Below are 111952 nucleotides of genomic sequence, written 5' to 3' on the forward strand. Positions count from 1 at the left end.
TTTTTACACAGCCTCGGGAGGATCCAGCCATCCTATCCCTCGAACGCCGTCAGGATCGGGCAAGGCCCTGCGCTGCCCGATCCGCACTCCCGCGCCAGCCGCGCCAATCCCTCTCGTGCCTGGACCAGATCGGCGATCTTCACGTCCAGCGCCGCGATCCGCGCTCGCGCCAGTTCTCTCGCGCGCGCCCGATCGTCGGTAGCGTCGAGGTCGAGCAGTTCGCCGATCTCCTCCAGGGTGAATCCCGCCGCCTGCGCCGAGCGGATGAAGCGCAGCCGCCGCACCTCGGCCTCGCCATAGCGGCGCACGCCCGCGTCGGGCCCGCCACCGCGTTCTGGCGTGGGGAGCAGGCCCCGTCGCTGATAATAGCGCACCGTTTCCACGCCCACGCCGCCGGCATCGGCAAGCATTCCGATCGTAAGCTGCGACATCGCTTGACTCCGTACTATGGTACGGCCCCTATATGGGGGGCGGACGCAAAGGAAGCATCATGCCATCCGCCTCGGAAAAAAGTGCAATTCTCTATCGTATGGTGATGGACAAACATGTCTGTCCCTGGGGCCTGCGCGCCCTGCATCTTCTGAAAAGCCACGGCTACATGGTCGACGATCGCCACCTCACCACGCGCGAGGAAACGGACGCCTTCAAGGAACGCCACAGCGTGTCGACCACCCCGCAGATCTTCATCGGCGAGCGCCGGATCGGCGGCCATGACGATCTTCGTCGGCATCTGGGCCTGAAGGTGCGCGATCCCAAGGTAAAGACCTATCGCCCTGTGATCGCGCTGTTCGCCATGGCCGCGCTGATGGCGTTGGCGGCGAGCCAGGCGGTGTATGCCACGCCGTTCACGATGCGCGCGGGCGAATGGTTCGTCAGCTTCGCGATGTGCCTGCTCGCGATGCTCAAGCTGCGCGACATCTCCAGCTTCGCGACGATGTTCCTCGGCTATGACCTGCTCGCGCGGCGCTGGGTGCCCTATGGCGCGATCTATCCCTTCGCCGAGGCGACGGCAGGCCTGCTGATGGCCGCGAACCTGTTGACCTGGTTCTCCGCCCCGCTCGCGCTGTTCATCGGCGGAATCGGCGCGGTGTCGGTGTTCAAGGCGGTCTATATCGACCGGCGCGAGCTGAAGTGCGCCTGTGTCGGCGGCGACAGCAACGTGCCGCTCGGTTTCGTGTCGCTTACCGAAAACCTGATGATGATCGCGATGGGCCTCTGGATGCTCGCGCGCACCGCACTGGGAGCCTGATCCGTTGCGCACCACCCTTACCGCCCTCGCCCTGTTTGCGCCCCTGCCTGCGCTGGCGCAGGAAGGTCACCGCATGCACGACATGGGCAGCATGCCCGCCGAACCGCCCCCGCAAGACCATGCCGCGATGGGGCATGCCATGGCAGACATGCCGATGGGCCAGCCGATGCCGATGATGCGCATGGGCGGATCGGATCACGCGACCGGCGGCTCGGGCACGTCCCTGCTTCCCCAAGCGGACGGTCCGATGCGCGGCATCATGCTGACACATGGCGACTGGATGGTGATGGCGCACGGCTATCTTTGGGGCGTCTACACCGATCAGGGCGGCAAGCGCGGCAGCGACGAGGCCTTTGTCGAATCCATGGGCATGCTGAGTGCCACCCGCGACTGGGGCAACGGCACTACGCTGCAGCTGCGCGCGATGGGCAGCCTGGAGCCCTCCATGGGCAAGCGCGGCTACCCCAATCTCTTCGCCAGCGGCGAGACCGCGAACGGCCAGCCGCTGATTGACCGCCAGCATCCGCACGACCTGTTTATGGAGCTGAGCGCTCGGGTCGACACGCAGGTCGCGCCCGGCACTCGCTTGTTCGTCTATGGCGGCCCCGTGGCCGAGCCCGCGCTCGGCCCCAGCGCGTTCATGCATCGTCGCTCGGCGCGCTATTTCGCGCTGTCTCCCATCGCCCATCATTGGTTCGACAGCAGTCACATCACCTATGGCGTCGTCTCCGGCGGCGTGCAGGCCGGGCGTGTGCAACTTGAAGGATCCTGGTTCAACGGCCGAGAGCCGGACGAGCATCGCTGGGACATCGATCCGATCAAGCTCGACAGCTGGAGCGTGCGCGCCAGTTGGTCGCCTTCGGACAATTGGGTGGCGCAGGTTTCGACCGGGCACCTCAAGAGCCCCGAAGTCACGCATCAGGGAGAGGATGAGCAGCGCACCACCGCCAGCCTCCACTACAGCACCGGTAAGGTTTCCGCGATGGTCGCCTATGCAGCCAAGCATCGCCTGCCGGGGCCCGTGCTGACCGCGTTCACTGCGGAGGCGAACTGGGATCTCACCCGTCACCACAGTTTGTTCGGGCGGGTAGAGAACGTCGCCAATGACGAGCTTTTCCCCGACCATGACGATCCGCTGCACGACCGCAAGTTCCGCGTGACCCGGTTCGAGGGCGGTTATGCCTATCGCATTCCTATCGCCGGCAAGGCCGAACTGGCACTGGGCGGATCGGTGGCGGCCTATGCGAAGCCGGCTGCGCTGGATATGGCGTATGGCAAGGCTCCGGTGAGCTATACGCTGTTTGCCCGGCTGGGGCTGGGGCAATAGCGGGGGGTGCGGGGGGAACTCCGGTCTTCCCCCCGCAACGAATCCGGCGCATGGCGCGTGCCATGCGCTGGTCCTCCAGAATCGTCGCCGCCGCGCTCGTCGCGATCCTCCAGGCTTGTGCCACCCCGCCCGCGCAGACCCCGCCCCCGCCCGCCGCCATCGCCGAGACGCGGCCGCCGGTGACGATCCTGATCTCGATCGACGGCTTCCGCGCCGACTATCTTCAGCGCGGCGTGACGCCCAATCTCCTCCACCTCGCGGCGGAAGGCATCACCGGTCCGATGCGCCCGAGCTTTCCGAGCAAGACCTTCCCCAACCACTGGACGCTGGTGACCGGCATGGTGCCCGATCATCACGGCATCGTCGGCAATCGCATGGAGGATCCCGCGCATCCGGGGGAGACCTTCACCACCGCCAGCGACGCGCCCTATTGGTGGAACGCCGCCGCGCCGATCTGGGTCGAGGCGGAAAAGGCGGGCATCCGGACCGGCACCGTATTCTGGCCGGGGGCCAACGTCGCCTGGGGAAGCACCGCCATCAAGGCCGATCACGGTGACTATCCCGGCGGCACGCGCCCGCGCGATTGGCTACAGTACAACCAGGCGATTAGTGACACCCAGCGCGTCGACACCGCGCTCGACTGGCTGCGCCGCCCCGCCGCCGACCGCCCACGCTTCGTCACGCTCTATTTCGACCGGGTCGACATGGTCGGCCATACGCACGGCCCCGATTCGCCCGCAGTGACGCAGGCCGCCGCGCAGGTCGATGCGAAGATCGGCATGCTCCTCCAGGGCCTGGCGGCGCTCCACCAGCCCGCGAACCTGATCGTCGTCTCCGATCACGGCATGTCGGAAACCAGCGATACGCGCGTAGTTCCGCTCGGCCTGCCCAAGGATAGCTATCACCTGATCGAGGCCGGTCCCTTCGCCGCGCTGAATCCGCTGCCCGGCAAGGAAGCGCTAGTCGAAAAGGCGCTGCTGGGCCGCCATCCGCACATGGAATGCTGGCACAAGGCAGAGATCCCCGCGCGCTTCCGCTTCGGCTCCAATTCCCGCATCGCGGCGATCTTCTGCCTCGCCGACCCGCGCTGGTTGATCGTCGAAAAGCTGCCCGACACCCCCTTCACGCATGGCGAACATGGCTATGACAATCGCGCGCCGGACATGGCTGCGCTGTTCGTCGCCGCCGGTCCCGCCTTCCGCCACGGCACCGTACCCGCCTTCGACAATGTCGACATCACCCCGCTGTTGCGCGACCTGCTCGGGCTGCCGACCAGGCCAGGTCTGGATGGCGACGACGCCCCGTTCCAGGGACTGCTCCGGTCACGCTGAATCCGCTTGCCAGTGTCTGGTTTCTGATTGAAACTCGTCGCCATGCGTACCTTCGACGACATCCAGGTAGGCGACCGCGCAAGCTTCGGCCGCTACGAAGTCACTCGCGACGAAGTACTCGATTTCGCTCGGAAATACGATCCCCAGCCCTTTCATCTCTCGGACGAGGCGGCGGCCAGGACGCATTTCGGGCGACTAGCCGCGAGCGGCTGGCACACCAACGCGATGACGATGGCGATGCTGGTCGCGCACCACCAGGAGGAACCGATCGCCAGCCTGGGCGCGGCAGGTATCGACGAGCTGCGCTGGCTGAAGCCGGTTTATCCGGGCGACGTGCTCCGCTGCGAAACCGAGGTGCTGGAGGCCCGCGCTTCCCAGAGCCGCCCGGAAATGGGCATTGTCCGCAGTCGGATGACCACCTTCAACCAGAAGGATGAACCCGTCCTGACCTTCGTCGCGAACGCGCTGGTAGCACGACGCAAGGCCGACTGAGCGCCGGGTCCCAAGCCGGGAGGCGCTTGCACCTCTGAGTTTAGCCCGCATTTGGTCCAATGCCCCTTTTTGCGGGATTTGGGCCGGCAGACCTGCCGCGATTCCAGCGCTATAGAAGGATGTGCAGTTCCGGGGCCGACGCAGCCCCGAGATCCTGCTTGGGAGGGAGCATAGCCATCGCTACCGGACACCTACCGAGGAGATCGACGCGCAGATCGCCGCGCTCTCCGGTTGGAGGGGCACATTGCTGGCCAAGGTCCGGCGTCTGATCCATGAGGCGCTGCCGGGCGCGCAGGAGGAGGTGAAGTGGCGCAAGCCCAGCAACCCGGGGGCGTGCCCGTCTGGTCGCATGGCGGCATCCTCTGCACGGGCGAGATTCTACAAGGACAAGGCGAAGCTCACCTTTGCGCGGGGTGCGGTGCTGCCGGATCCGGCAGGACTGTTCAACGCCAGCCTCGACGCCGGCACCCACCGCGCAATCGACCTGCGGCAAAGCAATGCGATCAACGAAGCCGCTTTCCGCACGCCGATCCGGGCCGCCGCCGACGAGAACCATAGGGCATGAGCGCCAGTCGTCTCCCCTCGCCGCTGCTCCGCGCGTTACTGGCCATAGATCGCACCGATCCGGGTGGCCGATTGCGCTCGCCATCGGGGTGCTCGGCATGGCGGTGCCGGTCGCTGTCGGCCTGTTGCTGGGGCGCGTCGATGCCGGCTTCCTGATTGGGCTGGGCGCCGTGCTGCTCGTGGGTGGAACGAGCAACGACGCGGTATCCGGCGGCAGCCCTGCCCTGCATCTGGTCGCCATGGCGCTTCCGGCACTGGTGGCGGTGGCCGCGGCGACGTTGATCGCTGCGTTGCCGTTGCCGGACCCGGCGCTCATCCTCCTCGTGGGCGGTGCCGCACTGTCGGTCAATTACAGCCGCCCACTCGCGGCGGCGGCGATCCGCTTCAACATCTATTGCGTGCGGGGCTTCACGCTGGTCGAGGGGAGCGCCGCCCATCGCACCAGCGCAGCGCTAATCTTCAGCTGCGGCGCTTTGTGGAACATCGGACTGCGCCTGATGCTGGACTATCGCCGTCGAGGGGAACCCGCTCCGCCTCACCCAGCACGCCGTCAGCCGACGTCAAACCAGCGCCGCGCGCATTTCCGCAAACAACTGCGGAGCCTGACCGGGTGGCAATTTCCAATGCGACTGGCGATCGGCCTGGCACTGGCAAGCATGGTGCGCCACGCAGATCCAGCCCATCATTTCGGCTGGACCTTGCTGACCGTCGCGCTGCTCACCGAAAACGCGGTTGCCCACTAGCCCGTGAAGACGCTCCAGCGACTGGTGGGGCCGGTCGGAGGCGTTGCCTTGGCCGCGCTGATCTTCGCCGTCGCAAACGGACCGATCGCCCTCGGCATCACCGCTGCTGTGCTGGGGGCGCTGGTGCCGGTCGCACGCATGCGCAGCTACCTGCTCTACGCAATCCTTTCGGCGCCGCTGATCCTGGTGGTGCAGGACATCGGCAAGCCGATTCAGGCGAGCCTGCTGATCGACCGGCTGGTGGCGACGATGATCGGCGGGGCGATCGTCATTGCGCTGAACATCGCCTTTGATCGCCTGTTCACCCTCGCGCCCCCCACGCCACACCGAGCCAGCCCGAAAGGTTGAAGGGCCGCCCTCAAGCGGCCAGCAGCGGGCCCTTGGCCGACGGCATATGCCGCTTCGCTGCCCCGCGTTCCAGCTTGAAGGCGCCGGTCTGTCCGCTAAGCACTTCCACTTCACGCAGCAAATGGGTGGTTGCAGCGGAGGTCTCCTCGACCATCGCCGCGTTCTGCTGAATGCCTGTCTCGATCGAAGTGAGCGCGCCCGAAACCGAACTGGTTGCCTGGGCCTGCTCGCGACTGGCGCGGGCGATTTCGTCGGCGCGGCGAGCAGTATCTTCGGTCGACGCCTCGATGACTTGAAAGGCTTCATCGATCAGCCCTACCGCCGAGACGGCCGTACCGATCTCGTCGCGGGCGCGCGTCAGCTGTTCCTTGGCGCTGGCCGATTCCGTTTCCGCCCGCAGCGCGAGCGCGCTCACCAGATCAGCAACGACTGCGAAGCCCCGCCCCGCTTCGCCGGCCCGGCCCGCTTCCACCGCAGCGTTCATCGCCAGCACCCGCGTTTGGAAAGCGATCTTTTCAAGACCTTCGATGACGCCATCGATGGCACGCGAGCTTTCGGTTACCGCATCCATGGCCACGGTGGCGGCGGTGGTGCGATTGCGCCCCTCTGTGACTGCGGTGCGGGCCGACTGGCTGGCGGCAAGCGACTGGTCGGCAGCCGCGGCGGTCTCCCGCACGCTGCTGGTGATCTGCTTCACCGCCACGGCAGTATGGCTTAGCTCGCCTGCCGCCTGTTCGGTGCGGCGCGCAAGATTACCGGACGCCTGCGCGATCTCGCGGCTTCCGGTCTCGATTGACTGGGTGCTTTCCATGAGCGCATCGATCAGGTCACGCAGACGATCGATGGCGCCATTATAGCCGAGCTTCAAATCGCTGAACTCGTCGGGATAATGCTCTACGATCTTCGCACTGAGATCGCCGTCCGCCAGCCGCTGGAAATAGACGCCCATGCCGCGCACTACTGCCGCATGTTCCTTGGCGAGCGCGTTCATCTCAATCTGCGCCTCTGCCGCGCGCTTGAAGCTGGCCATCGCGCGCGTCAGGCGACCCACACAATCGGTGAACTCGGTATAAGCAATCGGACTCTTGAGGTCACCCGCCGCCAGCGCCTCCATGCGGACCACCGTGGTCACGTAGGGGACAGCGATTGCCTCCCGTAGCCACCATGCACTGACTAAAGCGACAAGGGTAATGGCTGCATCGATCTCCAGCGAGGTGGACCATGGCAACAGGGCGTCGACGATAGTGACCGTGAGAAGATACGCGACGAACAACCCAAAGGCTATGAGCAGCTTCAGACGAATCGGCGCATTTGCCTTGAACCACCCCATAAACACCTCGATGCTTTGATCTCTGTCAAAGCATCATAGGAAAATAAACGTCGTAACATTCCGCAATGCACCAAGAGGTATTTTTACGGAGAACATCTCTACAACTCGTTGCTTTTGCGAAATTATATAGCGGATCGATAGTTCAATAACGCTCGCCACATGCGGCAGCGTGTCGATCTTGATCGAAGCCTTGACCTTTCGACGCATCAAGAATTTCGTAGCTGAAATATCGACAGCGTGGTTGAAAGTGAATCGCCTTTAATTCACTTTCATCTGAAACAATCAGCGGCGGCGCCATCCACCTGTTCGTCCACGAAAATCACGCCAGTTGTTACGCCAGCGCTGATCGCCGCGCCAGGTGTTGCGGCGGTGTTCCCAATAGGCACGCTGACCCTCACTCCAGGCGTGGCGGTGCCGGTAGCGGTCATAGACGTACACGCCGGTGCCGGGGTAGTAATAGTCGTCGTTCCAGCCCCAATAGGGGTTGCCCCAGCCGCTATTGTACCCGACCGCGACGCGCGATCCGCCATAGCCATAGCCGCCGTCCATACAGCCGCCCAGCGCCGCGGCACCGCTCAGCAGCACCGCGCCGACCAGAGACTTCACACCCATGTGCATGTTCACGCTCCTTACCGGAGGCGCGCGGCGGGGTCAGGCCCGGCGCGCCCCTAGGCAGCGGAAGCGCGCAGGGGCCGAATGCGTTCCCTCAATGCCCTTCGAACGCGACGAGCGCCGACACGGCGATCCCGTCGCTGCGCAGCGCATCGGCCCCGCCGAGATCGGGCAGATCGACGACGAACGACGCCTGGACCACTTCCGCCCCCGCCTTGCGCAGCAGCCGCACCGCCGCGCGCGCCGTACCGCCGGTGGCGATCAGGTCATCGACCAGCAGCACCCGGGCACCGGGCACCAGCGCATCGGCATGGATGGCGATCCGGTCGGTGCCATATTCGAGCGCGTAATCCTCCGCGATCGTGGCACCCGGCAACTTGCCGTCCTTGCGGATCAGCAGCACGCCGGTGCCGAGCCGCACCGCCAGCGCCGCGCCGAACACGAAGCCACGCGCCTCGACCCCGGCGACGAGATCGACCTTGCCGTCGACCTGCGCGGCCATCTTCTCGATCGTCAGCCGCAGCCCCTCGGGATCGAGCAGCAGCGTGGTGATGTCGCGAAACAGGATCCCCGGCTTCGGAAAGTCGGGGATCGTGCGAATGCGACTGCGGATGTCTTCGTTCTGCTGGATGTCCATCAATGCTTCATGCCGCGCCAAACCGTGAGGTACGCGCCATAGGCGAGCACGGTGGCAAACAGCAAGAAGATCACGACCGCCACGCCCGCCTGGTGGCGCACCTGCAGCGTCGGCTCGGCGGTCCAGACGAGGAAGGCGGAGACGTCCTTCGACATCTGGTCGACCGTTGCGCGGGTGCCGTCGTCGAACTGGACCTGGCCGTCGCTCACCAGCGGCGGCGGCATCGCGATGTTGAGATTGGCGAAATAGGGATTGAAGTGCATGCCCTCGGGCGTCTTCATCGCCTCCGGGAACTGCGCCGCCTTCGCCGCATCGGGCTTCTCGCCATAGCCGGTCAGCAGCGAATGGACATAGGCAGCCCCGTCATGCCGCGCCTTGGTGATCAGGCTGAGGTCCGGCGGATTGCCGGTGCCGGCATAATAGACCTTGGGGATATGGTCCGACGGGATGTTGTCGCGCTCGCCCCAGGTGCCGGCCTTTTCGTCGAACACCGGCTGCTTGTTCGCCCATTCCTTGGCGATCTTCTTCACCTGCGCGTCGCTGTACCCCAGGTCCTTGAGGTTGCGGAAGGCGATCATGTGCAGCGAGTGGCACGCCGCGCAGACTTCCTTGTACACCTTGAAGCCGCGCTGGAGCTGGGCGGTGTCGAACTTGCCGAGCGGCCCGTTCGAGGGGAGGTCCAGTTCCTTCGGATGCTTGTGCAGCGCCTGTTCGGCGGTCTGCTTGGGCGGCTCCTTGATGAGCCCCGTGATGCTGCCCAGCAGGGCGAGCAGCAGCACGAAGACGAAGCCGCCACCAATCAGGAACTTGATCGAGCGAAAGAAGATCGACGTCATGGTTCCCGGCCCCCTTATGCCGTCGCCGCGGTGGCGGTGATGCGCGATCCGCCTTCATCCCCGAGCACCGCTTCGGTGATCGAGTTGGGCAGCGGGCGCGGCGTCTCGATCCGCGAGATGATCGGCACGATGATCAGGAAGTGCGCGAAATAATAGGCCGCCGCGATCTGGCTGGTAATCACGTAGAACGGCTCCGCGGGCGAACCGCCGCACCAGCCGAGGATCAGCACGTCGGCGACCAGCACCCAGAAGGCGATGCGGTACATCGGCCGGTAATTGGCCGAGCGGACCGGCGAGCGATCGAGCCAGGGCAGGAAGAACAGCAGCACGATCGAGCCGAACATCGCCAGCACGCCCCACAGTTTCGCCGGCAGGATGAAGTCCGCGGTGAAGGCGCGCAGGATCGCGTAGAAGGGCCAGAAATACCATTCGGGCACGATGTGCGCAGGCGTCGAGAGCGGGTTGGCCGGGATGTAATTGTCCGGATGGCCCAGATAATCCGGGTAGAAGAAGATCAGCGTCGAGAACAGGATCAGGAAGATGCCGACCCCGAAGCCGTCCTTTGCGGTGTAATAGGGGTGGAAGGGCACCGTATCCTGTTCGCCCTTCACCTCCACGCCGGTCGGGTTGTTCGACCCCGGGATGTGCAGCGCCCAGATATGCAGGATGATGACGCCCGCGATCACGAAGGGCAGCAGATAGTGGAGCGAGAAGAAGCGGTTGAGCGCCGCATCGTCCGGCGCATAGCCGCCGAGCAGCCAGATGCGGATCCAGTCGCCGACCACCGGGATCGCCGAGAAGAAGCCGGTGATCACCTGCGCGCCCCAGAAGCTCATCTGCCCCCAGGGGAGCACATAGCCCATGAAGGCGGTGGCCATCATCAGCAGGAAGATCACCACGCCGAGCAGCCACACCATCTCGCGCGGCGCCTTGTACGATCCGTAGTGGAGCCCGCGGAAGATGTGGATGTACACCACGACGAAGAACATGCTGGCGCCGTTGGCGTGGGCGAAGCGCAGGAACCAGCCCGCGTTCACATCCCGCATGATCGTGCCGTTGACCGAATCGAAGGCCCCGGCGGCCGAGCTGTGGAAGTGCATCGCCAGCACGATGCCGGTGACGATCTGAATCACCAGCGAGAGCCCGGCAAGGATGCCGAAGTTCCAGAAGTAATTCAGGTTGCGCGGCACCGGATAGCCGGCGCCGATCGCGTTATAGACGAACCGCGGCAGCGGCAGCCGATCGTCCACCCATTTCATCACCGGGTTTTTCGGCTCGTAATGGCGCGCCCAGGGAAAGCTCATCCAGGTCTCTCCTCACCCAACAACGACGACCGTGTCGGACGTGAAATTATATTTTGGTACTTCGAGATTCTTCGGTGCCGGCCCCTGCCGGATGCGGCCGGCCGTATCATAGGCCGAGCCGTGGCACGGGCAGAAATAGCCGCCGAACGGCCCGCGATTCTCGCCCTCGCCCGCCCCCAGCGGCACGCAGCCGAGATGCGTGCACACGCCCAGCGTAATCAGCCAGTTCTTGTGGCCTTCCTTGGTGCGCTGATCCAGCGTCTGCGGGTCGCGCAGGCTGGAGACCGGCACCGCATCGGCCTGGGCGATCTCCGCCGGCGTCAGGTTGCGCACGAACAAGGGCTGCTTGCGGAAGCTGGCCTTGATCGCCTGCCCCGGCTCGATCGCCGCGAGATTGACCTCGGTGGTCGACTGCGCCAGCACGTCGGCCGACGGATTCATCGAGTTGACGAGCGGCAGCACCACCACGCCTGCGCCGACGGCCGCGACGGCCGGGGCGGCGTACAGCAGATAATCGCGACGACGGGGATTCTGTAGAATTTCGCCGCCAGGGCCTATGGTCTGATCGGGAGTAACGCCTTCTTCAAACGTTGCCATGCTCTAGCCCTTGCACTTCGGAACACTTCCGCGAGAAAGCCGCGGAGAGGGGAACGCGGACGAAACGAAGCTCAGTGCCGGCCGGGTTTCCGGTGGCTATCCTAAGTTTGATAGACGGCGCAATGCAGCTTTGCCAACAGGGTTTTTCATATTCTTGTCTCCAAGGCCTTAATGTTGCACTGCAAAATGACTTGCCCATCCACAATTCGCGTCGCGTTGTTCCAGCCTGAAATTGCAGGCAATGTCGGCACTATCTTGCGGCTGGCGGCCTGCATGGGCGTGGCGGTGGACCTGATCGAACCTATGGGATTTCCCTGGGGCGATCGCGCCCGCAAGCGCGCGGCGATGGACTATGCGCCGGACATGGTGCGGCACGCCGATTGGGAGGCGTTCGCGGCGCGACTGCCCGGCCGGCTGGTGCTGTTCACCACGCGCGGCGGCACCCGGCTGCCCGAAGCGCGGTTCGAAGCCGGCGACACGCTGCTGTTCGGCGCCGAGAGCAGCGGCGTGCCCGATTTCGTGCACGGCCGCGCCGATGCTGCAGTGCGAATACCGCTTCGCCCGGAGCTCCGCTCCTTGAACCTCGCGGTTGCAACGGGCATCGGGCTCGCCGAAGCGCTCCGCCAGACCGAAGGATTTCCCCAGTGACCGACGCAGTGATCCCGCTCGACGACCAGCAGCAGCGCGCCCGCACCTGGTTCGAAGCCTTGCGCGATTCGATCTGCGCCGAATTCGAGGCGATCGAGCGCGAGGCCGGCTCGGACGCCGCGTTCGACTATCTCGCCTGGGACCGGGTCGACGCGGGCGGCGCGCCCGGCGGCGGTGGCGTGCGCGGGGTGATGAAGGGCCGGGTGTTCGAAAAGGTGGGCGTCAACGTCTCCACGGTCGGCGGCGCGTTCGAGGGCGATTTCGCCAAGACCATTCACGGCGCGGGCGAGGATCCCAGCTTCTTCGCCACCGGCATCAGCCTGGTCGCGCACATGGCGAACCCGCATGTGCCCGCGGTCCACATGAACACGCGCTTCCTGACGACCACCAAGCGCTGGTTCGGCGGCGGCGCCGATCTCAACCCGCCCTTGCCCTATGCCGAGGACACCGCCGACTTTCACGCCCGGCTGCAGGCGGCGTGCGACGCGCACGATCCGGCCTATTATCCGCGCTTCAAGGCATGGGCGGACGACTATTTCTATATTCCGCATCGCAAGGTGCATCGCGGCGTGGGCGGCATCTTCTACGATCATCTGGAAAACGACTGGGAAGCGGATTTCGCCCTTACCCAGGATGTCGGCCGCGCCTTCCTGGATATCTATCCGAAGCTGGTGCGGCGGCGGATGGACCAGCCGTTCGACGACGCCGATCGTCAGCGCCAGCTCGAATGGCGGGGTCGCTATGCCGAGTTCAACCTGATCTACGATCGCGGCACGCTGTTCGGCCTCAAGACCGGCGGCAATGTCGACGCGATCCTGATGAGCCTGCCGCCGATGGCCGCCTGGAGCTGAGCCCATGGGCCTGTTGCCCGTCGCGGACGACCACCTCGCCACCATCGTCACCGCGCTGGAGATGCGCGCGCGGCCCAGGCCGCGGCCGATGCCGCCCTCCCCGTTCCGGCTGGTCCACTGGCCCGCGCCCGACAGCGAGAAGTATCGCGCGCTGTTCCGCCGGGTGGGCGGGCCGTGGCTGTGGTTTTCGCGATTGGTGATGGAGGACGCGCGGCTGCGGGCGATTCTCGACGACCCGCAGGTCGCGGTCTACGCGGTGGTGGATCGCGGCGGCGTCGAGGTCGGCATGCTGGAGCTCGATTTCCGGACGCAAGCGACGTGCGAACTGTCCTATGTGGGGCTGGTGCCGGAGATCACCGGCAAGGGCCATGGCGCCTGGCTGATGGCGCAGGCGCTTGCCGCTGCGTGGCGCAAGGACGTGGCGCGCGTGTGGGTGCATACCTGCACGCTCGACCACCCCGCGGCGCTCGGCTTCTACCGTCGGCACGGATTCGTGCCGTACAAGCGCACGATCGAGACTTTCCCCGATCCGCGCCTGCTCGGCGTGTTACCGGCGGACGCGGCGCCTCACATCCCCTGCCTGGGCTCGGTCGCGCGATAGGCGGCGACCCGGAGGATCACCAGCGCGGTCCACACGCCCGCGCCGATCACCGACAGCAGCAGATAGCCGAGGAACTCGGGCAGCGGGCCGCCGCCCGCCGCCGTCGCGATCAGGCCGGTGACGATGCTCGACACCGCCATCGCGCCGATACCGGCGACGAAGATGATCGCCGCGACGAGCAGGAACAGCAGCCAGGCGATGCCGCCGCTGCGCACCCAGCCCTGCCGGAAGGCCTGGATCAGCCCGGCCTCCGGCCGCGCCGCGAAGGCGGGCGCGGCAAGCCAGGTGCGCGCGAAGAGGAACAGCCCCGGCGCGATGAACAGCGAGAAGCCGAGCTGGAAGGCGATGCTCACCGCCACCTCGATCAGCAGGAAGGGGAACAGCCGGCGCAGCGCCTGCGCCAGCACCTGGCCCAGCGTATCTCCGTGGCCCCGCAGATACAGGTTGAACAGCGCGAAGATGCCGTAGTCGACCGCGAGATAGGCCAGCATGAGCGGCACGACGTTCGCCGAGACGAACTTCTGGTAGAAGGCGAGCAGTGCCGCCTGGTCCGACAGCGATTCCAGCTGCGGGGCGCCCTGCACCATCAGCAACAGGATGCCGAGGCTGGGCAGCAGGAAGAACAGGCCGGCGACCGGCAGCACCAGCGTGCGCTCGCGGTCCCACAACAGCTTGGCATCGGCGAACAGGCCGGCAAGGCGGAGCGTCATGCGGGCCACACCGAATCACTGGTCGTCAGCGCGACGTAGAGCTTGCCCTCGAAGGCGGCGAGCAACAGCATCACCACCGCCTGGATGCAGGTGGTGACGATCGCGGTCAGCAGGAAGGCCGTGGTCAGCCCGCCCCCGCCACCGAACAGCAGCGTGAAGACGCTGCCGAACACGGTGCGCGCGGCAAGCCGGGCGATGCCGCCGACCAGCGCGAACAGCAGCAGCATGCCGAAGATGCGCCAGCCATGGCGTCGGGTCAGGGTCCAGGAGCGCCGGATCGCGCCGAACAGCGCGCCTTCGCGCAGCACCACCGCGTTGATCAGGATCAGCCGGGTGAGCGCGATCAGCAGCACCGGCGTCAGCACCAGGACATAGAGTGCCACCATGCTCGAGGTCTGCGCGTCGACCGTCATCGCGCCGGCCTGCCCCGCCGCCATCGCCGCGATGTCATAGCCGCGCGCGGCAAGGAGCAGCGGCACCGGGACCGCGAGCAGCGCCGCCGCCAGCCCCAGCACGATCGACACGATCACCGTCGCCGGCAGCCGCCGGACCGCCAGCCCCCCGGCGGTGCCCACGCTGCCCTCCCCCGTCGCCAGCGCGATGATTGTCAGCGATCCCCAGACCGACGGCAGCGACAGCAGCAGCACGATCGCGCCGAGCACGACGCGCGCGCCATAGCCGGCCGTGCCGGAAAGGACCTGCAGCCAGGTGCTGACCACGCCCGGCACGACGAACGCCGCCAGCGCCACCGTCGCCAGCGCTCCGAAGCGCTCGCCGACGAACGCCGAGGTCCGGTCCCAGACGATACCCATTTTTGCCATGCGGCGAAGTCCTTGCGTGAGGGACCCGGGGTGTTAGCCGGGGGGCTGCCGCTTGCCAATGCTTGCCTTGGGCGCAGGAAGGGAGCAAGCGGCGCCGATCATGCACGAAACCATCGAATGGCGGGTCGAACCCCAGCCGATCGACTATGCCGAAGCCCATGCCGCCATGGAGGCGCGCGCCGCCGCCGTTACGGCGCATACCGCGCAGGAGCTGGTCTGGCTGCTCGAACATCCGCCCGTCTACACGGCCGGCACCAGCGCCGATCCCGCCGAGATGCTCGATCCCCGCTTCCCGGTGCACCGCACCGGACGCGGCGGCCGCTACACCTATCATGGCCCCGGCCAGCGGATCGGCTATGTCGTGCTCGACCTGCGCGAACGCCGGCGCGACGTGCGCAATTATGTGCACGCGATCGAGGGCTGGGTCATCGCGGCGCTGGGGGACTGCGGCATCGAGGCGTTCCGCGCGCCGGGGCGGATCGGCATCTGGACGCTCGACCGCGGCGTCGAGGCGAAGATCGGCGCGATCGGGGTGCGCATCCGCCAATGGGTGACGCTGCACGGCTTCGCGATCAATCTGGATCCGGACCTGACGCATTTTACCGGCATCGTACCCTGCGGAATCGCGGAATTCCCCGTCACCAGCGCCGCCGCGCTGGGCAAACCGATTGCGACGGAACGATTCGATCAAGCCCTGCGCGCCACATTTTTGCCATTTTTGGACGCTCTGGATCGCGCGGGATAAATTCGAGTCTTGAGGGTGTCCCCCGAACCGTCTAATGTCCAGCACGGTTTGGGTATTAACGGCGGACAAGCGTCGTCCAAATCCATTATCTAGGGAGCTATTACATGCGTGCAGTCCTTTCGAAGATCGTTGCTGGTTCGATGATCGCCGGTGCGGCCCTCCTGGCCTCGGCGTGCACCAGCAACACCGAGACCAACGTCAACAACACCACCGAAGTCGTGGCTCCGGAAAACACCACCGACGCTTCGGTCACCAACGTTGACGTCGCTGCGCCGGTTGACAACGCCGTTGTCGACAACGCGACGGTGAACGCTTCGAACGCGATGTAATCATCGCGCTTTTTGCGTGAACTACGAAAGGGCCGCCCGGGTGACCGGGCGGCCCTTCTCGTTTCGGTACCGCGCCCGCCTGCGAACCCACGGATCGTCGTGTTTGAAAAAAAGGGGCTTGGGCGACGAATCGAAACGCCCTAACGAACATCTCTCATAGCGGTATCAAGAGGATGGGATGCTCGGTCGGCGTATCACTTTGGGCATGGCTGCCCTCGCGGCAATGTGCGTTTCGGCGCCTGCATCGGCGCAATTCTTCTTCAAATCGGTCGATCTTTCGGGTCCCCCGGTCACCGGCACCGAGCCGGGGATGATCGCCCAGGCGCTGCCTGGCGCCTCGCCGGCAGAATTGCGGGCGGCGTTGGTGTGGAGCCTGCGCGCGGCGCTCAACGTTGCTGCACTGCAATGCAAGTTCGAACCGACATTGCTGGCGGATGACAACTATGTCGCAGCCCGCAAAGATCATGAGGAAGAGTTCAATAAAGCGTACGATACGCTTGAGAAATATTTCCTAAAAACGATGAAGACGAAGAAGGCCGCGCAGAATGCGCTCGACGTGTTCTCGACCCGCGTCTATTCCAGCTTTTCGACTGTCTCCGGTCAGCTGTCTTTCTGCCAGACGACTGCCTCAATCGGCCAGGACGTGGTGTACGCACCGCGCGGGACGGTAGGCGACGTGGCACAACGCCGGATGCGCGAGCTGCGCGAGAGCCTCAAGGCCTGGGGCGAGCAGCATTTCCGCACCCGCCGCGTGACCTTCGTCTGGCCGGTCCTGCGCCCGCTGCCGCAGTTCGGCAACGACAAATGCTGGCGGAACGGCGAGTACCAGGCCCGCAAGTGCGGATCCTTGGGCTGAATCAAACCCAAGCCGAGACAAAAAAGGGGTGGCCGCCGCGCCACCCCTTCTTTTTTGCTCAGCGCAGGCCCAGCAGCTTGTGGGTTTGCAGCGTCAGCCGCCAGCGCGGCCGCTCCATCGCCACCGCGATCGCCGCGCGCGTGTTCGCTTCGGCCTCGGCGCTGTCCATCGGCTGGATCAGGAAATGGGCGAAATCCCAGCCCTCGATCGCCTCCAGGTCGCTGCCCGGCTGCGGCCAGACCAGCTTGAGCTCGTCCCCGCGCCGCTGCACGACCTCGCTCCCCGCCTTGGGGCTGATGCACACCCAGTCGATGCCGGGATGCACCGGCAGCGTGCCGTTGCTCTCGATCGCGATGCGGAAGCCGCGGGCGTGGAGCGCGTTGACCAGGGCGTCGTCGATCTGCAGCATCGGCTCCCCGCCGGTCAGCACGACGAAACGCGCCTCCCGGCCCGGCCCCCAATGCCCCTCGACCGCGTCCACCAGCGCCGTCGCATGCTCGAACCGGCCGCCGCCGAGCCCGTCCATGCCCACGAAATCGGTGTCGCAGAAGCGGCATATCGCCGTCGCCCGATCTTCTTCCCGGCCCGACCACAGATTGCAGCCGGCGAAGCGGACGAACACCGCCCGCGCCCCGGCGTTGATCCCCTCCCCCTGCAGGGTCAGGAACATCTCTTTGACGGCGTAGCTCATGGGTGGGTGGCGTAGCGGGTCGGATCGGGCAACCCCGCTTCCTCGAACCCGCGCGACCGCAGCCGGCAGCTGTCGCACAGCCCGCAATGCAGCCCCTCCGGGGTCGGGTCGTAGCAGGACCAGCTGAGCCCCGCATCAAGCCCGAGCCGCGCCGCCTCGCGGACGATATCGGCCTTGCTCATGGTCTGGAGCGGGGCCTGGATGCGGAAAGGCTCGCCTTCGACACCCGCCTTGGTGGCCAGTTCGGCGAGCTTCTCGAACCCGGCGATGAACTCGGGCCGGCAATCCGGATAGCCGGAATAATCGAGGGCATTGACGCCGATATACAGGTCCCGTGCCCCCGCCGCTTCGGCCCAGCCGAGCGCGAGGCTGAGGAAGATGGTGTTGCGCGCCGGCACATAGGTAATCGGAATGTCGCTGCCGACGCCGGTCTTCGGTACGTCGATATCGGCGGTGAGGGCGGAGCCCCCAAAGGCGCGCAGATCCAGCGCCAGGACGACGTGGCGCTCGGCGCCGAGCATGGCGGCGATCTTCGCTGCCGCTTCCAGCTCCACCTTGTGACGCTGGTTATAGTCGATCGAAAGCGCGAGCAGGCGATGGCCGTCCTCGCGTGCACGCGCGGCGGAAACCATCGAATCGAGTCCGCCCGATACCAGGGCGATGGCGATGCTTTGAGTCATCGGGGCCATCTAGGGACTTTCGTCGGCAAAAAAATGGCCGCCCCCGAAGGGACGGCCCGGAAAGGATAGAAATGGGAAAACCAAAGCCAGAGAGAGACATCTCCCTGGGACCATTTCCTTATACCCTCAATGCGTTAACGAATGGTAACCAACGGCGTCAGGAACAGTCCCCGATGCGCTTCGCGTCATAGGTTTCCGAAAAAGGCTGGCCGTCGATCACGCCTTGCGTGTCCACCGTCACCTGGCGCGGCGTATCGACGGTGATGCGGGTGAGCATGGTGCCGTGCCCGCTGCACACGCTGCGCACGGTGGCGCGGCTGGCGGCGCTTTCCATCACCACATGCTGGCAGGGCGTGGTGACGCGTTCCGGGCGGAGCACCTGATAGACATCGCGGACGCACATCGTGCGCTCATTGCCCTCGCTGTTCCGCGCGGCCCATTTGCCCTTCTGGATGCTGTTGAGCGCCGGAATATCCAGCGGACGCGCGCCGCTCGCGCCCGTCGGCTGCTGTTGCGCGGCGGCGCTTGCCGTCACCAAAACCAGTCCGGCCACCGCCGTCAGACGCACCCACGCCACTCGCTTGCTCACCCGTTCAAACTCCAAAACGGGGACGGTGCCGCTCCCACGACACCGCCCGCCGATTCACATATCATAGGAGGATTGCGGCTTTACAACGACGGCGGAACGAAATCGGCAAGCGCCACCGGGAACTGCTTCGAGCAGAAGGCGCAATCGACCTTGATCACGCCGCCCTCGTCGGCCATCGCCGCCCGCTCTTCCTCGGGGAACTTGGCGAGCACCTGCTGGATATAGTCCGCCCCGCAGCGGCAGCCGCGCGACAGATCATGCCCGGCGAGCATGCGCACCTCGCTTTCCTCGTTGAACAGCCGCCACACCAGCCCTTCCAGCGGAATCGCCGGATCGGCCAGTTCGTCGGCGCCCATCGTGCCGCCCAGCGCCTCGACATGCTGCCATTCGGGATGGTCGAGCCGCACGTGCAGCCGCTCGCGTCCCACCTCGCCCTCGGGCAGATGCTGGAGGAACAGGCCGCCGGCGATCGTCCTGCCGGTCGCCTTGTCCTTGCGCACGCCGAGCCGCACCAGCGTCGGGATCTGTTCCGACTGGAGGAAATAGCTCTGCGCCGCCTCGGCGATCGAGGCGCCTTCCAGCGGCACGATGCCCTGATAGCGCTCCTTGGTGGCAACCTGGTCGAAGGTCACCGCCAGATAGCCGCCGTTGAACAGCGCCGAGAGCGACGGATTCTTGCCGAGCTGGCTCAGCCGCTTGGCATCGAACTGGACATAGCCGCGCAGCTCGCCATTCTTGTAGTCGCACACCATCAGGCTGACGATGCCGCGCTGGGTCTGCGCCTGCAGCGTCATCTGCCCTTCGGCATCCTTGAGCGTGCTGCCGAGCAAAGCGGTCAGGGTCAGCGCCTCGGCCAGCAGCTTCTCGATCGGTGCGGGATAGGCATGCGCCGAGAGGATCTCGTTCAGCACCGGGCCCAGCCGCGCGACGCGGCCGCGGACATGGCGCTCGGGGATGGCAAAGCCGGTCACGCGATCGAGATCGGCGGCGGGAACGGGGTTGGTCACGGTTCGTCTCCGGCATTCGTTTGCGGCCGCGAGAAGTCAGGGGGACTCCGCGCGCTCCGACGAACGCATTTTCTGGGTTCGGAGGTGTAAATAGGGGCTTTGCGGCGGGAAACAATGTGGGCCGCGGCCGGGGCGGCGGGGGGTGAAGTTGAGGAAGTTCAGGGGCTCGCGCGATTGCATGCGCGGCGTGGGCCGCCACCGGGACGCGATGCATCGGGCCGCGTCCGCCCCTGGCGGCGCACGAGCGGGACAGGCATGAAAAAGGGCGCGAAACAGAACTTATTGGGAAACGCGGACGATAGCCATAAGTCTGCGCCGCCGTCCTCCGTAGAAACCGCATGCGAAGTGAACAGCAGTGCGCGACTTCATCTATATGACGTAGATATGAAGATACCGACGCTCTCCTTCGCTGCTCTTGCCACCGCCGTGCAGCCGCGCGGTGCCGGGCCAGGATCGACTGCCGGGGCATCCCCGTCCAAGCAGGAGGAGATGGCTGCGCGCAAGTTGCAGCAGGCGAAGGACGCCGTCGCGACTCTCAAGACGATCAAGACCAAGACCAGCGACAGCCAGAAGGCCCAGGCCGCGCAGAAGGTGAAGGAGCTGAAGGCGCGGCTCCAGGCGCTCAAGCTGCTCTATGCCAATGACCCGAAGAAGCTCGCCAGGGCCGCCGCGCAGATCGCGCGCGAGCTGGCGGGTGCGGTGAAGAGCTATGTCAGCGCGGGCGGCAGCACGATGGATCTGGGCGGCGCCGATGCGGGCGATGCCGCGGCCGGCGCTGCCGCCCCGGCTGGCGCGGAAGAGGGCACGGCTCCGGCAGGTCCGGAGTCGGCAGAGGCCGGGCAGCCCGCGGAAAGCACGCCAACGCAGGGCGATGCCGCCGAGGCCACGCCGGCCAAGCCCGGCGACCCCGCGCCCGCTACCAGCAAGGCGCAGGAGGAGAAGAGCGCGAACGATCGGGCGCGGGCCAAGGCCGATGCCGACTTCAAGGACGACGTCCGCGATCTGGCGCGGGCGCTGAAGGCGGCGCTGCGCCGGCAGGGCGCCAGGCACCGCGACGATGACGACCAGCGCTCGGGCGAACAGGCGCTGGCGACGGTCGATCAGGCCATGGGGGCATTGCCGATCGCCGATGCCGGCGCAGTGAGCGCGCTGGCAGGGATTTGAGCCCAGATCCTCTCCCGCCGGGGGGGGAGGATTAGACGTCCCTCAAAGTTGCCCGAAGCACCAGCGCAGGACGGATTTCTGCGCGTGGAGGCGGTTCTCCGCTTCCGGCCAGATCAGCGATTGCGGCCCGTCGATCACCGCGTCGGTGACTTCCTCGCCGCGATGCGCGGGCAGGCAGTGCAGGAAGCGGGCGTCGGGCTTGGCGGCGGCCATCAGCGCCGCGTCGACCTGGAACGGCATCATCGCCTTGAGCTTGGTTTCGGCATGGGCCTGGCCCATCGAGATCCAGGTATCGGTGACGATGATGTCGGCGCCCTCCACCGCCTCGCGCGCGGTGCCGACCACGCGGGCGCGGCCCTTGCCTCGCGCCACGTCGGCGTCGCTCGGCTGATAGCCCTGCGGGCAGGCGGCGACGACGTCGAACTGCATCAGCCCGCCGGCTTCCATGATCGAGGCGAGGACGTTGTTGCCGTCGCCCAGCCAGGCCACCTTCAGGCCCGGCAGCGCCTTGCCGCTCTCGAGGATGGTCAGCAGATCGGCCATGATCTGGCAGGGGTGCGAGGCATCGGTGAGGCCGTTGATCACCGGCACGCTGGCATATTTCGCCATGTCGATCACCTTCTGGTGATCGTCGGTGCGGATCATGATCGCGTCGACATAGCCCGAGAGCACGCGCGCGGTATCGGCGATGCTCTCGCCGCGACCGAGCTGCATCGAGCCGGCGTCCATCACGATGCTGGTGCCGCCGAGCTGGCGGATCGCCATGTCGAACGAGACGCGGGTGCGGGTGCTGTTCTTCTCGAAGATCATCGCCAGCACATGGCCGGCGAGCGGGGCGTCGGCATCGGCCTTGCCCTTGGGCCAGCCGGCACGCGCGGTCTTGCGGGCCATCGCGTCGTTCAGCATCGCCGCGATCGCGTCGGGGCCGGCATCGGTGAGATCGATAAAGTGGCGGGTCATGCTTTCCTCCCTCGCGTCAGCAAGGGGAGGGAACTGCCGGCGACGCCCGAGGTGGAGGCGATCCTCGCACCATCAATGCATCGCGCGGGGAAAGCCCCCTCCACCATGCTGCGCATGGTCCTCCTCCCCCGGCTCGCGCGGGGGAGGAAACACTTCAGTTGGCGGGTGCGGGTGCGAAGCTGCGCGCGCCCGCGCTCAGCTTGTCGACCGCCTCGGCGATGTGGCTTTCGTCGATCACCAGCGGCGGCAGCACGCGGAACACGTTCTCGCCGGCCGCCACGGTCAGCAGCCCGTGATGGTCGCGCAGATGGGCGACGAAGTCGCGGCTCACCACGCTGTCCTTCATCTTGATGCCGAGCATCAGGCCCTTGCCGCGAATCTCCTCGAACAGGTGATCGTGGTTCGGGATCAGCTGCTCGAAGGCCTGGCGCAGCCGCTCGCCCATGCGGGTGACATGCTCGAGGAAGCCGGGCTCCTCCATCACGTCGAGCACCGCCTGGCCCGCGGCCATCGCCAGCGGGTTGCCGCCATAGGTGGACCCATGGGTGCCGGCGACCATGCCCTTGGCCGCTTCCTCGGTGGCGAGGCACGCGCCCAGCGGGAAGCCGCCGCCGATGCCCTTGGCGACCGTCATGATGTCGGGCGTGATGCCGTAATGCTCATAGGCCCACATCTTGCCGGTCCGGCCATAGCCGCACTGGATCTCGTCGAGGATCAGCAGCAGGCCGTGCTCGTCGCAGGCCTTGCGCAGCCCCTGGATAAACTCGGGCTTGCCGGCGGTCATGCCGCCCTCGCCCTGGATCGTCTCCACCAGAAAGCCTGCGGTCTCGCCATCGATCTTGGCGAGCGCGCCCGCGAGATCGTTGAACGGCACATAGTCGAAGCCCGGCAGCAGCGGCTCGAAGCCGTCGCGCATCTTACCCTGATCGGTCGCCGAGATCGCGCCCAGCGAACGCCCGTGGAAGGCGTTCTTGAAGGTGATCAGCTTGTGCCGCTGCGGGTTGCCATTGGCATGGTGATAGCGACGCGCGGTCTTGATCGCGCACTCGATCGCCTCGACGCCCGAATTGGTGAAGAACACCGTATCGGCGAAGCTGTGCTTCAGGATCCGCTCGGCCAGCGCCTCGCCCTGCGGCGAGCCATAGAGGTTCGAGACGTGCATCAGCGTGGCGGCCTGGTCGGCGATCGCCTTCACCAGATGCGGGTGGCCATGGCCCAGCGCGTTGACGGCGATACCGGCGGCGAAATCGAGATAGCGTTCCCCTCGTTCCCCGATCAGGTAGCAGCCCTCGCCTCGCACCGGCCGCACACCGCACCGCGGGTAAACGGGCATGAGCGGGGTGATGGTCATGGGAACGATACTCCTTACGAAGAAAAAGGGTTGGAAAAACTCCAGAAACGCAAAAGGGCGACCTATCCGGGCCGCCCGCTGCGCTGTTTACGGCCCAGCGGGGCCACAGGTCAACCTGCCTTTAGTGCGGGGGCGAGACGCGGTGATTCCACTGGCCGGCGGCCCCGCGCGATCGACCGTAATCGGCGGTACAGGCCATGTACCAGGGGTAGAATTGCAACGGCTTGGCCCTGGCGTCGATCGCCTGCCAGGCCGCGCAGGGCTTGCCGTTGAAGACATGGTCGGCGGGCTGCTCGCCGCCCGAGACGCCGGACGCGCTGAGATAGGCCATGTCGAGCCCGCCCCTGGCGATGCCGAGCGCCTCCACCTCCGCCGCCGAGAAGCGATAGACCTGGGTTTCCAGCAGATCGACCGCGCGCAACGCCGCCGTCACCGCGGACCAGCGCTGCATCGGCTGGCCGGTGCCGCTCCAGGGCCCTGCGTCCATCGTCGTGTTCACCATCAGCGTGACGTGCCCCTGCCCGTCGCCCCCCGCACCCCGCAGCGCAGCCGTCACCGGTTGCAGGAACATGCCGAAACGCGCGCCGCCATCCATGTACATTTCGGTGCTGCGCACGGTCTGGAGCGTGATCGGCGGCACCCCCGGCGGCACCGAGGAGGACGCGAGCAGTGCGTCGACATAGCAGCCCTGCAGCCGCGCCAGTTCGGCAGGGGAATCGGTCGAGAGCGTGCGCGCGGCCAGTTCGGTCATGTCGATGCCATAGCCTTCGCCGTCGTCGAGGCTGCTTACCCCGACGAACAGCTGCCGCTTCTGGTCGCGCCACTCGCGGCCGACCGCCTGCAGGGTGCCGATCGTCATGATCTTGCCCAGCCGGGCCCGCAGCGGCGCGAAGCTGGCGGTGGACCCCCTGAGCAATGCGCCCATCGCCGCGCCGCCTGCGCGCTTGCGCAACAGGTCCGCTTCCCGCGCGATCGAATAAGCGAGGACGAGATCGCCGACATTCGAGCTGCCCGGCTTCACCACGAAGCCGGTGGCCCCCTGCTTCCCGGACAATGGTCCGTCGACCCAGTCATAGTCGGTGCGGTCCGCGGGCACGGGCTGGTTGGCGAGGAACAACAAGGTGCTCTGGAGCGAGCCGGTGCTGACGCCCGTCACGATGTCCCAGCTGGGCAGGCTTCCCATGCCGTAGAAGAAGCCGGCGCCGAACGCGCCATGCTGGCCGCCGCCGCTGAGCGCCAGGAACTGATCGGACGAGGCCCCCGCCTTGGCAGCCTCCGCCCCGAGCAGCGGCGCGCGTCGCGCGCGGCGTTCGCGCAGCAGTGCGCCGATGCGGGCATCTGCGGGTTCCTGGACCGCCGTCGCCAATCCATCGATCCGCGCCGATGTCCGCCAGCGCGGGCCGACGGTGAGCGGCACGACCTGATAGTTGCAGCCCAGGATGGGCTTGGGCCGCGGCTGGCTGCATCCGGCCAGCGACAATCCCGCGGCGACGAGCACCGCCAATGAACGCAGTAAATGCATGGATCCCCCCTCAGGCCCTGTCGCCTCGCCCCCGCGAGTCGTCGCGCAGGACCCTATGCCGGAAGGGTTTTCACTTCGTAACGATTTCGCGCAGCGCGGCGAAGACATCCCCGTCGATCGCCTTGCCCACCTCGCCGCCCATGATGGCGAGCGCCTGCTCCACCGGCAGCGCCGCCCGGTACGGCCGATCGGCGGTGAGCGCGTCGTAGAAATCGCAGACGGTGATGATCCGCGCCTCGCGGGCGATCAGCATCGCGTCCAGCCCCAGCGGATAGCCCCGCCCGTCCAGCCGCTCGTGATGCGCACCGGCCACCGCCGCCATGTCGCGCAGCGGGCCGATGCGCGAGAGGATGGCGGTGGTGTGCGCGGCGTGGCTGCGCATCTCCTCCCACTCGCCATCGTCGAGCTTGCCCGGCTTCTCCAGCACGCGGCTGCTCACCGCCAGCTTGCCGACATCGTGGAGCATGGCGCCGCGCTTGAGCGTGCGCAGCGTCGCGCCGCCGAAGCCCAGCGCCTTGCCCAGCGCCGCGGTATAGTCCCCCACCCGGCCGGAATGGCCGCCGGTATAGGGGCTCTTGGCGTCGATCACCGCGCCGAAGGCCGCCGCGATGTCGTCCAGATAGTCCTCGTCAACCGCGACGCGCTGCTCCTCCGGCTCGAAGGCGCGGACGCGGGCCTCGAGCGCAGGATGGACCAGTTCCGCCCAGAAGCCGGGTTCGCGCGCCACCAGCACGAAGCAGCGCGCGAGCGCCGGATCGAACCAGCTGCCGGCGCGCACCGTCACTTCCTCGATCGCCGCCTCGGGGCCGCCCGCGGCATGGAACACGTCCACGATCTGCGCGAGCAGGGCCAGCTGCGCCGCCAGCGGGATCGCGTCGCCCCGCAGGCCGAGCGGCTTGCCGCTGCCGTCCCAATGCTCGTCCAGCGCCGCGATCGCCTGGGCGACGGGCTCCGGAAAGCGGAGTTGCCGGGCGATATCCGCGCCGCGGGTGCAGCGGGTCTGGATCAGGTCGGTCACGATCGCGTTGCCGTCGCGCAGGATGGCGAGGATCGCCTTTGCCCGCGCGCCCAGCCGCTGGCCCTGACCGGTGCGGGTGAAGACATAGCGCAAGGTCGGCCCCAGCCCCACGGCGAGCAGCTTGTGCTCCTGCTTCACCTGGCGATCGTCGGCGAGATAGAGTTCGGCGATCCGCGCTGCGTTGCTGCTGCAGCCAAGGTCCTTGAGCAACGTGGCATAATAGACCGTCCGGCGCTCCGCCGCGGGCAGCCGCAGCGCCGCGGCCATGCAACTGGCGATCCAGCAGGCGCGCAGCGAATGGCCCTCGGGCTGCCCCTCGGTCAGGTCCAGCGCATAGGAGAAGGCGCCGAGGATCTCGGCGAGCGACGTCGTACCGTCGGACCGCGTGTCGAAATGGGTCGAGTCGTAGTGCAGCATGGCGGGCGCGTCCGAAAGTGGGGCGGCACCCATAGCGTGATCGCGCTTAAGCGTTGGTTGCGCTTAACTCTTAATCTTCCAGCCGCGGCGCAGCAGCCCGTAGCAGAACAGGCCCAGCACCACGTCCAGCGTCAGGATCACCAGGCTGCCGACGAGGATCGGCGAGTCCGCCACGCCGAGGAAGCCGTAGCGGAAGCCGGAGATGATGTAGAAGAAGGGGTTGGCATGGCTGATCGCGCGGAACACCGGCGAAAGATTCTCCACCGAATAGAAGGTGCCCGACAGCAGCGCGAGCGGCGCCACGACGAAGTTCGTCACCGCCGCGGCGTGATCGAACTTCTCCGCCCAGATCGAGGTCATCACCCCCATCAGCGCGAGGAACAGCGAGCCGAGGAAGCCGAACCAGAGGACGGCCCAGAAATGCGCCGGGAAGACGTGGACGCCCCACAAGGCCATCGCCAGCCATACCGTGCCGCCGACGCAGAAGGCCCGCGTCACCGATCCGCCGGCCAGCGCCGCCAGCATCTCGCCGGTGGAGAGGGGCGGCATCAGATAATCGACGATGGTGCCCTGGATCTTGCCGACCAGCAGCGAGAAGCTGGCATTGGCGAAGGCGTTCTGCAGCATGCCCATCACGATCAGGCCGGGGGCGATGAAATCGGCATAGTGAATCGAGACGCCGTCCAGCGTCACCGTCCGCCCGCCGCCGCCCAGCGCGACCGTGAAGATCACGAGATAGAGCAGGGTGGTGACGGCGGGTGCCCACACCGTCTGGAGCTGCACCTTGAAGAAACGGCGCACCTCCTTGATATAGAGGGTGCGCAAGCCTCCCCAGTTGACGTTGCGAATCACCGGAACGCCCGGCTCGGGAAGCTGTGAACCGATTTCGGGGTGGCTGCTCATGGCGCGATCGCGTACCCGCTGACGCCGCCGCCCGCAAGACGAAGGAACCGAAGTGAGCTGGACCGACGAGCGTATCGAAACGCTGAAGAAGATGTGGGACAGCGGCCTGACCGCGACGCAGATCGCCGAAGAGCTGGGCGGCGTGTCGCGCAACGCGGTGATCGGCAAGGCCCACCGCCTCGGCCTGCCCTCGCGCCCGTCGCCGGTGAAGGCCAGCGAAGCCAAGGCTGCCGCCGCCGCTGCGCCTGCCGCTCCGGCCGAGCCGAAGCCGGCCCCCGCGCCGAAGCCCGCGCCCGCGCCGGCCGCCCCCCGCGTCCAGGCCGAGGCACCCGCCCCCGCACCGCGCCCGGCGGCACCCGCCCCGGCCGCGCCCCGCGTCCAGGCCGAGGCCCCCGCGCCTGCGGATGCAGCCGAGCCCGATGCGCCGCGCGCACCGCAGCCGGTGCTGCGCTCGGTCGGCCCCGGTGGCTTCATCCGCCAGAATCCGGGCGAGCAGGCCCCGCCGAGCGCACCTGCGCCGCCGCGCCGCCTCGTTCCCGCCAAGCCTAGCGAGGCGATTGCCGGCAAGACGACGCTGCTCGATCTCAACGACAAGATCTGCAAGTGGCCGCTCGGCCATCCGGGCGAGCCGGACTTCCATTTCTGCGGCGAGAAGGTGAACCCGGGCTTCCCCTATTGCGTCGACCATTGCGGCCACGCCTATCAGGCACAATTGCCCCGCCGCGATCGTCGTCCGGCGCCGACCATGCCCTTTGGCGGCACCCCGCGCCCGCGCTGAGACGCGGCAAGTCTCTCCACCCGCATTCCCCTCCCGCTTGCGGGAGGGGCTAGGGGCGGGGCTGAAATCCAGCCGCGCTTCTTCCAGATCGGTCCCTCCCCGCCCCTCCCGCGAGCGGGCGGGGAGCGATCGCCGCTCACGCCGGACCGCCGCTCCCTCCGGCAAATCCCGCCCCCACCGCCGCCTTGCGCGGCGGGCCCCGCACCCCCTATACGTTCCGCATGTCCGAAGACCTCTTCGCTGCGCCCTCCGTCCCCTCCGGCACCTATGACGCCTCGTCGATCGAGGTGCTCGAAGGCCTGGAACCGGTCCGGCGCCGGCCGGGCATGTATATCGGCGGCACCGACGAGCGCGCGCTCCACCATCTTGCCGCGGAAATCCTCGACAATGCGATGGACGAGGCCGTCGCCGGCCATGCCAACCGCATCGAGGTGACGCTGGCGGCGCCCAACCGCATCACCATCGTCGACAATGGCCGCGGCATGCCGGTCGACCCGCATCCGCGCTTCCCGGACAAGTCGGCGCTCGAGGTGATTCTCTCGATGCTCCATTCGGGCGGCAAATTCTCGGGCAAGGCCTATGCCACCTCGGGCGGTCTGCACGGCGTCGGCATCTCGGTGGTCAACGCGCTGTCGGTGGACACCGTGGTCGAGGTCGCGCGCGACAAGCAGCTCTATCGCCAGCGCTTCAGCCAGGGCCAGACGCTGGGCCCGCTGGAGAAGATCGGCGGCACCCCCAACCGGCGCGGCACCAGCGTCGCCTTCACCCCCGACCCCGAGATTTTCGGCGAGATGCTGTTCAAGCCGGCGCGGCTGTACAAGCTCGCCCGCTCCAAGGCCTATCTGTTCGCCGGCGTCGAGATCCGCTGGAAGTGCGATCCCGCGCTGATTACCGACGACACGCCCGCCGAAGCCGTGTTCCAGTTCCCCGGCGGCCTTGCCGATCACCTGAAGGAACAGGTGGGCAGCCGCGAATGCGCCACCGCCGATTTCTTCGCGGGCACCCAGGAATTTCCCGATTCGCAGGGCCGCGTCGAATGGGCGGTCGCCTGGCCGCTGTGGAGCGACGGCAGCTATAGCTGGTACTGCAACACCATCCCGACGCCCGATGGCGGCACGCACGAGCAGGGCCTGCGCCAGGCGCTGGTGCGCAGCCTGCGCAGCTTCGCCGATCTGGTCGGCAACAAGAAGGCCAAGGACCTCAACCCCGACGACGTCGTCACCGGCTCCGAGGTGATGCTCTCGGTGTTCATCCGCGAGCCGCAGTTCCAGAGCCAGACCAAGGACCGCCTGACCAGCCCCGAGGCGACCGCGCTGGTCGAAAAGGCGGTGCGCGACCATTTCGACCATTTCCTCACCGACAATATGGAGCGCGGCAAGGCGCTGCTCGGCTATGTGCTCGAGCGGATGGACGATCGCCTGCGTCGCAAGCAGGAGCGCGAGGTCAAGCGCAAGTCGGCCACCACGGGCCGCAAGCTGCGCCTCCCGGGCAAGCTGACCGACTGTTCGGCCGACAGCCCCGAAGGCACCGAGCTGTTCATCGTCGAGGGCGATTCGGCCGGCGGATCGGCCAAGCAGGCGCGCGACCGCAAGACCCAGGCGATCCTGCCGATCCGCGGCAAGATCCTCAACGTCGCCAGCGCGACCTCGGCCAAGATCCTGGCGAACCAGGAAATCGCCGACCTGATCCAGGCGCTGGGCTGCGGCACCCGCAAGGACTGCGATGCCGCCCATCTGCGCTACGAGCGCATCATCATCATGACCGACGCCGATGTCGACGGCGCGCATATCGCGACGCTGCTGATGACCTTCTTCTTCCAGGAAATGCCGGACCTGGTGCGCAAGGGGCATCTCTACCTCGCCCAGCCGCCGCTCTACCGCCTGACCGTGGGCTCCAAGAGCCTCTACGCCCGCGACGACGCGCACCGCATCGAGATCGAGAAGACGGCGTTCAAGGGCAAGAAGGTGGAAGTCAGCCGGTTCAAGGGCCTCGGCGAGATGAACCCCAACCAGCTCAAGGAAACCACGATGGATCCCAAGACGCGCGGCATGCTGCGCGTGACGCTGCCGCAGGAATATGAGGAGCGTGCAGGCGTGAAGGACCTGGTCGACCGGCTGATGGGCAACAACCCGGCGCACCGCTTCGCCTTCATCCAGGAGAATGCGGCGCGGCTGGACGAGGAAGTGATCGACGCCTGAGCGGGCGCGGCTCAGCGCGGCGCGTTGCGCGTCGCACGGGCATCGGGCGGGCGCAGCCAGTGGATGCGCCGGTTGGTCGCATGCACGCGGCAGAGATAGAAGGTCACGCCTTCGCTCTCGAACGGGTGTTTCTCGGTCTCGGCATTGCACTGCATTTCGCGCTCGGTGACCCACTGCCGCTCCAGCGCGGCCAGCCGCGTGCGCTGCGCCGGCGGGAGGCGGTCGCGCACGCGCTTGTACAGCTGGTTCAGCACCCGATCGCGCCGCTTCCACTCCGTCTCCGCACAGGCCATGCGGCCTATCTCGAACAGGTTCTCATCGTCGGACCGGCTTCGCTGCCATCGCTTCGCGGCGCGCATGCAGGCGTGAAACGACGCCGACAATTCGCCCTGCCATGCCGGCGATTGCACGGGCATCGGCCCGGGCCCCAACAGCATCGCCAGAAATGTAAGCATCGGAATCCACCTTTCGTCGCCATCTGAAGCGCAAGGCCAGGGCCGCACCAATGCTTCCAAGCAGTCTGATCGTCGCGCCGCTTATGGCCGTCGCTCGGAACGCCCCGAATGCGTCTGCGCACGCAGCCAGGTAATGCGCTGATCGGTCTCGATCAGCTTGCAGGCATAGAGGATCACGTAATACGGTTCCGCCCTGTCCCGGGCGGTTTGATCCCAGCATTTGTCCTCGGTCGCATTGGACCATGCCCGCTGGAGCGTAATCAAGCGCGTCCTTCGCTCCAGAGGCAGGCTGTCGCGCAGCGACTCATAGGTTGCGTTCAGGATCAGTTCGCGGCGCTCGAATGCATCTTCCGCGCAATTCTCTTCGGCCGCGTCTCGCCGCACCTCGTTCTTCGAGAAGCGGGCCTTGGCCTGCCGAACACAGACAAAATAGCTGGGCGGAAATGCCTGTTTCGCGTCCTGTCCCATGGCGGGCGCGCCTGCGAAGATCATTGCCGCCAGCATCAACCCATTGAACATGATGCACGCCTCCCGCGCCTTATCGACCACGTTCCTTCCGCAACATGTCTAGCGCATCGGCATGTTCCTGCGGATAGCGTTTTCTCAGAATATCGGCAGATTGGCTGGCTTGGTCGCGCTTTCCGGTGGCGAGTTGACGCTTCCACAGGTGCCGAACATGCTCGCCCCGCCGCGCATACGCATTGTTGATCAACGCCTCCTCGTATCTCGGATCGGACCTTGCCACCGTCCGGTCGGTCTGGCGCACCGCATCGGCGAGAATGTTGGCCGCGTGACCATGCTGCACGGCGATCGACCAAGTAACGTTGCGAACCGCATCGCTCGCCATGAAGGCGGCGGCGTCTCCGGTATTGGTTGCGAGCTGGTAGCTGCCATCGGACACGCCGCCCGCATCGCCTTTCCGGTGCTAACCGTGCCGGGCCCGCGCCCGCTTGTCTCGTGGCGCTCGGAGAGAATGCCTAGGCTGGCGCCATCATCGAATCGCGTTGCACGCCCGGTACGCCTGCCGCCGCTCGACTCGCGGGCCCGGGCCCCCGCTTGGCTGCCCCCCCGGCCCCGAGGTGAATCGCCCGTCGCCCGGATGGTGGTTCGGGTTGAACATCCGTTCGATCGCGCCGTCGTCGGGCAGATCCGGCACATGCCGGCCAGTTCGCAGGTAGCGCGCGAAGGCGCTGTTCCCCATGGTTTGACTGCTCGCTCCTCGCATACGCCGCCCTCCGATAGAGAACAAAACGCAAACGAAAACATGCTGTGTAGGACAGCGCCAATCACACCGTAGCGCGGAGAAACGCACCGAATCGGATCCTCCGCGCGCCGCACTTTCGGATGGGTACCCTACAGCTCCCCGCGCATCCGGCGCTGGTGGTATTTCACCCGCACGGTGATGCCGAGCACCATCAGGAAGAACGCCACGCCCAGCACCGCCGCCGGCACCGCGACCGGCATCGGCCACACCTTCGCCCGCAGCGCCGCGAGCAGCGCGCCGAGCACCGCCAGCCACACCGCGCCCATCCGCAGCGGCCGCGCGATCTGCTTGAGCTCGGCCTTGTAAGCGGCGCGCTCGGCCGGGTCGTTCAGGCGGGGCGGGGTCGGCATGTCCATTCTTCCTTCAGCAGCCCGTAGAGCGTGGTGTCGCGCACGCCGATATGGGTCTCCCATTCGGCGCGCAGCACCCCCTCCAGCCGGAAGCCCAGCCGTTCGAGCAGCCGGCGCGAATACACATTGTCCGGGTCCGTGTCCGCAAAAACCCGCCGATGCTGCTCGGCAAGGAAGAGCTGGTCGAGCGTGGCGGTCAGCGCCTCTTCGGCAATCCCCTGCCCCCAGTGCGCGCGGGCGAGGAGATAGCCGATCTCGCTGACCGCCGCCCGTTTCTCCCCCACTGCGACATAGCCGATCGCGGTATCGTCCCCGGCAAGCGTGATCGCCCAGACACGCCAGGCCGGGTCGCCGCGCGCCAGGCTGGCGCGGGTCTGATCGAGGGTCTGGTGGGGGGCATGGCTCCACCAGGTCATCAGTTCGGCATCGGAGAGGCTGGGGAACAGCGCCTCGGCATCGTCCACCGTACGCGGCCGCAAGCGCAGCCGCGCGGTGGTCAGCACCGGCGTGCCGCGCGCGGCGCCCGTCGAATCAGCGATTGCCACCGATCAGGTCGCCCAGCCCGCCCAGCACCGAACCCTCGCCGCGATTGTGCCCGCCGCCATTGGCCGCGGCGAGCATCCGCCCGGCCAGCCGCGCGAACGGCAGCGACTGGATCCACACCTTGCCGGGCCCGCGCAGCCGCGCGAAGAACACGCCCTCGCCGCCGAAGAGCATGCTGCGCACCCCGCCGACCGAGACGAGGTCGAAGTCCACCGAGGGCGTCAGCGCGGCGAGGCAGCCGGTATCGACATGGAGTTCCTCGCCCGGCGCCAGCTCGCGCTCGACGATCGCCCCGCCCATCTGGACGAACACCCAGCCATCGCCGTCCAGCCGCTGCATGATGAAGCCCTCGCCGCCGAACAGCCCGGTCATCACCCGGCGCTGGAAGGCGATGCCCATCTGCACGCCCTTGGCGGCGGCGAGGAAGGCATCCTTCTGGCAGATCAGCGTGCCCCCGATATCGGCCAGCCGCAGCGGCACGATCGCGCCGGGGATCGGCGCTGCGAAGGAGACGCGCGCCTTGCCGCTGCCCTGATGGGTGAAGACGGTGGTGAACAGCCCCTCGCCGGTGACGAGCCGTTTCCCTGCCCCCAGCAGCTTGTCCATGAACCCGCCGCCCGCGTTGCTGCCGTCGCCGAACACCGTCTGCATGGTGATCGCGGCGTCCTTCCACACCATCGCACCGGCCTCGGCCACCGCGCTCTCGCCGGGATCGAGCTCGATCTCGACGAACTGGAGTTCCTGCCCCTTGATCTCGAAATCGATATCGTCGGCAAAGCCTTCGCGGCGCGTGTGCGACCAAGGGCTCATCGGCGGCATGTGCATCCCTCCTTAGCGTGTTGCACCTGCCTACTACACCAACTCGAAGCCCAGGCGAAGCAGGATCAGCCGCCCTTCGCGCGGGCGGCGAGCAGATCCTGCGTCAGCACCTGCGGCAGCACCTCGGGCGCGTCCTGCCCCGGCTTGTACCAGAGGTAGAGCGGCACGCCCGCGCGGTTGTGCGCCTCGATGAAACGGCCGAGAGTCGCGTCGCCATTGGTCCAGTCGCCGACCAGCACCGCGACCTTGCCGTCCGCCAGCGCCTTTTCGACCGCCGCCGTCTCGATCACCGCCTTTTCGTTGACCTTGCAGGTCAGGCACCAGTCGGCGGTGAAATAGGCGAAGACCGGACGGCCCTGCGCGCGCAACTCGGCAAGGCGTGCCTCGCTGAACGGCTCGGCCCCGGCCATCGCGGCTGCTTGCGGGCCGGCAGCGGCGGGATGCACCAGCGCCACGCCACCGAGCGCCAGCAGCACCAGCGGCACCGCCGGCAGCCACGCGCGGCTGCGGCCCTTGGCCTGCCGCGCACCCGCCCACCACAGGCCCAGCGTCGCGAGCAGCGTCGCGGCGAGGCCGATCGTCATGCCGTCGACACCCGCCTGCTTGCCCAGCACCCAGGCGAGCGCCAGCGCGGTGAGGAACATCGGCACCGAGAGGATATGCCGCATCGTCGCCATCCAGGCGCCCGGCTTGGGCAGCTTGCGGCGGAACGCGGGCACGAAGCCCAGCAGCAGGAACGGCAGCGCGATGCCGAGGCCCAGCCCGCCGAAGATCGCCAGCCCGGCGAACCAAGGGAGCACCAGCGCCGCTCCCAGCGCGGAGGCCATGAACGGCCCCGTGCACGGCGTGGCGATGAACGCCGCCAGCGCACCCGTCGCAAAGGCCCCGCCATGGCCCTTGCTCGCCGCGCGATTGACGAAGCTGGGCGTCATGATCTCGAACAGCCCGGCAAGGTTGAAGGCGATCGCGCTGACGAGCAGCAGCAGCACCAGGATCACGCGCGGATCCTGCAGCTGGAACGCCCAGCCCACCGTCGCGCCCGCCGCGCGCAGGCCGAGCAGCAGTCCGCCGAGGGCCAGGCACACCAGCACCACGCCGGCGGTGTACGCCAATGCCTCGGCGCGCGGGCTGCCTGCGTCGGTATTGGCCTTGGCGAGACTCAGCGCCTTGAGGCTCAGGATTGGGAAGACGCAGGGCATCACGTTGAGGATCAGCCCGCCCAGCACCGCCGCGAAGAAGGCCCCGATCGCCGCCAGCCAGGGCGTGGCCGCCGGCCTGCCGGGCGGCACCGCCCCCGGCGTTGCAGTGACCGTCAGCCCCTGCCCGTCGATCGCCAGCACGCCTTCGAGCGCTGCGGGCGCGGTGCGGGCCTTGGTCTCGAGCAGCAGCCGGTCACCGTCGCGCGCAACGGTCTGCGGTGCGGCATAGTCGACCGCGTTGGCGGTCAGCGGGTAGAAATACACGTCCTTCGCCGTCGCCCCGGCCGGATAGGGCACCGCGATCCGCAGCGTGCCGCCTTCCGCCTGGAAGGTCGCCGGTGTGCTGAGCGGCTTGGGCAGCTTCGCACGCCAGCCGTCGAACTTCGCGCGCGTCGCCGGATCGATCGTGCCGTCGCCGATGGTGAGGCTGGTTTCGAGCGCGGCCTTTTCGGGGACGCACAGCGTATCGGTGCAGACGAGATAGTCGAGCTTCAGCTTCACCGGCAGCACGCCGGCCGCGTCGGCAGGGATGTGCAGCGTCGTCAGCCGGACGAACGTGCCTTCGTAGACATAGTTCATCAGCCCGGCGATCAGCAGCCGCTGCGGCACCGGATAGCGGAAATCCTCCGCGCGCGCTCCTGCGGGGAGCGTCCAGCGCGCCTCGGCGGGAAGCCCCGCATCGCCGGGATTCTGCCAATAGGCATGCCATTTGGGATCGGGGGTCGACACCAATGCCAGCGTCACGTCGCTGCCCGGCTTCGGGCGCTGCGTCTCCGCCACCAGTTCGCTGCGGACATGGGGGCCCTTGGCGAACCCCTGCGCGATCGCAGGCGTGCCGCCGAGCAGGAGGAGCAGGAGCGACATCAAAGCGAAACGAAGCTGGGCCATGGCGCCGTCCTTGCCCAGTTCGCCGCATTCGACAATAGCTGGGTGTACCAACGTCCACCCGTGCCCGGAGCCGGCCCCGATGAAACTGCTTGCCCCCTTCGCCGCCGCGCTCGCGCTGGCCGCCACCCCCGCTCTCGCCCAACAGGCCGCGCCCGCGCCTGCGCTGCCGGCGAGCCCGCCCAAGCTGGTGGTGGTGGTCTCGGTCGACCAGTTCTCGGCCGACCTGTTCGCCGAATATCGCAGCCAGTTCACCAGCGGCTTCGCCCGGCTGATGAGCGGCGCGGTGTTCCCCGCCGGCTATCAGAGCCACGCCGCGACCGAGACCTGCCCGGGCCACTCGACGATCCTCACCGGCGACCATCCGTCGCGCACCGGCATTATCGCCAATGACTGGACCGACTTTGCCGCCCCGCGCGCCGACAAGACCGTCTATTGCGCCGAGGACGAGACCGTGCCGGGCACGGATTCGAACCACTACACCGTCTCCGACAAGCATCTGAAGGTGCCGACGCTCGGCGAGTGGATGAAGCAGGCCGATCCGCAGTCGCGTGTCGTCTCGGTCGCCGGCAAGGATCGCGCGGCGGTGATGATGGGCGGCCACAAGGTCGACGAACTCTGGTGGTGGGACGGCAAGGCGTTCGTTTCCTATGCCGGCCGCACCGCGCCCGACGCCGTCACCAAGATCAACGCCGCGACCAGCGCGCGCATCGCCGAGGCGCAGCCCGCGCTCGACCTGCCCGCCTTCTGCAAGGCCCGCAGCCGCGCCATTCCGGTAAGCGCGACGAAGACCGTCGGCGACGGCCGCTTCGCGCGTGCGGCAGGCGACGCCAAGGCGTTCCGCATCTCGCCCGAGTTCGACGATGCGGTGCTGGCGCTCGGCGCCAAGCTCGCCACCGACATGAAGCTCGGCCAGCAGGGGCATACCGATCTGCTGATCCTCGGCGCCTCGGCGACCGATTATGTCGGCCACACCTACGGCACCGAAGGCAGCGAGATGTGCCTGCAACTGCTCTCGCTCGACCAGACGCTGGGGCGGCTGTTCGATGCGCTGGATCGCACGAACGTCGACTATCAGGTGGTGCTCACCGCCGACCATGGCGGCCACGACCTCCCCGAACGCCACCGCGAGCATGGCGCGCCGACCGAGCAGCGCATCACCGCCGACGTCACCACCACCAACATCAGCCGTGCGCTGGCGGGCAAGCTGAGCCTGACCGGCCCGGTGCTGGTCGGCGGCCCGGGCGGCGACGTGTATGTCACCCCGTCGGTCCCGCAGGCGAAGCGCGCGGCGGTGCTCGCCGAGGCGGCGAAGCTCTATGCGGCGAACCCACAGGTGCAGGCGGTGTTCACCCGCGCCCAGATCGAGGCGACGCCGATCGTCCACACCCCGCCCGAGACGTGGAGCCTGCTGGAGCGCGCCCGCGCCTCCTATGATCCGCAGCGGTCAGGCGACCTGATCGTCGCCCTCAAGCCGCGCGTCACGCCGATCCTCGATCCGGGCGTCGGCAATGTCGCGACGCATGGCAGCTTCTGGGACTATGATCGCCGCGTGCCGATCCTGTTCTGGCGCAAGGGCATGACCGGCTTCGAACAGCCGCTGTCGGTGGAAACGGTGGACATCGCACCCACCCTTGCCGCGCTGATCAAGGTGCCGGTGCCGGTGGAGATCGACGGGCGCTGCCTGGATATCGACGCGGGCGCGGGCGATAGCTGCAAGTAAGCTGCTTCCAATCCCCCTCCCGCTCGCGGGAGGGGGGCGACGGTGGAGAGGCTTACCGCCGCTCGAACGCGCGCATACCGGTCAGCCGGTTGTTCGCCACCGTGATGCGCCCGCCGGAGATATCCGCCACAAAGGCCGGGTCCGCCGGCGCGCCCGGCGCGAGGCTGGCGGTATTGCCTTCCACCCGCAGCCCGTCGGTCGGGTAGGTCCGCGCCTCCGCGGCGACGACGATCAGACCCGAGCGATTCTCCTTGCCCTTGCCCTGCACGAAGAGGTTGCCGGCGATCGTCCCCGTGCCGCCCTCGGACAGGTCGATCATATAGTTGGTCTTGCGCCCCGCACTGTCGTCGAAGCTGTTGTCCGTGATCGCCACCCGACGCGCACGCAGCTTGACGTAATGGCCGCCGGTGCCGCGCTCGAAGCGGCTATGGGTGATCGTCACCAGCCCGTCGACCGAGAGGTACACCGAATGCGCGCAGCTCGGCGATTCGTCGCACTGGCCGAGGCCGGCGAAGCTGGAGCGATCGATGGTGATGGTGCGCACGGTGGGATGGCCGCCGCCGAGGACGCCTTCCTGGCTGTCTAGAAAGGTCGAGCGGGTTACGGTCAGGTCGCCCATCTCGATGCGGATGCCCGCCCCGTTTCCGTCGCGCACACGGAACTTGCGGAAGACGATGCCGTCCACCGCCGATCCGCGCCCGCGCAGCACAAAGGCCGCCTTGCCCTCGCACACGGTGTTCTCGAAGATCGCAGTGCCCGGTTGCACCGCCTTGAACGTGATCCGCCCGCCCGCCTGCACTACGCACTGGTGGTAGATGCCGGGCGCGATCAGGATCGTGGCGGTGCCGTCGCGTACCGAATCCACGGCGGCCGCGAGCGTGGGATAGCCCTGCCCCGTCTCGGCGACGGTGAAGGGGGCGGCGGATAGCGCAAGCGCGAGCAGCATCGACATGCCCGCACCATGGCACGACCGCGGTTAAAAATCCGCCGATGCGCAGAGCTGCACATTCGCCGCTTGTGCGCCGCAACGAAGCATTGCAGCATGCACCCAATCGGTCACTCGGGCGTTTGGGAGCTTCGATGGGATCACTGGGGGCGTTCGACGAAATTTGGGGACATGGCGGCCCGGAGGCGCCGCGCGAGGCGTTTGCCGCGCTGTCGCAATGGATAGCGGATACACCGTCCGAGGAATTGCAGCGCCGTCAGCAATCCGCCGAGGCCGCTTTCCGCCAACTCGGCATCACCTTCGCCGTCTATGGCGATAGCGACGCCGCCGAGCGCATCATCCCTTTCGACATCGTACCGCGCATCTTCCTGCGCCATGAGTGGGAGAAGCTGAGCGAGGGCCTGGTACAGCGAGTCGAGGCCATCAATGCCTTTCTCGAGGATATCTATGGCGCCCGCCGGATTCTGGACGAAGGCATCCTGCCGCCCGAACTGATCCTGCGCAACGAACAGTTCCGCCCCGAAGTCGCGGGAATCCGCCCGCCGCACGGCGTCTGGGCGCATATCTGCGGCATTGACCTGGTGCGCACCGGGCCCGATGAGTTCTACGTGCTGGAAGACAATGCCCGCACGCCTTCCGGCGTGTCCTACATGCTGGAAAATCGCGAGGCGATGATCCGGCTGTGCCCGGAGCTCTTCCGCGATTTCCGCGTGGCGCCGGTCGACAGCTACCCGGACATGCTGCTGGAAACGATGCGCTCTGTCGCGCCCCTCGGGCGGGCGCGGCCGGTGTGCGTCGTGCTGACGCCGGGGCATTTCAACTCTGCCTATTACGAGCACAGCTTCCTCGCCGATTCGATGGGGGTCGAGCTGGTCGAGGCCGCCGATCTCGTGGTCGACGACGACATCGTCTATATGGAGACGATCGCCGGCCGGGTGCGGGTGGACGTGATCTACCGCCGCATCGACGATGATTTCCTCGACCCGTTGGTATTCAAGCCGGACTCGCTGCTCGGCGTGCCGGGACTGATCGCCGCCTATCGCGCGGGCAATGTCGCGCTGCTCAATGCGCCGGGCAACGGGATCGCCGACGACAAGGCGATCTACAGCTATATGCCCGAGATCGTCCGCTTCTATTCGGGCGGCGAGGCCAAGCTGCCGAACGTCGAGACCTGGCGCTGCCGCGAACCGCAGGCGCTGAAATATGTGCTGGATCACCTGCCCGAGCTGGTGGTGAAGCTGGTCGACGGGTCGGGCGGCTATGGCATGCTCGTCGGGCCCACCGCGACCAGCGAGCAGATCGAGACGTTCCGCGCGGCGCTGATCGCCGAGCCGCACCGCTATATCGCGCAGCCGACGCTGGCGCTGTCGACCGTGCCGACGCTGACGGACAAGGGCCTCGCCCCGCGCCATGTCGACTTCCGCCCCTTCGTGTTGACCGGCAGCGACAAGGTGCGGGTGGTACCCGGCGGGCTCACCCGCGTCGCGCTGCGCGAAGGATCGCTGGTGGTGAATTCCAGCCAGGGCGGCGGCACCAAGGACAGCTTCGTGCTGCTGGGGGATGCGGCATGAGGGGGGTACGCGCCACCTGTGATCGTCATCCCGACGAAAGTCGGGATCGATTGCCCTCAGCGCATCGGCTCGTGCTTCCACCGAGTATGGAATGGATCCCGGCTTTCGCCGGGATGACGGATGGTGGGGAGGCACGCCCATGATGATGCTCTCCCGCACCGCCGCCGCGCTCTACTGGCTCGGCCGCTATGTCGAGCGCGCGGATTTCATCGCGCGGCTGGTGGAAGCCACGATCCGCCTCGATGCGCTTTCCGCCCGGCCCGCCGGGGAAGCCGCCTGGCTGAGCGCACTCGCCGTCAGCTATACCGACGAAGCGTTCGCCGCGACCGGCCATCCCGCGACCCAGGCGCATGTCGCGCGATTCCTGACGCTCGACGCCAGCAACCCCGGCTCGATCATCCGCTGCCTGGAAATGGCCCGCAACAACGCCCGCGCCGTGCGCACCGCGCTCACCCGCGAGGCCTGGACCGCGATAAACCGTGCCTGGTGGCTGTTCGCCAACCGTGCCTCGACCGGCGGCGCGACCGAAACGCTCAACCTGGTCGAACAGGTGAAGGGCGAGACGCGCGGCTTCGAAGGCGCGACGCACCGGATGATGCGCAACGAGGCGACGCTGCTGATCCAGCTCGGCGCCGCGATCGAGCGGGCGGACAACACCGCGCGACTGGTCGACGTGAAATATCATCTGCTGCTGCCGGCCGGCGAGAGCGTCGGCGGTGCGGTCGATCGCGACCAGTGGACGACGATCCTGCAGACCGTTTCCGCCGTCACCGCCTATCGCTGGCTCTATTCGGAGGGGTTGCGGCCGGACAACGTGATCGACCTGCTGGTGAGCCGGTCGGAGTTGCCGCGCAGTCTTGCTGCCTGCGTGGAGGAGACGGTGACGCTGCTCAGTGCACTCGCCAAGCGCACCGGCCTGCAGGGCGAGGCCGATCGCATGGCCCGCGCGCGGCTTGCCCGCTGCCAGAAGGCGCGTACGCCCGACATCATCGTCGGCGGGCTGCACGAATATCTGGAGAAGTTCATCACCGAGAACGCGCTGCTCGACGGCGCGATCGCTCGCCAGTTCCGGTTCCTCTGATGCGCATCGCCGTCGAACATCGCTCCATCTATCGCTTCACCCAGCCCCAGGCGCGGATCGTCCAGATGCTGCGGCTGACCCCCGGCGACACCCAGCACCAGACGGTGGTGAGCTGGATGGTGGGCGTCGATTGCGATGCGCGCCTGCGCGACGCGGTGGACGGCTATGGCAACGCCGTGACGATGCTCTACGCCGAGGGACCGATCGAGGCGATCGAGATCGCGGTCACCGGCGAAGTGCTGACCTCCGACAATGTCGGCGTGCTGCGCGGCACGGCCGAACCCCTGCCCCCCGCTTTGTTCCTGCGCACCACGCCGCGGACGGCGCCGAGCCCGGAACTCGCCGCCTTCGCCGCGGAAGTGGCCGGCGGCACCGCCGACCCGATCGAGCGGCTGCACCGGCTGAATCAGGCGCTGCATGCGCGGTTCCACTGCGTGCCCGACGTCCCCGACACCGGCCTTACCGCGCAGCAGGCCTTTGCCGGCAAGGCCACGGCATCGCGCGACGTGGCGCAGATGTTCGTCTCCGCCGCGCGCACGCTCGATGCCCCCGCCCGCTATGTTTCCGGCTATCGGCTCGACGATCGCGCGCAATGCGCGCCGCACGCCTGGTGCGAGGCCTGGATCGACGGGCTGGGCTGGGTCGCGTTCGATCCGGTCGCCGGCATGTCCCCCGACGGGGGCTATGTACGGGTTGCAGTCGGCCTGGATTCGGAAGGCGCCGCGGCCGTGGCGGGGCACCGCATCGGCCATGGCGAGGAACAGCTCGCGGTCGACCTGCATGTCGACCGGCTGGGCAACGAGGAATAGGCAAGCCCCTGTAGCGCGCGCCCTCCCGATGGACGCCGGCGGCTAATTGGACGGTCCGGGAGGGCGGCCCGCTTCGAAATGGCGGCCGGCGGTCACCGGCCCGTCGTTCAGGCGAATGCCGCCGCCATGGCGCTCGGCATCGCGCCGGTGTCTTCGGTATCGCCCAGCAGCGCCCAGCCGGTGGGGCCGAGCACTTCGATCGGACGATAGCGCGTCTTGTACGCCATGCGCGCGCTGCCCTTCACCCAATAGCCGAGATAGACATAGGGCAGCCCCGCGGCACGGGCGCGCAGGATGTGATCCATGATGATGAAATTGCCCATGCCGGGCCGCGCCTCGTCGTCCGTCACGAAGAAGCTGTAGATCATCGACAGGCCGTCGCCCTGCTGATCGGTGATGCACGCGCCCACCAGCCGCCCACGCTGCCCGTCGACCGACGGCTCGCGATATTCGATGACATAGGAGCTGACCGGCGACTGCTCGACCATGTCGGCATAGTCGCTCTCGTCCATCGCCGCCATGCCGCCACCGGGATGGCGGGAGTCGAGATAGCGCTTCAGCAACTCATATTGCTCGCCGGTCGCCCAAGGCTTGCAGGCGGTGACTTCGAGGTCGCCATAGCGCTTCATCAGCTTGCGCTGAGTAGCATTGGGCTGGAAGCCGTCCGTCACCACCCGCACCGAAACACAGGCGGTGCAACCCGCGCAGCTGGGGCGATAGGCGACCGACTGGCTGCGGCGGAAACCGATGCGGCTCAGCGCGTCGTTCAGTTCGCCGGCATGCTGGCCGGAAAGTTCCGTGAAGATCTTCCGTTCCTGGCGTCCGGGAAGATACGGGCAAGGCGACGGACTGGTAACGAAGAAACGCGGGAAACGAGATAATGCGGTCACCGCTCAGCCGTCCTCTGCTTCATCGGACCGTCCCGACCGGCCCCTCTTACGACGTTATGGGGTCGCTTTGGGATGATGAAAAGCGCGTTTACCATCATTCGGGAGCAGAACCGCAGCATCCGCTTTCCCAACTGGCGCGGAACGGGACGTTTTGGTTCGCCGGTAACCATGCATCGCCGCAAAGCGGGATCGGCCGCACTGGTTATCGGATAGAATCAGCCAGGCGGCCCTTGCTGCGCGCGAATCGATTCGGGCGACCGACTCAGGAACCGGCGTCGATGCCCAGGGCGTCGAGCGCCCGGCCGACCGCATCCTCGACCGCAATGTCCGCCCCCGCCTGTCGCGCACGACCGGCGATGGCGTCGCTACCGAGCAGTCGCTCGATCACCTCGGCAGCGCGGACTGCGGTGTAGCGACGCTTGGGCAGCACGAGGCCCAATCCGGCGCGGGCGATACGCGCCGCATTGTCGAACTGGTCGCCGAAGATCGGGCAGACGAGTTGCGGTATCCCCGCACGGATCGCTTGCCCCGTCGTACCGATGCCGCCATGGCCGATCACCGCGGCAGCGCGCGGGAACAGCTGCGAATGCGGGGCATATCCCACCACCAGCACATCCGGCCCGGCAAGTGCCTGCTGCTTCGTCAGCAGATCGTCGCCGACGAGCAACACCGCGCGACGACCGAGCCGGCGCGCGGCCTCCGCACTCTCGGCGTAGAAGCCGTCCTCGGCGTAGATGGCCATGGTGCCGAGCGTGAAGACCAGCGGCGGCGGCCCCGCCTGCAGAAAGGCTTCCACCGCGGCCGAAAGCCCCTGCCCGGCAAAGCCCCCGTCATAGAAGACGAAGCCCGTCTGGACGAAACACGCAGGCGCATCGGCGGGCGCCGGGGCGAAGGCGGGGGACCAGAGGCCGATGGCCCGGTCCACGGCGAGCGGGCCGGACAGCATCTCGTTGCCCGAAAAGGGGGGCGCTCCGATCCGCGCGCGCAAGGCGGCGAAGGGGCGCAGTTTCCGGGCATAGGTCCGTTCGGCCAGCCGCAGCAGCGGCCGCACCGCACGTGCCCCGAACCACCGCCGCAGCGCCACCAGCATGGTTTCGCCGCGCGGCAGCACCGGCGGATCCTCGGCGGAAAGCAGGGTGATGGGCTGGAGCAGCGCCGAGGCGAGCCGTACCCCCGCCGCCTGCGCCGCGATCCGCGCATGGATGGAGAAACTGCTGGTGAGCACGAGATCGGCGCTCGCGATCACCGGCATCAAGTCGGCCAGTGTCGCCTCGGCGTACGGCACCAGCACGCGATCGATGACGAAGCCGAAATCCGTGGCCAGAGCCCGCGCGATCTCGCCCTCGTCCATACCGGTATCGGCAAGCAGCTGCGGGCCATCCGGGCGGACGGGATGGAATTCGATGCCATGCCGCTCGGCGATCCCCCGCACCGACTCGGCGCCGGCGAAGACGGGTTCGTGCCCCCGCGCCTGCATGCCAAGCGCCAGCGCGATGAAGGGATGAACGTCCCCCAACGTGCCCATCGTCGCCAGTACCACCCGCATCGGCCCTGCCCCCTTCGCGGGAGCAGGGTGCTTGCAGGTGACACGAGGTCGGTCAAGCCGGATCCTCCCGGTTGGGGCGAATCCGACGATCAGTAGGCGCGCGCGACCAGAATGCGCTCGACCGCCGGCTTGCCGGTGAACAGGCAGGTGCCTTCGGCCGGGGTGGCATCGCCCGGCACGTTGCGGAAGGTGAGCTTGAGCGCCTTGAGCCGCTCGACCACCGCGTCCAGTTCGGCACCGGTCGGCTTCGCCCAGCTGACTTCGGCCCAGCCGGGGAACTTCACCGAATCGGCGAACATCGCGGCCAGCGCATCGAAGTCGGTCACGTCGCGGCGGATATTGCTGTCCAGCCGCTCGCGCGCGTCGAGATACAGGCCCTGCTGGATGCTCTCCAGGATCGCCGCCGCTTCCGCCACGAAATCACCGCGCGGCATGATCTGCGAATCGAGCTTGCCGTCCTCGCGATAGAGCTTGTTGCGCTGGATCACCGAAACATTGCCGCCGGCGACGTCGCGCCCGCCGACCTCGATCACGATCGGCGCGCCCTTCTTCAGCCAGCCCCAGCGCTTGGTCTGCGCCTTCACCGCCTTCAGGTCGAGCAGCGCGCGCACCGGTTCGCCGAGCGCGGTCAGCTTGGCGAGTTCGGCCTGGAACGACTTGCAATAGTCGATCGTCGCCGCGTCCTCGGGCTGGTCGCGCAGCATCGGCACGATCACGATCTGCCACGGTGCCACCATCGGCGGCACGCGCAGGCCGTCATCATCGCCGTGCACCATGATGAGCCCGCCGATCATGCGGGTGGAGACGCCCCAGCTGGTCGTCTGCGCCAGCTCGAACTGGCCTTCCGAATTCTGGAACTTGATGTCCTGCGCCGAGGAGAAGGTGGTGCCGAGGAAGTGCGAGGTGCCGGCCTGTAGCGCCTTGCCGTCCTGCATCATCGCCTCGATCGAGAAGGTCGAGACCGCGCCCGGGAAACGCTCATTCTCCGGCTTCTCGCCCGCGACCACCGGCATCGCCAGGCAGTCCTCCGCGAAGCTGCGATAGACCTCGAGCATCTTCAAGGTCTCTTCCTGCGCCTCCTCCACCGTAGCGTGGGCGGTATGCCCTTCCTGCCACAGGAATTCGGCGGTGCGCAGGAACATGCGGGTGCGCATTTCCCAGCGGACGACGTTCGCCCACTGGTTGATCAGCACCGGCAGGTCACGCCAGCTCTGCACCCAGCGCGACATCGCCGCGCCGATCACCGTCTCCGAGGTGGGACGGACGACCAAGGGCTCTTCCAGCTTCGCCTCGGGATCGGGGATCAGCTTGCCGTCCTTCTGGACGAGGCGGTGGTGCGTGACGACCGCCATTTCCTTGGCGAAGCCGTCGACATGCTCGGCTTCCTTCTCGAAATAGGAAAGCGGGATGAACAGCGGGAAATAGCAATTCTCGTGGCCCGTCGCCTTGATGCGATCGTCGAGCAGGCGCTGGATGCGCTCCCAGATGCCATAGCCCCATGGCCGGATGACCATGCAGCCGCGCACGCCCGAATCCTCGGCCATGTCGGCTTCGCTGATGACGGTCTGGTACCATTGCGCGAAATCGCCGTCGCGCGTGACGGAAAGGGCGTGCTTGATCATGTCCCAGCGCTTAGCGCACGGGCGCGCCGACGCAAGGGCCGGCACGCCGATCCGGCACGTCAGCGCTTGAAGAGGCCGCCGATCTTGTTGCCCTTGGGGACTTTCATCGAACCAGCGATAATGTACGCAGGTGCGGAGTTACCTGTAACGGTCGCAGGTGATGCTGTCTTGATCCAGGGCTTCATCGTCGGACCTGCCGTAATGACATTGTCCTTGATGACAATATCGCTGCCCGCACCGACAAAAATGGCATGCCACATCGTCGCATTGAATTTGTTGTTACTGATTTCTATGCGATCATACCCGCCGATATTCGCTTCATCTCCGAAAAATATTCCCTGGAACTCCTTGCCAGGAGCACTGTCGAACCAATTCTTGCGGATGATGATATCCTTGCAGGCAGATTTCTTGTTTCTCGTCCAGCATTGAATACCATCGGTATGCGCACCGGGATTGGGCTGGTAGTTAAAAAAGTGATTATTCTCGATCAACGCTCCCTTGGTACCGGGAATCTCCATGGAATCGGTAGCGAGCTCACTGAACGAGTTACCCTGGACGACGAGGTTAGTGGAATCATTCAGGACAAGAGCGACGTTGAGTTGCTTGAAGGTCACACCGGTCAGATTGAGACCATTGGTTCCGTGCGAAACGATGCCCATCTGGTCGTCACTGGCATTCCCGTTCAGACTTCCGTGGATGCTGCCCCTCCGAAAGACGATATTCTCCCCTGCGGTAATCGTCACAATACCGAACCAGTACGGCTCGCCCCCCCGGTTTCGCGTGAACTCGATGTCCTGAAACACCACGTTGCGCGCATTCAGCATGTTGAGTTTGGCAATGCGCGCCGGATGCTCCGGATCAGCGCTCCGCAGCGTAACCGGCTGAGCATATTTGATCTCGATGAATCGCTGCGCAGCATAGTCACCCGGCGCTAGAACGATCTCTTCCCCGCCGCGCGCCTTGTTGATCGCCGCAGTAAGCTGCGCTGGCGTCGATACTGCCACTGTGGTCATCAAGGCGAGTACGGCCATGGTCATCTCATATCTCCGGGCGTGGTAGAGGGGCAGAAGGCGCCCCACTACCTAGCGCCGCCTTGCACCCGGGTACAAGGACGGAAGCCTTGTTTCGACCCCATATTGTCGCGTCGCAGCATCATCACACCGGCCGCAAAAAGCCCCTCCCCAGGTCGCTTGACAGTTTGCTATTGCGCACCGCAACAGTCCTGCGGACACCGTGCACGAATCATGGGGTCAGCGATATAGGGCATACCTCGGCTATGCAGGCGACCGACTTCTCTACCGCGACGTTTTCGGGCAGTCGCCAGCTCACGCGGACAATCGACGGTCAGGAGGCGGCGTGAGCATAGGCCGCAACACTGCGACGAACCTCGCAGGCACGATCATCGCCAGCTTGGTGGGCATTCTGACGGTGCCGTTGTACCTGCACGCGATCGGCGCAGATCGTTTCGGCGTGCTGGCGATCGCGTGGCTCTTCCTGTCGACCTTCAACTTCCTTGATTTCGGCGTGACGCGCGCGACGCAATACAGCGTTGCGGCCAACGTTGATCGCGACCCGGCCCGCACCGCCAACATCGTATTCACCGCACTGACTCTGTGCGTGCCGATGTCGCTGATCGGCTTTGGCATGATCTTCGGAGCGATCAGCTATTTCTTCTCAGGCAAGTTCAACGGCAGCGCATCGTTACAGGCGGAGATCGCTAGCAGCGCCTATGTGATTGCGGCGTGCTGGCCGCTCGTATTGTTTTCCGCGGTGATCAATGGCGCGCTGCTGGGGCGGCGCCTTTTTGTGCTGGTCAACGTTTCAACCACCGCCTCCTCAGTGCTCTTTCAGGTGGTGCCGTTGATCGCCGCCTATGCCGCCGGCCCCCAGCTTCGCAACCTCCTGATCGCTGCGTTCATAGGGCGGGCATTGCCGATGCTTGGCCTGTTGCCCGCACTGAAGCGCAACATCCTGCAGCGGTTCGTCGTGCGCTTTTCTCGCCGGGAGGCTGGGATGCTTCTCGGATATGGAAGATGGGCGTCGCTGACAACGATCGTCGCGACGGCGCTGACCATGGCCGATCGCCTCATCATCGCTGCGGTTCTCGGGCCTGTGGCAGTTACGATCTACACCGCGCCGCTGCAGCTGGCGCAGCGCGTATCATTGCTGCCGGCCGCCCTTTCCAGCGCGCTGTTCCCGCACCTGCCGACGGCGGGGCCTGATGAGAAGCACAGCATGCAGGTGCGCGCGCTTCAGCTCATCTTGTCGTCCCTGACTCTGGCGATCGGCGGCGGATTGCTGATCACCGCCCCGTTCCTTGACCTTTGGCTGGGCAAGTCGATTGGCGGCGCGGCGACGCCCTCCGCGCTGCTGCTCTTTTTCGGCGCTTGGTGGACGGCGCTAGCAGTGATCCCGTTCAGCGGCCTACAAGCGACCGGCGACCCCAAGGGGAGCGCCATGATCCAGCTGGCAGAGCTCGTGCCGTTCGTCGCCGGCCTCTACCTTGCCGCCCATTATGGCGGAGTCGCCGCCTGCGCCGGCGTATATCTTGTACGCGCAGCTGCCGATTTCGCGCTGCTGGGATGGCGCGGGGAACTGCTATCCGACACTGCAAAGGGCGTGGGCATCTGCGCCGTCACGCTTACTATCGCCGCTCTGATCGGGGCGCTGTATCGGATTTCATTTCCCGCCTGGACCGCGGCAACCATCGTGTGGAGTTTCGCGATCGCCTTCTGCGCGTGGAGGATCCTGCCCCGCACGGACCAGCGTCTGCTCGCATCGCTTGTGGCGAGGCTGGTCCGACGGCGGAATGTGCCCTGAGAGCGACGATAGGAAACCTTAAGCTCTGACAGACAGTTTACGCGTTCGACACACAGCGTATCAAAAGGATCCCATGGCCGACGAGTTTTTGATGGGCGATCGCGCGATCCTGAATGCCGATGGCATTTCGTGTGATATCCTAATGGCGACCTACAACAGCGCCGCCTTCCTCCGGCCAATGGTCCGCTCGATCCGGGCGCAGCGCAACCGAGACTTTCGGCTGATCGTTCGTGACGACGGATCGCGGGACGATACGGTAGCAATCCTACGCGAGGAGCTCCAGGATTTTGGTCGGCCCGTCGTGTTGCTAACGGGGGAACCAAGCGGCTCGGCCAAGGCAAATTTCACGCGCTTGCTCCACCTTAGCACCGCGCCGTACACGCTCTACGCCGATGCCGACGACGTGTGGGACGATACGAAGGTTGACCTCACGCTCGACGCGCTGCGCATGGCCGAAGGGCGACTGGGCGCGGAGACGCCGATCTATGCCTATAGCGACGCGCGCGTCGTGGATGCCCAAGATGCCGTGATCGCCCCCAGCTATCGCGCCTACAAGCGCATGGGCGATCCTAGCACCTTCAGCCTGGCGACCATGCTGGTATGTGCGCCGATGATCGGCTGCGCGTCCGGTTCCAACCGCGCCCTCAACCTCCTTGCCCGCGACACGCCGCTGGACGCTGTGACCGGGCATGACTGGTGGATGCTACTCGTTGCCGCGGCTTTCGGTCACCTTGAGTCAATCGATCAGACGACGATGTCGTACCGTGTGCATGCCAGCAATTCATCGGCACCCAAGAAGTCGAGCTTCGTCGACTATCTGCTCGCCAGGGGGAAGATCAGCAAGGTACGGCGAGGGATGCACCTGCGCCGAATGCAGGCCCAGGCCCTGATTGACAAATTCGGCACCTCGCTGCCCGAGGAAACGCGGCGGGTGATCGAGCGCTTCGTGGATACCGGACGACAGAATTTTGTGCAGCGGCGGCAGACCCTGTTGTCCGGGGGCTATCTATATCATGATCTGCCGCGCAACGTCGCGATGTTGCTGGCATCCTGATCCTTCGCAAGGCGCCGCGGTAGCCGCCGCTCAGGCGGCGGCTCCGGCACGTGTTTTATGTGGCGCCCGAAGATCCCTGTTTAGGTATAGTAGCGCGGCGCCGATCCCGAACAGCATCCAATATAGATTGTCGTTGTCGCGTTGCGACAATACCGAACGGCTCAGCAGGAATACCGCGTAGACGGACACTAGCGCGAATTCCATCGGCATCCCCTCCGTGCGAGATCGAAAGCCGCGTAGCGCTAGCATCACCATCATCAGCACGACCCCGCCGAAGTAGCTGATCAACCCCACCAGCCCATTATCCGCCGCGGTCATCAGGAAGGCACTGTCGATTGACAGGAAGCCGGCCTCATTGTGCCAACCAACTGCCTGCGCACCATAGCCCGGTCCCCAACCGAAGATCGGTCGCTTGGCTACTGCCGGTACGGCAAGTCGGAATTGCTCCTGCCGGGCGTAGTTGCTGGCCTGGGCGGTCCCACCGCCGAGCACGCGGTTGTGAACGGCAGGCACGAACGCCACCGCCAACAACAGCACCAGAACGAACGCAGGATACATCATCGTCGTAGCAATGCCGAGAAGGCTTCCACGATCGTTGCGCCAGCGGCGGATCGCCCAGAAAAAGAGATACAGGACGTGCGCGCTGATGCCGCCGACCATCGCAAGACGCGCGCCGCTCAAATACGCCGAGACCACCAGCGCTAAATCGAAGGCGATCCAGAAAAGGCGGATCTGGGTCGTCTTCGCGTTAGCGATGCGATGCAATACGAACGGCATGGCGAGCGCGGTCAGCTCGCCCCACACCAACGGGGACGAGAAGGTGGTGACGACGCGGTAATGGCCTCGAAAATTGGGCGTGAGAATCACCTCCAGCATGTTCTCGTCGACCCGAAGGAACGACGGGATCGAGTTCGCCCAAAGAATGTGCTGCGCTCGGAACTCGACAAAGCCGATCACCATCATGACGCCCACGCAAAACAGCAGCCACCCGACCCACCAGTCGATCGAGCGCGTCCTGGTACCCAAGATCCAAAGGGTGATGAAGAACATCGGCGTGTTGACGAGCGTACCACCGATCCATGGCCCAATCGCCGCGAGCGGAGACGCGGAGAAGAGGGTAGAGAGGAACTGCCCGATGAAGAAGACGATGAAGAAGGTGGAGACGGGCCGCGTATCCTTGAGCAGCGTGGCCATTTGAGACCAGAAAGGACGCGACATCGAAAGGCAGATCAACAGGATGAGCGCTTGTATGGTGCCCACCACGCGCCGCGGTGCCATACGGGGCAAGCCGCTGGTCTCAAAAGCGAGATAAACCGGCCACAACAGCTGGATGACTAGATACAGAAGGAAAAGGCGGACTAGCAACTCGGTCGGCGCGGTCTTCGCATTGGGCAACGCCCAGATGACGAGAAGCGCGAGCAGGCCATATGGCGCTGCGATCATTGCCAGAAGGGTCGGCGGCAGAATCGCCGACGCAAGTCCGTAGAAGGCCGCAACGAGTACCACCGTTGTGACCAACAGGAGGCGGCGTCCGGCAATTGCCCAACCGGCACGTTGGGGAACATAGGAGGGCAGCACGTCCCGGCGCTTCTGGACGAGGGTTTCCAGCCAACGAAGCCGATGGCGTACGGCAAAGGCGCGAATCGGCTCTACACGGAACCCACGCGACGCGGTCGCCATCGACACCCTCCTCAATCAAACGAAATGGCACCGCTGCCGGGAAACAGCCGAAACAGCGCACGTCACCGCGGTTCGTTTGGTTCAGCAACACACAGAAAGCAAGCGGCGTGACACGGTTCGAAAGAAGGCGGGGGCGACGACGTGCGCCGCCCCCGCCTATCGTTCGCGCGCTACCTCCGCGCCTCAGACGTGATAGAGGTCAAAGGACAGTCGCTGCGCAAAGGTCGATCCACCAAGACCGGCAGACACGGTGCCCTCGCCGAGCAACGTCTTGTTGGCAAGCACCTGCTGGAGTTGTGACACCTGCGCCGTAGCGGTCGTCACGGTCGTCATCGTCGCCAGGGTCGCGGCAGGTGCCAGCGTCTGGTTACCCGCATTTGCCAGAACCTGGGTCGCGGTCGATACGATCCCCTTGGTGAGGCCATACTTGCCCGCATCCGAGCCAGCATTCTGCTGGGGGAGGCCAAGCGTCTGGACCTGCGCCCCGCTGAGCGCGACGTCCCGGATCTCGATGTCGCCGATCTTGGCACTCGCGGTACCACCGCCAAACGGCGATCCAAGATACAGACCCCAGGATTCGGGCGGCCGGGTCGTGCCGCTGATCACCCCCACACCCTTTTCGACACCGTCGACATAGATGATCGCCTGGCTACGCGCGCTGTCGTAGGTCACTGCGATCTTGTGATTTGCCGCATCGATGAGCTTCGCGCCCTTGGTGTTGAAGGCGAAGTTCTGGCCGGCCGCATTCGTCATCGAGAACGCGAGTTCACCATCCGCGCGCAGCACCAGGCCCCAGGAGCGGAAGATCCCGATAATCTGGCCAGCGGGGCTGGTCGGCGCGTCGCGCTGCAGGTCGAAGCTGAGCGTGAACGCCGACATGCCGTAGATCTGACGGCTGAAACCGCGATTCAGCTCCATCCCGCCGCCGGTGCGCAGCTGGAACCGATCGCCCTGGATTAGGTCCGGATTCGGTGCGATCGCCGTCTGGACCGAGTTCCAGCGCGACTGATCGACCACACCGTTGGCGTTGAAGCTGAGGTCCAGCACCAGCGACGGGTTGGCTGGCTTCGCTGCGAGGATCTGGCTGTTCACCAGCGCTGCGGCTGCGCTGCCCGCCGGCGGGTGATAGCCCATGCCGGGCACTATCAGATCAGCGAGACGCGCGGAGTTGACGGCGTTGATGCCGACGACCTGGCGCAGCGTGGCTGAATCCTGCTTGAGGATGGCATTCTTGCCCATCGTGAGGTTCGACGTGCCGTTCAGCACCAGGCTGTCGGTCACGTTGTCGGCAACCGTCCCGCCATTAATATTGTTGAGCTGGATCCAGAAATCCTGGGTATCCACCTTCGAGACGACCGTGTTCGAGACGACATTCACGTTCGAGCCGTTGGCGACCATGATGCCCTGGTACCACCCGGTCACGTACACCATGTTGTTCTTAATGTTGACGTTTTTGTAGGGAAGCTTTCCGCCCGTCTCCTCGCCCATGAAAATACCCTGCGATCCTCGGCCGGCGCCCTGCATGATCACATTGTTCTGAATGGTGATGTCGGTGTTGGCCTTGACCTTGTTGGCCGTGAAGAACTGGATGGCATCGGGATGCTCATCGCCCACCGGGAACAGATTGGTAAAGCTGTTTCCGTCGATCACCAGATTGCTCATCTCGGTGAAATTGGTGTGATCGCGACGATTGTTGAGAAAGCTGTTATTCAGCACCTTCATATCGTCGACATTCTGCACCAACATGCCGACCGTGTAATGGTCGATCGACGAGTTCTTAATGGTGAACCCCGTATTGTTACGGACATGAATGCCGTAGCCGAGCGATGCGGAAGGGTCACCCGTGCCGCCGCTGATGCCCATGCCATCCAAGACGACGTTGCTCGAGCTGTAGACGACGTTTACCTTTGCATCCTCGGTAGTCGCCATCACGCTGACCTTGGCGTCGATGTCCTTCAACGTCACGTTGCTTGAACCGGTGACGGCGAACTTCGTCACGTTCACCTTCGCTTTGGGATCCAAGGAAGTGATCGTTACGTTCGAGGTGAAGTTCTTGTTGACGACACTTACACCCGTATAGGTTCCGGCAGCCAGCTTGATTGTCTCGCCACCCTTTGCCGCCTTGATCGCAGCGTCCAGCTCCGTCTGATTCTTAACGATAATATCCGGCATGTGCGGTACTCTCACTAGTTCGACCCCACGTCGAACATTAACCCCACCAGCCTGAATACTATGGCCGCTTGAATATTGGCCAAAAGGACGCGGTAAACATTTCCTTTCCAGCCTCTCACGAGGCTAGAAAATCTGCGGCTGCTGCAATGGTTTGCCGCTCGACGCCGCATTGCAGCGTAGCTATGATGTGGCATGTCCGTATGCCCAGATCCTGAGGTCAGCGTCCTGGTGGTCGCCTACCAGTCGGTGCCGTTTCTCGCTGAATGCTTCTCGAGCATCGCCGCAGCCGCCAGGGGAACGCGGTTTGAAATCCTGTTGATCGACAACGGCGACGGCTCAAGCGAAGCCTTCACGCGCGCGCAATTTCCAGATGTTCGAATTGTCGCGAGCGAGGGCAATATCGGCTTCGGCGCGGGCAACAATCGTCTAGCACGGCACGCTCGCGCGCCGCGCCTGCTGCTCGTCAACCCGGACGCAGCACCGATGCCCGGATCGATCGATCGCCTGGTTGCGTTCTCAAAGCAGCGACCGGAAGCGGCAGCGTGGGGCGGCCGATCCTACTCTCCGAAGGGCGACCTCGACCCTGCGAATTTCATGGCGCTGCCGACACCGGGCGATTTTGTCGTATCCATCGTTGACAGCAGCCCGCTGCGTCGAGGCGGCCTCGCCCCCAACGCCGTCGAACCGGGCCCGGTCGATGTCCTGAACGGCGGTTTCATGATGGTGCGAACCGATGTTTGGCGGGCCATCGGCGGCTTCGACGAGGGCTTCTTTCTCTACGCCGAGGAGATTGATCTCTTCGAGCGCATCCGCAGCCGCGGCGATATCGTCCTGGTGGACCCCGGTGTAGGCGTCGTACACAATACGGGCAGTGGACAATCGATGTCGGGCAGCCGTCTGATATATTTGACGACAGGGCGCATGCATTATGCGCGCAAGCATTTCAGCCCGCTCGGCGCCTGGATTACTGGCTGCGCGCTATGGCTTACAGCAGCGAAATACGCTGCGATCGCACCGCTGCTCGCGCGGCTCAAGCCGCACGATGCGGACCGATTGCGACAGCTGGCAAAGGGTTGGCGGGCGGTGCTGAACGAACGTCCGCGCTGGTGGTACGGCTATCGCCGAACCGGCGATCCACGCTAAAAACCCGGGCCGCGCGATCGATGGCGGCCCGGTTCTCCAAGATCAGTTCCCGCCGGCAGGCGCGTTTCCGCCGTCCTTCGGTGCGGGGGCCCCGTTCAGCTGGGGCGGCGCGCCATAGCCCGGCTGGTACTTCACGCTGGCGCGCGCCTTCTTCAGGCGCTCGTTCAGCTGCGCGTCGGCCGCCTTGCTGAACCGCTCGGTGCGCAGCGAATTGAGCGCCAGCTCGCGCGCCTGGTCCGCCGGCAGCGGCTGGATGGTAACGCCGGTGATCACATTCGCGGTCAGCCCCTGCTGGCTCGGCAGGATGAACATCTCCTGCGGCGGCAGCGCCGCGATCTTGCCGGCGATCTCCGGCGGCAGCGCCGCGGTGTCGATCTGGCTCGGTGCGCGCCGGAACTGCACGCCGTCGGCGGTCAGCTTGGCGGCAAGCTGGTCCAGCGTCTTCAGCGGGGCGAACTGCTTGAACTTGTCCGCCGAGCCCGGCGGCGGGAACACGATCTGCTCGATGCTGTAGATCTTGCGCTGCGCGAACCGGTCGGGATGCGCCGTCTGATACTGGGCGATCTCCGCATCGGTCGGCTGCGCGATGCCGCTGGCGATCTTGTCGCGCAGCATGGTGGCGAGGATCAGCTCGTCGGCGCGGCGCTGCTGGATCAGGAAGGCGGGGGTCTTGTCGAGCTTCTGCTCGCGCGCGACCTTCACGAGGATCTTGCGCTCGATGATGCGCTGCAGCGCGAGCTGCTCGGCCAGCTTGCGATCCGTCCCCGGCGGCACCTGCGACGCCTGCACTTCCGCGTTCAGCTCGAAAACGGTGATTTCGTCGCCATCCACGCTGGCAACCACCTGCCCCTTGTCGAGCTTGCCGTCCTTGCCGCCGCAACCGGACACGGCAAGCGCGGCAGCCGCGACCGCCGTCACCAGGAACCATTTCTTCATGAAGACCTCCCCACCGGCACGGAATTGCGCACGGCACAAACTTCTACTTGAACCTATTCGGGCAGGCGGGCATCCGCAATAGCGTTGGCAGTGCAACATCGCTCCCGCCGGGAGACAGATGGTACGAAGGGAACGGCATGTCGGAAGCGACCGCAACGGAACAAGCTGCGGGCAAGCCGCTGAAAATGTGCCTCGCCGCCTCCGGCGGGGGCCATCTGCGCCAGATCCTGGACCTGGAATCCGTGTGGCGCGAACATGACTATTTCTTCGTCACCGAAGATACCGCGCTGGGCCGCAGCCTGGCCGAAAAGCATCCGGTGGAATTGGTCGAACATTATGCATTGGGACAGGCCAAGCTGGGCCACCCCTTCCGCATGCTCGGCGGCGCCCTGCGCAACTTCCGCCAGAGCCTGTCGATCCTGCGACGCCACAAGCCCGACGTGGTGATCTCCACCGGTGCCGGCGCGGTGTATTTCACCGCGCTGCTCGCCAAGCTGTCCGGCGCGAAGTTCGTCCATATCGAAAGCTTCGCGCGCTTCGATCACCCTTCCGCCTTCGGCAAGATGGTGAAGGGCATCGCCACGGTGACGATCGTGCAGTCGGCCGCGCTCAAGCAGACCTGGCCCGATGCCGAGCTGTTCGATCCGTTCCGCCTGCTCGATACCCCCCGCCCGCCCAAGCAGGCGCTGACCTTCGCGACCGTGGGCGCCACCCTGCCCTTCCCCCGGCTGGTCCAGGCGGTGCTCGATCTCAAGCGTGCCGGCGGTCTGCCGGGCAAGCTGATCCTGCAATATGGCGACCAGGAGCTGGCCGACCCGGGCATCCCCGATGTGGAAATTCGCCGCACCATCCCGTTCGACGATCTCCAGCTCCTGCTGCGCGATGCGGACATGGTGATCTGCCATGGCGGTACCGGGTCGCTGGTCACCGCGCTCCGCGCCGGCTGTCGCGTGGTGGCGTTCCCGCGGCGCCACGATCTCGGCGAGCATTATGACGATCATCAGGAGGAGATCGCCCAGACCTTCGCCGATCGCGGCCTTCTGCACGCCGTGCGCGACGAACGTCAGCTCGGCGTGGCGGTGGCGGCGGCGAAGGCCACCGAACCGCGGCTGGCGACGACCGACCATAGCGCCCTTGCCGCCCGGCTGCGGCAGCTGCTCGCGGAATGGGGGCCCAAGCGGTGAGCATGCCTCGCATCAGCGTCGTCATCCCGCACTATAACGATCCGGCGAGCCTGCGCCTCTGCCTCGATGCGCTGGAGCGCCAGACAGTCGGGCGCGACGCCTTCGAGGTCATCGTCGGCGACAACAACTCGCCCTGCGGACTGGCAGCGGTGGAGGACGCCGTCGCCGGTCGCGCGCGGATCGTCACCGTGATGGAGAAGGGCGCAGGTCCGGCCCGCAACGGCGCGGCCGCGGAAGCGCGCGGCGACATCCTCGCCTTCACCGACAGCGATTGCGTGGTCGAGCCCGGCTGGCTTGCCGCCGGCGCCGCGCAGATCGCCCCCGGCACGTTCCTTGGCGGCCATATGTATGTGCTGCAGCCCGCGGGCCGCCCGAACGGGGTGGCCGCGCTCGAGATGGCGTTGTCGTTCGACAATGAGGGCTATGTCCGGCGTACCAAGTTCACCGTCACCGCGAACCTGTTCGTGATGCGCGCGGATTTCGAGCGGGTCGGCGGTTTCCGCACCGGCGTGTCGGAGGACCTGGAATGGTGCCACCGCGCGATCGCCCGGGGCCTGACCATCGACTATGCCGCCGATGCTTCGGTCGGCCACCCGCCCCGGCCGGACTGGGCGGCGCTGCTGGTGAAGAGCCGCCGCATCCAGCAGGAACTGTTCCTGTTCAACATCGAGCGACCGAAGGGGCGGTTGCGCTGGCTCGCACGTTCGGTACTCCAGCCCGCGCTAATCCCGTCGGATGCCGCCAAGATCCTGCGGACGCCGGGTACCGAGGGTGCACGGGGCCGCGCGATCGCGATGCTTGTCGCCCTGCGCTTCTGGCGGGGCGGTGCCGGCCTGCTGCAACTGCTCGGCCGCAACATCTGATTCAGCAGGGGGCGGCGCGGCACGCCGCCTCCCCGAAACACAGGCCGATCAGGCAGTGGCCAGCGCGTCTTCCAGCGTGCCGCTGTCGAGGCGCAGGCGCCCGACCATCAGCCACAGATAGACCGGCAGCGAATCGTCGTTGAAGCGGAAACGGCGTTCGCCGTCCTGCATCTCGGTCTCCAGCCCAAGCTGGGCCGTGAGGCCGGCAAGCTCCTGCTCCAGCTGCGCCGCCGTGACGGTGGAGGCCGGCAGCAGCTCGACTACGGCACGGGCACCGAACCAGCCGTCGATCGAGCGCGAAGCTTCGGCCAGCGCGGCGACCAGCGGATCATAGCGCCCGCCGACCAGCTTGCGCATGTCCAGCACCGTCCTGGGCGCCATGCGCCCTTCGATCTCGATGATCGCCTGGTCGATCGCGCGGCGAAGATGGCCGGCATCGACGGTAAGCCGCCCCTGGTCGAGCGCCTCCAGCGCGGCATGGTGCGCCAGCAGGCGCGCCAGATAAGGTGACCCCAACGCGAGCAAGTGGATGACGCGGGTCAGGCTCGGATCGAATCGCAAGCCCGACGCGGTCTCACCCAGCGCGATCATCTCCTGCACTTCGGTTTCCTGCAACCGCGGCATCGGCAGGCCGATGACGTTGCGCCGGATCGAGGGCACATAGCCGATCAGCTCCTGCAGATTCGACGCGACGCCGGCCAGCACGAGCTGGACGCGTGCCGAACGGTCCGAGAGATTCTTGATCAGTTCGGCGACCTGCTGGCGGAAATTGGTGTCGGCGACCCGATCATATTCGTCGAGGACGATCAGTACGCGCGTGCCGGTGACGTCCGAGCACAGGTCGGCAAGTTCGCCGGCGCCGAACTTGCCTGCCGGCAGACGGTCCGCGAGGCTGCCGCCGCTCTCCGCCTCACCTGCGTTGGGCGCCACGTCGCGGTGGAACAGCAGCGGCACGTCGTGCAGCACCGCGCGGAACAGGTCGGAGAAGTTCGCGTCTGCGCCGCAGGTCGCATAGCTGACGATATAGCTGGATTCGCGCGCCACATCGGCCAGCACGTGCAGCAGCGAGGTCTTGCCGATGCCGCGCTCTCCATACAGCACGACATGACTGCGCTGACTCTCGATCGCGGAGATCAGCCGAGCGAGCACGCCCAGGCGACCCGCGAAGCTCGCCCGGTCGGCGACCGGCTGTGTCGGCGTGAGGAAGGTCGCCAGCGCGAAGCGGGCACGGGTGATTTCCCGTCGCTCCTCGCGGCGCCGGTCCAGCGGCCGATCAAGCGCGGAGGCGCGGAAAGTAGGGAAATCCGGGCGGCCGCGGATGCCGTCCCGATGTGGCACGATGGTCGCCGGCATCGGAAGATAGCTTTCCTCTTCCGCCGCATCCCGCCGTCCGAAGGGCCACAAGAATTTCAGCGCGGAACCTACAGCCACAAGATCATCCCTCTTAAAATCTGCGCCGCGGCGCGTCGGCGCGCGCGACGGCTTTCAGACCCTTATCCATGGCACGCGCACCATTTACAAATCGCGACCGCCGCTCTCAGCGGCGCTTGAAAAACTCGTACGGCTTGATCACCAGCGCAATATACGCGAGCACGAGACCGATGGTGAGGATCGCCAGCAGATCATAGCCCTCATTGCCGAGATAATTCGCCACAGCACAGCCGATTGCCGGCGGCAAATAGCTGATCATGGTATCCCGTACCGAGGAATCGGGCTGCGATCTCTGCAGGAAAATCACGATCAGGCCTGCGAAAATCGCGATGGTCACCCAATCATAGGGCGTCTGCATGCAAGTCCTTTCTGCTCGCACCGGAGAAACCGCCCGGCGCGTCGTTCGACTTGCACTAGCAGCGCCTGCAGCAACCCGCTAGATGCACAGAAGCTTAGCAGGCGCTTTGGGCGGCCCTTGCTGTCCACGTGGTACCACGACGGGACACGACCGGTCGCCGCACTGCAACAGGCTGCCCGATTGCAGGACATATGACACAGGGCGCACGCCTCCGGCGACGGCCTATGCGGTTGCTTGTGAGAGAGGTGATTGATAATGAGACCGGCAACCGGGGGGAAATGCGTGCAAGTAAAAAACCTTCAGAGGGGCGAATATTTGCGCCGATTCAGCTGCACATCTTCAGCCGCGACCTGCATCGCCTTCGCATTGGCGACGACCGCGGCGACGCCAGTCCTCGCGCAGAGCGGCGGATTCGCCGCGCGCCCGAGCGGCAGTACGCGACAGATCGACGTTCGCGCTGCGGGCACGATCGAGTATAACGACAACGTCGTTCTCAGTGACCCGCGCATCAGCGGCGGCGGCACCAAGGGCGACGTGATCCTGTCGCCGACGTTGAACCTCAACATCCTGCTGCCGCGTGCGACCGGGGACGTGTATCTGGCGGGGTCCCTAGGCTACCGCTTCTACACGAAATATACCGGTCTGAATCGCGAGTTCGTGACGCTCACCGGCGGCGCCGACCAACGCCTGGCCTCTTGCCTCGTGCACGGCGAGGCCAACTACAACCGTTCGCTGACCGATCTCGGCAACCTCTATGTACAGGACGCCGCCGGAAGCTTTCGCAACACCGAAGAATCACGCCAGATTTCGGCGGATGTCGGCTGCTCTGCGCCGCTCGGCCTGCGCCCTGCGCTAGCCTATAGCCACTCGCAGGTCCGCAATACACTGGCTCTCCGCCAGTTTGCCGATTCCGACACCGACAGCTTCACGGCGCAACTTGGCCTGCCGACAACGCCGATAGGCACTTTCTCGGTTTTCGGACGCATGTCCGATAGCCGCTATGTGCGCCGCGTGACGCCGACCGGCGGCCGCGACGGCATCAAGACCTACGCGGCGGGCGTGCAGTTCGAGCGCATGGTCGGCAACCGACTCAACTTCACGGGCTCGGCGAACTACATCAAGGTGGATCCAAAACTTCCGGGAACCAAGAGCTTCTCCGGGGTCGGCTATAGCGTGTCAGGACTGTATCGCGGCGAGGACTACAGCATCTCGCTGACGGGCTCTCGCAACGCAGAGCCGTCGGTCATCTATTTTGTCAGCTATAACATCACAACGACACTGTCCTTGTCGGCCACCAAGGAACTTTCTGAGCGCCTTCGCGTTTCGGTGGGGGCAGCACGGACATGGCGCGATTTCACCGCGTCCACGCTGTTCCCGAACGCTCTTATCGCAGGGCATGACAAGACGTCCTCGCTCTCGGCGACTGCAACCTACATACCAAGCCGTCGCCTCAGCTTCTCGCTGACAGGCGCGTATAACGATCGCTCCACCAATACCCAGCTATTCAAGTATCGCGCGAAGCGAATCGCTCTCACGACTTCCTTGGCGCTCTGATAGGGCAGGACCCATGTATCGAAACCGTCGCCTTCTGATCGTCTCCGCCCTCACGGGCGCCCTAGCCTTGCCGACGACGGCACTGGCCCAGATTCCTACGCGGCTCCCGGCGCAGAACACTGGCGCGCGGCCGGTTGCGCCCGCACAGCAACAACCTCAGCCCGCCACCGACCCGGCGCCCGTCGCCGCCCCGCTGCCGAACGGCGCGGCACCGGCCGGCTACAAGATCGGCGTGGACGATGTGATCGAGGCCGACGTGCTCGGCCAGGCCGATTTCAAGACGCGCGCGCGCGTGCGGTCCGACGGCACCGTCACCCTTCCCTATCTGGGCGCAGTGCAGGTGAAGGGCGATACTGCGGTTTCGCTGGCCGACAAGCTTGCCGCGCAGCTTCGCGCCGGCGGCTACTACGCCAAGCCGATCGTCAGCGTGGAAATCGTCAGCTTCGTCAGCAACTTCGTGACCGTGCTGGGCCAGGTCGGCTCTTCGGGGCTGCAGCCGGTTGACCGCGGCTATCACGTCTCGGAGATCATCGCGCGCGCTGGCGGCCTTCGCGCCGACGCCGCCGATTTCGTGGTCCTCACCCGCGCGGACGGCACCAGCGTTAAGCTCGACTACAAAAAGCTCGCCCAGGGCGGCCCGCAAGACGACCCCGTCGTCACGGCCGGCGACAAGCTGTTCGTGCCGGAAGTCGAGCGCTTCTACATTTATGGTCAAATTAACGCGCCGGGCGTATATCCGATTCGAGCGGACATGACGCTGCGCCGCGCTCTCGCACAGGGCGGTGGCCTCACGCCGGCGGGTTCGAGCAAGCGGGTCAAGGTCACGCGCGATGGTCAGGAAATCAAATTGAAGATGGAAGACCTGATCAAGCCCGGCGACACCATCGTCATCGGCGAGCGACTGTTCTAACCACTGCTTTCGGTAGCTGACGAGGCAAGCCAGTGAATATCGTACAATTCTTCCGCATTCTCTGGGCACGCCGGTGGATCATCATTCCGGCTTTCCTCGTCTGTGTGGCCACCGCCACGATCGTGGTGCAGTTCCTGCCGGAGCGCTATCTCGCTACGACGCGCGTGGCGCTGAACACGTTCAAGCCCGATCCCGTCACCGGCCAGGTGATGAGCTCGCAGTTCATGCGCGCCTATGTGCAGACCCAGACGGAGCTGATCGAGGACTATGCCGTCGCCGGCCGCGTCGTCGACGAGCTGGGCTGGGCGAACGATCCGGCCAACATCGCCGCGTTCAACGCCTCGTCCGCTGCGGGCACCGGCGACATCCGTCGCTGGCTCGCCAAGCAGATCATCGCCAACACCAAAGCGGGCATGATCGAGGGCAGCAACATCCTCGAGATCACCTATACGGACAGTTCGGCGGAGCGCGCGGAACGCATCGCCAACATCATCCGCACCAACTTCCTCGCCCTCGCGCTCGCCAGCAAGCGCCAGTCGGCGACGAAGTCGGCGGACTGGTATGCCCAGCAGGCGGAGGCCGCGCGCCAAGCGCTGGCATCGGCCGTGCAAGCGCGCACCGACTATGTGAAGAAGTCGGGCATCGTTCTTACCGACACCGGCAGCGACCTCGACACGCAGCGCCTCGCCCAGCTCGAAGGCGCGAGCGCGCTTGCGGTCGCACCGCAGATGTCCACGGCCGGCGCGATGGGCCCGGCGCAGCTGCAACTTGCGCAGCTCGACCAGCAGATCCAGCAGGCAGCTACCAGCCTCGGGCCGAACCATCCCGCCTTCCAGGCATTGCAGCGGCAGCGCGAGGTCTATGCCAAGGCCGCGGCGCAGGAGCGCGTGCAGCTGAGCGGCGGCGGCGGCGGCGGCCGCGGTGCGATCGAAAGCGCTACCAGCGCTGCCCGCGCCCGCGTCATCGGCAACCGCGAGGAAGTCGATCGGCTGACCCAGCTGCAGCGCGACGTGTCGCTGAAGCAAGACCAGTATATGAAGGCCGCCCAGCGCGTGGCCGACCTGCGGCTCGAGGCCAGCAGCGATGATACCGGCATGTCGACGCTGAGCGAAGCGACCGCGCCGGAATCGCCCTATTACCCGAAGGTGCCGCTGATCATCGGCGGTGCCGCCGGCCTCGGCCTGGGTCTTGGCCTGCTGGTCGCCCTGTTGGTCGAGCTGCTCGCCCGCCGGGTGCGCAGCCCCGAGGACCTGGAGGTGGCGGTGGATGCGCCGGTGCTGGGCGTCGTGCAGAGCCGCGCGTCATTGTCCGCGCGCCTTCGCCGCGCCTATGAACATGCCGGCGAATCCGCCGACTCGCACGGAGCTGCAGTAAACTGATGGACGCGATGACCACGCCTGAACCGCTGCCCGAAGGCGATCGTCCGAGCGCCGTGCCGACCACGCCGGACACGATCGGCGCGCTCGAATATCAGCTTGTCCTGTCCGACCCCACCGGGATCGAAGCCGAGGCGATCCGCGCGCTCCGCACCCGCATCATCGCCCAGCATCTGCGCGAGGGCCGGCGCGCGCTGGCGCTCTGCGCAGCGTCCGAAGGTGCCGGTTGCAGCTTTATCGCGATCAATCTGGCGACCGCGCTGGCGCAGATCGGCATCAAGACCGCGCTGGTCGACGCCAATCTGCGCGCGCCCAGCGTCGGCACGGCGTTCGGCATCGATCCGGCCAAGCCCGGCCTGGCCGACTATCTCGCCTCGGGCAATGTCGAACTGGCCTCGATCATCCATCCGACCGGGCTCGACCAGCTGTCGATCATCCCCGCCGGCCATGTCGAGCACAGTCCGCAGGAACTGCTTTCTTCCGAACAGTTCCGCGACGTCACGACGCAGCTGCTCCGCGAATTCGACATCACCATCTTCGACACCACGGCATCGAACACCTGCGCCGATGCGCAGCGCGTCGCCAACGTGGCCGGCTATGCGATGATCGTCGCCCGCAAGGACAGCAGCTATATCCGCGACGTTAACACGCTGACCCGCACGCTGCGCGCCGATCGCACCAATGTCGTCGGCTGCGTGCTGAACGGTTACTGATTTGGACCATATGACCGCCACCGCTCTGGAGCGGCGTCAGGACCGGACCGGCGGCGGCTATTGGCTCGCCGTTGCGGGCCTGGTGACGCTCGCCATCGGCACCTTCATCACGCTGGGCCGGCAGGTCTGGAGCGCGGAAGGCGGCGTGCACGGTCCGATCGTGCTTGCGACCGGCATCTGGATGCTCGCCCGCCAGCGCGATACGATCGAGACGCTCCGTGCGCCCGGCAATTTCCTGCTGGGCGGTCTCGCCCTGTTGCTGGCACTGCTGATCTACACGGTCGGCCGTATCTTCGACTTCATCAGCATCGAGACGTTCGGGCTGGTCTCGGCGGTGATCGCCTCGGGCTATCTCTATTTCGGCGGCCGCGCACTGCGGGCCGCCTGGTTCCCGGCACTCTGGCTGTTCTTCCTGGTGCCGCCGCCCGGCTGGCTGGTCGATCGCGTCACGGCCCCGCTCAAGGAATTCGTCTCCTATGCGGCGACCGGCTTCCTCTCCTGGCTCGATTACCCGATCCTGCGCCAGGGCGTGACGCTGTTCGTCGGCCCCTATCAGCTGCTGGTGGAAGATGCGTGTTCGGGCCTGCGTTCGCTGTCGAGCCTGATCGTCGTCACGCTGCTGTACATCTACATCAAGAACAAGCCGTCCTGGGGCTATGCGCTGTTCATCGCCGCGCTGGTGATTCCGGTCGCGGTCGTCACCAACATCCTGCGGATCATCATCCTGGTGCTGATCACCTATCATGTCGGCGACGAAGCCGCGCAGAGCTTTCTCCACGTTTCCACCGGTATGGTAATGTTCGTAGTGGCGCTGCTCTGCATCTTCGCGATCGACTGGGTGGTCGAGCAGTTGATGCTCCTGCGTCGGAGGCCCCATGTTCAACCGGCGTGACCTGCTGATCGGCGCAGGATGCTTTACCGCGGCCGGCGTGTCGCTGGGGATGAAGCCCCATCGCCGTATGGACCTGCTCGGCGCCACCAAGCTCGAAACGCTGATGCCCAAGGCGTTCGGCAACTGGAAGGCCGAGGATACCGGCGCCCTGATCGCCCCGCCCCGCGAAGGCAGCCTCGAAGACAAGCTGTACAATCAGGTCGTCAGCCGCGCCTTTTCGCGTCCCGACGGCGCGACGGTGATGTTGCTGATCGCCTATGGCAATGCGCAGACCGATCTGCTCCAGCTGCACCGGCCGGAAGTCTGCTACCCGTTTTTCGGCTTTACGGTGCTGGAGAGCCATCCGCAGATGATCCCCGTCGCCGGCAAGGTGGAAATCCCGGGGCGGGCGCTGACCGCAACCAATTACAACCGCACCGAGCAGATCCTCTATTGGGCGCGGGTGGGCGAATATCTGCCGCAGACCGGCAACGAACAGCTGCTCGCCCGGCTGAAGAGCCAGATCGCCGGCTGGATCGTCGACGGCGTGCTCGTCCGCATCTCGACCGTTACGGCGGATGTGGAAGAGGGGCTTGCTGCCAATCTCGACTTCGCGCGCGAACTGGTGAAAACGCTGGATCCGCGCGTCCTGCGCCCGTTGCTCGGCACGCAGCTGACGCAGGAAATCGCACCGCACAGCAGCGCCCGCGCCTGAACGAAAAAGGGGGCGACGTCGCCGTCGCCCCCTCCCCTCCCAGCCTGATCCAGCCTCAGCGCTCGTGCAGCGCGTCGGTGCCGGTTTCCAGCACCGGGCCCACCAGATAGCTGAGCAGCGTGCGTTTGCCGGTAACGATGTCGGCGCTGGCGATCATGCCCGGCCGCAGCGGCACCTGGGCGCCGTTGGCGACCACATAACCGCGATCGAGCGCGATCCGCGCCTTGTAGACCGGCGCCTGTCCTTCCTTCACCTGCACGGCCTCCGGGCTGATCCCCACCACGGTGCCGGGGATCATGCCGTAGCGCGTGTAGGGGAATGCCTGGAGCTTCACCTTCACCGGCATGCCCGTCCGTACGAAGCCGATATCGCTATTGTCGATCATCACCTCGGCCTCCAGCCGGGCATGATCGGGAACGATCGAAAGCAGCGGCTTCACGCCCTCCACGACGCCGCCCTCGGTATGCACCTGCAGCTGCGAGATGGTGCCGCTCACCGGCGCCCGGAGCTCACGGAACGAGCTGCGCAGCCCCGCCTTGGCGACGTCCTGTCCGCGCGCACGCACCTCGTCCTCGGCCTTCACCAGTTCCTGCAGCACCTGCGCCCGCGCCTCTTCGCGCGTCTTGGCGGACATGCTGCTGGCGCTGCGGGACTGCTGGCCCAGCTTGGTGACCGTGGCGCGCGCGGCGTTGAGGTCCTGGCGCTCGGAAATCAGCTGGCGGCGCATCTCTACGACTCGCAGCTTCGAGACATAGCCCTTGGCGGCCATCGCCTCGTTCGCCGCGATCTGCTGTTCGAGCAGCGGCAGCGACTGTTCCAGCTTGCGAACCTGGGCCTGCGCCTCGATCGAGGCGGAGACGGCAGCCCCACTGTCCGATCGGCCGCCAGCGATCGCCGCCTCGATCTGGCCGAGCCGCGCGCGGGCGAGGCCGCGATGCGTCTCCACTTCGGCCGGAGTGGCGCCAGCCGGCGCGACGAACCGGAATCCCTTGCCGTCGAGCACGTCGATGATCGCGTGGTTCCGGGCTGCATCCAGCTGTGCGCTAAGCAACGATACCCTCGCCTGCGCCGCATCCGCCGCCGACATGGTAGGGTCTAGCGTGATCAGCACCTGGCCCTTGGCGACCTGCTGCCCCTCGCGCACGAGGATCTGGCGGACGATGCCGGTCTCGGGCGTCTGGACGACCTTGGTCTCGCCGATCGGGGCGATGCGCCCCTGTGTGGGCGCCACCACTTCGACCTTGCCGATCGCCAGCCATGCCGTGGTGATGGCGAGGCCCGCCAGCATCACCTTGGCGGTGAGCCGCGCTGTCGGCGATACCGGGCGCTCGATGATTTCGAGCGCCGCCGGCAGGAAGGCGGTGTCATAGGCGTCGGCACGGGCGGGCAGCAGCGTGCCGCGCATCCGGGCGATCGGGCCGCCGCGGCCGATCGGTACTACGGCGTTCATGCGGCAATCTCCCCATAGCCGCTTTGGCGGCGGTGCAGGTCGGCATAGCGGCCGCCCATGCGAAGCAGTTCGTCGTGGCGACCGCTCTCGACGATGCGGCCCTGTTCGAGCGTGATGATCCGGTCGCAGGCGCGCACCGCCGACAGACGATGGGCGATGATCACCATGGTGCGCCCGGCAGCGATGGCGCGCAGATTATTCTGGATCAGCTCCTCGCTTTCGGCGTCCAGCGCCGAGGTGGCCTCGTCGAACACCAGGATGCGCGGGTTGCCGACCAGCGCGCGGGCAATGGCGAGCCGCTGGCGCTGGCCGCCGGACAGGTTCACGCCGCGCTCGACAATCTCCGTGTCATAGCCGCGCGGCTGGCGCAGGATGAAGTCGTGCGCGCCTGCCAGCGTCGCCGCGGCCACGACATGCTCGAACGGCATGGCCGGGTTGGACAGCGCGATATTCTCGCGAATGGTGCGACTGAACAGCAGATTCTCCTGCAGCACCACGCCGATCTGGCGGCGGAGCCACGCGGGATCCAGCTGGGCGACATCCACCTCGTCGACCAGGACGCGGCCGAGATCGGGGATGTTGAGCCGCTGCAGCAGCTTGGCGAGGGTCGACTTGCCCGATCCCGACGAGCCGACGATGCCGAGCGAACTGCCCGCCGGGATGTCCAGCGTGATTTCGCTCAGCACGGGCGGCTGGTCCGGCGCATAGCGGAAGGTCACGTTCTCGAACCGGATGGCGCCACGCAGCACCGGCAGCGTCGCCGCCGAGGCCGGTCGCGGCTCCACCGGGTGATTGAGCACATCCCCGAGCCGCTCGATCGAGATCCGGACCTGCTGAAAATCCTGCCATAGCTGCGCCATGCGGATCACCGGACTCGATACGCGCTGGGCGAACATGTTGAAGGCGACAAGTGCGCCGACGCTCATCGCGCCGCCGATCACCGCCTGCGCGCCGAAGAAAAGGATGGCCGCGAAGCTCAGCTTCGAGATCATCTCGATCGCCTGGCTGCCGGTATTCGCGGTGTTGATCAGCCGCTGCGACGACGCCGTATAGGCGGCGAGCTGGCGTTCCCAGCGATTCTGCCAGTGCGGCTCGACCGCGGTTGCCTTGATCGTGTGGATGCCGGACACGCTTTCCACGAGCAGCGCGTTGCTCGCCGAGCTCTTCTCGAACTTGTCCTCAACGCGGGCGCGCAGCGGCCCCGACACGCTGAACGACACGATCGCATAGGCGACCAGCGATACCAGCACGATGGCGGAGAGCATGGGTGAATAGAACAGCATCGCCGCCAGGAACACGATCGTGAACAGCGGATCGACCATCACCGTCAGCGACGCGTTGGTGAGAAATTCGCGAATCGTTTCCAGCTGGCGGACGCGGGTGACGGTGTCGCCCACGCGCCGCTTCTCGAAATAATCGAGCGGCAGTGCAAGCAGATGGTGGAACAGGCGCGCGCCCAGTTCCACGTCGATCTTCTGCGTGGTTTCGGTGAACACCCGCGTGCGGATCCAGCCCAGCGCCACTTCCCAGATGGAAACGATCAGGAAGGCAAAAGCCAACACGCTCAGGGTGCTCATGCTGTTGTGGATCAGCACCTTGTCGATCACGCTCTGGAACAGCAGCGGCGCCGCCAGTCCGAGCAGATTGAGCGCGAGCGTGATGCCGAGCACTTCGGCGAAGAGGCGGCGATAGCGCTTGAACTGCGCGGTGAACCACGAGAAGCCGAAGCGCAGCGGCTGGCCGTTTACCGCACGCGTGGTGAGCAGCAGCAGCGTGCCGGACCAGATGGCGTCCAGCCCTTCCCGGTCCACCTGTTCGGGTGCACGGCCGGGGCGCTGGATGATCACGCCATGTTCGGTGAGACCGCCGATCACGAACCAGCCCTCCGGACCGTCGGCGATTGCCGGGAGAGGCTGGCGGGCAAGGCCGCCACGCGGCACTTCCACCGCCTTGGCACGCACGCCCTGCTGACGTTTTGCTAGGAGGATGAGTTCGTCGATGCTCGGCGTGTCCGCGTGGCCGAGCATGTGCCGCAGCTGTTCGGGCGTGATGACGATATTATGGACGCCGAGCAGCAGCGACAGCGCCGTCAGCCCGGATTCGCGCAGCTCTGCTTCGCTCGCCGCCGCCGCCTGGGCGTCGAAAGCGCTTTGCAGATGCGCCTGCATCTCGTCGCGTGTCATTCCGGAACTCTGCCTCCATGGCGCTACTATCCGCGGCCATGATGAAGAAGGACGGTAAAGACTCGCTTAAGCGTAGGTTTTCAGGATTTTTGCGTAGCCGGGAAAGTTGTTACGGCGCCGTTCAACCATCCTTAATGGCGGCGGGGTATGCCGTCGCTCTGTCGGGCCCTGCGCATGCGTATCGCCAGGTGTCCAGCCGCATGTGCAACGCAGCATTTTTGCGCTGATTTCACGCTGCGGTCGCGAAGAAAGTGTTGCGAAAGCGAGAACCGGCGGGCGATCGCGCCCCGAAATCGGCCCTGGAACGCATCCGTAACAGACCTGTTCAACAAATTTGGGTAACCTTGTAAAACAGTGATGGCGCAGGAGGGATATTCAGCAGCACTCGGTGCGTTATGGTCGGTTGCGTCGGCACTAATGGAGCGGCCTGGGGGGAAAATCTTGTTGATTCCTAGTCTCATAATTAGACCGGCTGGCCGATGTGCAGACTTCCCCACCGCCTTGCGTCTCTCTACAACGCAGTGCAACAGGCCGACTCGGCCGCTGGCAGCGTGCACGATCCGTTGAAGGAGCCCGACGAGGCAATGAACGCTTTCGAAGCACAGCGCGCCTTTGAGGAGCAGCTACGGGCGCATGCGCGCCCCGACGCCTCGGCGGGCCAGGTATGGCGCCGCTCCACGCTGCGCATGATGCTCTACACCGAATTGGTCCTGCTCGACAGTGCAGCCATCCTGCTCGGCTTCTACATTGCGGCCTGCACCCGCGACGGCAACTGGCTCTCGCTCGCCGGCGTCAATGTCGGCGTGTTCCTGTTGCCGATCACGCTCGGCACCGCGCTGGCCAGCGGCACCTATTCGCTAGCCTGTCTGCGCTATCCCGTGAGCGGGGTGAAGAGCATCTTCTCCGCCTTCTTCTTCTCGATATTCGTCGTGCTGCTGGGCAGCTACATGCTTACCGCCGAGCTACCCTTGTCGCGCGTGCAGCTGGCCGAGGGCGCGGTGTTGGCGCTCACGCTGATCACGATGGGCCGCCTCGGCTTCCGCAGCCATGTGCGCGGGGCGACGGGCGGCAAGCTGCTCGACGAATTGGTAATCGTGGACGGCGTGCCGCTCGACGTGGCCGGCGATACGATCGCGCTGGATGCGCGGATCATCAATCTCTCGCCTAATCCGCGCGATCCGCAGATGCTTCACCGGCTGGGCACTGCGGTTTCTGGGTTCGACCGGGTGATCGTCGCGTGCAGCGAGGAGCATCGCGCCGTCTGGGCCTTGCTGCTCAAGGGCATGAACATCAAGGGCGAGATCCTCGTCCCGCAGTTCAACGCGCTGGGCGCGATCGGCGTCGACGCGTTCGACGGCAAGGACACGCTGGTGGTCTCGCAAGGGCCGCTCAACATGCCCAACCGCGCGAAGAAGCGGGCGCTGGATCTCGCGATCACCTTGCCCGCGTTGCTTGCGCTGGCGCCCCTGATGATCCTGGTGGCAATCGCCATCCGGCTGGAAAGCCCGGGCCCGATCCTCTTCGCGCAGGACCGCGTCGGCCGCGGAAATCGCCTGTTCAAGATCCTAAAGTTCCGGTCGATGCGCCAGACGCTGTGCGACGCCGACGGCAATGTCTCAGCCAGCCGCGACGATGATCGCATCACCCGGGTCGGCCGCTTCATCCGCAAGACGAGCATCGACGAATTGCCCCAGCTGCTCAACGTGCTTCGCGGCGACATGAGCGTGGTGGGGCCCCGCCCGCATGCGCTCGGGTCGCGCGCGGCCAACCATTTCTTCTGGGAAATCGACGAGCGCTACTGGCAGCGCCACACGCTCAAGCCAGGCATGACCGGGCTGGCACAGGTGCGCGGCTTCCGCGGCGCTACTGACCGTCGAGTCGATCTTACCAACCGCCTCCAGGCGGACATGGAATATATCGACGGTTGGGACATCTGGCGCGACATCACCATCCTGTTCAAGACGTTGCGGGTGATCGTCCATTCCAACGCGTTTTGACGGCGAACCAGGCGACAGATGGCGCAGATAAATTTACAAGCGCGCCAGCGGCTGTGCAATTTTATTTCATTGTAGCGGCGGGCTTCGCCCGCATGATCGGGGAGTATTGAATGAAGGGCATCATCCTTGCGGGGGGCAGCGGCACGCGCCTCTACCCCGCAACGCTGTCGATCTCGAAGCAGCTGCTTCCGGTCTATGACAAGCCGATGATCTTCTATCCCCTGTCGGTCCTGATGCTCACCGGCATCCGGGACATCCTGATCATTTCGACGCCGCGCGACCTGCCGATGTTTCAGGCGCTGCTGGGCGACGGGTCCGCCTTCGGTATCAACCTCAGCTATGCCGAGCAGCCGTCGCCGAACGGCCTGGCCGAAGCGTTTCTCATCGGCGCCGATTTCGTCGGCAACGATCCGAGCGCACTGATCCTGGGCGACAACATCTACCACGGCGAAAAGATGGGCGAGCGCTGCCAGGCAGCGGCGACCCAGGCATCGCAAGGCGGCGCCAACGTGTTCGCCTATCATGTCGACGATCCCGAGCGCTATGGCGTCGTTGCGTTCGACCCGGAGACGGGCGTCGCGACCAGCGTTGAAGAGAAGCCGGCGAACCCGAAGTCCAACTGGGCGATCACCGGCCTGTACTTCTACGACAAGGACGTAGTGGAGATCGCCAAGTCGATCCGGCCCTCGGCGCGCGGCGAGCTTGAGATCACCGACGTCAATCGCATCTACATGGAACGCGGTGACTTGCACATCACGCGTCTCGGCCGCGGCTATGCCTGGCTCGATACCGGCACGCATGACAGCCTGCACGATGCCGGTTCGTTCGTTCGCACGCTCGAGCATCGTACCGGCGTCAAGATCGCCTGTCCCGAGGAAGTCGCCTTCGAGGCGGGCTGGCTCGGCGCCGAGGACCTGCTGAAGCGCGCCGCCGGGCTCGGCAAGACCGGCTATGCGTCGTACCTCCGCAAGTTGGTGGCAGCAGCATGACGCAGGTCCATCACCACGCGTTGTCCGGCGTCATCGAATTCACGCCACCCAAATATGGCGACCATCGCGGCTTCTTCTCGGAAGTGTTCAAGCAGTCCGTTCTCGACGCCGAGGGCGTCGAGGCGCGCTGGGTACAGGACAATCAGAGCTTCTCGGCCCAGCCCGGCACGATCCGCGGCCTGCACCTCCAGGCCCCGCCCTTCGCGCAGGCAAAGCTGGTTCGCGTGCTGCGCGGCGCGATTTTCGACGTCGCCGTCGACATCCGTCGCGGCTCCCCCACCTATGGCAAGTGGGTCGGCGTCGAGCTGTCGGCGGAGAAATGGAACCAGCTGCTGGTCCCCGCCGGCTATGCGCACGGCTTCATGACGCTCGTTCCGGATTGCGAGATCCTCTACAAGGTCAGCGCCAAGTACGCGAAAGACGAAGAAATGGCGATCCGCTGGGACGATCCCGACCTCGCCATCGCCTGGCCGGACATCGGCGTGGAGCCGGTCCTGTCCGAAAAGGACGCGATCGCGCCGTCCTTCGCCGACTTTAACACCCCCTTCTTCTATCAGGGCTGAGTCATGCAGCAGACTTTCCTCGTCACCGGCGGCGCTGGCTTCATCGGCTCGGCCGTGGTGCGCCATCTCGTCCGCCAGGGCGCGCGTGTCATCAATCTCGACAAGCTCACCTATGCCGGCAACCCGGCCTCGCTGACCGCGATCGAGAACGCGCCCAACTATCGATTCGTGCATGCCGACATCGCCGATACCGCGACGATCCTGCCGCTGCTGCGCGAAGAGCAGGTCGATGTCGTGATGCACCTCGCCGCCGAGAGCCATGTCGATCGCTCGATCGACGGCCCGGGCGAGTTCATCGAGACCAACGTCGTCGGCACCTTCAAGCTGCTCCAGTCGGCGCTGCAATATTGGCGCGAGCTGGAAGGCGAGAAGCGCGACACGTTCCGCTTTCACCATATTTCCACCGACGAAGTGTTCGGCGACCTGCCGTTCGACAGCGGCATCTTCACCGAAGACACGCCCTATGACCCCTCCTCGCCCTATTCGGCGTCGAAGGCGGCAAGCGATCACTTGGTCCGCGCCTGGGGCCACACCTATGGCCTGCCGGTGGTGCTGTCGAACTGCTCGAACAATTACGGGCCGTTCCACTTCCCCGAAAAGCTGATCCCGCTGACCATCCTCAACGCGCTGGAGGGCAAGCCCCTGCCCGTCTACGGCAAGGGCGAGAATATCCGCGACTGGCTGTATGTCGACGATCACGCCAAGGCGCTGGCGACCATCGCCACCACCGGCAAGGTCGGCCAGAGCTACAATGTCGGCGGCCGCAACGAGCGGACCAACCTCCAGGTGGTCGAGACGATCTGCGATCTGCTCGACCAGCGCATCCCGCTGAAGGACGGCCGCAAGCGCCGCGAGCTGATCACCTTCGTCACCGATCGCCCCGGCCATGATCGCCGCTATGCGATCGACGCGACCAAGCTCGAGACCGAGCTGGGCTGGAAGGCCGAGGAGAATTTCGACACCGGCATCGCCGCGACGATCGACTGGTATCTCGACAATGAATGGTGGTGGGGACCGATCCGCTCGGGCAAATATGCCGGCGAGCGTCTGGGCCAGACTGCCTGATGCGCATCCTCGTCACCGGGCACGACGGTCAGGTCGCGCAGTCGCTCGGCGAGAAGGCGATCGGCCATGACCTCGTCTTCACCAGCTATCCCGATTTCGATCTGTCGAAGCCGGAAACGATCGAGGCGGCGGTAGCGCGGATCCAGCCCGAGCTGATCGTCTCGGCGGCCGCCTATACCGCGGTCGACAAGTCCGAGAGCGAACCCGAGCGCGCCATGGCGATCAACGGCGACGGACCCGGCGTGCTGGCGCGCGCGGGGGCGAAGATCGGTGCGCCGATCATCCATTTGTCGACCGACTATGTGTTCGACGGTAGCCTTGATCGTCCCTGGCGCGAAGACGACCCCACCGGCCCGCTCGGCGTCTATGGCGCGACCAAGCTTGCCGGCGAGCAGGCAGTGCAGGCTTCGGGCGCCACGCATGCGGTGGTGCGGCTCGCCTGGGTCTACAGCCCATTCGGCAACAACTTCGTCAAGACGATGCTCCGCCTTGCCGAGACGCGCGACGTGCTGAACGTGGTGGAAGACCAATATGGCTGCCCCAGCTCGGCGCTGGACATCGCGCAGGCGATCCTGGCGGTCGTCGCGCGCTGGCAGAAGGATGGCGCGGCGAGTGGCCTCTATCACTTCGCCGGTTCGGGTGAGACCAACTGGGCCGAGTTCGCCGCGACGATCTTCGCGGAAAGTGCCCGGCGCGGCGGCCCTTCGGCCAGCGTCACGGGCATCCCGAGCTCGGAATACCCCACCCCTGCCAAACGCCCGGCCAATTCCCGGCTGGACTGCACGCGGTTCGCCGAGACTTTCGGCTACCGCGCGCCGGCTTGGCAGGAGTCGCTGGGCGTGGTGCTGGATCGCCTGCTCGGCTGAGCGACACGGGTGCGGCATCAGCCCCGCCCGCCATGCTCCTGTTCCCGCCCGCGCAGCTGTGCGAGCACTCGCCGCTGCGCGCGCGTGCTCAGCTCCCGCCAATTCGCGATTTCGGCGGGCGTGCGCCAGCACCCCAGGCACAGCCGAATCTCCATGTCGAGGCGACAGACCTTGCGACAGGGCGATTCCGGCGGCGCGGGGGAGAAGCGCGGGAACAAGCCCATCAGCGCTTGAAGTTCAGCCCGGTCTTCCGAGCGAACTTGGCGAGGCCGTTGATCACCGGCGTCGGCGCATGATCGCGGATTACTGCCTTCACCCGGTGCAGCGGCGTACGCTTGTCATGCTCGGAGACCGCTTTCCAGCGCACGAAATTGGAATAGCCCAGCCCCTCCGTGTCCTCCTCGGCGCTGTAGTAATAGAGCGCGAGCGAGTTGCGGCGGATACCCGACGGCGTCTTCAGCGGGAAGGGTTGCCCGTGCCACGACTTGCCGGACACCCGGAAGATCGCCAGCCGGTTGAACCTGGGCGCGATGCTGGACACGCAGTTGGTAGCGCCCTCGTCCCAAAGTTCCAGATTGCCGCCCCATTCGTCCTGCCAGTCGGGCGTGCAATAGTAGATGCAATTGATCTGTTGGCTCAGCTTTTTATTGGGATGGCGCGAGGCATCGATGTGCAGCATCAACCGACCGCCCGATCCGGTGGAATGCAATCCGCAGCCATAATGGTTGGGGTCGGGCAGCAAATGCTTGCGGGCCGTCAGCCGGTCGAGGAAGTTGCAGAACAGGCCCGACTGGAACTGCATCATCATCAGGCGGACCAGCGGCGGAAACTGCTCCTCGTCGGAAGTGGTGATCTTCTCGATCTTCCGATCGCCGCTATGCGCGCTGTCCCCCGGCCCTTCGAGGCGCCAATTGATGCTATCCAGCCCAGGAAAGGCGCCGGCGATCCGCCGCGCCATGTCCTCGGGCAGAAAATTGTCAATCGCCACATGCTCATAGGGCTCGGCGTTCGCGAATTGCTCCTGATACTGGTCGGCAAGGGCATTCAGCCGCTCGCGTGTGAAGAAATGGAAGTCCGCAATACTGGCTTCGATGGTCACGATTCGGTTCCCCCCGGAAAAACTACGGAGGAGTATCTACATCCGGACACACCGGCGAAAGATGGAATCACGACGCGGCGATTATAGCATTCAGCCCTTTCGGTCCCGGATCCGGACGACCAGCGGCTTGATCAGCTTGATCGCTGCCTCTCGCAGCACTCGGACCGGAGACGCGACCAGATGATCGAAGACGACTCCAGCACCGCTTACTCGCTCGGCTGCGACATCTTCGCGAATCTTGAACGAGTTGATGATCTCCACATCCGATACCAGCCTGCCCTTGATCCGATTGGTGACATTTTCGCCATGCACCACTTGCAGCCACAATGGCCGCGAGGGGACTTGAACGATCGTCCATTTCTCGCCCAGCTCGTGGTGTGACTTGGCCCAGATCGTCTCTACCCCAGCAAGATCGCGCTCCACCAACGAGGTAAACGGATTGCTGTGATCGCTCGCGGTATAGAGCTGACCGTTCCGCATCGCGATGCCTTGGGTGAAGTTCAGCACCGTGCGTGGCGGCGCGTCTGCCGCCTCGGCCTGCACTCGCGCAACGAAGTCGCTCGAGAGTGCGTCGTCATTGTCAAGGCGGGTGGTTACGATCAACTGCTCGCCGGGCATCGCGAGCCCGCGAACGTCATCGGCGATCATCCCCTTATCAAACATCGCAACATAGCGCGGGGTGAAGTTGAAGATCTGTCGATCGCGCTCGATCCGTTCGCGGAACTCGGCGGGCGTATCCTTGTCGAAATAGACCAGCCAATGAAAGTTGCGCTCGGTCTGCCCGGCGATGCTCGGCAGGCAGAACTGCTCGAACAACCCGAAACGCCGATCAAGCCAGCCGGGCGAGTTGCGGATCGCGACCTCGCGGCCCGGGCTGGCGATGTTGAAGCGCGTCAGGATCACGTGAAGCATCGGTAATCAGCCCCGGTCTGCGATAAGGAACAGGCACGGCCGCATTCGCCATCGACGGGGCCCGCCGCACCGCCGCTGCCGGCGGTTCTTGCCGTGCGACGATCGGGTAAGGGATATTCCATAGGCGGGCAACCGACTATTGCTGCGCCGCGCCATACGCACATTTGGCAAGCCACAAAACGACTTGCCGCCCGAGCACGCGGCCCTTAACCGTCCCCCCGTGTCCGAAGCCCGCCCCGACCGCATCGCCACCGGCCTGGCGCTTCGCCTGTTCGCCATCGCCTGCATGTCGACCATGTCGGCGCTCATCAAGATGTCGGAACTGCGCGGCGCCTCGCTGATCGAGACGATGTTCCACCGCCAGCTCTGGGCGGTCCCGCTGGTCACCCTGTGGGTGGCGATGGGTCCCGGCCTCAAGTCGCTCAAGACCGCACGCTTCGGCGCGCATGTCTGGCGCACCGCGGTGGGGCTTACCGGCATGATCTTCACCTTCGGCGCGGTGATCCTGCTGCCGCTGGCCGAGGCGCAGACCTTCCAGTTTACCGTCCCCATCTTCGCGACCCTGCTCGGCGCGCTACTGCTCGGCGAGCCCACCGGGTGGCACCGCTGGGGCGCGGTGATCCTGGGCTTTGTCGGCGTGCTGATCGTCGTCCAGCCGGGGCGCGAAGCTATTCCGATCTTCGGTGCATTTGTGGGACTCATGGCGGCGCTGTTCGTGGCCATCGTCGCGATCACGCTGCGGCAGATCGGCAGGACCGAAAGCGCCGGCACTACGGTATTCTGGTTCTCGCTGCTGTCCGTACCCGTGCTGGGCGCGATCTATGTGTTCAATTACCGGCCGCACGATCCGCAGACCTGGGCGCTGCTGATCGCCACCGGGCTGGTCGGCGGCGTCGGCCAGCTGGCCCTTACCGGCGCGATGCGCTTCGCGCCGGTCTCCGCGGTTGTGCCGATGGATTATTCGGGCCTGATCTGGGCAACGCTCTACGGTTGGCTGCTGTTTGACGTGTTCCCGACCTTCTCGACCTGGCTCGGCGCGCCGGTGATCATCGCCAGCGGGCTCTACATCGTTTATCGAGAACAGAAGCTGGCGCGCGGCCAGGCTAGCTACGCCGAAACGCCACTATGAGGTTGTTGGCGGGCATCGCCACCCGACGCTCGAATACCAGCCCCCTCGATTCCGCCGCCGCAACGACCTCCTCCAGCAACCGGAGTCCCCAGACCGGGTTTCGTGCGCGCAGCGACTGATCGAATTCCTCATTCGAAGGTGCGGTAGGCACGCCTGCCTCACGATAAGGCCCGTACAGGATCAGCGGTCCGCCCGGCGGCAATACTCTCTCCGCCCCCATCATGAGACCCAGCGTCGCCTCCCATGGGCTGATATGCACCATGTTGATGCACAGGATCGCATCGGCATGCAGGACCGGCCACGCCGGCGCCGCCGCATCCAGCGCCACCGGCGCGCGGACATTAGCCAGCCCCTCGCACCACGCCGCGATCGAACCGAGCGCATCGGGATCGGGATCGCTCGGATGCCATTCCAGCTTGGGGAAATGCTCGGCAAAATAGGCGCAATGCTCGCCGCTGCCGCTCGCCACTTCGAGCACACGGCCGGCGGCAGGCAGGAGCGCGCCGAGCATCGTCGCGATCGGTGCGCGGTTGCGCAGCGTCGCGGGAGCATGGCGTCGCACACCTTCGGGCGGGGCAAGCCAGCTGCGCTCACGATCGCTCATGCCGCCGCGCGCGCCTGGGCAAGCAGCCGCTTGCCGCGCAGGTACATCTCGACCCGCATCGCGCTGAACAGCCCCAGCGCCATCGTCCCGAAGGCCTGGGTGAGCAGCATCACGTCGAGGTGCAGCGCAGAGCCCTCGGCCTGCCCGACCAGCTTGATCGCGATCAGCACGACGATGAACAGCAGACCGCCAATCGACGCCTTCTGGTTGAGCTGGTGGGTGGCGGGATCGACCGAGAGCTGCATCAGCTTGCCGCGCTGCCACCCCAGCCCCGCGCCGACCACCAGCGCGGCGGCGCACAGCGCACAGCCGCCGAGGCTCGGCTGCGCCTGGACGAACAGGCTGGCGACGAGCAGCGCATAGAGGCTGGGCACGATCCACAGCCGCTCCAGGGTGAGCGGTCGCGCCTTCGACATGCCGCGAAGGCGAAGCGCGAGGATCAGGCCTATGACGAGCGCGGTGATGCCGTAGCGGATCAGGTGCGGCGTATCGAACTGCATGGCGGAGTCCCCCGGAATCGATGCGGTGCAGCATAAGGGGAAGCGCGGCGGCGTCAAAACGCCGTTTTCACGCCGTGTCCCGGACCGCGACGCCGATCGCGGCCCGATCTTGATGGTGGCTCGACGTCAGTTGCCCGGGCGCTCGATCCGGTATTCCTTCGGCGGCGGCGCGCCCATCAGGTTCTCGACGAAATAGTCCCAGCGACGGCGCATCATATAGTAGGATTGGTCGCCATAGCCGTGGTGCGCGCGCGGAAACAGGACGAGGTCGAAATCCTTGTTGGCCTTTTCCAGCGCGTCGACCACCAGCAGTGTCGACGATACCGGCACATTGTCGTCGAGCATGCCGTGCGCCAGCAGCAGCTTGCCCTTCAGGTTCTTGGCGATGTCCTGGTTTGCCTGTAGGTCGTAGTTGCTCTTTTCGCCTTGGCGTTCGAGCAGGCCGAGATATTTCTCGTAGAAATCGTCCTCATAGTTGCGGTTGTCGTGATTGCCGCTCTCGGAGATCCCGACCTTGAAGAAATCGGGATAGAGGAACATCGCCGTCGCGGTCGCATTACCGCCGCCCGAATGGCCCCAGATGCCGACCCGGTCGAGGTCGATCCAGGCATAGCGCTTGCCCAGATCCTTGATGCCGCTGGCCTGGTCGGGGACCGCCTGTTTGCCCATGTCGCGATAATAATAGTCCTGGAAGGCCTTCGAACGACGCGGCGTGCCCAGCGCGTCGATCTCGACCACGGCAAAGCCCAGTTGCGCCAGCGCACCCGCATCCCCCTGGGACGCGGCGAACTGTCGCGAGGGGATCGTCCCCATGAACGGGCCCGGATAGACATAGTCGATCACCGGATATTTGCGCTGCGGATCGAGCCCCGCCGGCTTGAACAACAGGCCATGGCAGAGGGTCTTGCCGTCGCTGCATTGGACGGCGATGCTCTCCGGCGCCTGCCAGCCGGCCGCCTGCAGACGCGTCGCGTCGCCCTTTGCCAACGTCTCGACCACCGATCCGTCGGCGCGGCGCAGCACGGCGGTCTGCGGCTGCTGCGGAGTCGAATAGATGTCGACGAAATAGCGCCCGTCGCTCGACGGGAACGCGATATGATCCTGCTTCTCCGATGTCAGCAGCTTGGGCTTTCCGCCCTTCAGGTCGATCGCATAGATGCTGCGATAATAGGGATCGGTGCCGGGCTCGCGGCCGACACCGGCGACCAGCATCTTGCCGCTACGCTCGTCGATGAAGACCGGGTGGTCGACATTCCACTGGCCCTGGGTCACCTGGCGGACCAGCTTGCCGGTGGCAGCGCTGTACAGGTAATAATGGCCCCAGTCGTCGCGCTGCGACCACCACAGGATTTCGCCGCGCTCGGACAGATAGCGCCAGTTGATCCCTTCGTCATTATAGCCGCTGTCGAACCAGGTCGGCACGGTCTCGGTGAACAGGTCGCGCACCGCACCGCTGGCCGCATCGGCGATCCGCACCGTCTCCACCTTGTGGTCACGCGAGGTGGAGACGAAGGCGAGCGTCCGGGCGTCCTTCGCCCACTGCATGTCCTGCGGCCCCTCGCCGCACACCACGTCGTCGCACAACGAGGAGCGGTGCGGTTCGGCCGGCATCTTGATACGGATCACTTGGCCCGCGTCGACGTCGACGATGACGCGCTGGATCTGGATAATCTCCTTGTCGCCGACGAACGGGTATTTCCACGTGTCGACCTTCGAATGGCCGACCTGGGTCGTGGTGGTGGAGAAGTCCGCAACCGCGCGCTGGTCCTGCTGGAAGGTCGCCAGCTTTCTGGAGTCCGGGGACCAGATCACGATCGCCTGGTCCGAATGCTTCCAGCCGGCATTGTCCGTCGCGTAGCCGAAGTCCCTGACGCCGTCGGTGGTCAGCTGCCGCTCCGCGCCCGTCGCCATGTCGCGGACCCACAGGTTCCAGTCGCGGACGAAGGCGGCGCGCTTGCCGTCCGGAGAGAGCACCGCATCGGCCGGGCCCTGCTGCGCCAGATAGCCGGCGATCTGCCCGGCGCTCGGCGCTGCCGATTCCTTGCAAGCATAGGGCTGCGCCATGGCGCACGCATAGCGCTTGCCGCCGACGGTGAGGACCGCGCTGTTCTTGGCGAGATTCGGCGCGAAATCGCTGATGTACAGCTTGGCGGGGTCCTGCTCCTTCAGTCCGGCGGCGTTGAGCGACGCCAGCAGCGCTTTGGTCTGGAACGCCGCCTTCTTGGTGCGCTTGGCGGCGTCGACCAGCAGGATCTTCGGCATGCCGTGGTCGGTGTCGACATACCAGAAGCGGCTTGCGTCGATCCAGTGTACCGAACGCACCGCATGGTCGACCAGCGGCGCGGTCCAGGGCGCCAGCTGGTGCGCGGCGCGGCTATAATCTGAGTCGGTTAGCACCGGGCGTTGCTGCGCGGTCGCGGTGCCGGCGGTCAGGGAAGCCAGAAGACAGCAGGCGATCAGGCGCATCGAGAGACTTTCCGAAAGGAGAGGAGTCGGCCAGCCGCAGGGAGGAGGGCCCAAGGCGCATGACCTGCCGCTTCCCCCATGCGGACCCGGCGCAGTGCGAACGGGCACAACCTGTATGCAGAGCAGCGGTCGTGACCGCAATAGTCCCAGCTACCTTCCCCAAACGCAAAACGCCGGCTGGAAGCGGGGGCTTCCAACCGGCGTGTGCGACCCTCTCGGGGGGTAACGGGTCGGTGTTACTCGGCCGCTTCGGCGGGTGCCGCGTCCTTGTAGGCCAGCACCGGCTTGCGCGCGGCGAGCGTCTCGTCAAGGCGGCGGCGGGGCGCGAAGTGCGGGGCGCTCTTCAGCGCCGCCTCGCCCTGCTTGGCCTTGCTGGCGACGTTGCGGAACGCGCCGATGAACTGGTCGAGCGCCGCCTTGCTCTCGGTCTCGGTCGGCTCGACCAGCATCGCGCCGTGGACGACCAGCGGGAAATACACCGTCATCGGGTGATAGCCCTCGTCGATCAGCCCCTTGGCGATGTCGATCGTCGAGAAGCCCTCGGGCAGGCCCTTGTCGCTGAAGATCGCCTCATGCATGCATGGGCCGGTCTTGGCGAAGGGCGCGTCGAGCACGTCCTCCATCGAACGCAGCACATAGTTGGCGTTGAGCACCGAATCCTCGGCGACCTGGCGCAGGCCGTCGGCACCGTGGCTGAGGATATAGGTCAGCGCGCGGGTGAACATGCCCATCTGGCCGTGGAAGGCGGTCATGCGGCCAAAAGTGCCGGCATGATGCTCCTCGGCATTCTCTTCCTCGACGATGCGATAGCCGCTGTCGGTCTTCTCGACGAAGGGCAGCGGCGCGTACGGCGCCAGCGCCGCCGACAGCACCACCGGCCCCGAACCCGGGCCGCCGCCGCCATGCGGGGTGGAGAAGGTCTTGTGCAGGTTGATGTGCATCGCATCGACGCCGAGGTCGCCCGGGCGCACCCGGCCGACGATCGCGTTGAAGTTGGCGCCGTCGCAATAGACATAGCCGCCGGCGGCGTGGACCGCGTCGGAAATGTCCTTGAGGTCCGGCTCGAACAGCCCGCAGGTGTTCGGGTTGGTGATCATCACGCCGGCGATGTCAGGCCCCAGCCGCGCCTTGAGCGCCGCCACGTCGACCCGGCCCTCCGGCGTCGCGGGGATGTCCTCCACCGCGAAGCCGGCGAACGCCGCCGTCGCCGGGTTGGTGCCGTGCGCGGACTCGGGCACCAGCATGATGCGGCGCGCGGTCTCGCCCTTGGCGTCGAGCGCGGCGCGGATCGCCAGCACGCCGCAGAGTTCGCCATGCGCGCCTGCCTTGGGGCTCATCGCCACGGCCTGCATGCCGGTGAGCGTGATCAGCCAGTGCGCCAGCTGGTCGATCGCCTCCAGCGCGCCCTGCACGGTATCGACGGGTGCAAGCGGGTGGATGTCGGCGAAGCCCGGCAGGCGCGCCATCCGCTCGTTGAGGCGCGGATTGTGCTTCATCGTGCAGCTGCCCAGCGGGAACAGGCCGAGGTCGATCGCATAGTTCTGGCGGCTGAGGCGGGTATAGTGGCGCACCGTCTCCGGCTCGGACAGGCCCGGCAGGCCGATCGGCTTGCTACGCTCCATGCCCGCGAGGCGCGACTTGCCCGCGGGGGCCTCGCCGAAATCGACGCCGGTGGTGTCGGTGGAGCCGATCTCGAAGATCAGCGCCTCTTCCAGCATCAGCGCGCGGTTGCCGGTGAAGGTGGCGGCGTCGCTTTCGCCGGCCTGCGGCGTGGTGGGGCGCCAGCCCGACTGGTTGATCGTGCTCATGCCAGCACCTCCTCGAGTGCGGAGGCAAGCGTCTCGACGTCCTCCTCCGTGGTGGTTTCGGTGACCGCGACGACGAGGCCGTTCTCCAGCTCCGTCACGCCCGGATAGAGTCGGCCGAGCGACACGCCGGCCAGGATGCCCTTGTCCGCCAGCTGGCGGACGACGGGGCGCGCTTCCTTGGACAGCTTCAGCGTGAATTCGTTGAAGAACCGGTCGGTGACCAGCTCGACCCCGTCCACTTCGGCGAGGCGATCGGCGGCGGCGCTGGCGCCGACATGGTTGAGCTCGGCGAGCTGGCGCAGGCCCTTTTCGCCCAGCAGCGTCATGTGCACCGACATGGCAAGCGCGCACAGCACCGAGCTGGTGCAGATGTTCGACGTCGCCTTTTCGCGGCGGATATGCTGCTCGCGGGTGGAGAGCGTCAGCACGAAGCCGCGCTTGCCGCTGGCGTCCACCGTTTCACCACAGAGCCGGCCCGGCATCTGGCGGACCAGCTTTTCCGAGCAGGCGAACAGGCCCACATAAGGACCGCCGAACTGGAGGCCGACGCCGAGCGACTGGCCCTCGCCGACGACGATGTCCGCGCCCATCTCGCCCGGCGCCTTGATCGCCCCCAGCGCCACCGGCTCGGTGACCACGGCGATCAGCAGCGCCTTCTTGGCGTGGCAGGCCTCGGCCAGCGCCGACATGTCCTCGATGCGGCCGAGAATGTCGGGATACTGGACGACGACGCACGAGGTGTCGGCGTCGATGGAGTTAATGAGGTCGAGCGTGTCGGGTTCGGGGCTCAGCGTCGGCACGCCGGTGACGAGCTGGTCGCCGGTGAAGCGCGCCATCGTCTTGGCGACCGAGACATAATGCGGGTGCAGGCCGCCCGAGAGGATCGCCTTGCCGCGCTTGGTGACGCGGCGCGCCATCGAGATCGCTTCCCAGCACGCGGTCGAGCCGTCGTACATCGAGGCGTTGGCGACGTCGCAACCCAGCAGCCGGGCGATCTGGCTCTGGAACTCGAACATCATCTGCAGCGTGCCCTGCGCGATTTCCGGCTGGTAGGGCGTGTAGGCGGTGAGGAACTCGCCGCGCTGGATGAGGTGGTCGACCGAGGCCGGCACATGGTGGCGATAGGCCCCCGCCCCCAGGAAGAACGGCGCTTCGCCGGCCGCCAGGTTCTTGCGCGCCAGCGCGGTCATGTGGCGTTCGACCGCGAGCTCCGATGCGTGCATCGGCAGGCCGGCGATCGGCCCGCTGAGGCGGGCGCTTTCGGGCACGTCGACGAACAGATCGTCGATCGACTGGGCGCCGATCGTGCCAAGCATCGCCTGACGGTCGGCCGGGGTAAGGGGCAGGTAGCGCATCGACTGTCCTACTCCCCTCCCGCATGCGGGAGGGGTTGGGGGTGGGTGCCCGCCATCCGCGGGCCTTTCGGTTTTGGGGTGAGCGTGGGCCCACCCCCTGCCCCCTCCCGCACGCGGGAGGGGAAGAATCTCGTGGCCCCTCCCACTTCTAAGCCCCTCCCCTTCAGGGGAGGGGTTGGGGTGGGGCAGTCCGGTCAGCGGGGCGGATCGCTCGTGGAGAGGCCCCCACCCCAACCCCTCCCCTGAAGGGGAGGGGCTAAATCACATCACAGCTTGCTCACGAACGCCTGATACTTGGCCTCGTTCATCAGGCCTTCCAGCTCGCTCTCGTCGCTGAGCGTCATCTTGAAGAACCAGCCTTCGCCTTCCGGATCTTCGTTCACCAGCGCGGGGTTCTCGGCGAGGTCTTCATTGCCCTCGACGACGGTGCCCGACACCGGTGCATAGACGTCCGAAGCCGCCTTCACGCTCTCGACAACGGCGGCATCGTCGCCCTTGGTCAGTTCCTTGCCCTCGTCGGGCACTTCGACGAACACGATGTCGCCGAGCTGGCTCTGGGCATATTCGGTGATGCCGACCGTCGCGACGTCGCCGTCGACTTCGATCCACTCATGGTCTTCGGTAAAATAACGGCTCATGTCACGCTCCCTTTCGGACATAGCGGTGGGGTACGAAGGGCATCGCAACGACCTCCGCGGAATGCTGCTTGCCCCGCTGGACAAGCGTAATCTTGGTGCCGGCCGCTGCAAGGGCCGACGGCACATAGGCCATCGCAATCGGCTTCTGCACCGAAGGCGCGAACCCGCCCGAAGTGACCTTGCCGACTTCCGCGCCCGAAGCATCGACCACCGCCGCGCCTTCCCGCACCGGCTGGCGGCCCTCGACGATCAGGCCGACGCGCTTCATCGCGCCGCCCTGCTCGCGCTCGGCGAGGATGCGATCTGCACCGGCGAAGCCACCCTCTTCGCGGCGGCGCTTGGACAGCGCGAAGCCGAGATCGGCGGCGACCGGCGTGGTCTCCAGATCGAGGTCATGGCCGTAGAGCGGCAGCCCGGCCTCGAGGCGCAGCGAATCGCGCGCGCCCAGGCCGATCGGCTTGACTTCGGGCTGCGCGGTGAGCGCGTCGGCGAACGCCTCCGCCGCCTCGCCCGGCAGCGAGATCTCGTAGCCGTCCTCGCCGGTATAGCCCGAGCGGCTGACCCAGAGCGGGTTGCCGTTCCACGCGAACGCGGCGGCGGTCATGAACACCAGCTTCTCAACGCCGGGCAGCACGCGGGCGAGCGCGGTGACCGCCTCCGGCCCCTGCAGCGCCAGCAACGCCTGGTCTTCGAGGTGGTTGATCGTCACTTCGTCGGGCAGGAACTCGCGGAACACGCCGAGATCGTCCCACTTGGTAGCACCGTTGACGACCATATAGATCGTGCCGCCGTCGATCTCGAAGGCGTTGTCCGCGGGCAGGCGAGTCATCATCAGGTCGTCATGGATGCCGCCTTCTTCGCTGAGCAGCAGCGAATAGCGCATCCGGCCCTCGCCCAGGCCCTTCACGTCGCCCGGCAGCAGCTTTTCGAGACCGGCATCGAAGTCGACACCCGAGAAAAGCAGTTGGCCCATATGGCTGACGTCGAACAGCCCGGCATGCTCGCGCGTCCAGAGATGCTCGGCCATGATGCCTTCATACTGGACCGGCATCGCATAGCCCGCGAACGGCACCATCCGGCCGCCGCGCGCGCGGTGCCAGGCGTCGAGCGGCAACGTCTCGATCGGCAGGTCGGTGGCGGTGTCTTCGGCGGCTTCGCTCATCGGGGCACTCCGGGCATCAAGGGTTCAACGGCGCGCATGGAGCCGAGCCCCCCGCAACACCATCGCCCCCTCTGTCACGGAACCTGAGAGCTTTCGCACGGGTTTGGGCCCGGCTTACCCCTTCGGTGGAGCCCAGCCTCGAAGGCCGGCTCGCTTTCCAGAGTGTCGTGGCCTGCGCGGTCCTCGGTGCCTGAGAGATTCCGGGGCGGTTGCTCCTTCGGCGATCCGGCGAACCGGATTCTCTCCCGCGCATGCCCATGCCGGTCGCCCGGCATCGACAACGCCGCCTTGGCGGGCGCGCTTGTCGGAGTCAATCGGGATTGCGGTGCATTGCCCACGAAAAAAGCCCCGCACCGCAGGGGTGCGAGGCTTGTCCGGGAAAGGGGGTGCAGTGGCGCCCCCGCTCCAGCCTTCTATCAGAAGCGATAGCCGACGCCGGCGAGCACCTGGTGGCGCTCGATATGGTCCGAGGCGTTGGTGTAGCGATACTCGACCTTGCCGAAATAGTGGCCGAAGGTGCGCTCGACGCCCGCGCCCAGACGGATGCCGTCGACGTTGTCGGCGACGTGCAGCTTGCCCGAGCGGGTGATCACGCGGCTGTTGTCATAGCCGACCTTGCCGTACAGCAGGGTGTTCGGCAGCACGACATAGCCCACGCGCGCGCCAGCGTAGAAGTCGCGGCCGCCCTTCACCTGGACGGCACCGACGGTCTTCTTGGCGGTGGTACCCGTGATTTCGCCATCGACGCCGACCACGAAGTTGCCGCGCTGCAGGTCATAGCCGGCTGCGCCGCCATAGACGAAGCCCGACGCGTCCGGACCCTTGGTCTCAAGGCGGTCCCATCCGGCAACGGCCTCGACGCGCGGGCCCTGGAAGGTGGCATCCTGTGCGAGTGCGGGAGTCGCCGATGCAACGAGGGCGAGCGCGGTCACTGCGAAAATACGCATAATCTCTTACCTTTGGACTTGTTACTTATTGCTACAGGATGGCCATCCAGGCCCCCTACCTAGGCGCTCCGTTCGCGGGTGCAATATGACAGATGGATTACATTGGTATGTGTTGCACATGCGCAACGGTTATGCCTTGGGCTCCGCCGCAAACGCCGAATCACGCCAAGTTGAAAGCCGGTTCAGGTTCGCTTGACCGGGCTGCCCTGCCGGTATTATCGCCGCCCCAAACATTCGGAGGGAATCGTCGATGGACAAGCTCTACCCCAACGCGAACGCAGCGCTGGAAGGGCTGCTGTTCGACGGGATGATGATCTGCGCGGGCGGCTTCGGCCTGAGCGGCATCCCCGAGCGGCTGATCGACGCGATCCAGGCGGCGGGCGTGAAGGACCTCACCATCGCCTCGAACAATGCCGGCATCGACAATGAGGGCCTGGGCAAGCTGCTGCGCAGCCGCCAGGTCAAGAAGATGATCTCCTCGTACGTCGGCGAGAACAAGGAGTTCGAGCGGCAGTATCTCTCCGGTGAGCTGGAGGTGGAGTTCTGCCCGCAGGGCACGCTGGCCGAGCGCTGCCGTGCCGGTGGCGCGGGCATCCCCGGCTTCTACACCAAGACCGGCGTCGGCACGAAGGTGGCCGAGGGCAAGGAAGTGAAGGTCTTCGATGGCGAGGAGTATATTCTGGAACGCGGCATCCGCGCCGATCTGTCGATCATCAAGGGTTGGAAGGCCGACGAGGCAGGCAACCTGATCTTCCGCAAGACCGCGCGCAACTTCAACCAGCCGATGGCCACCGCCAGCCATATGTGCGTGGCCGAAGTGGAGGAAGTAGTGCCGGTCGGCAGCCTCGACCCCGACCAGATCCACCTGCCGGGCATCTATGTGAAGCGGCTGATCGTCGGCGCGCCCTATGACAAGAAGATCGAGTTCCGCACCGTCCGCCCGCGCGAGGCGGCATGATCCGTACCGCGCTGCTGCTGGCGGGGGCGGGGCTGGCCTTGTCGGGCTGCGTCGTCGACGCGAGCGTGACACAGGCGCCGCCCGCGCCGGCGGCCGCCCCCGCGCCGGGCGGCGTGCCGCCAGGGATGCAGTATCTCTACGGCTCGGGCGAGGCGGCGGCGCTGAGCGTGCAGGCGTATAACGTGCTGGTCGACTGGGTCCGGGCCCGCCTGGAGCCGGTACAAGGCGTGGCGCCGCGCAAGTCGGTGGTGTTCGCGCAGGGCGCGTCGCTCGCGTCGCCCCGGGTTCAGACCTGCGGGACCAAGCCGCCTGCCGTGGTGTTCGACGTCGACGAGACGCTGCTGCTCAACCTCGGCTATGAGGGCGACGATGCGCAGCGCTCGGGCGGCTGGGATTCGGCGCGCTGGGATCGCTGGGAAAAGACCGGCGCGATGAAGGTCGCCGCCGTGCCAGGTGCGCTCGACGCGGTGCGCGCGCTCAGGGCGATGGGCGTCACGGTGATCTTCAATACCAATCGCGCCGCCGCCAGTGCCGAGCAGACCGAAGCCGCGCTGAACTTCGCCGGGCTGGGCCCGGCCAGGCATGGCGAGACGCTGTTCCTCAAGGGTGATGTCGACGGCAAGTCGGGCAAGGACGCCCGGCGCGACGCCATTGCCCAGCGCTGGTGCGTGGTGGCGATGGGGGGCGACCAACTCGGCGACTTCACCGACCTGTTCGCCGGGCTCTCCCCGCCCGAGCGGCGCGCGGCGGCGGCGAGCCCGGCGATCGCGCCCTATTGGGGGCATGGCTGGTTCGTGCTGCCCAACCCCGTCTACGGAACCGGGCTCGGTTCCACCTATGACCAAACCTTCCCGTCGGCGACGCGCTGGACGGATCCGCAGGAGAAGCACTGATGGCCTGGACCCGCGACGACATGGCGGCACGCGCCGCGAAGGAGCTGCGCGACGGCTTCTATGTCAATCTGGGCATCGGCATCCCGACGCTGGTGGCGAACCATATCCCGGCTGGCGTCGAGGTGACGCTCCAGTCGGAGAACGGCATGCTCGGCATCGGCCCGTTCCCCTATGAGGGCGACGAGGACCCGGACCTGATCAACGCCGGCAAGCAGACGATCAGCGAGCTGCCCAGTTCGGTCTATTTCAGCTCGTCGGACAGCTTCGCGATGATCCGCGGCGGCCATATCGATCTGACCGTGCTCGGCGCGATGGAAGTGAGCCAGGCCGGCGACATCGCCAACTGGATGATCCCGGGCAAGATGATCAAGGGCATGGGCGGCGCGATGGACCTGGTCGCGGGCGTGAAGAAGATCATCGTGGTGATGGAACACACCGCCAAGGACGGCAGCCCCAAGTTCATCCCCGACTGCACGCTGCCGCTGACGGGCAAGAACGTGGTCGACATGATCATCACCGATCTCGCGGTGTTCCAGCGGGCGGACCATGGCTCGCCGTTCCGGCTGATCGAGCTGGCGCCGGGCGTGACCGCGGAGGAAGTCGCGGCGAAGACCACGGCAAAGTATGAGGTGGCGCTGGCGACGGCGTGAGGGGCTTAGCATATCCTCCCCCGCCAGGGGGAGGTGGCCCGCGCCAGCGGGTCGGAGGGGGAGGATGCCAGAACGCGCCGGCCGTCGTGCTTCCTCCCCCTCCGCCGCCTTCGGCGCCACCTCCCCCTGGCGGGGGAGGATTCGGCTGGAACGGAGAAGGGCTGCCGTATAGCCTGTGTGCATGACCCTTGAGGAAGAAGCCGACCGAGCGACGGAATTGCTTCGCGGGAAGATCGTCCGGCGAGTCGTGCGCAATCGAAGCGGCGAACTCTTGATCGAGTTCGAAGACGGGTGTCGTATCTTCGCCGACTCCAACAGCGCGCTGGAACTCTCGATCGAACTCCGCGACAGCGCAGAGAATCTAGCTGAGTAACGGTCTATCCCGAGGCGAAGGTAACCGTCAGACCGCCATGTTCATAGCAGCACGAGAGCTCTACCGCCCACAACTGGGGTGAAAGCCGCCGCCGCCTGCCGCTCTTCACTTCGCCGGCACGCCCCGGCTGTCCCCCACCTCCAGCCAGTACCCGTCGGGATCCTGCACATAGATTTGCCGCACGCCGTCAAAGCGGAGTTGCATCTTGCGCGGCTCGCCGGTGAAGTTGGTCCAGGCGAGATGGTGCGCGTCGAGCCATGCTGTCACCGTCGCGAGATCGTCGACATGGAGGGCGAGATGCTCGTCGCGGTTCGACGGCTTGGGCGCGGTGCGGCCGTCGAGGATGTGCAGCGCCATGCCGTGGCCGAGGTCCAGCCAGCGGCGGTTCTTGAGCGGGGTGGGAATCAGGCGCAGCCCGAATGCCTCGTGGTAGAAGGCCGCGCTGCGGTCGATATCGCTGGCCTGGATCGCGACATGCTCGGCCTGGGCCGGAGCCACGGACGCCGTCTGGGCCGAGGCCGGAGCGGCACCGAGCGGGGCGACAAGGGCCAGCAGAAGTCCGTACGCGCGCATGGTCACCCTCCGGAAGTTGGTCGATGTCTATCTTGCCGCGATCGCAGCGTCGCTGGCCAGCTTGTCCGCCCGCTCGTTGTCCGGGTGGCCGGCATGGCCCTTGACCCATTTCCACTCGACCCGGTGGGGCTTGGCGGCGGCGAGCAGTTCCTGCCAGAGGTCGGCGTTCTTGACCGGCTTCTTGTCCGCCGTGCGCCAGCCATTCTTCATCCAGCCGTGGATCCACTTGGTGAGGCCGTCCATCACATAGCGGCTGTCGGTGGAGAGCGTCACCCGGCAGGGACGCTTGAGCGCCTTCAGCCCCTCGATCGCGGCCATCAGCTCCATGCGGTTGTTGGTGGTGTGCGCCTCGCCGCCGGACATTTCCTTCTCGACGTCGCCCATACGGAGCAGCGCGCCCCAGCCACCCGGCCCGGGATTGCCCTTGCACGCGCCGTCGGTCGCGATCTCGACATGCTGGAGTTCGGCGGTCATGCGATCGCCGCCAGTGCCGAGGCATAGACGTGCGCGCGGCGCCAGAAGGCCATCGGGTCCTTGCGGGTCACCAGCGCGTCGGCAGGCGTGTTGAGCCAGTCCCAGGCGCGCGACAGGGTGAAGCGGATGCAGGCGCCGGTCGCCAGCAGCGGCAGGATCGCGCGCTCCTTTTCCGACAGCTTGTAGCTGGTTTCGTACCCCTGGAGCAGCGCCTCGGAGACGTACGGATCGAACCGCTCGCCCGTGGAATCGAATGCCCAGGCGGTGTGCATCACCGCGAGGTCATAGAGCCGCAGGTCGGTGGAGGCGAAGTAGAAGTCGATCAGCCCGGTCACCCGGTTGCCGAGCATCAGGACATTGTCCGGGAACAGGTCGGCATGGATCGCGCAGCGGTCGAAGCCTTCGCGCGGCCAGGCGGCGGTGACGCGGTCGAGTGCTGCGCCGATCTCGTCGTACAAGCCGGGCGCGATCTGGTTGAGGCTGGTGCCGCAGCGCTCGAACAGCGGGCGCCAGGTGTCAACGCCCATCGAGTTGGGTCGATCCTGCGGGAAGTCGGCCACCGCCTTGTGCATCCGCCCCATCGCCTCGGCGGCGGCGCGCGCCTGCGCCGGCGTCGGGTGCGAGACCGAGACGCCGGAGAGGAACTGGATCAGGCAGGCCGGGCGCCCCTCCAGCGTGTGGATCAGCGTGCCGTCGCGATCGGGCACCGCGGGGGGCACCGGCAGCCCGCGATCGGCGCAGTGATCGAGCAGCGCCATGAAATAGGGCAGATCGCCCTGATCGACGCGCTTCTCGTAGAGCGTCAGGATGAAGCGGCTCTTGGTTGTGTCGACGAGGTAGTTGCTGTTCTCCACCCCCTCGGCGATGCCCTTGGCGGAGACGAGCTCACCGACGTCGAACCGCTCGAGGAACGCGGACAGCGCCTCGGCCGAGACCTGCGTGTAGACGGCCATTACGCAGCCTCGAGCCCGCGCGGCAGCTTGAACACGACGCTTTCCTCCACCGTCTCGACCTCGCGCTCGGTTACCGCGAACCGGGTGCCGATCTGCTCGACCACCTCGCGCACCAGTACTTCGGGCGCGGAAGCGCCGGCGCTGATGCCGACCTTGGTCACGCCGTCGAACCAGGCGAAGTCGATCTCGGCAGCGCGCTGGATCAGCACCGCACGCGCGCCGCCGCGCTTGGCGACTTCGACCAGCCGCAGCGAGTTGGACGAATTGGGGGCGCCAATCACCAGCACCAGCTCGGCCTTTTCGGCGATCGCCTTCACCGCGCCCTGGCGGTTCGAGGTGGCGTAGCAGATATCGTCCGCGCCGGGCGCCAGCATCGTCGGGAAGCGGCGCTTGAGGATGCCGAGCACCGCGGCGGTATCGTCCACCGACAGAGTCGTCTGGGTGAGGAAGGCGAGGTTCTCCGGATCGGGCACCGCCACCGATTCGGCATCGGCTTCGGTCTCGACCAGCGTCATCGACCCTTCCGGCACCTGGCCGAAGGTGCCGATCACCTCCGGGTGGCCCTGATGCCCGACGAACAGGATGTGGCGCCCGGCGGCGACATGGCGCTCGGCCTGGCGATGGACCTTGGAGACCAGCGGGCAGGTCGCGTCCAGATAGGAAAGCCCGCGCTGCTCGGCCTTGTGCGGCACCGCCTTGGGCACGCCGTGGGCGGAGAACACCACCGGCACCCCGTCCGGCACATGGTCCAGCGTCTCGACGAACACGGCGCCCTTGGCGCGCAGATTCTCGACGACGAACTTGTTGTGGACGATCTCGTGCCGGACATAGACCGGCGCGCCATATTTCTCGATCGCGAGTTCGACGATGCGGATCGCGCGGTCGACGCCGGCGCAGAAGCCGCGGGGCGCTGCGATCAGCAGCTCCAGGGGACGCTTTTCGGTGTTTGCCATCGGGTGGAGCCTCTACGCGATTGCTTGCGCGGGCGGAAGGCGGTTCCTATGGTGCGCGCCGTTCCGGCCCCCGGCTTGCAAGATGGGGGGCGGCTGTTCGGTTCGAAAGGTTGCCCTCCTTGTCTGTCGCCAAGTTCACCGTTCCCGCCCTGATCCTGCTCGCCGCCGGTGGCTGCAGCCGCACGGGCGAAATCACCGAAGGCGGCATCAGCGCGGTGCGCACCGCCTGCCCGACAGTGGCGATTCCCGCAGGCCTCGGCGACGTGACGCTGTTCGATCCGGCGACCAGCCGCGAAGCGAGCGCGATCGACGTGGTGGCCACGATCACCAACATCCAGGCGAGCTGCGACGATGCCAGCGCGCAGGTGGTAACGAACATCAAGTTCGACGTGCTGGCCCGCCGCCGCGACGCCGGCCCGGCGCGCGACGTCACCCTGCCCTATTTCCTCACCGTCGTCCGCGGCGGTACCCAGGTCGAGGCGAAGCGCGTTTCCAACATCACGCTCCACTTCGACGCTGGCCAGATTCGCGCCAGCGCCGTCGGCCAGGCGACCAGCAGCGTCTCGCACGCCGCCGCGACGCTGCCCGACGAGGTCCGCCGCCGCCTGACCGAGAAGCGCAAGGCAGGCGAGCAGTCGGCCGCGACCGATCCGCTGTCCGATCCGGCGATCCGCCGCTCGGTGCTGTCCGCCACGTTCGAGGCGCTGGTCGGCTTCCAGCTCACCGACGATCAGCTGAAGTACAACGCCACGCGTTGACGCACGCATGCCGGGGAGGATTGGACGGCGCGCCGTTCTCCCCTAGCATCGGCCCATGACTACGAACCGTACCGGGGGCAGGATCCTCGTCGACAATCTGGTGGCGCAGGGCTGCGACCGGATCTTTCACGTCCCGGGCGAGAGCTTCCTCGCCGTGCTGGATGCGCTGCACGATACGCCCGGCATCGATCTCGTGACCTGCCGCCAGGAAGGCGGCGCGGCCTTCATGGCCTGCGCCGACGGCGCGATGACGGGGCGGCCGGGCGTGTGCTTCGTCACCCGCGGCCCCGGTGCGACCAATGCCAGCATCGGCGTGCATGTCGCGATGCAGGATTCGCAGCCCATGCTGCTGTTCATCGGCGATGTCGATCGCGGCATGCGCGACCGGGAGGGCTTCCAGGAAGTCGACCTGCCCGCAATGTTCGCGCCGCTCGCCAAATGGGCGACACGGATCGAGGACGCGCGGCGCATCCCCGAATATATCGCCCGCGCCTGGAATATCGCCACCTCCGGCCGGCCGGGCCCGGTGGTGATCGCGCTCCCCGAGGACATGCTGCTCGACGCCGTCGAGGCGATCGACCGACCCGCGATCTCCGAGCCGATCCAGGCGGCCGACGCCTTCGATCTCGATCAGCTCTACGATCTGCTGCGGGAGGCCGAGCGCCCGATTGCGATCGTGGGCGGGGGCGGCTGGGATTCGGACACGGCGCAGGATTTTGCCCGCTTCGCCGAATCGATCGATCTGCCGGTCGCCTGCGCCTTCCGGCGGCAGGACGCGATCGACAATGCCTCGCCGGTCTGGGCGGGCAATCTCGGCTATGGCCCGAACCCCAAGCTGGTCGCGCGGATCAAGGCGGCGGACCTGCTGCTGGTGGTCGGCGCGCGGCTCGGCGAGGCGACGACCGACGGCTACAGCCTGATCACCCCCGAACATCCGGGGCAGACGCTGGTCCATGTCCATCCGGACCCGAACGAGTTTCACCGCGTCTACCGCGTGGACCTGCCGATCTGCGCGCGGCCGTTCGAATTCGCCGTCGCCGCGGCCGCTACCGCCGAGGCCGCCCGCCTGCCCCGCTTCGATGGCGCCGCCGCCCATGCCGAGTGGCGCGAATGGTCCAGCCCCAAGCCGCGCGCGGGCGTGGCGCTCGACCTAGGTCCCTGTGTCGCCGCGATGCGCGAGACGCTGCCGGCGGACACGATCATCTGCAACGGCGCGGGCAATTTCTCGGGCTGGTGGCATCGCTATTGGCACTATGCGGCGCAGCCTTCGCAGCTGGCGCCCACGGCGGGCGCGATGGGCTATGGCGTCCCCGCCGCCGTCGCCGCCGCGCTGCGCTTCCCCGATCGCCGGGTCGTTGCGATCGCCGGCGACGGCGACTTCCTGATGAACGGGCAGGAACTCGCCACCGCGGTCCAGCAGGATGCGGACCTGCTGGTGATCGTGGTCGACAACGGCGCCTATGGCACGATCCGCATGCACCAGGAACGCGAGTTTCCGGCACGCTTGTCCGGTACCACGCTGCGCAACCCCGATTTCGCGGCGCTCGCCCGCGCGTTCGGCGGCTGGGCCACCACCGTGGAGACGACCGAGGCCTTCGCGCCGGCGCTCGCCCTCGCGCTCGCCCAGCCGGGCCTCAAGCTGTTGCACTGCAAGACAGATGTCGAGGTGATCAGCGCCGCCACCACGATCACGAAGATACGAAATCGTTGAACGGATAGGGCCGCGTTAACCGTCGCTGCGATAGGATGGCAGCATGGGACAACAAACGGTAGAACGGTGGAGGACAGCGCATCTCGGCAAGCGCGGAGATCGCTTTCGATTGGGCGGGCGACAGGTCTGGCAGTGTGAATGGCGCTGGATCAACAAGAACATGGTGCGCCTGCCCCACCCGCTGCATACCAGCGACGTCCTCTCGTTCATGATCTGCGAGATCGGCCCCGCAACGGCCCCCGTCCGCTTCGCCGCCGCACAGGTCGAACCGGACATGTGGGCCTTCTACGTGCCGGATTGAGCCCAGGCGCTCAAGCGTTTCCCTGGAACGGGCAAGGCTACGATTTGCCGCAAACGAAGACGGGCCGCACCTTTCGGTGCGACCCGTCCAATTGTCCGGTTGGATCCGCGACTCAGATGTCGTCGCCGAGCGCACCCTTGATCTTGCCGCCGAGCTGCTGCGCCTTTCCCTTGGCTTCCTGCGCCGCACCTTCGGCCTGGGTGTCGGCGTTGTCGCTGTGCTGCTTCACCTTGCCGGCCAGCTCGTTGAGATTGCCTTTGATCTTGTCGGTCAGCTCGCCCATGATCGATACTCCTGGCTAGGGTCGGGTACCACACAACACGGCACCTGCGACTTGCTGGAAATAACGTATGTGGAGCCGCCCCGGTTCCCGCTCAGCCGCGCGTCACTTCGCCCAGAAACGCCATCGTAGCGCGCCATGCTTCCTGCGCACCGTCCGGGTTCTTCGTTCGCAACAGCGTCGAGCTGCCATGCACCCCGCCCAGTCTCGGCACGAACTGCGTCTTCTGCTTGGACGGGGACGCCGCGAGGATGGTCCGCGCCGCATCCTCCTCCTTGCCGTCCTGCGCCGAGGTCACGAAGATCGGCGCTTCGACCTTCGCCGCCGCGCGCGCCACGGCGCCCTTCTCGTCCAGATATTCGCCGGGCGAGAAGGCCAGCAGCGCCTTGACCTGCCCCGGATGCTCGGAGGCGAGCGGGAAGATCAGCGCGGCGGAATAGCTGCTGCCCCACAGAATGATCGGCAGCTTCTGCTGCTGCGCCCAGGCGAACGCGGCATCGAGATCGCGCCTGGCCTCGGCATAGCTCGCCGAATGGCCGAGCATCCGCACGGTTTCGTTCCCGCCAAACAGCGTGCCGCCCGCGCGCTGGTCGATGCGCAGGGACGAATAGCCCGCCTGCGCAAGCTGGGGGCTGAGCAGCGCATACTCATCCTTGCTCGATTCCGCCTGATGGAACAGCAGCACCAGCGCCTTCGGCTTGAACGCCTTGGTGTAGACGCCCGCGACCTTCACGCCGTCGGCGGCGCGCAGCGTCACCGGCTCGGCCGAAATCGGCCCCTGATTCTCGACCGGATCGCCCTGCGGCCGCGGGTGGCACCCGGCCGTCATGACCAGTGCGAGTGCCGCCAGCGCCGCCCGCATCAGATCAGGCCCGCCAGCGGGCTCGACGGATCGGCATAGCGGCGCTTCGCCATGCGGCCGGCGCGATAGGAAAGCCGCCCGGCCTCCACCGCCGCCTTCATCGCCGCCGCCATCAAAATCGGATCCTTGGCCTCCGCGATCGCGGTGTTCATCAGCACGCCGTCGCAGCCAAGCTCCATCGCCACCGCCGCGTCCGAGGCCGAGCCGACGCCCGCATCGACCAGCACCGGCACCTTGGCGCCTTCGACGATCAGCCGGATCGTCACCTGGTTCTGGATGCCCAGCCCCGAACCGATCGGCGCGCCCAGCGGCATGATCGCGACCGCGCCGGCATCCTCCAGCCGCTTGGCGGCGATGGGATCGTCGACACAATAGACCATCGGGAGGAAGCCTTCCTTGGCCAGCACCTCGGTCGCGCGCAGCGTCTCGACCATGTCCGGATACAGCGTCCGCGCCTCGCCCAGCACCTCCAGCTTCACCAGTTCCCAGCCGCCCGCCTCGCGCGCCAGCCGGAGCGTGCGGATCGCCGAATCGGCATCGAAGCAGCCCGCGGTGTTGGGCAGATAGGTGATCTTCTTCGGGTCGATATAGTCGGTGAGCATCGGCGCCTTGGGGTCGCTGACATTCACCCGGCGCACCGCCACGGTGACGATTTCGGCGCCAGAGGCGGCGACCGCCGCCGCGTTCTGCTCGAAGTCCTTGTACTTGCCGGTGCCGACGATCAGGCGCGAGCGGAAGGTCTTGCCCGCCACCGTCCAGCTGTCGTCAGCCAGGGGGCCGGCATGGTCGCCACCACCAACGAAATGCACGATTTCCAGCTCATCGCCATCCTCGACGATCACTTGCGCCAGCGTCGAGCGCGGCACCACCTCCAGATTGCGCTCCACCGCAACCTTCTCGGGCACCAGCCCCAGCTCAGTTGCGAGTTGCGCGAGCGTGAGCCCGGCGATGATGCGCTTGTGTTCGCCGTTGACGCGGATGGAAACGGTGCCGTCGCTGTGCATGAAGAGCCTTGGATTTGATCGGAGACGCCGGCTCATATAGGGAGGACCGCATCCTGCCCGCAACCGAAAGGCGCCTGCTTTGGCCGATACGATCTTCGTCTTGAATGGCCCCAACCTCAACCTGCTGGGTCTGCGCGAGCCGGAAATCTATGGGTCGGACACGCTGGACGACATTGCCGGCATGCTGGAGGACCGCGCCCGCGAGCTGGGGCTCGAGGTCGAGGTGCGCCAGTCCAACCATGAGGGCCATCTGATCGACTGGCTGCACGAGGCGCAGGCCGATGGCGCCCGCGCCGTGCTGCTCAATCCGGGTGGCTACACCCACACCTCGATCGCGCTGCACGATGCGATCAAGAGCATCCGCACGCCGGTGATCGAGGTGCATCTCTCCAATCCGCACGCGCGCGAATCCTTCCGCCACACCAGCTTCGTCGGCCGTGCCGCGAAGGGCACGGTGGCCGGGTTCGGGGCACAATCCTATATACTCGCGCTTGAAGCCGCCGCGCGTCTCTGACAGAGGGCGCCGTTTCGTTTACAGAATTTCAAAGAAGGGTCGTATGGCCGAAGAAACCAAGTCGGGTGCAATGATGGTCGACATCGAGCTGGTTCGCCAGCTTGCCGCCGTGCTCGATGACACCCAGCTCACCGAGATCGAAGTCGAGGACGGCGAGCGCCGCGTCCGCGTCGCCCGCAAGGTGACCGCAGCGCCCGCAGCGGTGCAATATGCCGCGCCGGCCGCGCCGATGCTCGCCGCCACGCCGGCCGCCGCTGCTCCGGCCGAGATCGTCGCTGCGCCGCAGCCGGCCGCCAATGCGGTCAAGTCGCCGATGGTCGGCACCGCCTATCTGAAGCCGAACCCCGAGGCGAAGACCTTCGTCACGGTCGGCCAGCAGGTCGCCGCGGGCGATACCCTGCTGATCATCGAGGCGATGAAGGTGATGAACCCGATCCACGCGCCCAGCGCCGGCACGGTCAAGGCGATCCTGGTCGAGAACGGCCAGCCGGTCGAGTTCGACCAGCCGCTCGTCGTGGTCGAGTAACGGAACGACCATGCCCGAGATCAAGAAGCTCCTGATCGCCAATCGCGGCGAGATCGCCCTACGCATCCACCGCGCCTGCCATGAAATGGGCATCAAGACGGTGGCGGTGCACTCCACCGCCGATGCCGATGCGATGCATGTGCGCCTGGCGGACGAGGCGATCTGCATCGGCCCGCCGGCTGCGGCGGAGAGCTATCTGAACATCCCGAACATCATCTCGGCCGCCGAGATCTCGGGCGCGGACGCGATCCACCCGGGCTATGGCTTCCTTTCGGAGAACGCCCAGTTCGCCGAGATCGTCGAGGCGCACGGGCTGATCTTCGTCGGGCCCAAGCCCGAGCATATCCGCACCATGGGCGACAAGATCGAGGCGAAGCGCACCGCCGGCGCGCTCGGCCTGCCGCTGGTGCCGGGCTCGGACGGCCCGATCAGCGATCTGGAAGAGGCCAAGGCGATCGCCGCCAAGGCCGGCTATCCGGTGATCATCAAGGCCGCCTCGGGCGGCGGCGGTCGCGGCATGAAGGTGTGCACCAGCGAGGATCAGCTCGAGACGCTGATGCAGCAGGCGGGCAGTGAGGCGAAGGCCGCGTTCGGCGACGCCACGGTGTACCTGGAAAAGTATCTCGGCAATCCGCGTCACATCGAGTTCCAGGTGTTCGGCGACGGCAACGGCAATGCGATCCATCTCGGCGAGCGCGACTGCTCGCTCCAGCGCCGCCATCAGAAGGTGCTCGAAGAGGCGCTGTCGCCGGTAATCACGCCGGAGGAGCGGGCGCGCATGGGCGGCATCGTCGCCAAGGCGATGTCCGACATGGGCTATCGCGGCGCCGGCACGATCGAGTTCCTGTGGGAAAATGGCGAGTTCTACTTCATCGAGATGAACACCCGCCTCCAGGTCGAGCATCCGGTGACCGAGATGATCACCGGGATGGACCTGGTCCGCGAGCAGATTCGCGTCGCCGAAGGGCATGGCCTGTCGGTGCGCCAGGAGGACCTCGAGTTCCGCGGACACGCGATCGAATGCCGCATCAACGCCGAGGATCCACGGACCTTCGCGCCTTCGCCGGGCACGATCACCCACTTCCACGCGCCGGGCGGCATGCACGTCCGCGTCGATAGCGGCATCTATTCGGGCTATCGGATCCCGCCCTACTATGATTCGATGATCGCCAAGCTGATCGTCTATGGCCGCACCCGCGAAAGCTGCATCCTGCGGCTGAAGCGTGCCCTGGAAGAATTCGTGGTCGACGGCATCAAGACGACGATCCCGCTCCATCAGGCGCTGCTCGACGATCCCGAGTTCCTGAAGGGCGATTATACGATCAAGTGGCTCGAAGAGTGGCTCGCCCGCCAGGACGAGGCCGCCGCGGCGTGAAGGCCACCCTCTACCACAACCCGCGCTGTTCCAAGTCGCGCGAGGCGCTGGCGATCCTCAAGGACGCCGGCGCCGAGGTGGAGGTGATCGAGTATCTGAAGACCCCGCCCAGCCGCGCGACGCTGGCGGAGCTGTACAAGCGCGCCGGCATGACCGCGCGCGAAGGCCTGCGCATCGCCGAGGACGCCGCCAAGCCGCTGAAAGGTGCGGACGATGACACGATCCTCGATGCGATGGCGGCGAATCCGATCCTGATCGAACGCCCGCTGGTGGTCACCGAGCGCGGCGTTCGGCTGGGACGGCCGCCCGAGAAGGTGCGGGAAATCCTGTAAAAAGCTCCTCCCCGGCACGGGGAGGGGGACCGCCGCCGAAGACGGTGGTGGAGGGGCCGCCGCGCACGCGGCGGTGTCCCCCGCGGTGAGGTTTCCGCGCCTTTCGGCGCGGCCCCTCCACCATTCGCTGGCGCGAATGGTCCCCCTCCCCGTTCCGGGGAGGAATTTTTCAGCCCCGCACCCCCGCCGCGATCGTATCGCGCCACGGCGTGGTCGGCCGGCCGATCAGCCCGGACAGCGTCTTCGAGTCCTCGAACAGCGCGCCGTCGGCAACCCGCGCATCGCTGTCGGCGAGGATCGCCGCGAACGGGCCCGGCAGCCCAGCGCCTTCCAGCGCCTTGGCGTATTCGGCCTGGGGCAGGTCCTGATACGCGACCGGCTTGCCCGACGCCTCGGCCAGCGCCGCAGCGAGCTCGGCATGGGTGAAGCCGGTATCGCCGGCCAGCTCATAGGTCCCTGCCTCCCCACGCGCGAGCACCACCGCCGCCGCCTCGGCATAGTCCGCGCGCGCAGCCCCCGAGACCAGCCCGTCACCCGCGCTGCCGATCAGCACGCCATGTTCGATGGCGGGACCGGCGCTCATCAGGTAATTTTCGGTGTACCAGCCGTTGCGCAGCAATGCGTGGGGCACGCCGCTGGCCGCGAGCAGATCCTCGGTCGCCTTGTGCTCGACCGCCATCTGCATCGGCGAGGTCTGCGCGCGGAGCAGGCTGGTATAGGCGATCAGCTGCACGCCCGCCGCCTTGGCGGCATCGATCACCGCTCGGTGCTGGGGTACGCGGCTGCCGATGGCGTTGCCGGAAATGAGCAGCAGCCGGCTCACGCCCGCCAGCCCCGACGCCAGCGTCTCCGGCGCATCATAGTCGAACGCGCGCACGGTCACGCCCTTTGCGGCGAGGTCGGCGACGCTGTCGGGATTGCGCACGAGCGCGACGATCTCGCTCGGCGCGACCTTCTCCAGCAGCGATTCGAGGACGAGGCGGCCGAGCTGGCCCGAAGCTCCGGTAACGGCGTACATGGCAGTTCCTTCCAATCATGGATTGACCCGAGCGATGTAACACCCCACTTACGAATCGTAAGTACGCACATAAAGGTAAGTGTCAAAAAATGTCGGACGAAACACCCCGCACCCTGGCCGCGATGATGGCGCGCGGCGACGTGTTCGTCCCGGATTGCCCCTCGCGCGCGGTACTCAAGCGAATCACCAGCAGCTGGGGCCTGCTTGTCCTGGTGGCACTCCGCGACGGCACCCGCCGCTTCAGCGAACTCCGCCGCCGGGTGAACGGGGTGAGCGAACGCATGCTCGCCCAGACGCTCCAGCAGCTCGAGGCGCATCAGCTCGTCACCCGCCGCAGCCTGCCGGTGGTGCCGCCGCACGTCGAATACAGCTTGACCCCGCTCGGCGCGGAGGCGGCGGCGAAGGTCGAGGATCTGGTCGAGTGGATCCAGGCCAACATCACGGCGCTGATGCCGCTGGAAGCGCAGGCAGAGGCGGCGGAGTAACCTTGAGCCGTCATCCCGGCGAAAGCCGGGATCCATTGGGGTCTCCGTTCCGGCGCTTGCTGAAGCCGAGAGGCGACTGGATCCCGGCTTTCGCCGGGATGACGAACGGAGGGGTGCGCCCAATGTCCTCCGCCAACAGCCGCCCGGACCGCTTACGCCCCCCCCGCAACCAGCCCTCCCCTACCCCGCAGTGTACCTCGCCGCGCGGGCATGGCATGGCATCCGGCCATGATCGCCGCCATCGCCACCCTGCTCCTCTGCCAGCTGCTCGGCGAGGGGATCCACCTGCTCTCCGGCCTGCCGCTGCCGGGGGCCGTCATCGGCATGTTCCTGCTGCTCGGCTGGCTGCTGCTCCGCCCGGGCGAGCGGCCCACCCTGGTCCAGGTCTCGGCCTGGCTGACCGCGCATCTCTCGGTGATGTTCGTCCCCGCGGCGGTGGGCCTGATCGAGGAGGGCCCGGTCCTTGCCCGCAACGGCGTGGCGATCGTCGTCGCGACGCTCGTGTCGACGCTGCTGACCATGGCGGTTACTGCGCTCGTCTTCCGCTGGGCGCTGGCGCGGACGGAGCGCGGCGCATGAGCGCAATGTTGCATATGCTGCAGGGCACCCCCCTTTCCTGGCTGGCGGTGACGCTGCTGGTGTTCGAGGGCGCCGATCGCCTGTCGAAGCGCAGCAACCGCCATCCGCTCTGCCACCCAGTGCTGCTGGCGACGCCGGTGCTGATCGCGCTCCTGCTCGCCACCCATACGCCCTACCCCGTCTATGCGCAGAACACCGCCATGCTCGGCTTTCTGCTCGGCCCGGCGACGGTGGGGCTGGCGGTGCCGCTATGGCGCAACCGTGCGCTGGTTCGCCGCGCCGCCGGACCGCTGCTGCTCGCGCTGTTCGCCGGATCGCTGACCGCGATTTGCAGCGTCACCGGAATAGTCTGGGCCTTTGGCGGCAGTGCCCAGATCCTTGCGACGGTCGCGCCGCGTTCGGTGACCACGCCGGTCGCGATGGCGCTGGCGACGCAGCTCGGCGGCATCCCCGCACTGGCGGCGGTGGTGGTGCTGATCGCCGGCGTGTTCGGCGCGATGATCGCCACGCCCCTGCTCAATGCACTCCGCATGTCCGATTACCGCGTCCGGGGATTCGCCGCCGGAGTAGCCGCCCATGGATTCGGCACCGCCCGCGCTTTCCAGGTTACGGAGATCGGCGGCACCTTCGCCGGCATCGGGATGGCCCTGAACGCCGCGATGACCGCGCTGCTGCTGACCCTATGGGCGGTGTTGTAGGCATCGCGATGCCCCCGAATCCTGGGCGCTATTCGTCCGTCACGTCCAGCTTGGTGCCGTAGAGGCGCACGGGCCGGCCCTGCTCGAACTGCACGTCGGCGGTCAGCCGCATCCTGCGCACGGCGCCATCGCGGCGCTGGATCTGCACGTCGATGGTAAAGCTGCCGCCTTCCGCGATCGCCCTGCTCCGCACTGCCTCCAGCAACCCGCGCGACTCCGGCGTGTACATCGCGACGATGTCGTCGCGCGTCACCGGCGCGCCCCGCGGGATGCCGAAAAGATCGTAGACGCCCGGCGACCAGCGGATCGCGTTGGTGTCGAGATCGCACTCCCACGCGGCCGGGAGCGGGATCAGCGGATCGCGCGCACACAGTCCTGAGCCGGGAAGAGGCTGAACGAACATGGCAGTGTTCCAACATGATCTATGTTAACGAGCGGTTCTCGGCTCCCTCCGTAACTCCCGGGGTGACGCGCGCGCAACACCCCGCTAAGGGGTCCGGCCATGACCCAGATCACGCCCGAGATCGTGGCCGAGCACGGCCTGTCGCCCGAAGAGTATGACCGCGTCCTCAAGGCGCTTGGTCGCGAGCCCAACCTGACCGAGCTCGGCATCTTCTCGGTGATGTGGTCCGAGCATTGCAGCTACAAGTCCAGCCGCATCCACCTGAAGAAGCTGCCGACCACCGGCCCGCAGGTGATCTGCGGCCCCGGCGAGAATGCCGGCGTCGTCGACATCGGCGACGGCCAGGCGGCGATCTTCAAGATGGAGAGCCACAACCACCCGAGCTACATCGAGCCCTATCAGGGTGCGGCGACCGGCGTAGGCGGCATCCTGCGCGACGTGTTCACCATGGGCGCGCGACCGATCGCCAACATGAACGCGCTGCGCTTCGGCCGCCCCGACCATCCCAAGATGAAGCACCTGATCGCCGGCGTCGTCCACGGCATCGGCGGCTATGGCAATTGCGTCGGCGTGCCGACCGTGGGCGGCGAGGTGAACTTCCACCCCGCCTATGACGGCAACATCCTGGTCAACGCGATGACCGTCGGCATCGCCGATACCGACAAGATCTTCTATTCGGCGGCCTCCGGCGTCGGCAATTCGATCGTCTATGTCGGCTCCAAGACCGGCCGCGACGGCATCCACGGCGCAACGATGGCCTCGGCCGATTTCGGCGAGGATTCGGAAGAGAAGCGCCCCACCGTCCAGGTCGGCGATCCGTTCACCGAGAAGCTGCTGATCGAGGCCTGTCTCGAGCTGATGGCTTCGGACGCGATCGTCGCGATCCAGGACATGGGCGCCGCCGGCCTCACTTCCTCCAGCGTCGAGATGGCATCCAAGGGCGGCGTCGGCATCGAGCTGATCATGGACGACGTGCCCCAGCGCGAAACCGGCATGACGCCCTATGAGATGATGCTCTCCGAGTCGCAGGAGCGCATGCTGATGGTGCTCAAGCCCGGCCGCGAGGATTTCGCGGAAGCCATCTTCCGCAAGTGGGAGCTCGACTTCGCGGTGATCGGCCATGTGACCGACACCGGCCGCATGGTGCTCAAGTGGAAGGGCGACGTGGTGTGCGACATCCCGCTCGCCCCGCTCGCCGACGAGGCACCGCTCTACGATCGCCCGCACGTGCCGACGCCCAAGCCGGCCGAGTTGCAGAACGTGCCGGAATGCACCGATCCCGCCGCCGATCTCGTCAAGCTGATGGGCTCGCCGGACATCGCCAGCCGCCGCTGGATCTGGGAGCAGTATGACCACATGGTCGGCGGCGACACGGTGCAGCGCCCGGGCGGCGACGCCGCGGTCGTACGCGTCCACGGTACCGACAAGGGCCTGGCGATCACCACCGATTGCACCCCGCGCTATTGCTTCGCCGACCCGGTCGAGGGCGGCAAGCAAGCCATTGCAGAAGCCTGGCGCAACCTCTCTTCGGTGGGGGCGACCCCGCTGGCGGTGACCAACTGCCTCAACTTCGCCAACCCGCAGCGCCCGGAGATCATGGGCCAGATCGTCGGCGCGCTCGAAGGCATGAGCGAGGCGTGCCGCGCGCTCGACTTCCCGATCGTCTCGGGCAATGTCAGCCTCTACAACGAAAGCAAGGCCACCGGCGGCGGCTCGGCGATCCTGCCGACGCCTGCGATCGGCGCGATCGGCCTGCTCAAGGACTGGCAGAAGAACTGCACCATCGCCTTCAAGGGCACCGGCGACGTGATCATCGCGGTCGGCGAGCGCGGCGGTCATCTCGGCCAGTCGATCTGGCTGCGCGAGATCTGCGGCCGCGAGGAAGGCCCGCCCCCGCCGGTCGACCTGATGATGGAGCGCCGCACCGGCGCGTTCATCCGCTCGGCGATCTGCGGCGGTGCGATCACCGCCTGCCATGACGTGTCGGACGGCGGCCTCGCGGTCGCGGTGGCCGAGATGGCGCTGGCCTCGAACATCGGCGCGATTCTCGATCAGCCCCAGCCCTTCGGCGTCGCCGGCAGCTGGTTCGGCGAGGACCAGGGCCTGTACGTGGTGACGGTGAAGGACGAGGCGCTGGCCGACTTCCTGGTCGCCGCCGACAAGGCCGGCCTCGCGGCCGATCCGATCGGCCGCACCATCGCCAACCGCATCATCTTCGAGATGGAAGAAGGCGATTTCTGCGTTAACCTGACCGATCTGCGCGCCGCGCATGAAGGCTTCTTCCCGGCGCTGATGGGCGCGACCGAGGCGGTGCGCGAAGAAAACGCGATCTAATTTTTCGGCGGGCGGGTCGCCGGGGTTTTCTGCACCGGCCTTCCCCGTCGTCATCCCGGCGGAAGCCGGGATCCATTGGAGTCATCGTTGCGGCTCTCGTTGCTGGCAAAAGGCGACGGGCCCCGGCTTTCGCCGGGATGATGGATGGTGCGCGGCAACCATGTCTTGCCTCCGACTCCACACACCCGGCGCAACCCCCAAAAGGGGGGTACCGCGTCGCTCGCCTTGGGCTGGTGACATCGCAGTCACCACGGCATCCTTCCTCCCATGTCGGATTTCGGGGATCGAGCCAGGGGCGGCGGCAGCGTCTCCCTGTCGGGCGTGACGCGGCTGCGCACCAGCCTGGACGGCGCCCGCCTCCGCGCGCTGGCCGCCGCGCTGCTCGCGCTCGGCATCTTCTGGATCGACAGCTTCACTAGCTTCCACAGCGCGATCGCGACGCTGTACGTGCTCGTGCTGCTGCTCGCCGGTGCGAACCTCACCCGGCGGCAACTGCTCGGCTGGGCGGTGACCTGCGCGGCGCTTACCCTGACAAGCTTCGTCGTCGTGCATCGCGATGCGCCCGCGACCGAAGCCGTGCTGCGCCTGCTGGTGAGCATCGCCGCCAATACGGTCACCACTGCGTTGCTACTCCACCGCATCACGCTGGACCAGCGCATGGCGCGCGAGGAGCGCCGCTATACGACGATGACGGACACGCTGGCAGTCGCGATCTGGGAGCATGACTTCAGCTGCGTCGACGCAGCGATCCACGCGCTGCGGGCGTGCGGCGTCACCGATCTGCGCGCCTATCTCCGCGCGCATCCCGAATTCGTCGTCGAGATCCGGCGTCAGGTCCGCATCACCGACGTCAACAAGACCGCACTTGAACTGATGGGAGTACCGAACAAGGCTGCCTTCTTCCGCAAGCTTAGCGATTTCCTCCCCGAAACCGACGCCAGCTTCGCTGATTGCATCCTCGCGATCGACGAGCGGCGGCCGATGTTCCAGGCCGAGACCCAGGTGATCGCCGCCGACGGCACGCCGATCGACATCATCATCGCCTTCAGCCTCGCGCCGGGCACCTGTCTAGCGCACGTGCCCGGCAGCATCCTCGACGTCCGCCAGCGCAAACGGCTGGAAAGCACCGTCGAACGTACGCGCATGGAGCTGGAACGCGTTCAGCGCACCGTGGCGATCGGGGCGATGTCGGCTTCGATCGCACACGAGATCAACCAGCCGATCTCCGCGCTGCAGAGCTATGCCGATTCCGCCGCCCGCTGGCTCGCCCGGCCCGAGCCGGACCTGGACGAAGTGCGGCTGTCGCTCGCCGGGCTCAACCAGGCGGTCGCGAACGTGCATGCGGTGATCCAGCGGGTTCGCTCGCTGGTCGGCGGCTCGCAAGGGGAGATGGCGCCGCTCCGGCTCGGCACGCTGGTCGCCGACACGCTTGCCATCGCCGCGCGCGACCTCGACGCGCACGGCGCGCGCATCCATGTCGCGGCGCTAAGCGAGCCGACGGTGGTCGGAGACCGGATCCTGCTCAAGCATTTGCTGCTCAACCTGATCACCAATGCACTTCAGGCGATGGAAAGCGCCGGCATCGCCGACAAGCGCATGGACCTGACGCTGCACGCGAACGACGATCACGTCCTGCTGCTGCTGCGGGACCATGGCCCAGGCCTTTCCACCGACATCACCGAGCCGTTCGAAACCTTCGCCACCACCAAGCCCGGCGGCATGGGACTGGGCCTGTCGATCTGCCGCTCGATCGTCGAGCTGCACGATGGGCGGATCGCGCTCAGCAATCACCCCGATGGCGGTGCGCTCGCCGCGATCGAGCTGCCGATCGCCGCCTGATCCTTTAGCGGACCGCTGCCGCCAGTGCGTCGGAGAGGAGATCGGGATTGACCGGCTTGTCCAGCAGCGCGACCAGATCGAGCGCTTCGGCGCGCGCGCGCAGTTCGTCGGTCAGATAGGCGGTCATCAGGATTACCGGCACCCGCGATCCGCGCTCGCGCAGCATGTGGCGCAATTCCAGCCCCGAGCGCCCCGGCATCTGCATGTCGGTCAGCACCACATCGGTATCGGCGGGGCTCGCGTCGAGATAGGCGTCGGCGGAGGGATATTGCGCCGTGCGATAGCCGAGCGACCGGATCAGGCTCGCCGCCGCATCCCGAACCAGGGCATCATCGTCCACCACGGCAACCAGGCTATCCGGCACGCGCTACGCTCCTTGCACACCGGGGCATCCGGTACTTTGGGCAAAAGTAGGGAGCGCGAACCCGACTGTAAGCTATACGCCTGTTTATTCGGGAATCTACGCATTTGCAGATTGGGACGTAAGCCCTTCGGCCGCGCGCACCAGATCCGGCACCGTGCGCAGCCCCATCTTGCGCATCAGGCTGGCGCGGTGGAGCTTCACGGTGATCTCGGCGATGCCCAGCTCGCCGGCGATCTGCTTGTTGAGCAGGCCCCGCACCACCCCCTCCATCACCTGGCGCTCGCGGGCGGTGAGCGTGGCGAAACGCTCACGCATCGCCGCGGCATCGCGATAGGCGCTCCGCCGCTCGGCGGCACGGGCGAGCCCGGTGTTGACCGCGTCGAGCAGATCCTGGTCGCGGAACGGCTTGGTCAGGAAGTCTACCGCGCCCCCCTTCATCGCCTTGACCGACATGGGAATATCGCCATGCCCGGTGAGGAAGATCACCGGCAGGTCGACGCCGCGCTCAACCAGCCGGTCGCGGCATTCGAAGCCGCCCATGTGCGGCATGCGCACGTCCACCACCAGGCAGCAGGGCGTCTCCGGCAGCGGCGCATCCAATAATTCCTGGGCCGAGCCATAGTTGCGCACGGCGAAGTCGACCGAGCGAAAGAGCGAATCGAGCGCACCGCGTACCAGCGGATCGTCGTCGACGACCAGCACCACGGGCTGCGCTTCGGAAACGGGGGCGACGCGGGTCATGCTGCGATCCTTTCGCAACAACCGGTGCGCGAGCGCAACTTTGGCGGCAAGCCCGAATGGGGGGATGGCTCCCCCCCTCGAATGGGCGTCCGCCCCGCTTCTGCCGCTACTCGCTGCGCGCCTCCATCCTCCCCCGCACCGCCGGGGACACCGAACGCGCCTCCGGCCGGGGCGGCGGGGCGGGCCTGGCCGCCGGCGCCACATGGGGGGCCGGCGGCGGTGGTGCCGGTCGCGCCGGCGCCGGTGCAGGCGCGGCCCCGCCACCGGCGTCGATGCGGCCCTGCCGCGCCCAGCCAGGCGACATCCAGCCGCCGCCACGTCGGGGCGGCTCGCCCTGTGCCCCGGCGGGCGGCGGCGGCGCGGCGGGTGCCGTGCCCGGCGGCGATCCGGGCTGCGGCGCAGCACCGCCCGGCCGGCCACCCTGCCAGCCGGGTCGAGGTCCCTGCCAGCCGGGTCGAGGTCCCTGCCAGCCGGGTCGAGGTCCCTGCCAACCGGGGCGGCCTGGGCCGTCGCCATCGGGGCGCGGCGGTCGCCCGACCGATCCGTCCGGGCGCGGCCGTCGAGGGCCGCCGGGCCCCCAGCCATGCCAGCCCGGGGCACCGGCTGCCGGCGGCTGACCGGGCGCACCGGCGGCCGGGGGCTGCGTTCCGGGCACGGTGCCGGGCGGGGGTGCGCCGGGAACCGTGCCCGGCGGTATCGGCGTCGGGCGTGTGCCCCCATGCGGGCGGTCGGGACGCACGCCCCCCTGCCCGCCCGGCAGTCCACCCCACATCCAGGGGCGCCCGGGCCGCCCATCGCCGGGGCGCGGCGGGGCGGGCTGGCCGGCGACCGGCGGTCGTGGTGGGCGCGGCGGCTGCGCGCCATAGGGCGGACTGCCCGGCCGCGGTGGGCGATGCTGCCAGCGATGCCCTAGTCCCGGAGGCGGCGGCCCCTGGAAGCCGCCGTTCCGCCACTGCGCGAAGGCTGCGGCCATCGCGGCGCGGCGGGCGCGCTCCTCGGCCCAGCGGCGCTGCTCGGCCAGCGCATAGCCGTCGTTGCGGTAGCGCCAGCCCGAATCCCAGCCCGAGTCGATACCGACGAAGAACAGGTTGAGGTCCGCCCAGCTCGTGGTGTCGACGGGCGACCATTGGCGGTCGAGCAGCGCGCTCCGCACCCGCCGACCGCGCTGGTACAGCCGTTCGCCTTCCCCCAGCCATCGGGCGCCGTCATAGCTCGAAAGCAGCGTCCCGCCGCCGTCATAGACCGCCGCGACATTGCCGTCCTGGAAGCCGAAGCTGCGATCCGCCTCGCGTACCAGGAACGGGCCGCGCTCGCCAGGCGCGAAGAAATAAGTGCGCGCGCCCTCGGGCCGCTCCTCCACCACCACCCAATAGCCGTCGCGGGTCTCCCAGGCGACCGGGCTGCCGCCGTCGAAGCCGAAGCTGTAATCGGGCGGGGCATCGCCAATCGTGTCCCACAGCGCGCGGGCGCGGTCGATCCAGCGATAGGCATCCTCGCCCTCGGCATCGACGGCGGCGGAACTCGCCGAGACGACCCGGGCATTCTGTGCGAAGCCGGCATCGGTACAGCCGCAGAGCAGCGCCAGGCCGCCCGCGCCGCATAGAAATCGTTGCATCCGCACCATTACATCACCCCGTACATATCTTGTTGCCGACAGCATCGTCCGAACGCGGTGAACAAAGCCTGACGGACGTGACAAAGCATTGCGCTGAAGCACTTAACGGCAAAGGCGAATGCCGCCTTAACCAAAACTTATCACCCCCCGCCGCATAGCCGGACTCGATGGTTAACGCGTACTTACGAGGATTCGGCATGAAGCGCGCAGTCGTGCTCCCGACAATGGTTTCAGCCCTGGCGTTGCTTGCGGCGTGCAGCGGCGGTGGCGGTGGCGGCGGCGTGTCGTCGACGCCCGCGGCACCCAGCCCCAGCCCGGACACCTCGCCCGCGCCGAGCCCGAGTCCGAGCCCATCGCCTGCGCCGAGCCCCACGCCTGCGCCGACGCCAACGCCTGCTCCAACGCCGACGCCGACGCCGACCCCGACGCCTACTCCAACCCCGACGCCGACACCCGCTCCCACTCCGACGCCAACGCCGACGCCGACGCCGACGCCAACGCCCACCCCGACACCCAGTCCGACCCCGGCGGCGACCTCCCCCCAGATCAACGCGTCGCTGCTGTCGCTTACCCAGACCGAGGCGTTCGACAACAACGCCGCGGGCTTCGCGGGCACCTTCTATCCGGACGCCCGCTCCTGCGGCTGCCTGTCTGCGACGCTGGGACTTACCATTCGCTTCGATGCGGCGACGAGCGGCTACACCGTCAGCGACGGCGTCAATACCGAGACGTTCCTTCCCGGCGACGTAGACTCCAGCCAGTCGAATTCCGTGCTGCGCGTGTATCGCCATGCCGGGGCGAACAGCGACTATACGCTATCGCTTACCCTGCCCGGCACCAGCGGCACGCTGACCTACCAATATGCCGGTGCAGGCTTCTGGCAGCGCGCAGATTTCGACGCGAGTGGCAACGCCGCGCTGCGCTTCGATGCCTTCACCTATGGCGTGGAGACGCCCGTCAC

115 protein-coding genes and 1 riboswitch (1 of these 116 cut by a window edge) are annotated in these 111952 nt (G+C 66.5%); of the genes, 54 read left to right on the forward strand and 61 right to left on the reverse strand.

Annotation, left to right across the window (positions count from 1 at the left end; genetic code table 11):
• Positions 1-32: 32 nt before the first annotated feature.
• A complete protein-coding gene (locus A7X12_RS01205) occupies positions 33-431 on the reverse strand; it encodes a MerR family DNA-binding protein (protein ID WP_064309829.1) in 399 nt (132 codons plus the stop codon).
• Positions 432-490: 59 nt separating this feature from the next.
• Between A7X12_RS01205 and A7X12_RS01210 the strand changes: the two genes are divergently transcribed.
• The 7 genes from A7X12_RS01210 (at position 491) to A7X12_RS26105 (ending at position 6054) form a co-directional block, all read left to right on the forward strand.
• A complete protein-coding gene (locus A7X12_RS01210; RefSeq protein ID WP_064309996.1) occupies positions 491-1249 on the forward strand; it encodes a glutaredoxin in 759 nt (252 codons plus the stop codon).
• Positions 1250-1253: 4 nt separating this feature from the next.
• Positions 1254-2576, forward strand: a complete 1323-nt coding sequence (locus A7X12_RS01215) for a hypothetical protein (RefSeq protein WP_232318225.1) — start codon at positions 1254-1256, stop codon at positions 2574-2576.
• A 50-nt stretch (positions 2577-2626) separates the two neighbouring features.
• Positions 2627-3907: an alkaline phosphatase family protein gene (locus tag A7X12_RS01220; RefSeq protein ID WP_232318227.1), complete on the forward strand. Its 1281-nt coding sequence runs from the start codon at positions 2627-2629 to the stop codon at positions 3905-3907.
• A 42-nt stretch (positions 3908-3949) separates the two neighbouring features.
• Positions 3950-4399: a MaoC family dehydratase gene (locus A7X12_RS01225; RefSeq protein WP_064309830.1), complete on the forward strand. Its 450-nt coding sequence runs from the start codon at positions 3950-3952 to the stop codon at positions 4397-4399.
• 121 nt (positions 4400-4520) lie between these two features.
• Positions 4521-4964 carry a DUF1801 domain-containing protein gene (locus tag A7X12_RS01230; protein ID WP_198161816.1) on the forward strand — a complete coding sequence of 148 codons (444 nt, stop codon included), beginning with the start codon at positions 4521-4523 and terminating at the stop codon, positions 4962-4964.
• 97 nt (positions 4965-5061) lie between these two features.
• A complete protein-coding gene (locus tag A7X12_RS26100; RefSeq protein ID WP_232318228.1) occupies positions 5062-5706 on the forward strand; it encodes a hypothetical protein in 645 nt (214 codons plus the stop codon).
• A 3-nt stretch (positions 5707-5709) separates the two neighbouring features.
• Complete coding sequence (locus A7X12_RS26105; RefSeq protein WP_269747789.1) at positions 5710-6054, forward strand: FUSC family protein; 345 nt, start codon at positions 5710-5712, stop codon at positions 6052-6054.
• A gap of 10 nt (positions 6055-6064) precedes the next feature.
• Here the strand turns inward: A7X12_RS26105 and A7X12_RS01240 are convergent, their stop codons facing one another.
• From A7X12_RS01240 to petA, 7 genes are all read right to left on the reverse strand, one after another.
• The gene (locus A7X12_RS01240; protein WP_064309831.1) at positions 6065-7384 is read right to left on the reverse strand and encodes a methyl-accepting chemotaxis protein; all 1320 of its coding nucleotides are present in this window, start codon (positions 7382-7384) and stop codon (positions 6065-6067) included.
• A 142-nt stretch (positions 7385-7526) separates the two neighbouring features.
• Entirely contained in the window at positions 7527-7682 is a 156-nt protein-coding gene (locus tag A7X12_RS25355) for a hypothetical protein (protein WP_157105463.1), read from the reverse strand.
• Positions 7667-8002, reverse strand: coding sequence for a hypothetical protein (locus A7X12_RS01245; protein ID WP_064309832.1), 336 nt, complete (start codon positions 8000-8002; stop codon positions 7667-7669). The genes A7X12_RS25355 and A7X12_RS01245 overlap by 16 nt, the downstream gene beginning before the upstream one ends.
• Positions 8003-8090: 88 nt before the next feature.
• The gene (locus tag A7X12_RS01250) at positions 8091-8633 is read right to left on the reverse strand and encodes an adenine phosphoribosyltransferase (RefSeq protein WP_064309833.1); all 543 of its coding nucleotides are present in this window, start codon (positions 8631-8633) and stop codon (positions 8091-8093) included.
• Positions 8633-9469: a cytochrome c1 gene (locus A7X12_RS01255; protein ID WP_064309834.1), complete on the reverse strand. Its 837-nt coding sequence runs from the start codon at positions 9467-9469 to the stop codon at positions 8633-8635. The genes A7X12_RS01250 and A7X12_RS01255 overlap by 1 nt, the downstream gene beginning before the upstream one ends.
• A gap of 14 nt (positions 9470-9483) precedes the next feature.
• Positions 9484-10773, reverse strand: coding sequence for a cytochrome b (locus A7X12_RS01260; RefSeq protein ID WP_064309835.1), 1290 nt, complete (start codon positions 10771-10773; stop codon positions 9484-9486).
• A 12-nt stretch (positions 10774-10785) separates the two neighbouring features.
• Entirely contained in the window at positions 10786-11370 is a 585-nt protein-coding gene (gene petA, locus A7X12_RS01265) for a ubiquinol-cytochrome c reductase iron-sulfur subunit (RefSeq protein WP_232318232.1), read from the reverse strand.
• 204 nt (positions 11371-11574) lie between these two features.
• On the opposite strand from petA, the gene A7X12_RS01270 reads away from it, so the two are divergent.
• Genes A7X12_RS01270 through A7X12_RS01280 form a run of 3 tightly spaced genes read left to right on the forward strand, consistent with a single transcriptional unit; the run spans position 11575 to position 13470 of the window.
• Positions 11575-12018 carry a tRNA (cytidine(34)-2'-O)-methyltransferase gene (locus A7X12_RS01270; protein WP_198161820.1) on the forward strand — a complete coding sequence of 148 codons (444 nt, stop codon included), beginning with the start codon at positions 11575-11577 and terminating at the stop codon, positions 12016-12018.
• A gap of 8 nt (positions 12019-12026) precedes the next feature.
• The gene (gene hemF / locus A7X12_RS01275; RefSeq protein ID WP_064310000.1) at positions 12027-12869 is read left to right on the forward strand and encodes an oxygen-dependent coproporphyrinogen oxidase; all 843 of its coding nucleotides are present in this window, start codon (positions 12027-12029) and stop codon (positions 12867-12869) included.
• 4 nt (positions 12870-12873) lie between these two features.
• On the forward strand, positions 12874-13470 hold the full coding sequence (locus A7X12_RS01280; protein ID WP_064309836.1) for a GNAT family N-acetyltransferase: 597 nt from the start codon (positions 12874-12876) through the stop codon (positions 13468-13470).
• Here A7X12_RS01280 and A7X12_RS01285 read toward each other — a convergent pair.
• Positions 13437-14180, reverse strand: coding sequence for a hypothetical protein (locus A7X12_RS01285; RefSeq protein ID WP_064309837.1), 744 nt, complete (start codon positions 14178-14180; stop codon positions 13437-13439). The two genes, A7X12_RS01280 and A7X12_RS01285, sit on opposite strands and share 34 nt — an antisense overlap.
• Entirely contained in the window at positions 14177-15001 is an 825-nt protein-coding gene (locus A7X12_RS01290) for a hypothetical protein (RefSeq protein ID WP_157105464.1), read from the reverse strand. Before A7X12_RS01290 ends, A7X12_RS01285 begins: the two co-directional genes overlap by 4 nt.
• 100 nt (positions 15002-15101) lie before the next feature.
• Here A7X12_RS01290 and lipB point away from each other — a divergent pair, with 100 nt between their 5' ends.
• The 3 genes from lipB to A7X12_RS01305 all read left to right on the forward strand — a co-directional run bounded on the left by lipB (position 15102) and on the right by A7X12_RS01305 (position 16931).
• Positions 15102-15746 (forward strand): lipoyl(octanoyl) transferase LipB, encoded by a 645-nt coding sequence (gene lipB, locus A7X12_RS01295; protein ID WP_064310002.1) that lies wholly within the window; start codon positions 15102-15104, stop codon positions 15744-15746.
• A gap of 104 nt (positions 15747-15850) precedes the next feature.
• Positions 15851-16075 (forward strand): hypothetical protein, encoded by a 225-nt coding sequence (locus A7X12_RS01300; protein ID WP_064309839.1) that lies wholly within the window; start codon positions 15851-15853, stop codon positions 16073-16075.
• 310 nt (positions 16076-16385) lie between these two features.
• Positions 16386-16931 carry a hypothetical protein gene (locus A7X12_RS01305; RefSeq protein ID WP_332308496.1) on the forward strand — a complete coding sequence of 182 codons (546 nt, stop codon included), beginning with the start codon at positions 16386-16388 and terminating at the stop codon, positions 16929-16931.
• A 58-nt stretch (positions 16932-16989) separates the two neighbouring features.
• On the opposite strand, the gene queE is transcribed toward A7X12_RS01305, so the two are convergent.
• The 4 genes from queE to A7X12_RS01325 form a co-directional block, all read right to left on the reverse strand.
• On the reverse strand, positions 16990-17622 hold the full coding sequence (gene queE, locus A7X12_RS01310) for a 7-carboxy-7-deazaguanine synthase (protein ID WP_064309841.1): 633 nt from the start codon (positions 17620-17622) through the stop codon (positions 16990-16992).
• The gene (queC, locus tag A7X12_RS01315; protein ID WP_064309842.1) at positions 17619-18311 is read right to left on the reverse strand and encodes a 7-cyano-7-deazaguanine synthase QueC; all 693 of its coding nucleotides are present in this window, start codon (positions 18309-18311) and stop codon (positions 17619-17621) included. The genes queE and queC overlap by 4 nt, the downstream gene beginning before the upstream one ends.
• A gap of 148 nt (positions 18312-18459) precedes the next feature.
• A complete protein-coding gene (locus A7X12_RS01320) occupies positions 18460-18891 on the reverse strand; it encodes a hypothetical protein (protein ID WP_232318233.1) in 432 nt (143 codons plus the stop codon).
• A gap of 80 nt (positions 18892-18971) precedes the next feature.
• Complete coding sequence (locus A7X12_RS01325; protein ID WP_064309843.1) at positions 18972-19898, reverse strand: Hsp33 family molecular chaperone HslO; 927 nt, start codon at positions 19896-19898, stop codon at positions 18972-18974.
• 384 nt (positions 19899-20282) lie between these two features.
• Here A7X12_RS01325 and A7X12_RS01330 point away from each other — a divergent pair, with 384 nt between their 5' ends.
• Positions 20283-21062, forward strand: a complete 780-nt coding sequence (locus A7X12_RS01330) for a hypothetical protein (protein ID WP_157105465.1) — start codon at positions 20283-20285, stop codon at positions 21060-21062.
• A gap of 42 nt (positions 21063-21104) precedes the next feature.
• Here A7X12_RS01330 and argF read toward each other — a convergent pair whose 3' ends face one another.
• The 5 genes from argF to A7X12_RS01355 all read right to left on the reverse strand — a co-directional run bounded on the left by argF (position 21105) and on the right by A7X12_RS01355 (position 27233).
• Entirely contained in the window at positions 21105-22022 is a 918-nt protein-coding gene (gene argF, locus A7X12_RS01335) for an ornithine carbamoyltransferase (RefSeq protein ID WP_064309845.1), read from the reverse strand.
• A gap of 154 nt (positions 22023-22176) precedes the next feature.
• The gene (locus A7X12_RS01340) at positions 22177-23373 is read right to left on the reverse strand and encodes an aspartate aminotransferase family protein (protein ID WP_064309846.1); all 1197 of its coding nucleotides are present in this window, start codon (positions 23371-23373) and stop codon (positions 22177-22179) included.
• A 121-nt stretch (positions 23374-23494) separates the two neighbouring features.
• Complete coding sequence (locus A7X12_RS01345; protein WP_064309847.1) at positions 23495-24895, reverse strand: patatin-like phospholipase family protein; 1401 nt, start codon at positions 24893-24895, stop codon at positions 23495-23497.
• Between the two features lie 70 nt (positions 24896-24965).
• Positions 24966-26363, reverse strand: a complete 1398-nt coding sequence (locus A7X12_RS01350) for an HD-GYP domain-containing protein (RefSeq protein ID WP_232318235.1) — start codon at positions 26361-26363, stop codon at positions 24966-24968.
• 30 nt (positions 26364-26393) lie between these two features.
• The gene (locus A7X12_RS01355) at positions 26394-27233 is read right to left on the reverse strand and encodes an ABC transporter permease (RefSeq protein ID WP_064309849.1); all 840 of its coding nucleotides are present in this window, start codon (positions 27231-27233) and stop codon (positions 26394-26396) included.
• A 52-nt stretch (positions 27234-27285) separates the two neighbouring features.
• Here A7X12_RS01355 and A7X12_RS01360 point away from each other — a divergent pair, with 52 nt between their 5' ends.
• A complete protein-coding gene (locus A7X12_RS01360) occupies positions 27286-28011 on the forward strand; it encodes a GcrA family cell cycle regulator (protein ID WP_064309850.1) in 726 nt (241 codons plus the stop codon).
• Between the two features lie 221 nt (positions 28012-28232).
• Positions 28233-30209, forward strand: coding sequence for a DNA topoisomerase IV subunit B (parE, locus tag A7X12_RS01365; protein ID WP_064309851.1), 1977 nt, complete (start codon positions 28233-28235; stop codon positions 30207-30209).
• Positions 30210-30220: 11 nt separating this feature from the next.
• On the opposite strand, the gene A7X12_RS01370 is transcribed toward parE, so the two are convergent.
• From A7X12_RS01370 to A7X12_RS01400, 7 genes are all read right to left on the reverse strand, one after another.
• Positions 30221-30664, reverse strand: a complete 444-nt coding sequence (locus tag A7X12_RS01370) for a lysozyme inhibitor LprI family protein (RefSeq protein ID WP_064309852.1) — start codon at positions 30662-30664, stop codon at positions 30221-30223.
• 81 nt (positions 30665-30745) lie between these two features.
• Positions 30746-31213, reverse strand: a complete 468-nt coding sequence (locus A7X12_RS01375) for a lysozyme inhibitor LprI family protein (protein WP_064309853.1) — start codon at positions 31211-31213, stop codon at positions 30746-30748.
• The gene (locus tag A7X12_RS01380; RefSeq protein WP_064309854.1) at positions 31203-31565 is read right to left on the reverse strand and encodes a hypothetical protein; all 363 of its coding nucleotides are present in this window, start codon (positions 31563-31565) and stop codon (positions 31203-31205) included. Before A7X12_RS01380 ends, A7X12_RS01375 begins: the two co-directional genes overlap by 11 nt.
• 452 nt (positions 31566-32017) lie before the next feature.
• Entirely contained in the window at positions 32018-32278 is a 261-nt protein-coding gene (locus A7X12_RS01385) for a hypothetical protein (RefSeq protein WP_064309855.1), read from the reverse strand.
• A complete protein-coding gene (locus A7X12_RS01390) occupies positions 32257-32823 on the reverse strand; it encodes a GNAT family N-acetyltransferase (protein WP_064309856.1) in 567 nt (188 codons plus the stop codon). Before A7X12_RS01390 ends, A7X12_RS01385 begins: the two co-directional genes overlap by 22 nt.
• Positions 32810-33640: a TIGR00266 family protein gene (locus A7X12_RS01395; protein WP_064309857.1), complete on the reverse strand. Its 831-nt coding sequence runs from the start codon at positions 33638-33640 to the stop codon at positions 32810-32812. Before A7X12_RS01395 ends, A7X12_RS01390 begins: the two co-directional genes overlap by 14 nt.
• A 65-nt stretch (positions 33641-33705) precedes the next feature.
• Complete coding sequence (locus A7X12_RS01400) at positions 33706-35727, reverse strand: protein-disulfide reductase DsbD family protein (RefSeq protein WP_064309858.1); 2022 nt, start codon at positions 35725-35727, stop codon at positions 33706-33708.
• A gap of 79 nt (positions 35728-35806) precedes the next feature.
• Between A7X12_RS01400 and A7X12_RS01405 the strand changes: the two genes are divergently transcribed.
• Positions 35807-37447, forward strand: coding sequence for an alkaline phosphatase family protein (locus A7X12_RS01405; protein WP_064309859.1), 1641 nt, complete (start codon positions 35807-35809; stop codon positions 37445-37447).
• 52 nt (positions 37448-37499) lie between these two features.
• Here A7X12_RS01405 and A7X12_RS01410 read toward each other — a convergent pair whose 3' ends face one another.
• Entirely contained in the window at positions 37500-38399 is a 900-nt protein-coding gene (locus A7X12_RS01410) for a right-handed parallel beta-helix repeat-containing protein (protein ID WP_064309860.1), read from the reverse strand.
• A 128-nt stretch (positions 38400-38527) separates the two neighbouring features.
• Between A7X12_RS01410 and A7X12_RS01415 the strand changes: the two genes are divergently transcribed.
• From A7X12_RS01415 to A7X12_RS01425, 3 genes are all read left to right on the forward strand, one after another.
• Positions 38528-39964 (forward strand): circularly permuted type 2 ATP-grasp protein, encoded by a 1437-nt coding sequence (locus A7X12_RS01415; RefSeq protein ID WP_064309861.1) that lies wholly within the window; start codon positions 38528-38530, stop codon positions 39962-39964.
• A 145-nt stretch (positions 39965-40109) separates the two neighbouring features.
• Positions 40110-41045, forward strand: coding sequence for an alpha-E domain-containing protein (locus A7X12_RS01420; protein WP_198161822.1), 936 nt, complete (start codon positions 40110-40112; stop codon positions 41043-41045).
• On the forward strand, positions 41045-41854 hold the full coding sequence (locus A7X12_RS01425) for a transglutaminase family protein (RefSeq protein WP_064309863.1): 810 nt from the start codon (positions 41045-41047) through the stop codon (positions 41852-41854). Before A7X12_RS01420 ends, A7X12_RS01425 begins: the two co-directional genes overlap by 1 nt.
• A 107-nt stretch (positions 41855-41961) precedes the next feature.
• Here the strand turns inward: A7X12_RS01425 and A7X12_RS01430 are convergent, their stop codons facing one another.
• The 4 genes from A7X12_RS01430 to A7X12_RS01445 all read right to left on the reverse strand — a co-directional run bounded on the left by A7X12_RS01430 (position 41962) and on the right by A7X12_RS01445 (position 46943).
• Positions 41962-42744, reverse strand: coding sequence for an arginyltransferase (locus A7X12_RS01430; RefSeq protein ID WP_064309864.1), 783 nt, complete (start codon positions 42742-42744; stop codon positions 41962-41964).
• A gap of 262 nt (positions 42745-43006) precedes the next feature.
• Positions 43007-44290, reverse strand: a complete 1284-nt coding sequence (locus A7X12_RS01435; RefSeq protein ID WP_064309865.1) for a glycosyltransferase — start codon at positions 44288-44290, stop codon at positions 43007-43009.
• Between the two features lie 89 nt (positions 44291-44379).
• Positions 44380-45912 (reverse strand): aminoacyl--tRNA ligase-related protein, encoded by a 1533-nt coding sequence (locus A7X12_RS01440; protein ID WP_064309866.1) that lies wholly within the window; start codon positions 45910-45912, stop codon positions 44380-44382.
• Between the two features lie 59 nt (positions 45913-45971).
• Positions 45972-46943: a right-handed parallel beta-helix repeat-containing protein gene (locus A7X12_RS01445; protein ID WP_232318242.1), complete on the reverse strand. Its 972-nt coding sequence runs from the start codon at positions 46941-46943 to the stop codon at positions 45972-45974.
• A gap of 439 nt (positions 46944-47382) precedes the next feature.
• Here A7X12_RS01445 and A7X12_RS01450 point away from each other — a divergent pair, with 439 nt between their 5' ends.
• The gene (locus tag A7X12_RS01450; RefSeq protein ID WP_332308497.1) at positions 47383-48732 is read left to right on the forward strand and encodes an oligosaccharide flippase family protein; all 1350 of its coding nucleotides are present in this window, start codon (positions 47383-47385) and stop codon (positions 48730-48732) included.
• 73 nt (positions 48733-48805) lie between these two features.
• Positions 48806-49786: a glycosyltransferase gene (locus A7X12_RS01455; protein ID WP_064309868.1), complete on the forward strand. Its 981-nt coding sequence runs from the start codon at positions 48806-48808 to the stop codon at positions 49784-49786.
• A 30-nt stretch (positions 49787-49816) separates the two neighbouring features.
• Here the strand turns inward: A7X12_RS01455 and A7X12_RS01460 are convergent, their stop codons facing one another.
• Together A7X12_RS01460 and A7X12_RS01465 are read right to left on the reverse strand one after the other, a co-directional pair.
• Positions 49817-51466 (reverse strand): O-antigen ligase family protein, encoded by a 1650-nt coding sequence (locus A7X12_RS01460; RefSeq protein WP_064309869.1) that lies wholly within the window; start codon positions 51464-51466, stop codon positions 49817-49819.
• 183 nt (positions 51467-51649) lie between these two features.
• Positions 51650-53638, reverse strand: coding sequence for a LamG-like jellyroll fold domain-containing protein (locus A7X12_RS01465; protein WP_064309870.1), 1989 nt, complete (start codon positions 53636-53638; stop codon positions 51650-51652).
• Between the two features lie 192 nt (positions 53639-53830).
• Here A7X12_RS01465 and A7X12_RS01470 point away from each other — a divergent pair, with 192 nt between their 5' ends.
• Complete coding sequence (locus tag A7X12_RS01470; protein ID WP_064309871.1) at positions 53831-54781, forward strand: glycosyltransferase family 2 protein; 951 nt, start codon at positions 53831-53833, stop codon at positions 54779-54781.
• 42 nt (positions 54782-54823) lie between these two features.
• Here A7X12_RS01470 and A7X12_RS01475 read toward each other — a convergent pair whose 3' ends face one another.
• Positions 54824-55717 (reverse strand): EpsD family peptidyl-prolyl cis-trans isomerase, encoded by an 894-nt coding sequence (locus A7X12_RS01475; protein WP_064309872.1) that lies wholly within the window; start codon positions 55715-55717, stop codon positions 54824-54826.
• 137 nt (positions 55718-55854) lie between these two features.
• Here A7X12_RS01475 and welK point away from each other — a divergent pair, with 137 nt between their 5' ends.
• Together welK and A7X12_RS01485 are read left to right on the forward strand one after the other, a co-directional pair.
• On the forward strand, positions 55855-56901 hold the full coding sequence (gene welK / locus A7X12_RS01480; RefSeq protein ID WP_064309873.1) for a beta-1,4-glucuronosyltransferase WelK: 1047 nt from the start codon (positions 55855-55857) through the stop codon (positions 56899-56901).
• Positions 56902-56903: 2 nt separating this feature from the next.
• The gene (locus A7X12_RS01485; protein ID WP_064309874.1) at positions 56904-57764 is read left to right on the forward strand and encodes a glycosyltransferase family 2 protein; all 861 of its coding nucleotides are present in this window, start codon (positions 56904-56906) and stop codon (positions 57762-57764) included.
• Positions 57765-57812: 48 nt separating this feature from the next.
• Here A7X12_RS01485 and A7X12_RS01490 read toward each other — a convergent pair whose 3' ends face one another.
• A complete protein-coding gene (locus A7X12_RS01490; protein ID WP_064309875.1) occupies positions 57813-59195 on the reverse strand; it encodes an ATP-binding protein in 1383 nt (460 codons plus the stop codon).
• Between the two features lie 106 nt (positions 59196-59301).
• Positions 59302-59553 carry an XrtV sorting system accessory protein gene (locus A7X12_RS01495; RefSeq protein WP_064309876.1) on the reverse strand — a complete coding sequence of 84 codons (252 nt, stop codon included), beginning with the start codon at positions 59551-59553 and terminating at the stop codon, positions 59302-59304.
• A 255-nt stretch (positions 59554-59808) separates the two neighbouring features.
• Between A7X12_RS01495 and A7X12_RS01500 the strand changes: the two genes are divergently transcribed.
• The 6 genes from A7X12_RS01500 to epsI are packed head-to-tail and all read left to right on the forward strand — an operon-like array spanning position 59809 to position 65692.
• Positions 59809-61107: an outer membrane beta-barrel protein gene (locus tag A7X12_RS01500; protein WP_157105468.1), complete on the forward strand. Its 1299-nt coding sequence runs from the start codon at positions 59809-59811 to the stop codon at positions 61105-61107.
• 13 nt (positions 61108-61120) lie between these two features.
• Entirely contained in the window at positions 61121-62017 is an 897-nt protein-coding gene (locus A7X12_RS01505) for an SLBB domain-containing protein (protein WP_064309878.1), read from the forward strand.
• 32 nt (positions 62018-62049) lie between these two features.
• A complete protein-coding gene (locus tag A7X12_RS01510) occupies positions 62050-63396 on the forward strand; it encodes a Wzz/FepE/Etk N-terminal domain-containing protein (RefSeq protein WP_064309879.1) in 1347 nt (448 codons plus the stop codon).
• Between the two features lie 8 nt (positions 63397-63404).
• Positions 63405-64106 (forward strand): CpsD/CapB family tyrosine-protein kinase, encoded by a 702-nt coding sequence (locus tag A7X12_RS01515; RefSeq protein ID WP_232318244.1) that lies wholly within the window; start codon positions 63405-63407, stop codon positions 64104-64106.
• Between the two features lie 10 nt (positions 64107-64116).
• Positions 64117-64998 carry an exosortase V gene (gene xrtV / locus A7X12_RS01520; RefSeq protein WP_084444957.1) on the forward strand — a complete coding sequence of 294 codons (882 nt, stop codon included), beginning with the start codon at positions 64117-64119 and terminating at the stop codon, positions 64996-64998.
• Positions 64982-65692 carry an exosortase-associated protein EpsI, V-type gene (gene epsI / locus A7X12_RS01525; protein WP_064309881.1) on the forward strand — a complete coding sequence of 237 codons (711 nt, stop codon included), beginning with the start codon at positions 64982-64984 and terminating at the stop codon, positions 65690-65692. Before xrtV ends, epsI begins: the two co-directional genes overlap by 17 nt.
• Before the next feature lie 55 nt (positions 65693-65747).
• Here epsI and A7X12_RS01530 read toward each other — a convergent pair whose 3' ends face one another.
• Both A7X12_RS01530 and A7X12_RS01535 read right to left on the reverse strand, forming a co-directional pair.
• Positions 65748-67142 carry an HlyD family type I secretion periplasmic adaptor subunit gene (locus A7X12_RS01530; RefSeq protein WP_064309882.1) on the reverse strand — a complete coding sequence of 465 codons (1395 nt, stop codon included), beginning with the start codon at positions 67140-67142 and terminating at the stop codon, positions 65748-65750.
• Complete coding sequence (locus A7X12_RS01535) at positions 67139-69325, reverse strand: type I secretion system permease/ATPase (protein WP_064309883.1); 2187 nt, start codon at positions 69323-69325, stop codon at positions 67139-67141. The genes A7X12_RS01530 and A7X12_RS01535 overlap by 4 nt, the downstream gene beginning before the upstream one ends.
• Before the next feature lie 584 nt (positions 69326-69909).
• Between A7X12_RS01535 and A7X12_RS01540 the strand changes: the two genes are divergently transcribed.
• The 5 genes from A7X12_RS01540 (at position 69910) to rfbD (ending at position 74805) form a co-directional block, all read left to right on the forward strand.
• Positions 69910-71322, forward strand: a complete 1413-nt coding sequence (locus A7X12_RS01540) for an exopolysaccharide biosynthesis polyprenyl glycosylphosphotransferase (RefSeq protein WP_064310006.1) — start codon at positions 69910-69912, stop codon at positions 71320-71322.
• A gap of 110 nt (positions 71323-71432) precedes the next feature.
• Positions 71433-72311 carry a glucose-1-phosphate thymidylyltransferase RfbA gene (gene rfbA, locus A7X12_RS01545; RefSeq protein WP_064309884.1) on the forward strand — a complete coding sequence of 293 codons (879 nt, stop codon included), beginning with the start codon at positions 71433-71435 and terminating at the stop codon, positions 72309-72311.
• On the forward strand, positions 72308-72874 hold the full coding sequence (gene rfbC / locus A7X12_RS01550; RefSeq protein ID WP_064309885.1) for a dTDP-4-dehydrorhamnose 3,5-epimerase: 567 nt from the start codon (positions 72308-72310) through the stop codon (positions 72872-72874). Before rfbA ends, rfbC begins: the two co-directional genes overlap by 4 nt.
• A 3-nt stretch (positions 72875-72877) precedes the next feature.
• Positions 72878-73939, forward strand: a complete 1062-nt coding sequence (gene rfbB / locus A7X12_RS01555) for a dTDP-glucose 4,6-dehydratase (protein ID WP_064309886.1) — start codon at positions 72878-72880, stop codon at positions 73937-73939.
• Complete coding sequence (rfbD, locus tag A7X12_RS01560; RefSeq protein ID WP_064309887.1) at positions 73939-74805, forward strand: dTDP-4-dehydrorhamnose reductase; 867 nt, start codon at positions 73939-73941, stop codon at positions 74803-74805. The genes rfbB and rfbD overlap by 1 nt, the downstream gene beginning before the upstream one ends.
• Positions 74806-74822: 17 nt before the next feature.
• On the opposite strand, the gene A7X12_RS01565 is transcribed toward rfbD, so the two are convergent.
• The 3 genes from A7X12_RS01565 to A7X12_RS01575 all read right to left on the reverse strand — a co-directional run bounded on the left by A7X12_RS01565 (position 74823) and on the right by A7X12_RS01575 (position 76816).
• Positions 74823-75029 carry a DUF1289 domain-containing protein gene (locus A7X12_RS01565; RefSeq protein WP_064309888.1) on the reverse strand — a complete coding sequence of 69 codons (207 nt, stop codon included), beginning with the start codon at positions 75027-75029 and terminating at the stop codon, positions 74823-74825.
• On the reverse strand, positions 75029-75904 hold the full coding sequence (locus A7X12_RS01570; protein ID WP_064309889.1) for a 2OG-Fe(II) oxygenase: 876 nt from the start codon (positions 75902-75904) through the stop codon (positions 75029-75031). Before A7X12_RS01570 ends, A7X12_RS01565 begins: the two co-directional genes overlap by 1 nt.
• A 90-nt stretch (positions 75905-75994) precedes the next feature.
• Positions 75995-76816, reverse strand: coding sequence for a glycosyltransferase (locus A7X12_RS01575; RefSeq protein WP_064309890.1), 822 nt, complete (start codon positions 76814-76816; stop codon positions 75995-75997).
• A gap of 220 nt (positions 76817-77036) precedes the next feature.
• On the opposite strand from A7X12_RS01575, the gene A7X12_RS01580 reads away from it, so the two are divergent.
• Positions 77037-77945, forward strand: coding sequence for a DMT family transporter (locus A7X12_RS01580; protein WP_064309891.1), 909 nt, complete (start codon positions 77037-77039; stop codon positions 77943-77945).
• Here the strand turns inward: A7X12_RS01580 and A7X12_RS01585 are convergent.
• The 8 genes from A7X12_RS01585 to A7X12_RS01620 all read right to left on the reverse strand — a co-directional run bounded on the left by A7X12_RS01585 (position 77920) and on the right by A7X12_RS01620 (position 87425).
• Positions 77920-78549 carry a DUF938 domain-containing protein gene (locus A7X12_RS01585; RefSeq protein ID WP_064309892.1) on the reverse strand — a complete coding sequence of 210 codons (630 nt, stop codon included), beginning with the start codon at positions 78547-78549 and terminating at the stop codon, positions 77920-77922. The two genes, A7X12_RS01580 and A7X12_RS01585, sit on opposite strands and share 26 nt — an antisense overlap.
• Positions 78546-79049 (reverse strand): CcdC protein domain-containing protein, encoded by a 504-nt coding sequence (locus A7X12_RS01590; RefSeq protein WP_064309893.1) that lies wholly within the window; start codon positions 79047-79049, stop codon positions 78546-78548. Before A7X12_RS01590 ends, A7X12_RS01585 begins: the two co-directional genes overlap by 4 nt.
• Positions 79050-79175: 126 nt before the next feature.
• Positions 79176-81515: a S9 family peptidase gene (locus tag A7X12_RS01595; RefSeq protein WP_064309894.1), complete on the reverse strand. Its 2340-nt coding sequence runs from the start codon at positions 81513-81515 to the stop codon at positions 79176-79178.
• A gap of 236 nt (positions 81516-81751) precedes the next feature.
• On the reverse strand, positions 81752-83323 hold the full coding sequence (gcvPB, locus tag A7X12_RS01600; protein ID WP_064309895.1) for an aminomethyl-transferring glycine dehydrogenase subunit GcvPB: 1572 nt from the start codon (positions 83321-83323) through the stop codon (positions 81752-81754).
• Positions 83320-84678: an aminomethyl-transferring glycine dehydrogenase subunit GcvPA gene (gene gcvPA / locus A7X12_RS01605; RefSeq protein ID WP_064309896.1), complete on the reverse strand. Its 1359-nt coding sequence runs from the start codon at positions 84676-84678 to the stop codon at positions 83320-83322. Before gcvPA ends, gcvPB begins: the two co-directional genes overlap by 4 nt.
• A 266-nt stretch (positions 84679-84944) precedes the next feature.
• Positions 84945-85316: a glycine cleavage system protein GcvH gene (gene gcvH / locus A7X12_RS01610; protein WP_064309897.1), complete on the reverse strand. Its 372-nt coding sequence runs from the start codon at positions 85314-85316 to the stop codon at positions 84945-84947.
• A gap of 1 nt (position 85317) precedes the next feature.
• Entirely contained in the window at positions 85318-86478 is a 1161-nt protein-coding gene (gene gcvT, locus A7X12_RS01615) for a glycine cleavage system aminomethyltransferase GcvT (RefSeq protein ID WP_064309898.1), read from the reverse strand.
• Between the two features lie 167 nt (positions 86479-86645).
• Positions 86646-86736: riboswitch (glycine riboswitch) on the reverse strand.
• 158 nt (positions 86737-86894) lie between these two features.
• A complete protein-coding gene (locus tag A7X12_RS01620; RefSeq protein WP_064309899.1) occupies positions 86895-87425 on the reverse strand; it encodes an outer membrane protein in 531 nt (176 codons plus the stop codon).
• 250 nt (positions 87426-87675) lie between these two features.
• On the opposite strand from A7X12_RS01620, the gene A7X12_RS01625 reads away from it, so the two are divergent.
• The 4 genes from A7X12_RS01625 (at position 87676) to A7X12_RS01640 (ending at position 90299) form a co-directional block, all read left to right on the forward strand.
• Complete coding sequence (locus A7X12_RS01625; protein ID WP_064309900.1) at positions 87676-88383, forward strand: CoA transferase subunit A; 708 nt, start codon at positions 87676-87678, stop codon at positions 88381-88383.
• Positions 88380-89276 carry a 5'-nucleotidase, lipoprotein e(P4) family gene (locus A7X12_RS01630; RefSeq protein ID WP_157105469.1) on the forward strand — a complete coding sequence of 299 codons (897 nt, stop codon included), beginning with the start codon at positions 88380-88382 and terminating at the stop codon, positions 89274-89276. The genes A7X12_RS01625 and A7X12_RS01630 overlap by 4 nt, the downstream gene beginning before the upstream one ends.
• Entirely contained in the window at positions 89276-89926 is a 651-nt protein-coding gene (locus A7X12_RS01635) for a 3-oxoacid CoA-transferase subunit B (RefSeq protein WP_064309901.1), read from the forward strand. Before A7X12_RS01630 ends, A7X12_RS01635 begins: the two co-directional genes overlap by 1 nt.
• A gap of 181 nt (positions 89927-90107) precedes the next feature.
• Positions 90108-90299, forward strand: a complete 192-nt coding sequence (locus A7X12_RS01640) for a hypothetical protein (protein ID WP_064310008.1) — start codon at positions 90108-90110, stop codon at positions 90297-90299.
• Between the two features lie 105 nt (positions 90300-90404).
• On the opposite strand, the gene A7X12_RS01645 is transcribed toward A7X12_RS01640, so the two are convergent.
• From A7X12_RS01645 to ispH, 4 genes are read right to left on the reverse strand one after another with little or no spacing between them, the layout of a single operon-like run.
• Entirely contained in the window at positions 90405-90872 is a 468-nt protein-coding gene (locus tag A7X12_RS01645; RefSeq protein ID WP_064309902.1) for a VOC family protein, read from the reverse strand.
• 27 nt (positions 90873-90899) lie between these two features.
• Positions 90900-91346 (reverse strand): ribonuclease HI, encoded by a 447-nt coding sequence (gene rnhA, locus A7X12_RS01650; RefSeq protein WP_064309903.1) that lies wholly within the window; start codon positions 91344-91346, stop codon positions 90900-90902.
• A complete protein-coding gene (thrB, locus tag A7X12_RS01655; protein WP_064309904.1) occupies positions 91343-92299 on the reverse strand; it encodes a homoserine kinase in 957 nt (318 codons plus the stop codon). Before thrB ends, rnhA begins: the two co-directional genes overlap by 4 nt.
• Positions 92299-93252, reverse strand: a complete 954-nt coding sequence (gene ispH / locus A7X12_RS01660) for a 4-hydroxy-3-methylbut-2-enyl diphosphate reductase (protein WP_064309905.1) — start codon at positions 93250-93252, stop codon at positions 92299-92301. The genes thrB and ispH overlap by 1 nt, the downstream gene beginning before the upstream one ends.
• Positions 93253-93371: 119 nt before the next feature.
• Here ispH and A7X12_RS01665 point away from each other — a divergent pair, with 119 nt between their 5' ends.
• From A7X12_RS01665 to A7X12_RS01675, 3 genes are read left to right on the forward strand one after another with little or no spacing between them, the layout of a single operon-like run.
• Entirely contained in the window at positions 93372-94010 is a 639-nt protein-coding gene (locus A7X12_RS01665; RefSeq protein ID WP_064309906.1) for a hypothetical protein, read from the forward strand.
• 55 nt (positions 94011-94065) lie between these two features.
• On the forward strand, positions 94066-95721 hold the full coding sequence (locus A7X12_RS01670; protein WP_064309907.1) for a thiamine pyrophosphate-binding protein: 1656 nt from the start codon (positions 94066-94068) through the stop codon (positions 95719-95721).
• Between the two features lie 43 nt (positions 95722-95764).
• Positions 95765-96022, forward strand: coding sequence for a hypothetical protein (locus A7X12_RS01675; protein WP_064309908.1), 258 nt, complete (start codon positions 95765-95767; stop codon positions 96020-96022).
• Between the two features lie 112 nt (positions 96023-96134).
• Here A7X12_RS01675 and A7X12_RS01680 read toward each other — a convergent pair whose 3' ends face one another.
• From A7X12_RS01680 to thiS, 3 genes are all read right to left on the reverse strand, one after another.
• Positions 96135-96305: a CsbD family protein gene (locus tag A7X12_RS01680; RefSeq protein ID WP_064309909.1), complete on the reverse strand. Its 171-nt coding sequence runs from the start codon at positions 96303-96305 to the stop codon at positions 96135-96137.
• A 91-nt stretch (positions 96306-96396) separates the two neighbouring features.
• The gene (locus A7X12_RS01685; RefSeq protein ID WP_064309910.1) at positions 96397-97164 is read right to left on the reverse strand and encodes an alpha/beta hydrolase; all 768 of its coding nucleotides are present in this window, start codon (positions 97162-97164) and stop codon (positions 96397-96399) included.
• On the reverse strand, positions 97164-98168 hold the full coding sequence (gene thiS / locus A7X12_RS01690; RefSeq protein WP_084444959.1) for a sulfur carrier protein ThiS: 1005 nt from the start codon (positions 98166-98168) through the stop codon (positions 97164-97166). The genes A7X12_RS01685 and thiS overlap by 1 nt, the downstream gene beginning before the upstream one ends.
• Positions 98169-98247: 79 nt before the next feature.
• Here thiS and aroQ point away from each other — a divergent pair, with 79 nt between their 5' ends.
• The 4 genes from aroQ to arsC are packed head-to-tail and all read left to right on the forward strand — an operon-like array spanning position 98248 to position 100915.
• The gene (gene aroQ / locus A7X12_RS01695) at positions 98248-98682 is read left to right on the forward strand and encodes a type II 3-dehydroquinate dehydratase (protein WP_064309911.1); all 435 of its coding nucleotides are present in this window, start codon (positions 98248-98250) and stop codon (positions 98680-98682) included.
• Positions 98683-98725: 43 nt separating this feature from the next.
• A complete protein-coding gene (accB, locus tag A7X12_RS01700; protein WP_064309912.1) occupies positions 98726-99208 on the forward strand; it encodes an acetyl-CoA carboxylase biotin carboxyl carrier protein in 483 nt (160 codons plus the stop codon).
• A gap of 10 nt (positions 99209-99218) precedes the next feature.
• Positions 99219-100583: an acetyl-CoA carboxylase biotin carboxylase subunit gene (accC, locus tag A7X12_RS01705; RefSeq protein ID WP_064309913.1), complete on the forward strand. Its 1365-nt coding sequence runs from the start codon at positions 99219-99221 to the stop codon at positions 100581-100583.
• Positions 100580-100915 carry an arsenate reductase (glutaredoxin) gene (gene arsC / locus A7X12_RS01710; RefSeq protein WP_064309914.1) on the forward strand — a complete coding sequence of 112 codons (336 nt, stop codon included), beginning with the start codon at positions 100580-100582 and terminating at the stop codon, positions 100913-100915. The genes accC and arsC overlap by 4 nt, the downstream gene beginning before the upstream one ends.
• A 169-nt stretch (positions 100916-101084) precedes the next feature.
• Here arsC and A7X12_RS01715 read toward each other — a convergent pair whose 3' ends face one another.
• On the reverse strand, positions 101085-101933 hold the full coding sequence (locus A7X12_RS01715; RefSeq protein WP_064309915.1) for an SDR family oxidoreductase: 849 nt from the start codon (positions 101931-101933) through the stop codon (positions 101085-101087).
• An 89-nt stretch (positions 101934-102022) separates the two neighbouring features.
• Here A7X12_RS01715 and A7X12_RS01720 point away from each other — a divergent pair, with 89 nt between their 5' ends.
• The 3 genes from A7X12_RS01720 to A7X12_RS01730 all read left to right on the forward strand — a co-directional run bounded on the left by A7X12_RS01720 (position 102023) and on the right by A7X12_RS01730 (position 103695).
• Positions 102023-102418: a winged helix-turn-helix transcriptional regulator gene (locus A7X12_RS01720; RefSeq protein ID WP_064309916.1), complete on the forward strand. Its 396-nt coding sequence runs from the start codon at positions 102023-102025 to the stop codon at positions 102416-102418.
• 228 nt (positions 102419-102646) lie between these two features.
• Positions 102647-102997 (forward strand): CidA/LrgA family protein, encoded by a 351-nt coding sequence (locus tag A7X12_RS01725; RefSeq protein ID WP_064309917.1) that lies wholly within the window; start codon positions 102647-102649, stop codon positions 102995-102997.
• Positions 102994-103695: an LrgB family protein gene (locus A7X12_RS01730; RefSeq protein WP_064309918.1), complete on the forward strand. Its 702-nt coding sequence runs from the start codon at positions 102994-102996 to the stop codon at positions 103693-103695. Before A7X12_RS01725 ends, A7X12_RS01730 begins: the two co-directional genes overlap by 4 nt.
• A 28-nt stretch (positions 103696-103723) precedes the next feature.
• Here the strand turns inward: A7X12_RS01730 and A7X12_RS01735 are convergent, their stop codons facing one another.
• On the reverse strand, positions 103724-104098 hold the full coding sequence (locus A7X12_RS01735; RefSeq protein ID WP_064309919.1) for a PAS domain-containing protein: 375 nt from the start codon (positions 104096-104098) through the stop codon (positions 103724-103726).
• A gap of 99 nt (positions 104099-104197) precedes the next feature.
• Here A7X12_RS01735 and purL point away from each other — a divergent pair, with 99 nt between their 5' ends.
• Complete coding sequence (purL, locus tag A7X12_RS01740; RefSeq protein WP_064309920.1) at positions 104198-106432, forward strand: phosphoribosylformylglycinamidine synthase subunit PurL; 2235 nt, start codon at positions 104198-104200, stop codon at positions 106430-106432.
• A 267-nt stretch (positions 106433-106699) separates the two neighbouring features.
• Positions 106700-108271 carry a PAS domain-containing sensor histidine kinase gene (locus tag A7X12_RS01745; RefSeq protein ID WP_064309921.1) on the forward strand — a complete coding sequence of 524 codons (1572 nt, stop codon included), beginning with the start codon at positions 106700-106702 and terminating at the stop codon, positions 108269-108271.
• A gap of 4 nt (positions 108272-108275) precedes the next feature.
• On the opposite strand, the gene A7X12_RS01750 is transcribed toward A7X12_RS01745, so the two are convergent.
• The 3 genes from A7X12_RS01750 to A7X12_RS01760 all read right to left on the reverse strand — a co-directional run bounded on the left by A7X12_RS01750 (position 108276) and on the right by A7X12_RS01760 (position 110991).
• On the reverse strand, positions 108276-108635 hold the full coding sequence (locus tag A7X12_RS01750) for a response regulator transcription factor (protein WP_064309922.1): 360 nt from the start codon (positions 108633-108635) through the stop codon (positions 108276-108278).
• Between the two features lie 96 nt (positions 108636-108731).
• Positions 108732-109376: a response regulator transcription factor gene (locus tag A7X12_RS01755; RefSeq protein WP_064309923.1), complete on the reverse strand. Its 645-nt coding sequence runs from the start codon at positions 109374-109376 to the stop codon at positions 108732-108734.
• Between the two features lie 106 nt (positions 109377-109482).
• Complete coding sequence (locus A7X12_RS01760) at positions 109483-110991, reverse strand: hypothetical protein (RefSeq protein WP_157105470.1); 1509 nt, start codon at positions 110989-110991, stop codon at positions 109483-109485.
• Between the two features lie 197 nt (positions 110992-111188).
• Here A7X12_RS01760 and A7X12_RS25815 point away from each other — a divergent pair, with 197 nt between their 5' ends.
• Positions 111189-111952, forward strand: partial view of a transferrin-binding protein-like solute binding protein gene (locus A7X12_RS25815; RefSeq protein WP_064309925.1) — the start only. Its footprint extends 1864 nt past the window's final position; 764 of the gene's 2628 nt are visible here — the first part of the coding sequence; the start codon lies at positions 111189-111191; its stop codon lies beyond the right edge, outside the window.

The sequence above is a fragment of the Sphingomonas sp. TDK1 genome, from assembly GCF_001650735.1.
Classification (GTDB): Bacteria; Pseudomonadota; Alphaproteobacteria; order Sphingomonadales; family Sphingomonadaceae; genus Sphingomonas.

Coding starts and splice junctions, on each gene's coding strand:
- A7X12_RS01205 (WP_064309829.1), bottom strand. CDS start 431: ATGTCGCAGCTTACGATCGGAATGCTTGCCGATGCCGGCGGCGTGGGC.
- A7X12_RS01210 (WP_064309996.1), top strand. CDS start 491: ATGCCATCCGCCTCGGAAAAAAGTGCAATTCTCTATCGTATGGTGATG.
- A7X12_RS01220 (WP_232318227.1), top strand. CDS start 2,627: ATGGCGCGTGCCATGCGCTGGTCCTCCAGAATCGTCGCCGCCGCGCTC.
- A7X12_RS01225 (WP_064309830.1), top strand. CDS start 3,950: ATGCGTACCTTCGACGACATCCAGGTAGGCGACCGCGCAAGCTTCGGC.
- A7X12_RS26100 (WP_232318228.1), top strand. CDS start 5,062: ATGGCGGTGCCGGTCGCTGTCGGCCTGTTGCTGGGGCGCGTCGATGCC.
- A7X12_RS01240 (WP_064309831.1), bottom strand. CDS start 7,384: ATGGGGTGGTTCAAGGCAAATGCGCCGATTCGTCTGAAGCTGCTCATA.
- A7X12_RS25355 (WP_157105463.1), bottom strand. CDS start 7,682: ATGGCGCCGCCGCTGATTGTTTCAGATGAAAGTGAATTAAAGGCGATT.
- A7X12_RS01245 (WP_064309832.1), bottom strand. CDS start 8,002: ATGCACATGGGTGTGAAGTCTCTGGTCGGCGCGGTGCTGCTGAGCGGT.
- A7X12_RS01250 (WP_064309833.1), bottom strand. CDS start 8,633: ATGGACATCCAGCAGAACGAAGACATCCGCAGTCGCATTCGCACGATC.
- A7X12_RS01255 (WP_064309834.1), bottom strand. CDS start 9,469: ATGACGTCGATCTTCTTTCGCTCGATCAAGTTCCTGATTGGTGGCGGC.
- A7X12_RS01260 (WP_064309835.1), bottom strand. CDS start 10,773: ATGAGCTTTCCCTGGGCGCGCCATTACGAGCCGAAAAACCCGGTGATG.
- petA (WP_232318232.1), bottom strand. CDS start 11,370: ATGGCAACGTTTGAAGAAGGCGTTACTCCCGATCAGACCATAGGCCCT.
- A7X12_RS01280 (WP_064309836.1), top strand. CDS start 12,874: ATGGGCCTGTTGCCCGTCGCGGACGACCACCTCGCCACCATCGTCACC.
- A7X12_RS01285 (WP_064309837.1), bottom strand. CDS start 14,180: ATGACGCTCCGCCTTGCCGGCCTGTTCGCCGATGCCAAGCTGTTGTGG.
- A7X12_RS01290 (WP_157105464.1), bottom strand. CDS start 15,001: ATGGCAAAAATGGGTATCGTCTGGGACCGGACCTCGGCGTTCGTCGGC.
- lipB (WP_064310002.1), top strand. CDS start 15,102: ATGCACGAAACCATCGAATGGCGGGTCGAACCCCAGCCGATCGACTAT.
- A7X12_RS01300 (WP_064309839.1), top strand. CDS start 15,851: ATGCGTGCAGTCCTTTCGAAGATCGTTGCTGGTTCGATGATCGCCGGT.
- A7X12_RS01305 (WP_332308496.1), top strand. CDS start 16,386: ATGATCGCCCAGGCGCTGCCTGGCGCCTCGCCGGCAGAATTGCGGGCG.
- queE (WP_064309841.1), bottom strand. CDS start 17,622: ATGAGCTACGCCGTCAAAGAGATGTTCCTGACCCTGCAGGGGGAGGGG.
- queC (WP_064309842.1), bottom strand. CDS start 18,311: ATGGCCCCGATGACTCAAAGCATCGCCATCGCCCTGGTATCGGGCGGA.
- A7X12_RS01330 (WP_157105465.1), top strand. CDS start 20,283: ATGAAGATACCGACGCTCTCCTTCGCTGCTCTTGCCACCGCCGTGCAG.
- argF (WP_064309845.1), bottom strand. CDS start 22,022: ATGACCCGCCACTTTATCGATCTCACCGATGCCGGCCCCGACGCGATC.
- A7X12_RS01340 (WP_064309846.1), bottom strand. CDS start 23,373: ATGACCATCACCCCGCTCATGCCCGTTTACCCGCGGTGCGGTGTGCGG.
- A7X12_RS01345 (WP_064309847.1), bottom strand. CDS start 24,895: ATGCATTTACTGCGTTCATTGGCGGTGCTCGTCGCCGCGGGATTGTCG.
- A7X12_RS01350 (WP_232318235.1), bottom strand. CDS start 26,363: ATGGGTGCCGCCCCACTTTCGGACGCGCCCGCCATGCTGCACTACGAC.
- A7X12_RS01355 (WP_064309849.1), bottom strand. CDS start 27,233: ATGAGCAGCCACCCCGAAATCGGTTCACAGCTTCCCGAGCCGGGCGTT.
- parE (WP_064309851.1), top strand. CDS start 28,233: ATGTCCGAAGACCTCTTCGCTGCGCCCTCCGTCCCCTCCGGCACCTAT.
- A7X12_RS01370 (WP_064309852.1), bottom strand. CDS start 30,664: ATGCTTACATTTCTGGCGATGCTGTTGGGGCCCGGGCCGATGCCCGTG.
- A7X12_RS01385 (WP_064309855.1), bottom strand. CDS start 32,278: ATGCCGACCCCGCCCCGCCTGAACGACCCGGCCGAGCGCGCCGCTTAC.
- A7X12_RS01395 (WP_064309857.1), bottom strand. CDS start 33,640: ATGCCGCCGATGAGCCCTTGGTCGCACACGCGCCGCGAAGGCTTTGCC.
- A7X12_RS01400 (WP_064309858.1), bottom strand. CDS start 35,727: ATGGCCCAGCTTCGTTTCGCTTTGATGTCGCTCCTGCTCCTCCTGCTC.
- A7X12_RS01405 (WP_064309859.1), top strand. CDS start 35,807: ATGAAACTGCTTGCCCCCTTCGCCGCCGCGCTCGCGCTGGCCGCCACC.
- A7X12_RS01410 (WP_064309860.1), bottom strand. CDS start 38,399: ATGTCGATGCTGCTCGCGCTTGCGCTATCCGCCGCCCCCTTCACCGTC.
- A7X12_RS01415 (WP_064309861.1), top strand. CDS start 38,528: ATGGGATCACTGGGGGCGTTCGACGAAATTTGGGGACATGGCGGCCCG.
- A7X12_RS01420 (WP_198161822.1), top strand. CDS start 40,110: ATGCTCTCCCGCACCGCCGCCGCGCTCTACTGGCTCGGCCGCTATGTC.
- A7X12_RS01425 (WP_064309863.1), top strand. CDS start 41,045: ATGCGCATCGCCGTCGAACATCGCTCCATCTATCGCTTCACCCAGCCC.
- A7X12_RS01435 (WP_064309865.1), bottom strand. CDS start 44,290: ATGCGGGTGGTACTGGCGACGATGGGCACGTTGGGGGACGTTCATCCC.
- A7X12_RS01440 (WP_064309866.1), bottom strand. CDS start 45,912: ATGATCAAGCACGCCCTTTCCGTCACGCGCGACGGCGATTTCGCGCAA.
- A7X12_RS01445 (WP_232318242.1), bottom strand. CDS start 46,943: ATGGCCGTACTCGCCTTGATGACCACAGTGGCAGTATCGACGCCAGCG.
- A7X12_RS01455 (WP_064309868.1), top strand. CDS start 48,806: ATGGCCGACGAGTTTTTGATGGGCGATCGCGCGATCCTGAATGCCGAT.
- A7X12_RS01460 (WP_064309869.1), bottom strand. CDS start 51,466: ATGGCGACCGCGTCGCGTGGGTTCCGTGTAGAGCCGATTCGCGCCTTT.
- A7X12_RS01465 (WP_064309870.1), bottom strand. CDS start 53,638: ATGCCGGATATTATCGTTAAGAATCAGACGGAGCTGGACGCTGCGATC.
- A7X12_RS01470 (WP_064309871.1), top strand. CDS start 53,831: ATGTCCGTATGCCCAGATCCTGAGGTCAGCGTCCTGGTGGTCGCCTAC.
- A7X12_RS01475 (WP_064309872.1), bottom strand. CDS start 55,717: ATGAAGAAATGGTTCCTGGTGACGGCGGTCGCGGCTGCCGCGCTTGCC.
- welK (WP_064309873.1), top strand. CDS start 55,855: ATGTCGGAAGCGACCGCAACGGAACAAGCTGCGGGCAAGCCGCTGAAA.
- A7X12_RS01485 (WP_064309874.1), top strand. CDS start 56,904: ATGCCTCGCATCAGCGTCGTCATCCCGCACTATAACGATCCGGCGAGC.
- A7X12_RS01495 (WP_064309876.1), bottom strand. CDS start 59,553: ATGCAGACGCCCTATGATTGGGTGACCATCGCGATTTTCGCAGGCCTG.
- A7X12_RS01500 (WP_157105468.1), top strand. CDS start 59,809: ATGAGACCGGCAACCGGGGGGAAATGCGTGCAAGTAAAAAACCTTCAG.
- A7X12_RS01505 (WP_064309878.1), top strand. CDS start 61,121: ATGTATCGAAACCGTCGCCTTCTGATCGTCTCCGCCCTCACGGGCGCC.
- A7X12_RS01515 (WP_232318244.1), top strand. CDS start 63,405: ATGACCACGCCTGAACCGCTGCCCGAAGGCGATCGTCCGAGCGCCGTG.
- xrtV (WP_084444957.1), top strand. CDS start 64,117: ATGACCGCCACCGCTCTGGAGCGGCGTCAGGACCGGACCGGCGGCGGC.
- epsI (WP_064309881.1), top strand. CDS start 64,982: ATGTTCAACCGGCGTGACCTGCTGATCGGCGCAGGATGCTTTACCGCG.
- A7X12_RS01530 (WP_064309882.1), bottom strand. CDS start 67,142: ATGAACGCCGTAGTACCGATCGGCCGCGGCGGCCCGATCGCCCGGATG.
- A7X12_RS01535 (WP_064309883.1), bottom strand. CDS start 69,325: ATGACACGCGACGAGATGCAGGCGCATCTGCAAAGCGCTTTCGACGCC.
- A7X12_RS01540 (WP_064310006.1), top strand. CDS start 69,910: ATGAACGCTTTCGAAGCACAGCGCGCCTTTGAGGAGCAGCTACGGGCG.
- rfbA (WP_064309884.1), top strand. CDS start 71,433: ATGAAGGGCATCATCCTTGCGGGGGGCAGCGGCACGCGCCTCTACCCC.
- rfbC (WP_064309885.1), top strand. CDS start 72,308: ATGACGCAGGTCCATCACCACGCGTTGTCCGGCGTCATCGAATTCACG.
- rfbB (WP_064309886.1), top strand. CDS start 72,878: ATGCAGCAGACTTTCCTCGTCACCGGCGGCGCTGGCTTCATCGGCTCG.
- rfbD (WP_064309887.1), top strand. CDS start 73,939: ATGCGCATCCTCGTCACCGGGCACGACGGTCAGGTCGCGCAGTCGCTC.
- A7X12_RS01565 (WP_064309888.1), bottom strand. CDS start 75,029: ATGGGCTTGTTCCCGCGCTTCTCCCCCGCGCCGCCGGAATCGCCCTGT.
- A7X12_RS01575 (WP_064309890.1), bottom strand. CDS start 76,816: ATGCTTCACGTGATCCTGACGCGCTTCAACATCGCCAGCCCGGGCCGC.
- A7X12_RS01585 (WP_064309892.1), bottom strand. CDS start 78,549: ATGAGCGATCGTGAGCGCAGCTGGCTTGCCCCGCCCGAAGGTGTGCGA.
- A7X12_RS01590 (WP_064309893.1), bottom strand. CDS start 79,049: ATGCAGTTCGATACGCCGCACCTGATCCGCTACGGCATCACCGCGCTC.
- A7X12_RS01595 (WP_064309894.1), bottom strand. CDS start 81,515: ATGCGCCTGATCGCCTGCTGTCTTCTGGCTTCCCTGACCGCCGGCACC.
- gcvPB (WP_064309895.1), bottom strand. CDS start 83,323: ATGAGCACGATCAACCAGTCGGGCTGGCGCCCCACCACGCCGCAGGCC.
- gcvPA (WP_064309896.1), bottom strand. CDS start 84,678: ATGCGCTACCTGCCCCTTACCCCGGCCGACCGTCAGGCGATGCTTGGC.
- gcvH (WP_064309897.1), bottom strand. CDS start 85,316: ATGAGCCGTTATTTTACCGAAGACCATGAGTGGATCGAAGTCGACGGC.
- gcvT (WP_064309898.1), bottom strand. CDS start 86,478: ATGAGCGAAGCCGCCGAAGACACCGCCACCGACCTGCCGATCGAGACG.
- A7X12_RS01620 (WP_064309899.1), bottom strand. CDS start 87,425: ATGCGTATTTTCGCAGTGACCGCGCTCGCCCTCGTTGCATCGGCGACT.
- A7X12_RS01625 (WP_064309900.1), top strand. CDS start 87,676: ATGGACAAGCTCTACCCCAACGCGAACGCAGCGCTGGAAGGGCTGCTG.
- A7X12_RS01630 (WP_157105469.1), top strand. CDS start 88,380: ATGATCCGTACCGCGCTGCTGCTGGCGGGGGCGGGGCTGGCCTTGTCG.
- A7X12_RS01635 (WP_064309901.1), top strand. CDS start 89,276: ATGGCCTGGACCCGCGACGACATGGCGGCACGCGCCGCGAAGGAGCTG.
- A7X12_RS01640 (WP_064310008.1), top strand. CDS start 90,108: ATGACCCTTGAGGAAGAAGCCGACCGAGCGACGGAATTGCTTCGCGGG.
- A7X12_RS01645 (WP_064309902.1), bottom strand. CDS start 90,872: ATGCGCGCGTACGGACTTCTGCTGGCCCTTGTCGCCCCGCTCGGTGCC.
- rnhA (WP_064309903.1), bottom strand. CDS start 91,346: ATGACCGCCGAACTCCAGCATGTCGAGATCGCGACCGACGGCGCGTGC.
- thrB (WP_064309904.1), bottom strand. CDS start 92,299: ATGGCCGTCTACACGCAGGTCTCGGCCGAGGCGCTGTCCGCGTTCCTC.
- ispH (WP_064309905.1), bottom strand. CDS start 93,252: ATGGCAAACACCGAAAAGCGTCCCCTGGAGCTGCTGATCGCAGCGCCC.
- A7X12_RS01670 (WP_064309907.1), top strand. CDS start 94,066: ATGACTACGAACCGTACCGGGGGCAGGATCCTCGTCGACAATCTGGTG.
- A7X12_RS01675 (WP_064309908.1), top strand. CDS start 95,765: ATGGGACAACAAACGGTAGAACGGTGGAGGACAGCGCATCTCGGCAAG.
- A7X12_RS01680 (WP_064309909.1), bottom strand. CDS start 96,305: ATGGGCGAGCTGACCGACAAGATCAAAGGCAATCTCAACGAGCTGGCC.
- A7X12_RS01685 (WP_064309910.1), bottom strand. CDS start 97,164: ATGCGGGCGGCGCTGGCGGCACTCGCACTGGTCATGACGGCCGGGTGC.
- thiS (WP_084444959.1), bottom strand. CDS start 98,168: ATGCACAGCGACGGCACCGTTTCCATCCGCGTCAACGGCGAACACAAG.
- accB (WP_064309912.1), top strand. CDS start 98,726: ATGGCCGAAGAAACCAAGTCGGGTGCAATGATGGTCGACATCGAGCTG.
- accC (WP_064309913.1), top strand. CDS start 99,219: ATGCCCGAGATCAAGAAGCTCCTGATCGCCAATCGCGGCGAGATCGCC.
- A7X12_RS01715 (WP_064309915.1), bottom strand. CDS start 101,933: ATGTACGCCGTTACCGGAGCTTCGGGCCAGCTCGGCCGCCTCGTCCTC.
- A7X12_RS01720 (WP_064309916.1), top strand. CDS start 102,023: ATGTCGGACGAAACACCCCGCACCCTGGCCGCGATGATGGCGCGCGGC.
- A7X12_RS01725 (WP_064309917.1), top strand. CDS start 102,647: ATGATCGCCGCCATCGCCACCCTGCTCCTCTGCCAGCTGCTCGGCGAG.
- A7X12_RS01730 (WP_064309918.1), top strand. CDS start 102,994: ATGAGCGCAATGTTGCATATGCTGCAGGGCACCCCCCTTTCCTGGCTG.
- A7X12_RS01735 (WP_064309919.1), bottom strand. CDS start 104,098: ATGTTCGTTCAGCCTCTTCCCGGCTCAGGACTGTGTGCGCGCGATCCG.
- purL (WP_064309920.1), top strand. CDS start 104,198: ATGACCCAGATCACGCCCGAGATCGTGGCCGAGCACGGCCTGTCGCCC.
- A7X12_RS01745 (WP_064309921.1), top strand. CDS start 106,700: ATGTCGGATTTCGGGGATCGAGCCAGGGGCGGCGGCAGCGTCTCCCTG.
- A7X12_RS01755 (WP_064309923.1), bottom strand. CDS start 109,376: ATGACCCGCGTCGCCCCCGTTTCCGAAGCGCAGCCCGTGGTGCTGGTC.
- A7X12_RS01760 (WP_157105470.1), bottom strand. CDS start 110,991: ATGCAACGATTTCTATGCGGCGCGGGCGGCCTGGCGCTGCTCTGCGGC.